We start from the raw sequence: 115,343 nt of genomic DNA, 5'->3' as shown, positions 1-115,343 counted from the left end.
GACTGGTCGCTGGCCCTGCGCCAGCTGCAACTCGACGCCCGTAGCAAGCGCGTGGATCTGGCAGGCAATCGTGCCGACGGCCTGCAGCTGAGCCTGGGCATGACCGGCAGTGCGACCACGCAGCAGGTGCAACTCAAGGTCGCTGACAACTCTCGCCTGGCTATCCAGCGACTGCGCAGCGGTGATCTGGAACTGCAGCAGGCGCAACTGACACTCGCCGGCCTCGCCCTCGCTGGAGCGCCACGCTCACCGACGCTGTCCGGGCCATTGGCGCTGCGCATACAAAGCCTGCAATACCCGCAACTGCAAGCGCAAGGCTGGCAATGGCAAGGCCGGCTAGAGGCCGACAGCACCAGCCAGACACTCGACGGTGCACTGCTGGCCGACTCGGGACTGAGCATGGCGCTGCGCCTGAACAACACCGCCGCTGCGCTGGGTCTGAACGCCACACTCGACGAGCTATTCCTGCGCGCGGGCAATCCGCTGGCGCAAACCCTGGCCAGTTGGCCGCCGCTGCTGGCGCTGGACAACGGCCGCATCCAGGGCGACGCCAGCCTCAGTTTGCCCAGCGGCAAGCCCCTGCAACTGCTGGCGAAGCTGAGCGGCAAAGGCCTGGCCGGTATTTATGATCGCAGCACGCTGAGCGGCGTGGACACTGAACTGCAGCTACGACTCACTGGCGACCGCCTGACGCTGGAGCTACCGAGCCTGAGCGCGAAACAGATCAACCCCGGCATCGCCCTCGGCCCCTTGCAGCTGCAGGCCAGCTATCAGGCCAGCCTGCAACGCCCTCTGGCCGGCAGCCTCAGCCATCAGCGTGCCGAACTGGGCGTACTCGGCGGCAGCTTGAGCCTGGAGCCGGCGACCTGGGCGCTGGATCGCTCCAACCAGTTGCTGCCACTGAAACTCAGCGGCCTGGACCTGCAGGAACTGTTTCGCGCGTATCCGGCCGAAGGACTGGAAGGCAATGGCCTGCTCGACGGTACGCTACCGCTGCGCCTGGGCGAAGCGATCAGCGTCGAGCAGGGGCTGATCGAAGCACGCGCCCCCGGCGGCCGCCTAAGCTTTCACTCGCCGCGCATCCGCGCCATGGGCCTGGCCAACCCTGGCATGAAGCTGGTCACCGACGCGCTGGAGGACTTTCACTACGACCTGCTCAGCAGTAGCCTCGACTATGATTCGTCCGGCACACTGCGCCTTGGTATGCGTCTACATGGACAGAACCCGGCCATCGAACAGGGCCGGCCAATCCACTTCAACATCAATCTGGAAGAAGACATTCCGACCCTGCTGGCCAGCCTGCAACTGACCGACAAGGTCAGCGACATCATCCAGCAACGGATTCAGCAACGGATGCGCCAGCGTGTCCCCCAAGAATCAAAGGAGTAGCGCCATGCGCACGTACCGCCTCCTCGCCGCCTTCAGCCTGGGCCTGCTGTGCCAGGCCTGTACCCCGACGGTGCAGCTGGCCATGCCCAACGAGCCGATCAATATCAACCTCAACGTCAAGGTCGAGCACGAGATCTACATCAAGGTGGACAAGGCGCTGGACAACGTATTCAACGAAGATAGCGGTCTGTTCTAAGAGCGTCGGTCTTTCCCGCGCAGGCGGGAATCCAGGACGTTCGTGACATCTAGATTCCCGCCTACGCGGGAAAGACGGAAATCTGATCCATCAGGATTTCCTCAAGGAGAAGCATGATGATTCGATACATTTCGACCCTGCTGCTGGCACTGACCCTCAGCCTGCCGGCCTACGCACTGAACCTCAACCAGGCCATGAGCGCTCTCGGCGATGCCAAGGCCAGTGGCCAGTTGGGCGAGCAGCCCAACGGCTACCTGGGCGTGGTCAAAGCCGGCGGCCAGGCCGATGAAATCGCCAGCCTGATCAACCAGGCGCGTCGCACTGAATACCAGAAGGTGGCCAAGGACAACGGCATCAGCCTGAGCGACGTGGAAGCCATCGCCGGCAAGAAAGCCATCGAGCGCACGCCCAAGGGCCAGTTCATCCAACTGAACGGCCAGTGGCTGCAGAAATAGAAAGCAGCTGGCAGAAACGAAAGAACCCGCCTAGGCGGGTTCTTTGCGTTGCACGATCAGTGATCAGGCGCCGGCTTTGCTGGTGGCGTCCTTGATCAGGGTCTGCAGCTCGCCCTTCTCGTACATCTCGGTGAGGATGTCGCTACCGCCGACCAGCTCACCGCCGACCCACAGCTGCGGGAAGGTCGGCCAGTTGGCGTACTTCGGCAGGTTGGCGCGGATTTCCGGGTTCTGCAGGATGTCGACATAGGCGAACTTCTCGCCGCAGCCCATCACCACCTGGGCAGCACGGGCGGAGAAGCCACACTGCGGGGCGTTGGGCGAGCCTTTCATGTACAGCAGAACGGTGTTGTTGGCGATCTGCTCTTTGATGGTTTCGATGATATCCATGGGGCACCTCAGCATAGACTTCGCGACCCGACGGTCGCCACGGTGGCGCGATTGTAGCGAAAAGCCGAGCAAAATGCTCGGCCTTGCCGTCCTCCCTAGACCTGTTTACGACCTCGCGAGCTAGAGACATGCAAGGCAAAAACAGGCGAGGACGCGGAGTTTACGAGTTGTAAATGAGCAGTCCGAGCCTGTTTTTAACGCAGCAGGGCCGACGCGCAGCAGGTCGTTACGCAGCCACCACCTCCACCGGCACACCATTGAGCACCGCATTACCGGACAGCGCATCGAGCCGGCGCTCATCGGTCAGGTCATTGGCGCTGGCACCCGGCTGCGCACGGGCGATGTCCATCTGCACTCCGGGCCGGGCATGGCCCCAACCATGGGGCAGACTGACCACGCCGGCCATTACCTCATCACTGGCGGCCACTTCCACCTCAATGCTGCCGACCCGCGAGCGCACCTCTACCCGTTGTCCATCGGCGAGGCCGCGGCTGGCCAGATCAGCCGGGTTCATCAACAGCTGATGACGCGGCTTGCCCTTCACCAGGCGGTGATAGTTGTGCATCCAGGAGTTGTTGCTGCGCACATGGCGGCGGCCGATCAGCAGCAGTTCATGGGCGGCGGGCTGTTCCTGTTCGGCGAAGTGCGCCAGATCAGCCAGCAGCAACGTCGGGGCAACCTGCACGGTCTTGCTCGGGGTTTTCAGGCGTGCGGCCAGGTTCGGCTGCAAAGGCCCCAGGTCGACCCCGTGTGGATGCTCGCGCAGCACAGCCAGGTTGAGCTTGCGCTCACTGTGATCGCCGTAGGGACCGAAACGCAGGCCCATGTCGATCATCTGCTCCGGCGCCATGGTCGATTTCAACTCCAGGTCATTGCGCGCCGCGAACGCCTTGGCCAGCCCGACAAAGATTTCCCAATCGTGCAGTGCGCCCTCCGGCTTGGCCAGGATCGCCTCGTTGAAACGGGTGACGTTGCGCACGGCGAACACATTGAAGGTGGTGTCGTAGTGATCGTGCTCCAGCGGTGCGGTCGGCGGCAGGATCAGGTCGGCGTAGCGGGTGGTCTCGTTGATGTAGAAATCCACCGAGAGCATGAAGTCCAGGCCGTCCAGCGCCTGCTCCAGCTGGCGGCCGTTGGGCGTCGACAGCACCGGGTTGCCGGCCACCGTGATCAGGGCGCGAACCTGCCCCTCGCCGGGGGTCAGCATCTCTTCGGCCAGCGCCGAAACCGGCAGCTCGCCGCCGTACTCCGGCAAGCCGGATACCCGACTCTGCCAGCGATTGAAATGCCCACCCGAGGTGCTTGCCACCAGATCCACCGCCGGCGTGGTGCAGAGTACACCGCCGCTGCGATCGAGGTTGCCGGTCACCAGATTGATCACCTGCACCAGCCACTGACAGAGCGTGCCGAACGCCTGGGTGGAAACGCCCATACGACCGTAGCACACCGCCTTGTCGGCGGCGGCGAAATCCCGCGCCAGCTGGCGGATGGTTTCTGCCGGCACGCCGCAGCGCGCGCTCATGGCTTGCGCATCGAAGCCGGCAATCGCCTCGCGCACCTGCTCCAGCCCGTCCACCGGCAGGTGGCTGTCGCGCTTCAGGCCCTCCTCGAACAGGGTGTTGAGCAGCGCCAGCAGCAGTGCGGCGTCGCTGCCAGGGCGCACGAACAGGTGCTGGTCAGCGATGGCAGCGGTCTCGCTACGGCGCGGATCGACCACCACCAGCTTGCCGCCACGGGCCTGGATGGCCTTCAGGCGCTTCTCCACATCCGGCACGGTCATGATGCTGCCGTTGGAGGCCAGCGGGTTGCCGCCCAGGATCAGCATGAAGTCGGTGTGATCGATGTCGGGAATCGGAATCAGCAGGCCGTGGCCATACATCAGGTGGCTGGTCAGGTGGTGCGGCAGTTGGTCGACCGAGGTGGCGGAGAAACGATTACGGGTTTTCAGCTGACCCAGGAAATAGTTGCTGTGGGTCATCAGCCCGTAGTTGTGCACGCTGGGGTTGCCCTGATAGACGGCCACGGCATTCTGCCCATGCGCCGCCTGGATCGCGCTCAGACGCTCGGCCACCAGCTCGAACGCCTCATCCCAGCCGATGGCCTGCCACTGCCCGCCAATGCGGCGCATGGGTTGGCGGATACGGTCGGGGTCGTTCTGAATGTCCTGCAACGCCACGGCCTTGGGGCAGATATGGCCACGGCTGAAGCTGTCCTGGGCGTCGCCCTTGATCGAGCGAATCTGCGTGCTGCCGTCAGGCTGCGCTTCGGTTTCGATGGCAAGGCCGCAGATGGCTTCGCACAGATGGCATGCACGGTAATGGAGGGACTTGGTCATGGCCTGGCCTCTTGTTCTGATCCGAGACGACCAGTCAGGTCGCAGGTCATGAACTATGGGCCGCGCACAAGGGCGACGCCAGCAGCGTTCGTCTCCTGAATCGACAGGCATCAAGCCTGCCGATTCAGGGTCGCGACGATCCGAATTAACGGATGGAGGTCACGGTGCCCTTTTTGCCGGTAACGTTGACGTTGACAGTCTTGTATACGAAGTAATCTTGAACGTTCACTTCGTAACGCGGGGCGACGATCACGTCAGCATCCGAGGCTTTGACAGCCTTGTAGGCCGCTGCAGACTTGGCGGAAGCAACCGGGTCGAGACCCAGCGCGAAACCACCTTCGCCACCACCGTAGGTCACGCCGTCGGCAAATTGAGTGTCGCCACCCAGCTTGAACACACCGAACAGGATGTTCACCGAAGATTGACCAGAGATGGGCTCGCCCACTTTCACGTCGGCCTTGAGGTTAGTTTGCACGGTGCCGTTCAGCGGAACGGTCGGCTGGCTAACGTTCTGACTGGCACAGCCAGTCAGCAGGGCGAGAGCGGAGAAAGCGGCGGCGTAGGCTACGTGTTTCATGCAAAACTCCTTTGCACATATATTCCATGGATGTCCCCATTGCGGGGGCAATGCATTGCCTTGGAAAGGCGGCGGCATCCTAGAGGCCCGATCTAGAGGGGCGCAAGCGAGGTTTTCAGTTTTGTGACATCTCGCACGCCGAATTGGGAAAAGGCTTACAAAACAGGATTCTGCGTGCCCGCAGGTGGCAATTTGCGCCGTCTCGTCATTTCCTTATAAGATCGCGCCTTCCCCTGTTTCGTCGCACCCTGCGGCCTCCTGCCGCAAGCTCTGCTGTTTTTGTCGGTTTTATCCCCGACCACAAGCTTGCGAACTGTAGTGATAAAGGTAGTTAACGATGAGCGTCAGACACTTTCTCTCGATGATGGATTACACACCGGACGAACTGGTGGGTTTGATCCGCCGAGGCATCGAGCTGAAGGATCTGCGTAATCGCGGCGTGCTGTTCGAGCCACTGAAGAACCGCGTGCTGGGCATGATCTTCGAGAAGGCCTCGACCCGTACCCGCCTGTCGTTCGAAGCCGGCATGATCCAGCTTGGCGGCCAGGCCATCTTCCTCTCGCCACGCGACACCCAGCTGGGTCGTGGCGAGCCGATTGGCGATGCCGCCATCGTCATGTCGAGCATGCTCGACGCGGTGATGATCCGCACCTTCGCTCACAGCAACCTCACCGAGTTCGCCGCCAACTCCAAGGTGCCAGTGATCAACGGCCTGTCCGATGACCTGCATCCCTGCCAGTTGCTGGCCGACATGCAGACCTTCCTCGAACACCGTGGCAGCATCGCCGGCAAGACGGTGGCCTGGATCGGTGACGGCAACAACATGTGCAACTCCTATATCGAGGCGGCGATCCAGTTCGACTTCCAGTTGAAGGTCGCCTGCCCGGCTGGCTACGAGCCAGACGCGCGCTTCCTGGCCCTGGCCGGCGAGCGTGTGCAGGTGCTGCGTGACCCGCGCGAAGCGGTGGCTGGCGCGCACCTGGTCAGCACCGACGTATGGGCCTCCATGGGCCAGGAAGACGAAGCCGAGCAACGTATGGCGCTGTTCCGCCCTTACCAGGTCACCCGCGAGCTGCTCGATGCGGCCGCGCAGGACGTGCTGTTCATGCACTGCCTGCCAGCCCACCGCGGCGAGGAAATCAGTTTCGACCTGCTCGACGACCCACGCTCGGTAGCCTGGAATCAGGCCGAGAACCGCCTGCACGCGCAGAAGGCGCTGCTGGAGATGCTGGTCGATCCGGCGTACCACCACGCATGAACCCGCCTCTGCTGCAGCTGCGCGGGCTGAACTGCGGCTACCACGCGCACAAGGTAGTGCAGGATCTCGACCTGCACCTCAACGCGGGCGACATCGGTTGCCTGCTCGGCCCCTCCGGCTGCGGCAAGACCACCACGCTGCGCGCCATCGCCGGTTTCGAGCCGGTGCTCGACGGTGAGATCGAACTCGATGGCGAGGTGATCTCCCGCGCCGGTTTCACCCTGGCACCGGAAAAACGCCAGATCGGCATGGTGTTTCAGGACTATGCGCTGTTCCCCCACCTGAGCGTGGCGGAGAACGTCGCCTTCGGCATTCGCAAGCACGCCAACGCCGAACGCGTGACCCAGGAGTTGCTGGAGCTGGTCAAGCTCGCTCACCTGGCCAAACGCTACCCGCACGAACTGTCCGGCGGCCAGCAACAACGTGTAGCCTTGGCACGCGCCCTGGCGCCAGAGCCGAAGCTGCTGCTGCTCGACGAGCCGTTCTCCAACCTCGATGGCGAACTGCGTCGGCGCCTGAGTCATGAAGTGCGCGAGATTCTCAAGGCGCGTGGTACCAGCGCCATCCTGGTGACCCATGATCAGGAAGAAGCCTTCGCCGTCAGCGACCACGTCGGCGTGTTCAAGGATGGCCGCCTGGAGCAGTGGGACACACCGTTCAACCTCTATCACGAGCCGCTGACACCCTTCGTCGCCAGCTTCATCGGCCAGGGTTATTTCATCCGCGGCCAGTTGCTCAGCCCGGAAACGGTGCAGACCGAACTCGGTGTGATCCGCGGTAACCGTGCCTATACCTGGGCGCAAGGCAGCGCGGTGGATGTGCTGTTGCGCCCGGACGACATCGTGCCGGACGAGAGCAGCGCACTGAAGGCCCGCATCGCCGGCAAGACCTTCCTCGGCGCCGCCACCCTCTATCGCCTGCAGCTGCCAACCGGCAGCCAGCTGGAATCGATCTTCCCCAGCCATGCCGACCACCAGCCAGGCGACGAAGTGGGCATCCGCATCGCCGCCGACCACCTGGTGGCCTTCCCTGCCCTGGGCAGCGTCGCCGCGCAATTGCAGCTCAGCGAATCCAGCGGCGTACGCCGGGTCAGCAGCAACTGACCGGCGAGCCGCCAGCAGCACCTCAAAGCATCAACTGACCGCTGGCAATGTGCCGCGCATGGCCAGCGATTTTCACCCGTTCGCCGTCCAGCCGACACAGCAGCTCACCGCCACGTGCCGAGCACTGGAAGGCGCTGAGCGTATTGCGACCCAGGCGCTCGGCCCAATAGGGCATCAGGATGCAGTGGGTCGAACCGGTGACCGGATCTTCATCGATACCGATACTCGGCGCGAAGTAGCGCGAGACGAAGTCACGCTGACTACCGGCAGCGGTGACCAGCACGCCAAGCCCCGGCAAGGTGGCCAGTGCGGGCAGATTCGGCTTCAGCTCGCGCAAATCCGCCTCGGCGCCCAGCACCACCATCAGTTCCTGCACGCTGCCATCGGCATTGCCCAGCGCCAGGACCTGTTCTACCTGGCGCCCCAGCGCGCGCTCAGCCTGCTGATGCAGATCCTGTGCGACCGGTTGCGCACGCCGCACTGGAAAATCCAGTTCCAGGCGCTCGCCCTGACGGGTGACCTGCAGGGCCCCGGACAGGCAGGTGAAATCCAGTACCTCGGCGGGCTCCTGGTAGATGTCGAACAGCACCTTGGCCGCCGCCAGGGTGGCGTGCCCACACAGCGGCACCTCACTGAGCGGCGTGAACCAGCGGATATGCCAGGCACTCCCCTCCTTCACCACGAATGCCGTCTCCGCCAGGTTGTGCTCGGCGGCGATGCGCTGCATCAGCGCCTCATCGAGCCAACACTCGAGGCGATAGACGATGGCCGGGTTACCGGCGAAGGGCTGATCGGTGAAGGCGTCGATCTGGTGAAATTCGAGGGGCATGGGGCATTCCTGGCCATAGTTGGGGAGTCAGAGCATGCCCCGCTCAGCAAAAGCGAACCACGTACAGAGGGCCTGTATTTTCCCCGAACAGTGCGCCTCAGCGGATGCCGTAGCGCCGTAACAGTTCGTTCATGCGCCCGTCTTCGCGAAAGCGCTGCAGCCCCTGCTCGAACAGTTGCGCATAACGCGGGCTGTCAACCAGACCGGGAGCAAACGCCAGGTAGATGGCAATATCCGGCTGCCGGCAACCGACTTCAACGACCTCGCCATGCAGGTAGCGCTCGCTGAGCAGCGCCTGCATCACCCAGGCATTTTCCACCAGTGCATCGATACGGCCATGGCGCAGCTTGCGCAGGTTGCTGATCAGCGCGCGATCACCGGTCATCAGCTGCACCTGGGCCAGGTCATGATGATTGCGCAGGTACAGATCGAGCTCGGCACCGTAGCTGTAGCCGTTGATCGCACCAAGGCGCACCGCCTGCAACGACTCCAGCCCCTGGTAACGCCAGGTTCCGCCACGCAGGGCATAGAAGCACATACGAGAAATACCGGGCGCCGTGGGCGTGAAGATAAAGTCCGGCGCATCCTGCACCCCGGCGCCAATCAACGCCCCCAACTTGCCGCGCCGGGTATCGTGCACCGCACGCGCCCAGTTGATCACGCGGTACTCCACCTCGATGCCGGACTCGGCAAAGATCTGTTCGGCCAGTTCGACGAAGATGCCGCGTTTCTCTGCATCCACGGCGCAGTTGATCGGGCACCACAGGTCGCCGGCGATCACCAGCTTCTCGGCCCGCGCCAGGCCGCTGCACAGCAACAGTGACAGCAGCACGCCAGCGCTGACCCGGTTCAACCAGGCAAGCGTTCTCACGCTTCGCTGCGCACCCGTTTCACCGCATCCAACCATCCGGCGTAGAGGCGATCACGATGCGCTTCGTTCATCCGTGGCTCGAAGCGCTGCTGACGATGCCAGTGACTGGCGATGGCCTTGAGGTCCTGGTACAGGCCGAGCTTCAGGCCTGCCAGGTAGGCGACGCCGAGCGCCGTGGTTTCGGTGACTTCGGGGCGCTCGACGCTGACGCCAAGAATGTCGGCGAGAAACTGCATGACCCAGTTGTTCTCCACCATCCCGCCGTCGACACGCAGCGCGCTGGGCGCCGCCGCGCCATCCTGACGCATGGCTTCGAGCAAATCGCGGGTCTGGTAGCACACCGACTGCAAGCCGGCAGTGACGATCTCCTTGATCCCGGTATCGCGGGTCAGGCCGAAGATGGCGCCCCGCGCTTTGGGGTCCCAGTAAGGCGCCCCCAGCCCGGTGAACGCCGGCACCAGATAGACGCCGCAGGCCTCGCCGGTGGCCTCGGCCAGTGCCTCGCTCTCGCGCGCATGGCTGATCAGCTTGATGCCGTCACGTAGCCACTGCACCGCAGCACCGGCCACAAAGATGCTGCCCTCCACCGCGTAAGTAACCTTGCCATCGAGGCGATAGCCAACCGTGGTCAGCAGGCGATTCTTCGAGCTCACCGGTTGATCGCCGGTGTTCTGGATCATGAAACAGCCGGTGCCGTAGGTGCTCTTGACCATGCCCGGCTCGAAGCAGGCCTGGCCGATCAAGGCCGCCTGCTGGTCGCCCGCCATGCCCAGCACCGGGATGCTGGCGCCGAGCAACTCGCTGTCGGTGTGACCGAACTCGGCGGCGCAATCGAGCACTTCGGGCAGCAGGCTGACCGGTATCTCGAACAGCTTGAGCAGCTCTTCGTCCCATTGTTGGGTATGGATGTTGAACATCAGCGTGCGCGAGGCATTGCTGGCGTCGGTGCGGTGCACCTTGCCATCGGTCAGGCGCCACAGCAGGAAGCTGTCGACGGTGCCGAAACGCAGCTCGCCGCGCTCGGCCCGCTCACGGGCGCCCGGTACGTTTTCCAGAATCCAGCGCAGCTTGGTGGCGGAGAAATACGGGTCGATCAGCAGGCCGGTCTTGGCCGAGACCGCCGCTTCGTGGCCTTGCTCCTTGAGCCCAGCGCAATAGTCGGCGGTGCGGCGATCCTGCCAGACGATGGCCGGATGGATGGGCGTACCACTGATGGCATCCCACACCAGCGTTGTTTCGCGCTGATTGGTGATGCCGATGGCGGCAATCGCCTCGGGCTGCAGACCGCTGCTGGCGATGGCATCGCGGCACACCTTGAGCGTGGACAGCCAGATCTCCTGACCGTCGTGCTCGACCCAGCCATCCTGCGGGAAATACTGCTTGAACTCCTGCTGGGCACGCGCAACCGGCAATCCCTGGGCACTGAAGATAATGGCGCGGGAGCTGGTGGTGCCCTGGTCGATGGCTAGCAGGTATTGGGTCATGCAAGGTTCCTTGTTGTTATCGGTAGCATTCACTGCAGTTGACTGCAGACTGGCTTATTTTGCTGGCAGCATACTGCTCGATTCAGGCTTTTCCGATAGCGGCGAACTGCCCTTGGGTGTGCTGCGCCAGGGTGTCGGCCGAGAGCTCCAGTTCCAGCCCACGCCGGCCACCACTGACGTGAATGGTGGGATGCTGGCGTGCCGACTCGTCGATAAACGTACGCAGGCGCTTCTTCTGCCCCAGCGGGCTGATGCCACCGACCAGATAACCGGTGGCGCGCTGTGCGGCCGTCGGGTCGGCCATGTCCGTCTTCTTCGTCCCGGCCGCTGCCGCCAGTGCCTTGAGATCGAGACTGCCGGCCACCGGCACCACCGCCACCAGCAGCTCGCCCTTTTCGGTCGCCGCGAGCAGGGTCTTGTACACGCACTCGGGCGCCAGCCCCAGCTTCTCCGCTGCCTCCAGCCCGTAGGACGGCGCCTTGGGATCATGCTGGTAGCTGTGCACACGGTGTTCGGCCTTGGCCTTTTTCAACAGATCGATTGCTGGAGTCATGTTCGAATGTGAAAACGCGATGAAAGATGCCTTACAGTAGCAGGCCCAAATCCACCACCGCCACACCCTATAATGAGTGACCATCACAGGAAGCGCTCATGAACCTCGCTCCGCGCCAGCACGACATTCTCAACCTCGCCCGCGAACGCGGCTACGTCAGTATCGACGAGCTGGCCCAGGCGTTCGCCGTGACCCCGCAGACCATTCGCCGCGACATCAACCAGTTGGCCGAGCACGGCCTGCTGCGCCGCACCCATGGCGGCGCGGCCTGCGAGGCCTCGAGCATTCAGAACACCGCCTACGGCATGCGCGCGGGACAGATGCGTGAGGAGAAACAGCGTATCGCCGAGGCGGTTGCCGCGCAGATCCCCGATCACGCCTCGCTGTTCATCAACATCGGCACCACCACTGAAGCCATCGCCCGCGAGCTGCAGAACCACAAGGGTCTGAAGATCATCACCAACAACCTGCACGTCGCCGCTCAACTCAGCGCCAAGGCCGACTTCGAGGTGCTGGTGGCCGGCGGCACGGTGCGCAGCGACGGCGGTATCGTCGGCCAGGCCGCGGTGGATTTCATCCAGCAGTTCAAGGTCGACTACGCCATCGTCGGCATCAGCGGCATCGACGACGACGGTAGCTTGCTCGACTTCGACTACCAGGAAGTGCGGGTTTCCCAGGCGATCATCGACAATGCCCGACAGGCTTTCCTCGCCGCTGACTCCAGCAAGTTTGGCCGTAACGCCGTGGTGCGCCTGGGCTCCATCGCGCTGGTCGACCGCGTCTTCACCGACAGCGCGCCGTCGGCTGCCATCATCCGCCTGCTGCATAGCCACAAGGTTCAGCTCGACCTGGTCTGACTGCGCACTCTCTCGTAGGGCGGGTGTAACCCGCCAAAGTACCCATTACGTTTTTACCTCCGCCCTCTTCCCTTCAATACCGCTCGGCGCGCAATCGCGTGCCGGGGTAGCGAAGCTGCGCATCTTCGTCTAGCATATTTTCGAAAGTGAACATAAACACATTCGAATCCAAATAGCCGAGCGTGCCACATGCCCCACGACCAGTTCGCCAGCCCCGTTGCAGAAGTCTATGACCTCGCCGTCGTTGGCGGCGGCATCAATGGCGTGGGCATCGCAGCCGATGCAGCCGGTCGCGGCCTGTCGGTGTTCCTTTGCGAAAAGGACGACCTGGCCAGCCATACCTCTTCTGCCAGCAGCAAGCTGATCCATGGCGGCCTGCGCTATCTGGAACATCATGAATTTCGCCTGGTGCGTGAAGCCCTGGCCGAGCGCGAAGTACTGCTGGCCAAGGCCCCGCACATCGTCAAACCGATGCGTTTCGTCCTGCCGCATCGCCCGCACCTGCGTCCGGCCTGGATGATCCGCGCCGGCCTATTCCTCTATGACCACCTGGGCAAGCGCGAGCGCCTGCCGGCTTCGCGCGGCCTGCGTTTCGGCGCCGGCAGCCCGTTGAAGGCGGAAATCAGCCGCGGTTTCGAATATTCCGACTGCTGGGTGGACGACGCCCGCCTGGTAGTACTCAACGCCATGGCCGCACGGGAAAAAGGCGCGCACATTCACCCGCGCACCCGCTGCGTCAGCGCCCGGCGCAGCAAGGGGCTGTGGCATATCCATCTGGAGCGCAGCGACGGCAGTCTGCTGTCGATTCGCGCACGCGCTCTGGTCAATGCCGCCGGCCCCTGGGTCGCCCGCTTCATCCGCGAGGATCTCAAGCAGCAATCGCCTTATGGCATTCGCCTGATCCAGGGCAGCCATATCGTCGTGCCACGGCTGTATGACGGCGAGCAGGCCTACATCCTACAAAACGAAGACCGCCGCATCGTCTTCGCTATCCCTTATCTGGAGCGTTTCACCCTGATCGGCACCACCGACCGTGAATACCAGGGCGACCCGGCTCAGGTCACGATCACCGCCGAGGAAACCGACTACCTGCTCAAGGTGGTCAATGATCACTTCAAGCAGCAGCTCAGCCGCGACGATGTATTGCACAGCTTCGCCGGCGTGCGCCCGCTGTGCGATGACGAATCCGATGAGCCGTCGGCGATCACCCGCGACTACACCCTGTCACTCTCCGGTGCGCCGGGTGAAGCGCCACTGCTGTCGGTATTCGGCGGCAAGCTGACCACCTATCGCAAGCTGGCCGAGTCCGCCATGCAGCAACTGGCGCCCTACTTCGCTGAGCTGGGGCCGAGCTGGACTGCCAGCGCAGCGCTGCCCGGTGGTGAGGACCTGCAAAGCCAAGGTGCCTTGGTCGAAGCACTCTGCGAACGTCATGGCTGGCTACCCAGCAGCCTGGCCAGGCGCTGGGCCACCAGCTATGGCAGCCGCACCTGGCGCCTGCTGGACGGCGTACACAACCTCACTGACCTCGGCGAACACCTGGGTGCCGGGCTCTACACCCGTGAAGTGGAATACCTGCGCCGCGAAGAATGGGCGCGCAGCAGCGCCGACATCCTTTGGCGGCGCAGCAAGCTCGGTCTGTTCATGACGCCGGCTCAGCAGAACCGCCTGCAAGAATATCTGCACAGTCGCGATCCGCATTCGGCTCACGCCGCCTGAATTCTGCGTGCCCCATGCCCCGCTCTGCGGGGCTTTTTTATGAGCGCGAGAAAATAAAATAACGACGCTGTTTTACTCATTTGCTCAGCGCAGAACTTTCAGCATTTTTTTATTGCATTAATTCAATAACTTGGCGCCATGATGCGGAATAAAAACATTCTTATTCAGTTTTATTTTTACTTATGTTTCAACAACTTAGGTTTGACATAAAGAAGAACCAGGCCGAAAATTCGAGGCCATCACGATCATTGCAACAGCAGGAGCGAACATGAAAGGCGACAAGAAGGTCATTCAACATCTGAACAAGATTCTTGGTAACGAACTGGTCGCCATCAACCAGTACTTCCTGCATGCGCGTATGTACGAAGACTGGGGTCTGAAGAAGCTCGGCGAGCACGAATATCACGAGTCCATCGACGAGATGAAGCATGCCGACAAGCTGATCAAGCGCATCCTGTTCCTCGAGGGCATTCCGAACCTGCAGGACCTGGGCAAGATCCTGATCGGTGAAAACACCAAGGAAATGCTCGAGTGCGACCTGAAGATCGAGCACAAGGCACACGGCGACCTGAAGGCCGCCATCGCCTACTGCGAGAGTATCGGTGACTACGCCAGCCGCGAGCTGCTGGAAGAAATCCTCTGCTCCGAGGAAGATCATATCGACTGGCTGGAAACCCAACTCAGCCTGATCGAAGCCGTCGGCCTGCAGAACTACCTGCAGTCGCAGATGGACGAATAAGCCTTACCCGCTACATAAAAAACGGGAGCCAATGGCTCCCGTTTTTCATGTCCTGACGCTCGAACACAGGCTACGTAGGGTGCGCCATGCGCACCAATGACAGTGGCGCCGATGTTTCGGTGCGCACGGCGCACCCTACATGGCGCTCCGCTTTATCGCAGGAGCAAATTATCCCGCCTGTCGCGCCTCGCTCTCCTTGACCCGGAACCACGCCGCATATAGCGCCGGCAGGAACAGCAGGGTCAGCGCCGTGGCGACGACCAGCCCGCCCATGATGGCCACCGCCATCGGCCCGAAGAACACACTGCGCGACAGCGGAATCATCGCCAACACCGCCGCCAGGGCGGTCAGCACGATAGGCCGGAAGCGGCGTACCGTTGCTTCGATGATGGCGTGCCAGCGATCCAGGCCGTGGCTGATGTCCTGCTCGATCTGATCGACCAGGATCACCGAGTTACGCATGATCATCCCGGCCAGGGCGATGGTGCCGAGCATGGCGACGAAGCCGAACGGCTGGCGGAAGATCAGCAGGAACAGGGTCACCCCGATCAGGCCCAACGGCGCGGTAAGAAACACCATCGCCGAACGCGAGAAGCTCTTGAGCTGCAGCATCAGCAGCGTCAGCACCACCACGATGAACAGCGGGATACCAGCGTTGACCGACTTCTGGCCGCGTTGGGAATCCTCTACCGTGCCACCGACCTCCAGCAGATAGCCCGCTGGCAGCTCGGCGCGGATCGGGTCCAGCGTCGGCAGGATCTGCTGGGTCAGGCTGGCCGGCTGCTGACTGCCATAGACATCGGCACGCACGGTGACGTTGGGCAGGCGGTTGCGGTGCCAGATGATGCCCTCCTCGAAGCCATACTCCAAGGTCGCCACCTGCGACAGCGCCACGCTGCGACCGCTGTCGGTCGGCACTGCCAAGCTCGGCAGCAGGCTCAGCGCCTTGCGCTCCTGCGGCGTACCACGCTGGAGAATCTCGATCAGCTCGTTGCCTTCGCGGTACTGGCTGACACTGGTACCCGACAGCGAACCCTGCAGAAAGCGCGACAGCTCGGCGGTGTTGACGCCCAGCGCGCGGGCACGATCCTGATCGATATTGAGGATCACCACCTTGCTCGGCTCTTCCCAGTCCAGGTGCACGTTGACCACATGCGGGTTCTCGCGCACCTTGTCCGCCACTTGGCGAGCCAGAGCACGCACCTCGTCGATGTGCTCGCCGCTGACACGGAACTGGATCGGGTAACCCACGGGTGGTCCGTTCTCCAGGCGGCTGACGCGACTGCGCAAGGTCGGGAATTCGTCATTCATCACCTGGATCAGCCAACCACGCAGGCGCTCACGCTCTTCGATGCTCGAAGCCAGTACCACGAACTGGGCAAAGCTGGCCGCAGGCAACTGCTGGTCGAGCGGCAGGTAGAAACGCGGCGACCCCGTGCCGACGTAGGCCACGTAGTTGTCGATACCAGGCTGTTCCTTGAGCAGTTTTTCCAGACGATGCACTTCGGCCTCGGTCGCACTCAGTGAAGCACCCTCCTCCAGCTTGATGTCGACCATCAGCTCCAGGCGCCCGGAGGCCGGGAAGAACTGCTGCGGCACGAAACGGAACAGCAGCACGGAGGCCACGAATAGAGCAAGAGTCAGCAGGATCACGATGCCCCGACGGCGCACGCACCATTCCACCGTGGCGCGAACGCGGCGGTAGAACGGCGTCGAATAGGGGTCATGACCTGAATCGCTGCCGCCGTGCTTGGCAGCGTGCAGCTTGGCCAGGTCCGGCAGCAGCTTATCGCCGAGGTACGGCACGAACATCACTGCGGCAATCCACGAGGCGATCAGCGAAATGGCCACCACCTGAAAGATCGAACGGGTGTATTCACCGGTGCCGGACTGCGCCGTGGCGATGGGCAGAAAACCGGCAGCGGTGATCAGGGTGCCGGTGAGCATGGGGAAGGCGGTGCTGGTCCAGGCAAAACTGGCGGCCTTGAAGCGGTCGTAGCCCTGCTCCATCTTGATCGCCATCATCTCCACCGCGATGATCGCGTCGTCCACCAGCAGGCCGAGACCGAGTACCAGTGCACCGAGGGAAATCTTGTGCAGTCCAATGCCGAGGTAATACATGGCGGCGAAGGTCATCGCCAGCACCAGCGGAATCACCAGCGCCACCACCAGACCGGTGCGCAGACCGAGGGAGAAGAAGCTGACCGCGAGCACGATCACCAGCGCCTCCACCAGCACCTTGACGAACTCGCCCACGCCGGTCTTCACCGCCGCGGGTTGATCCGACACCTTGCGCAGCTCCATGCCCAACGGCAGGGTCTGTTGCAGGCGGGCGAACTCGCCTTCCAGCGCCTTGCCCAGCACCAGGATGTCGCCGCCGTCTTTCATCGATACGGCAATGCCCAGGGCATCCTCGCCCATGAAGCGCATGCGCGGCGCGGGTGGGTCGTTGAAACCGCGTTTGACGTCGGCCACATCGGCAATGCGAAAGGTACGGTCGCCAACGCGAATGGGGAAATCACGAATCTCGTCCACCGACTCGAAACGCCCGGTCACGCGCAGTTGGATACGCTCACTGGCGGTTTCGAAGAAACCGGCGGCGGCCACCGCATTCTGTGCCTCCAGCGCCTGCTGAACCGCAGAAAGCGGCAGGCCGAGGGTCGCCAGCTTGGTGTTGGACAGCTCGATCCAGATCTTCTCGTCCTGCAGACCGACCAGCTCGACCTTGCCGACGTCCTTGACCCGCTGTAGCTGCAACTGCAGACGGTCGGCGTAATCCTTTAGCACGGCGTAGTCGAAACCACTGCCGGTCAATGCATAGATATTGCCGAAGGTGGTGCCGAATTCATCGTTGAAGAACGGGCCCTGAATACCGGGCGGCAGGGTATGACGGATGTCGCTGATCTTTTTGCGCACCTGATACCACAGCTCGGGAATCTGCGCGCTGCGCATGGAGTCGCGCGCCATGAAGGTGACCTGCGACTCGCCGGGACGAGAGAAACTGGTGATGCGGTCGTATTCACCGGTCTCCATCAACTTCTTCTCGATGCGCTCGGTGACCTGGCGCGACACCTCTTCGGCGCTGGCGCCTGGCCAGTTGGTGCGGATCACCATGGCCTTGAAGGTGAACGGCGGGTCTTCGCTCTGACCCAGCTTGGTGTAGGACAGCGCCCCCACCACGGCGAACAGCAACATGATGTAGAGAACGATCTGACGATGACGTAGCGCCCAGGCAGACAGGTTGAAGCTCATGCAGGCTTACTCCTTGGCAGCCAGTTCGACATTGCGATTGTCGCGGTCCACCGGGCGTATCTGCTGGCCCTCGCGCAATACCTGGACACCCGCGGCCACTACCCAGTCGGAAGCGGACAGCCCCTCCAGCACAGGCACACGGTCATCACCATAGGCGCCCACGCGCACCGGCCGGCGCTGTACAGTGTGCTCCTTGGGATCGACGACCCAGACGAACGCCTGGCCCTGCTCAGCGCTGAGCGCCGACAGCGGTACGGCCAGCGGTACCTCGCCATTGCTGGCGATGAACACGCGCGCACTCTGGCCCAGCTCTGCCGGCACCTTGCCCTCGACGAACGCGACACGCGCGGCGAAGGTACGCGATTGTGGGTCAGCAGCAGGCGCCATCTCGCGGATACGTCCTGGAAAACGCTGGTCAGGCTGCGACCAGAGCTCCACCTCCACCACCTGACCAATTTCGAAACGGCCGAAGCTCTGTTCCGGCAGACTGATCGACACTTCACGCTCGCCATCTGCGGCGAGGGTGAAAACGGTCTGGCCGGCAGCGACCACCTGCCCGACTTCCACCGTGCGTCGTGCGATCACGCCATCCTGGGAGGCGCGCAGCACGGCGTAGTCGGTCTGGTTGCGGGCGACGTCGTACTCGGCCTTGACCTGCTTCAGGCGCGCCTCGCCGGCGCGATACTGGTTCTCGACGTTATCGAACTGCGAGCGGCTGACCAGGTTGCGCTCGAGCAGCGTCTTGTAGCGCTCACGTTCGGCGCGCACGGTCTGCAGGTTGGCATCGGCTGCGGCCATCTGCGCACGAGTAGCCTCCAGTTGCAGGCGTACGTCCTGCGGATCCAACTCGGCCAGGGCCTGATCCTTCTTCACCCGGTCACCCACGTCGACCATGCGCTTGCTGACCTTGCCGCCGATGCGGAAGGCCAGTTCCGGCTCCAGACGTGCCCGCACTTCGCCAGGATAACTGTCGACCAGCGCAGCGGCCGGCTGAGGCTGCACCACCATGGCCGGACGGCTTGGTTGCTCCACCTGCTCGCCATTGCCGCAGGCAGACAACAGAAATACGAGACCCAGAGAAGCAACGAGCGGGAGAACGTGGCGAGACATGTCAAACACCTTTCGGAGAAGGTTTAGGGCGACCTCCAAACGCCACCTGCGTTGTCATCACTGCGCTGAAAACAGGCTCAGATACTCATTTACGGCACGTAAACTCCGCTTCTTCGCCTGTTTTCGCCTTGCGCTGACTACCTCGCCGACGCTTTTGGAGATGCCCCTTGGAATATTTGTACTGCCGGGTATAGTAAAAATAGCAAACTCGCCAGTCCAGTATTAAAATCCGCCAATGCCTGACAAGTTGTTACAACCTTCCGGCCCCGGTCGTCCGAAGGACCCCGCCAAACGCCGCGCCATTCTCGAGGCGGCCAAGAGCCTGTTCCTGCGTAATGGTTATGACGGTAGCAGCATGGACGCCATCGCTGCCGAGGCGGGCGTTTCCAAGCTCACGGTGTACAGCCATTTCACCGACAAGGAGACGCTGTTCTCCGCGGCGATCAAGGCCAAGTGCGAAGAGCAACTCCCCGAACTGCTGTTCGAACTACCGGATAACGTGCCGCTGGAAAGCCAGTTGACGGGCATTGCGCGCGGCTTCCTGGCGCTGGTCAACAGCCGCGAGTCGGTGGAAATGCATCGGATGATGGTGAATCTGGCCAGCCAGGGCTCGAAGCTATCGCAGATGTTCTACGAAGCCGGCCCTAAGCGGGTGCAGGACGAAATGGAAGTGCTGCTGCACAAGGCCGGCCAACGGGGCCTGCTGAATCTGGAAAATCCGCATCTGGCCGCCGATCACTTCTTCAGCCTGCTCAAGGGCGGTGCGCATTTCCGCCTGCTGATCGGTTGTGGCGAGCCGCTGGAAGGTGAAGCCGCGGAACGCCACGTACAAGACGCCGTGCAACTGTTTCTGCGCGCTTACCGGCCCTGAACCCTAGGCGCCGGCTTCCAGCTTCTTCTTCGGGTAGATATCGTAACGGCTGGATTTTCCTTCCAGCACGTAGCCCGGTTTGCCACCTTCGACTGCCGGTGCCTTGCGCGGGCGCTTGACCACCACGCGATGCGTGGCCAGTGCCAGCGCCGCTTCGAGCAACGCCGGCGCGTCCAGATCGTCACCGACGAAGGGCCGGAACAGGCGCATTTCCTTCTTCACCAGCGCGCTCTTGTCACGATGCGGAAACATCGGATCGAGGTAGATCACCTGCGGCGCCTCGCCCTGCCAGTTGCGCATCAGCTCGATGGCATTGCCAGTGAGCAGGCGCATGCGCGCGGCGATAGGCGCCACGTCGAAATCCAGCGCCGCACGCTGCAGGCCATCTTCCAGCAATGCAGCCACCAGCGGTTGGCGCTCGATCAGGGTCATCTCGCAGCCCAGGCTGGCCAGCACGAAGGCATCGCGCCCCAGCCCCGCCGTCGCATCGAGAATCCGCGGACGAACGCCTGACTGCACGCCGACGGCCTTGGCAATCATCTGCCCACTGCCGCCGCCGAACTGACGTCGATGCGCTGCAGCCCCCTCGACGAAATCCACCCGTACCGGGCCGGGCGCCTTGTCGCCCAGCTCCACCAGTTGCAGCCCATCGTCGCCCAGCTGCAGGGCGAACTCGGTTTCACCCTCGAGCGGTAAGCCCAGGCGTGACGCCCATCGGGCAGCCACTTCGGCGTACTGAGGATGCAAGGCTTGGATGCGGATGCTGGCGTTATGCCGCTCGTCGGTCATTGGCTCGTTCTGCTCAAAAATCACTCAAAACATCGACCGCGCGGCCGATATCGAAGAAGCGGCATTCTGCCAGACCCGGCCGCCGACAGCCGCATCGAGTGTGCACATGTTCGACGCTCTCTCCGCCCCACGCCCAAGTAGCAGCCCTGCCAGCCCGCGCCCACTGGACGAGGAACTCGACCGCGCGGCGCGCGAATCCATCGACTATCAGATTCTGCGCCGCACCCTGGGCATAGAGGACGAACAGAAACCCGGAGAAATTGCCCGCGAGCTGCAGCAGACGGCCGAGCCACCTGCCGTCTCCAGCAGTGCCGTAGCCGTCAGCCAGGCCGTGATCGATCAGCGCAGCCTGGAGCTCAACGTCAGCAGCGGACAAACCCCGCAGCAGGTCGACCCGCTGGCGCTGGACCTGGCCGGCAACGGGTTTTCCACCAGTGGCCTGAACCGCCCGGTGCGTTTCGATCTGGATGCCGACGGGCGTATGGACTCGATCAGCGTACCCACCGGCGACGATGCACTGCTGGCGCTGGATCGCAACGGTAGTGGGCGTATCGACGATGGCCGCGAACTGTTCGGCGATCAGCATGGCGCCGCCAATGGCTTCGCCGAACTGGCGCGTTTCGACGACAACGGCGACGGCCGTATCGATGCGGCCGATGCCGTGTTCGACAAGCTCCGTCTGCTACGTTTCGACAGCCAGGGTCGACAACATCTGCAAACGCTCGGCGAAGCTGGGGTCAGCGCCATCGACCTGCGCGCTCGCGACGTCAGCATCGCCTTGGGTGCTTACGATCAGATCGCGCAGCTGGGTCGCTTCGAATTCGCCGATGGGCGCAGCGGACAGGCAGCCGATCTGCTATTGGCCAAACGCTAGTCGCGCCGCGTCGGCATGCGGGTAGGGTGCGCCGTGCGCACCGGGAATAACGTGGTGCTTGCTGGGTGCGCACGGCACACCCTACGTGAAGCACGTCCGACCGATAGCCCTGGGCGAGTGCAACCTGCCGCAGCGCCAATGGCGGGTTGCAAGCACCTCAGCGGCACATCCGCCACATGCCCATGTCCACGTGAAAGTGATCACGGTGCGCAGCGTTGTATTCAGGGCCGAGGGTGACATTGAAGCTGTCGCAAGCTGCCTCCTGCACCAGCCGCAGGAAGCGCGCCTTGTCGTCCTCTCGTGGCCAGTCCCGCAGCACACTGATGTGCTGGCCGTCGCGCAGACGGAAGCCGACCATATCCAGCGCATTAGCATAGGAATGCTGGCTAGGCCGTTGGCTGCCGGCGATGCTGCGGCAGGCGAAACTGCCGACATGCTCGACGCGGGTCACCGGCTGGCCAAACACCGCCTGTGCAGCCGGCTGCAGCCCATGTCGCTCGAACAAAGCGAAGCTCACCGCCAACGGACAGGTGGCCATGAAGCTGCTGCTCAGGCCGACGCTGGCCCCCTGGATGCGCACGGCGTTCTCCACCGGGCAACCCGGGTGCGGCGTGCTGTCGGCCAGGCGGGTGAAACGCAGCCCGGACGTCGCCAGGGCCAGGTCGCACAACGCGCGATCCTCACCCAGGCGCCAGAGCTTGAAGGGGGTCAGCAGGTTCGGCGTCTCTCGCACGTCCAGCGGCGCCCAGGGGTTGAAACGCGGCGCCACATCCAGCCAGCCACGCCACACCGCCACCAATAGCGCCGCGCCCAGCAACAGGGAAAGAAACAGCAAACGGCCGACTATCCGTATCAGCATATTCATCCTCCATCAGAGCAAGCCAAGCTGCTCCAGTTCCGGCTCGATCTCCAAAACCGGCAGTTCAGGCAAGCCAGGCAGGAGCTGCATCAGTTGCTGATGAAAACGTCGCGCCAGCTCCGGTGCCAGACGGTTGTCCGAGGTATGGGCGAAGACGTAAGGACGCAGTCCCTGTTCGATCCAACCGGCGACCTTGTCTAGCCAGGGCAGCATGAAGGGGTCGTTGGCCAGCAACTCGGGATGACCGATGAAGCGCAACTGCGGGCTCTGGCTGAACGCGGTGGGCCGAGTCGGCAGACGCGGCTTCTTGGCTTGCGCATGCAGCACGGCCGGCGCCTGTGAGTCGCAGCTGAACAGCGCACGCGAGTCCAGGCAGATGCGCTCCATACCCCGCTCGTGCAGCAGGCGATTGAGCATCCGCTCGGCATCGCCCTTGGCGAAGAATTCCGGGTGTCGCACTTCTATCGCCAGCGGCCAGTCGCCCCACTGCTCGATGAACGCCGCCAGCTCGGCCAGCCGATGAGGTGCGAAGCTGGCCGGCAGTTGCAGCCAGTAAGGCGCTACCCGTTCGCCAAGCGGTGCCAGCAACTGACGAAACTGGGCGACTTCCTCCAATTGTTGGCAGAGGTCATCGCTGTGGCTGATATCGCGCGGCAACTTGGCACAGAAACGAAAGTGCGCTGGCATCGCCAGCGCCCAGCGCGCTACCGTTTGCTCGCTGGGCCTGGCGTAGAACGTGGTGTTGCCTTCCACCGCATTGAACACTTCGGTGTAGCGACTAAGAAACTCGGTTGGCCGGGTATCCTGCGGATACAGCGTGGCACGCCAGGCAGCTTCGCTCCAGGATGGGCAACCGAGAAAATAGGGAAGCGCAACGCTCATCGATCTAGGTAACGGACCTGGCTAAAGGGCATGAGCCGTGAAACGGAGTTACGCGTAGAGATCGAGCCCGAGCACTTCCTGCGCATCGTACTCGCTGGCGTAGGCGGCGGTGGTGCTGTAGCTGGACAGCGCCTGAGCAGCACGGTTGCTCAGCGCAGGCTGTTGATAACCGAGGTCCTGCGAGCGCGCCGGCAGGCTGTCGGTGTTACTGCTGCTGGCCTGTACACGGCGAATCTGCGGTGCCTGCTCCAACCCCTGGCTGCTGGCCGGAGCAGCTGGTTGCTCACGCTGAGACTCGACTTCCCGCTGCGCCTCGCGATAGGGCGTGACCGCAGTGCCCGAACGGGGGCCGCGATCTGGCGAGTAGGGAGGTAAGTAACCGTCGATCCGCATCTAGGACTGCTCGGTGGGCTCGGCTGAACAAGTGACTGTGCTGGCAATGTAGCGGCGGGCTACGCCATTGGCAAATCCCGAAGGGGTCCTGGCAGCGGCCATCCGACCAATTGTCATGCTGGCGGCGCTTTCGGCGTGGCGACCTGGTCACGCAGGTACACCGGCTGCGCCTGATCGGCCGGCAACGCCTCGCCACGCGCCCAGGCAAAACAGGCCAGGCTCAGCAGGTCTTCGGCATGCGGCAGCTGGCTGCCATCCATGCGTGTTGGCGTGAGGGCGATACGCGCGGCGAAGGTGCCCCAGCCGGTGCCGGCACCGAACCAATCTGCGCTGCTGCCACGCGGAGCTTCGGCTTGTTCCGGCGGCAACACCGCCTCCTGACCGAGCAGACGCATCTCGCCAGCCTCGGCGCGATAGCAGCCCCAGTAAACCTCGTCCATACGCGCATCGATGGCGGCTGCAACCTGAGTCACGCCCTGCTCACGCAGCGCACGCTGGGCCAGCACGGCCAGATTGGAGACCGGCAGCACCGGACGCTCCAGGGCAAAGGCAAGGCCCTGGACCACACCAATGGCGATGCGTACACCGGTAAATGCACCCGGACCACGGCCGAAGGCGATGGCGTCCAGAGCCGAAGCAGCGATACCCGCTTCGCCCAGTAGTTGCTGAATCATCGGCAACAGGCGCTGTGCGTGCAGGCGCGGGGCGACTTCGTAGTGGCTGAGCACGCGACCATCATGCAGCAGCGCGACGGAGCAGGCTTCGGTGGCGGTATCGAGGGCCAGGAGAGTGGTCATTGCATTCGGACAGCTGAAGAAAAAAGAGCCGGCATTAGACCGGCTCGACAACATTTTTTCCAGCGCCATGACGGCGCCCGGCTCATGCCGAGCGACCGACGGGCGCCCTTAGAGGCTGCTCAAAGTCTCGCGAGCTAGAGCAATGCAAGGCGCAACGACCAACGGGAGTAACAGCCGAAGGCTGGCCCGAAGGGTGAGCGCCAGCGAATCAAACAGGCGATGAACGACCGGGGTCGCGTTCGACTGTACTTTTGTACATGAGCATTACTCGCTGCGCTCGCCCTGCGGGCCGTCCTGCGGACGTTCAGTGACAAGTCACTGTCCGAGCCTGTTTTTAACGCGGCAGGGCCGACGCGCAGCAGACTTTGAACAGGCTCTTACCAGGGCTCAACCACCGGCTCGGCCTCCCAGTCTTTGAGCGGCGCCTTGGACCAGGTGCCGTAGCCAGCATTGGGGAACACGATCCACTCCACGCCCCATTTGTCCGACTCTTCGGCAACGGTCTTGCGCTGTGCGTCGAGCGGCGTCTTGCGGAAACGCCCGTCGAAGTCATGCAGCGTATCGCCCAGTAACATGATGATCTGGTGATCGGCGCTGACAATAGCGCGGCGCTCGACCTTGGGCGGGCCAAGCAGCAGCACACTTTCTTCGGATACCTGCGGCAGGCCCAGTTTGCTCAGGGTGGCCAGGGTGTATTTCTTCTGCTCGTCGGCACGGTCGGAGACGTAGCGAATGGTCACGCCGAGCTTGTCGGCATGCTCGAGAAACTTCTTCGCACCGGGTATCAGCTCGGGCGTGCCGTCGCGCTCCCAGGGCAGCCAGGTGTCCCAGGCGTCATACTGGTGACAGTTGGCCAGATCGCGCGCCAGCAGCGCGCTGTTGTCGATCACGGTTTCATCGAGGTCGGTGACGATGGCCAGCTTCGACGGATCCTTCGCCGCCGCAACCGCCTTGTCGAGCTTCTCGGTGGCGATGTTGTAGGCCTGCAGCTGCAGCGCCTGGACTTCCGCAGACTGCTGCTGAAAGCGCAAGCCCATGGTGAACTCGGCAACAGAACAGTCAGCCTTGCCCGCGGCGGGAGTGTCGGCAAATGCCAGTGGAGTGCTCAGCAGCGATACCGCAAGGCCTAGCCAGATGCGTTTGTCGGTCATTGAATGCCCTCTTCCTTATTGGTTATCGACACGCCCCGGCGCAGGCCGGGAGCTGCATCGTCGATACTACTGGGCCCGTGACGCGAGCCCATGCTTGAGAGCGACAACAACGTGTCCATGTTCCATAAACGAACAAGGCCCCTTTCGGGGCCTTGTTGCAGCGACGGTTGGCGGCAGGGACTCAGCCCAGAGCAGCCAGAGTCTTCGCGGTGATGTCTTCGACGCTGCCGACACCCGGAATATGGCTGTATTTCGGAGTACCGGTGGCAGCGGAAAGCTTCTGGTAGAAGTCCACCAGCGGCTTGGTCTGCGAGTGGTAGACGGACAAGCGGTGACGCACGGTTTCTTCCTTGTCATCTTCGCGCTGGACCAACTCTTCACCGCTGACGTCGTCCTTGCCGGCGACTTTCGGCGGGTTGTATTCGGTGTGGTAGACGCGGCCGGAAGCCGGGTGTACGCGACGACCAGACAGACGCTTGACGATCTCCTCGTCTTCCACGGCGATTTCCACCACGTGATCCAGAGCGACGCCAGCATCACGCAGGGCTTCAGCCTGCGGAATGGTGCGCGGGAAACCATCGAACAGGAAACCGTTGGCGCAATCGGCCTGAGCGATGCGCTCCTTGACCAGATTGATGATCAGGTCGTCGGAGACCAGACCGCCGGCGTCCATTACGCTCTTGGCCTTCAGGCCGAGCTCGGTGCCAGCCTTGACCGCAGCACGCAGCATGTCGCCAGTGGAGATTTGCGGAATGCCGAATTTCTCGGTGATGTAGCGAGCCTGGGTACCTTTGCCGGCACCGGGCGCCCCCAGCAGAATCACGCGCATCGATGTGCTCCTCAAGAGTTATGTAGTAATCGGTCGGACTCGCCTCGTGGGGCCAATCTCTTAAGTGGTATGCGGCAGCAGTAGCGGCCAAAAGGCTGATCAAGATACACAGCGCACCCCAGGCGCACAAGCCGCCAAAAGTCGGATAAAAACCCTCCTCCTGGCGGCCTGGGCCTGGCATCCGGCGCTGCACTGGCAGCTGTTTGCCAGTGCAGGGATACCCTTAGCCGGTGTTGCGCAAGCCCGCTGCGATACCCGCAACGCTGACCAGCAGCGCCTGCTCCAGAGGGCTCTCCGGCGCCTGTTCACGTTGCCGGCAGCGCGCCAGCAGCTCGGCCTGCAACAAGTGCAGCGGGTCGAGATAAGTGTTGCGCACACTGATCGATTCCAGGGTTTCCGGATTGTGCGCGAGCAGTCGCGACTGCCCGGTCAGTTCCAGTACGGCAGCGCACGCCTGCGACAATAGGTCGCGTAACTGCGCACCCAGCGCCTGCAGCGCCGGTTCGACCAGGCGCTCGTCATAGAGCGCAGCGATGCTGGCGTCGGCCTTGGTCAGCACCATCTCCAGCATGTCGATGCGTGTGCGGAAGAAAGGCCACTGCTCGCGCATGTGCTTCAGCAGTTCGGCATCGCCACCTTGCAGCGCCTGCCCCAACGCCTGCTCCCAGCCGAGCCAGGCCGGCAGCATCAGGCGCGTCTGGGTCCAGGCGAAGATCCATGGAATGGCCCGCAGGCTTTCCACGCCCCCCTCGCGCCGCTTGGCCGGACGGCTGCCCAGCGGCAAACGCCCCAGCTCCTGTTCCGGTGTGGCCTGGCGGAAGTACTCGACGAACTGCGGATGCTCGCGCACCACGCCGCGATAGGCCTTCACACCGACATCGGCGAGGCGGTCCATCATCGCGCGCCAGCTCGGCTCTGGCGCCGGCGGTGGCAGCAGCGTGGCTTCCAGCACTGCAGCCAGATACAGGTTGAGATTCTGCTCGGCGATATCCGGCAGGCCGAACTTGAAGCGGATCATTTCTCCCTGCTCGGTGGTGCGGAAGCGCCCCGCCACCGAGCCCGGGGGTTGCGACAGGATGGCCGCGTGCGCGGGGCCACCGCCACGGCCGACGGTGCCACCGCGACCATGGAACAGCATCAGTTCAACCTGATGCTCGCGACACAGACGCACCAGCTCCTCCTGGGCGCGGTACTGCGCCCAGGCCGCGGCGGTTGTACCGGCGTCCTTGGCCGAATCGGAATAACCGATCATCACTTCCTGCGGGCCATGCAGGCGCGCGCGATAACCGGGCAGCCCAAGCAACCGGTCGATCACCGGCCCGGCATGATCCAGATCGGCCAGGGTTTCAAAAAGTGGCACCACCCGCATCGGCCGGCGCAACCCGGCCTCTTTCAACAGCAGTTGCACCGCCAGCACATCGGAGGCGGCACCGGCCATGGAAATCACGTAGGAGCCCAGCGATGCGGCAGGAGCCGCGGCCACCTCACGGCAGGTGGCGAGCACTTCAGCAGTATCGGCCGAGGGGCGATAGTCGCTCGGCAGCAGCGGGCGGCGGTTTTCCAGCTCGCGCTGGAGGAAGCTCAGGCGCGCCTCCTCATCCCATTCGGCGTAACGACCGAGGCCCAGATAATCGGTGATTTCCGACATCGCCGCCGCGTGTCGAGAAGAATCCTGACGAACATCGAGGCGCACCAGAAACAGACCGAAGGTGGCTGCTCGGCGCAGGCAATCGAGCAAGGGACCATCGGCAATCACGCCCATGCCGCAAGCATGCAGCGACTGGTAGCACAGCTGCAGTGGCGCCAGCAGGTCATGGTTGTCGCGCAGTACCGCAGCACTTGGTGCCACATCGGCAGTGAGCGCTTGCTGCGACCAACTGCGCGTTTCACGCAGGCGCTCGCGCAGCTGCTTGAGCAGGGCGCGATAAGGTTCGGCGCTGTCGCCCACCTGCGCACGCAGCTCGTCACTGGCTTGCTGCATGGACAACTCGGCGGCCAGTTGGTCGACATCACGCAGGTACAGGTCTGCGGCCATCCAGCGCGCCAGCAGCAACACTTCTCGCGTCACGCGCGCCGTGACATTGGGGTTACCGTCCCGGTCACCGCCCATCCACGAGGCGAAGCGAATCGGCGCAGCCTCCAGCGGCAGACGCAGCCCAGTGGCGGCCTGCAGGCTCTGATCGGCGCGGCGCAGGAATTGCGGCACGGCTTGCCACAGCGAATGCTCGATGACGGCAAAGCCCCACTTGGCTTCGTCCACCGGGCTGGGCCGGCTGCGACGAATTTCCTCGGTATGCCAAGCCTCGGCGATCAGCCGCTGCAGGCGCTGGGCGATGCGTTCACGTTCGGCTGGCAACAGGTCACTGTGATCCAGTGCCGTCAGCTGCGCCGCGATGGCATCGTATTTCTGGATCAGCGTGCGCCGCGCCACTTCGGTGGGATGCGCAGTCAGCACCAGCTCGATGTCCAGGCGCCCCAGCTGGCGCGCCAGTTCATCGCTGCCCTGCCCAGCAGCGAGCAGGCGTTCGAGCAATTCGTCGAGCACGCGCAACTCGAACGGCTCGGGCTCATCCGCACGGCGACGGCGCACCCGGTGTTGCTGTTCAGCGATATTGGCCAGGTTGAGAAACTGATTGAAGGCCCGCGCCACCGGCAGCAGTTCGTCGTCAGCCAGATCCCCGAGGGTGCTGGTCAGTTGCTCGGCACCTGCGGCAGAACCACGACGACCGGCCTTGGCTGATTTGCGTATGCGTTCGATCTTGTCGAGAAACTCGTCGCCCATTTGGGTGCTGATGGTATTGCCGAGCAGCTCGCCAAGCAGGTGCACCTCTTCACGTAGGCGCGCATCGATTTCCGCCATGTCGCACTCCTTCTCCTGTCCAGTGTCAACAGAGTGCCCAGCGCGCCAACTTCTTACAAGGGTGCGACGCGTACCCAGGCAGGCCTGCGTGCTGGGACTAGGCTTGCTGATAGGCGTGCTGGATGCGCTAGCCGGCATCAGTTGCGCCACCCGTGAAGGAGCTATGACATGAGAATTCGCGAACTGGCAAAGCACTGGGAACAAAACGCCAAGGGTCACCTGACCTCGACTCGTTATCACATTCACCTGGATATCGAATCAGCCGCTCGCCTGGCGGCGCTTACCGAGATGTACCCCAAGCATCACAGCGAAGAACTGCTCGGCGAGTTGATCGGCGCTGCGCTCGAGGAGCTGGAAGCCAGCCTGCCCTACGTGCGCGGCAGCAAGGTGGTGGCACTGGACGAGCAAGGCGACCCGCTGTACGAGGACATCGGTCCGACACCGCGCTTTCTCGCGCTGTCGCGCAAATACCTGCGCGAACTGAGTGACACGAGCAAAGAGACGAGCCATTGACGCCCTGAACGGCCCTTTTCGTTCGACATATTGTTCAATTTTGAATGTTCAGGCAGACAACACGTCTGCCGAGCAGCCCTTTGTGCGTCGACGCAGCGCCTCCCGCCGCCTTTGGTGATTCGCGGGCGAACCGGCCTCTCATCACCCACCAAACCCTCTAGATACAAGGGTTTAAAGAACGTCCTCAACACGCATCGAAAACGACGCAGCGGGCTTTCCATGCGCGAATAGTTGACTAACCAGTCATCCAGAAAACCATAAGCACCCTGTGTTTTTTTCTGAACTATTCAAAAAACCTGCCGGTCCCACTTACAGGCCATCGTGGCAAGCCGACATCGCCAACACCCTTGGTAGACGGACAACACGACCGGCCAATCGCTACGGATATTGTCGTTCATAGGAGTGTTTCAAATGGAGTTAGCCGCCATGAAGACCCATACCGAGAAAACCCCGCGTAGTCGCATGCACGGGATCAAACTGGCTGCCCTGGTATTGGGTAGCAGCCTGGTACTGGCTGGCTGTGCGGGTAACCCGCCCAGCGAGCAATACGCCGTGACGCAGTCTGCCGTGAACTCGGCGATCAGTGCCGGCGGTACCGAGTTTGCCGCCGTGGAAATGAAATCGGCGCAGGACAAGCTCAAAGAGGCCGAGTTGGCCATGCACGAGGAAGACTACGAGAAAGCTCGTCGCCTGGCCGAACAGGCCGAGTGGGACGCTCGACTCGCCGAGCGCAAGGCTCAGGCCGCCAAGGCAGAGCAAGCTCTGCAGGACGCCCGCCAGGGTGTTCAGGAACTGCGTGAGGAAGGCATGCGCAACGCTCAGTGAGCAGCATGTCACCCACCCATTCGCTGACAGATCAAAGGATGAACGCCATGCGTAAACACGTGATGATCCCCGCCCTTCTGGCCCTAAGCGTCGGCCTGGCCGCCTGCTCGCACCAGCCCAACGCCAATCTGGAGTCTGCGCGCAGCAACTTCTCCTCGCTACAGAGCGATCCGCAGGCGAGCAAGATTGCCGCGCTGGAGACCAAGGAAGCCCAGGAGTGGCTGAACAAGGCCGACAAGGCCTACATGGACAAAGAAGACGAGAAGAAGGTCGACCAGCTGGCCTACCTGACCAACAAACGCGTTGACGTAGCCAAGCAGACCATCGCTCTGCGTACTGCCGAAGCAGAACTGAAGAACTCCTCGGCGCAGCGCGCCCAGGCCCTTCTCGACGCTCGCGATGCGCAGATCCGCAAGCTGCAGAACAGCCTCAACGCCAAGCAGACCGAGCGCGGCACGCTGGTGACCTTCGGCGATGTATTGTTCGACTTCAACAAGGCCGAACTCAAGAGCAGCGCCCTGCCTAACGTCACCGAACTGGCACGCTTCCTCCAGGAAAACCCGGAGCGCCAAGTGATCGTCGAGGGCTACACCGACAGCGTCGGTTCGGCCACCTACAATCAGGGCCTGTCCGAGCGCCGTGCCGAGGCCGTGCGCCGCGCGTTGGTCCGCGCAGGTGTGGCGCCGACGCGCATCGTCGCCCAAGGTTACGGCAAGGAGTATCCGGTTGCGGACAACTCCAGCGACTCCGGTCGTGCGCAGAACCGTCGTGTGGAGGTGACCATCTCCAACGACAACCAGCCGGTCGCTCCGCGTTCGGCTACCGGCGCCTGATAGCGTTGCCGTAAAAAAGAAACCCGCCTGATGGCGGGTTTCTTTTTGGCTGTACGTTTACCGGGTACATCGTGCGTACCGATAACGCCTCGGTAAACCCTACAGCGTCATTACCTTACTGCTCCAACGCCGGCGTTTCCTGCCCCATGCAGCGCACGGCCTGCTTACGATTATCCACCAGCACGCCGGTCAGGCCCTTCTGCTGCAGGTCGAACAGCACTAGCACGCCGTCGATGCACTGCGCCACCTGATCGGCCGGTTTCAGCGAGACCTTGTAGTCCTCACCGGGGACGGTCTTGAGCATGGTGAAGTCGGACAGCAGCAACGCGTCTTCCGGCTTGGCGAAATGGACGTAACCGTAGTACCAGAGCACACCGATGGTACCGACAATGCTGGCGACACCAGTGAAGATCAGAGGGATGGGATTGCGTTCGGTCATTGCGGACTCTCTGTTGCGGATTCGGTGGTCGGTGCCTGGCGCTCGACATAAGCCTGCGGCGCGCTGAAGAACGCCAGCAACGATTGGCGCCAGGCGGGTTCGGCAAAGGTTTGCACGTGCGGACCACGGGTCGCCTGAAAGGCACGTGGCGGGCGCGCAGCTTGATACAAACGCTGGCCATTGGAAAGCGGCACGATCGTATCGTCAACACTGTGATAGATCAGCAAGGGCACACCTTCGAGTTGCTCGATGCTGCGAATCGCGCTGTCGCCGTCAGGCACCAACCAGGACAGCGGCACCTGCAACGGCCAGGTAAGCCAGCTCTTGCTCAGGGCATAGCGGCCGACATCACGATAACTGGCCGGCACACCATCGAGCGCGATGGCCCGCACGGCCGACTGACGCTCGGGATGCTGCGTCAGGTAATGCACTGCCAGGGCGCCGCCGAGGCTCTGCCCGAGCACGAAAAGCGGCGCGCCCTGCACCTGCGGCGCCTGCTCGAGCCAGGCGAAGGCCGCCTCGATGTCCTGATAGACCTCCGGCAGCCGCGGCTTTCCTTCAGACAAACCGTAGCCACGATAATCCAGCATCAGCACCTGATAGCCCTGCTCCGGCAGCCAGTGCACACCGCCCAGGTGCCAGGCCAGGTTGCCGCCGTTGCCATGCAGATGCAGTACCGTGCCCTTGACCTTCACTCCGGCCTTGGCCGGCAGCCACCAGGCATGCAGGCGCGTGCCATCGGCGGCGCGCAGCTCGATATCGCGGTACTCCAGCCCGGCACGCTCGGGGGTGATCGGCAGCCCTGGCTCCGGGTAGAAAAGCAGGCCACTGCAACCGGCCAGCCACAGACTGACCAATAGCAATGTCAGCGCTCGCAGGCTATTTGCCACCGGCGCGAACCTCTTCACGTGCCTGAACGGTCGCCGCATAGACGCGTTCGGCCAGGCGCGAGAACGGCAGGCTCTGGATCCACACCGTGCCGGTTCCCTTGAGCGTGGTCAGCAAGATCCCTTCGCCGCCGAAGAGCATGCTCTTCAGGCCGCCCGCCAGGGCGATGTCGTAATCGATACCGCCGCTGAAGGCCACCAGGCAACCGGTGTCCAGACGCAGGGTTTCATTGTTCAGTTCCTTGCGGATCACCGTGCCGCCAGCATGCACGAAGGCCAGGCCATCACCTTCGAGCTTCTGCAGGATGAAGCCCTCGCCACCAAAGAAACCGGCGCCCAGGCGTTTGGCGAAGCTGATACCGATGCTGGTGCCATGTGCGGCGCAGAGGAAGGCGTCCTTCTGGCAGATCAAGCGGCCGCCGATCGTCGCCAGGTCGATGGGCACCACGGTACCCGGATAAGGCGCCGCAAAGGCGACCCGCGCCTGACTCTTGCCGGCATTGCTGAAGTGGGTCATGAACAGCGACTCGCCGGTGAGCATGCGCTTGCCGACGCTCCACAGCTTGCCCAATAGACCGCTGGAGGAGCCGTCGCCCATACGCGTTTCGAAGCGTACACCTTCGGTCATATAGTTCATCGCCCCAGCCTCGGCGATCACCGTCTCGCCGGGGTCGAGGATGATCTCCACCGATTGCGCCGAAGCACCGAGGATTTCGTATTCGAGTTGATGGCTGGGCACTTGCAGGTCTCCGGGGTGGGCCACGACGTTGTAAACCTGACGATGCGCTGCGCCGGCGGTGCGCGCGGCGCACCCTACAGGGCTGCGATCAGAGGATATTGGCGTAGTCCGCTTCGATGCGATCCAGGCTCAGGTGGTTGAGGAAGTTGGAAAAGCACATCCACGCCGATAGCGCATTCAGGTCCTGGAACTGCGGCGGCAGGTACTTGGGCGGCAGCACCAGGCCCTCGTCCACCAGCTTGCGCAGGGTGCGCATGTCTTCGAGGGTGGTCTTGCCGCAGAACAGCAGCGGAATCTGCTCCAACTTGCCCTTGCGCACCGCCAGCTGAATGTAGTTGTAGATCAGGATGAAACCCTTGAGGTAGGACAGGTCCTTGGTGAACGGCAGGCCGTTCGGCAGCGAGCCGCGGAACACCCGACTGGCGTTGCTATAGCCGCCCTCCAGGCCGTAACCCTGCTCGCGGAAGAACTCGAACACCTCAAGGAAATCTGCGCCTTCCTCGGCCATGTGGATGGCGCGGGTGCGGTTGGTCAGCTTGCGCAAGCGGGTCGGGTAGGAAGCGAAGGCGATCACTTCCATGAGAATGGCCAGACCTTCCTGGGTCACCGTCGACGAGGGTGGTCCCTTGGCCAGGAAGGTGCAGATCGGCTGGTTCAGGCCATTGAGCGTGGTGCCGACATGCACCAACCCTTCGTGCACCTCCAGCGCCTTGACGTCGCGCTCGTTGAAGCGCGCGTCGCTGCGAATCTTGATGTAGTCGGCGCCCGCCGCCGCATCGGCGAGGATGCCGTCGGACTCGAACACGCGGATGGTGTCATCACCGAAAACCCCGGCCAAGCGCTGCTGCAGGATATTCACCACATCGGCGGCGCCAAGCACCTTGGGCTCGTCTTCCAGGTCGCCACGGGCGGCAATGTTGTTGAGGTAATCGGAGAGCATCAGACCGAGATCGGCCAGGGTCGGATCACCGGCGTGGAAGGCGTCGGTGGCCGCGCCGTAGAGCTCCTGGCTGATCAGGCCGAAATCTTCGGTGCCGCGCGCTTCGAGCATGCGAATCACCATGCGGTATTCCTTGCACATGCGCCGCATGATCTGCCCGACCGGATTGAACTGGCCGAGATGACGGGTGATGTCGCGCTCGATGTTCTGGAATTCCAGCTTCTTCGCAGCAGCATCGAAAGCCAACGGCCGGCTCAGGTAGTAGTCGCGATTCACAGCCGGCGGCTGCTTGCCCTTGGCCTTGAGGAAGGCATCGCGGATACCGTCGTCCCATTTCACCGCATCGAGTACACGGATCGGCGTCTGCGCTTCGACGATGCGGTCACTGAGTGCGCGGATACAGAGCTGATAGTCGTCCAGTTTCTGCTGGCTGTTCATTGCGATTCCTACTCGGCCACCCGCTGGTAGCGCGCGACCTCGACGAACAGGTCGGCATTGGCCGGATCGTCGAGATAGTCGAATACCTTGTCCAGCGGGCTGGTGATCAGTGCACCGTCAGCCTCCGGCATGGAGACGGTCTGCCCTTCCAGCAGGCCCTTGCCCATATCCTGAAGGATGCGGTCGGTGTCGAGGTTGTACACCACCAGTTCGTTGTCCTTGGTCAACTCGAAACCGGCGATGGCGAAGTTGGCGCCCAGGCTCTTCGGCAAGCCCGCCGAGAGATACCAGCGGCGACCATGATGGGCGACGGTGAAGCCGAACTCCTCGAGGCCGCCTGCGTTGTCCGGGCTGCCTTCGTAAATGCGTGCCTCGTAGAGGTTGGAACCGGCACGGGTGATCTCCAGATACAGTTGATCGCCCCACTCGTCCTGCCGGGTCCACTCACCCAGCAATGGGATGGGTGCCGCCTCGTTGGCCGGGATCGGATCCTTGAAGGTGACCAGGCAACCACTCAACAGCAGGAAGGACAGGGCGACCAGTGCGCGCCAGGTTTTCATTACGCTCTCCTTGTGAAAACCACCAGCCGGTTGGGCATCAAAGCCCCAGAACCAGATTCATATAACGTTTAAGGATGGCCAGCATTCCCTGGCTGTCCAGATTCTCGACGCCATCGAGCAGGCCCTGATACTCCATCCGCACGATGGTGGCCGTCAACAGCACGGCATCCTGCTCGGGCTGGCGCGAGCCCAGCACTTCGAAGAAGTGGGTGACGCCCTGCTGCAGGATCTGCCGATGGGCACGCACCAGTTCACTGAGACGTGGATTGAGCAGGGCCTCCTGCTGGAACGCTTGCTCGACGATCAGGTGATCACGACGCTCGCGCAGTTGGCGCTGCACGTACTGCACCGCCAGCCCGGCGATATCGTCGGCCAACTGCCTGCGCGCCTGCTCGCTGCCATCCAGACGCCCAACCATCTCCTCCAGCGCGCCCTGGGTGCTGGCCCAGAACGCCGCCATCTGCGCCGCGCTGCGCTCGACGAACTGGGAGAAGGTATCGGTGATCAGGTCATCGATATCCTTGAAATAGTAGGTCGTGGCCGACAGCGGCACCTGCGCCTCGGCCGCCACCGCACGGTGACGCACGGCGCGCACGCCGTCGCGCACGATAATGCGCATGGCAGCATCGAGAATCGCCTGACGACGCTGCTCGCTGCCTTGTCGGCTGGCCTTGCGGCCCTGGTATTGCACGCTTTCGGCGACGGCATTGGCTGCCTGGGTGGCATTCGGGGAAGCAGGTACGGAGCTCACGGTGGGTCGACCCTCTACTTCTAGTTATGACTGGCAGAGTAATAGCTTGGACATGCAACCAAAAGGCTCCGTTTCGCTTGCGGGCAGCGAACACGGCGAAATTGCTGCGAAATGTGCAACGACAGGTAGCAAAAAGCCGCCCGAAGGCGGCTTTCTGTGTGGCATCAAGCCTGCGGACGCATATGCGGGAACAGGATGACGTCGCGGATCGACGGCGAGTTGGTCAGCAGCATCACCAGACGGTCGATGCCGATGCCCTCGCCAGCGGTGGGCGGCATGCCGTATTCCAAGGCGCGGACGAAGTCGGCGTCGTAGTGCATGGCTTCGTCGTCACCGGCATCTTTCTCGGCCACCTGAGCGAGGAAGCGTTCGGCCTGGTCTTCGGCGTCATTGAGCTCGGAATAGGCGTTGGCGATCTCGCGACCACCGATGAACAGCTCGAAGCGGTCGGTGACGTTCGGGTTCTGGTCGTTGCGACGCGCCAGCGGCGACACCTCGAACGGGTACTCGGTGATGAAGTGCGGCTGCTCCAGCTTGCTCTCCACCAGTTCCTCGAAAATCATCACCTGCAGCTTGCCCAGACCTTCGTGGCCGAGCACCTTGGCGCCGGCTTTCTTGGCGATGGCGCGAGCTTTCTCGACATCGTTCAGGTCAGCTTCGCTGATATCCGGGTTGTACTTGAGGATCGAGTCGTACACCGACAGGCGCACGAACGGCTCGCCGAAGTGGAACACCTTGTCGCCGTACGGCACATCGGTGCTGCCCAGCACGGCCAGAGCCAGCTCGCGGAACAGTTCCTCGGTCAGGTCCATGTTGTCGCGGTAGTCGGCGTAGGCCTGGTAGAACTCGAGCATGGTGAACTCGGGGTTGTGCCGGGTCGAAACGCCTTCGTTACGGAAGTTGCGGTTGATCTCGAAGACCTTCTCGAAGCCACCGACCACCAGCCGCTTGAGGTACAGCTCCGGGGCGATACGCAGGAACATGGCCATGTCCAGCGCATTGTGATGCGTCTCGAACGGTTTGGCCGCCGCGCCGCCTGGGATGGTCTGCAGCATCGGGGTTTCCACTTCGAGGAAACCGCGCTCATTGAGGAAGCGGCGGATGTGGGCGATCACCTGCGAACGAACGCGGAAGGTGTCACGCACTTCTTCGTTGACGATCAGGTCGACGTAGCGCTGGCGGTAGCGCTGCTCGGTGTCGGTCAGGCCGTGGTGTTTATCCGGCAGCGGGCGCAGCGACTTGGTCAGCAGGCGCACGTTGTTCATGTGCACGTACAGGTCGCCCTTGCCGGAACGCGCCAGGGTGCCTTCGGCGGCGATGATGTCGCCCAGATCCCAGGTCTTGATCGCTTCCAGGGTTTCGGCCGGCAGGCCCTTGCGGTCGACATAGACCTGCAGGCGACCGGAAGTGTCCTGCAGCACCATAAAGGCGCCACGGTTGAGCATGATGCGCCCGGCGATCTTCACCGGGATGGCAGCGGCTTCCAGCTCTTCCTTGCTCTTGCCCTCGTACTGTTTCTGCAGGTCGGCGCACAGGCTGTCGCGGCGGAAATCGTTGGGGAAGGCAATGCCCTGCTCACGGACGGCAGCAAGCTTTTCCTTGCGCTGGGCAATCAGCTTGTTTTCTTCCTGTTGCAGTTCGTTGTGGTCGAGTTGTTGGTCGCTCATTGCGGGTCGTCCCGGTCAAATCATCATTCTGGAAAGATCGCTGCCAGGCTGAAACGGATACCTCAGCAGAGGCTGATCCGCTTCAACTTGCAACTTGTAGCTTGCGGCTGCTCTCAAAGCCCCTGCTTGAGGCTCGCCTCGAGATAACCATCGAGGTCACCGTCGAGGACTTTCTGGCAGTCGCTACGTTCGACGCCGGTACGCAGGTCCTTGATGCGCGAGTCATCGAGTACGTAGGAGCGGATCTGATGACCCCAGCCGATGTCGGACTTGGTGTCTTCCAGCGCCTGGGAAGCGGCGTTGCGCTTCTGCATTTCCTGCTCGTACAACCGGGCCCGCAGCATTTTCATGGCGGTGTCCTTGTTGGCGTGCTGGGAACGTTCGTTCTGACAGGCCACCACGGTGTTGGTCGGCACGTGGGTAATACGCACCGCCGAGTCGGTGGTGTTGACGTGCTGACCACCGGCACCGGAGGAGCGGTAGGTGTCGATGCGCAGGTCGGCCGGGTTGATCTCGATCTCGACCTTGTCGTCGATCTCGGGCGAAACGAATACCGCCGAGAACGAGGTGTGGCGACGCGCGCCGGAGTCGAACGGACTCTTGCGTACCAGACGGTGTACGCCGATCTCGGTGCGCAGCCAACCGAAGGCGTACTCGCCCTTGATATGCACGGTGGCGCCCTTGATGCCGGCGACTTCACCTTCGGACAGTTCGACGATCTCGGCACTGAAGCCGCGCTTGTCGGCCCAGCGCAGGTACATGCGCAGCAGGATGTTGGCCCAGTCCTGGGCCTCGGTGCCGCCGGAGCCTGCCTGGATGTCCAGGTAGCAGTTGTTGGCGTCCATCTCGCCACTGAACATGCGGCGGAATTCCAGCTTTTCGAGAATTTCGCGCAAGCGCTCGACTTCGGCGACGATATCGTTCACTGCGCCTTCGTCGTTCTCTTCGGCAGCCATTTCCAGCAGATCCCTGGAATCGACCAGGCTGCCGGTGAGGTCGTCGATGGTTTCGACGATCTGCGCCAGCATGGCGCGCTCACGGCCCAGGGCCTGGGCGTACTCGGGCTTGTTCCAGACGCTGGCGTCTTCCAGCTCGCGGTTTACTTCGACCAGACGATCATGCTTGTGATCGTAGTCAAAGATACCCCCGAATTGACTGGGTTCGCTCGGACAGGTCCTTGATGGCGTTGAGGATCGGATTGATTTCCATGGTAGTCGGCGCTCGCGGCAAATCGGACGGAAAAGCCAGCGATTATACCCGAGCCGACCCAGGCTGGCAGCCCACTATCGGCAGGCGATCACGGTTCAATGGATCAACGGCGCACTATACTGGTCACACAGCCTATTGCAGTGGCCTCTTCTGGAACCCCGCCATGCCCCCCTCGCAAAGTATGCGAAGCCATATCGCCCTTTTCATCGCGTTGCTGGTCTGCGCCCTCAGCTGGCTGCTGGGCACCTTGATCGGCCAGCACACCAGCCAGCAGATTCGCCAGGACGTGGGCAGCAACATGGCCGAGGTGTCCTACGCGATGGTCGATCGACTGGATCGCGACATGGCCTCGCGCGCCGCGGTGCTGAAGGTGCTCGGTAACCTGCAGGCGTTGCGTCAGCCCGATGACATCGCCGAGATAAGGCGCCTGCTCGACAGCCTGCAGAAGGAAATCCCCAGCATTGCCTGGGTCGGCTTCACCGACCCGGCAGGCCTGGTGCTGGCGTCCAGCAACGGCATACTGGAAGACGTCAGCATCGCGCAGAGGCCAGTGTACCTGGAGGGCCGCCACGGGCTGTTCATCGGCGATGTGCATGAGGCAGTCTTGCTGGCCAAGCTGCTACCCAACCCCAGCGGTGAGGCGATGAAGTTCGTCGATATCAGCCTGCCGATCATCGCTGACGATGGCAGCCTGGTCGGCGTTCTGGCCAGCCATCTGTCCTGGGCCTGGGCCGATGAGGTGCGCGAATCGATTCTAGGCCCGAGCCAGGATCGGCATCTTGTCGAGTTCTTCGTCATAGGCCAGGATCGCGGCATCCTGCTTGGCCCGCGGGAGATGATCGGCCAGAAACTGGAGCTGCCAGCCCTGAAGGGGCTGGAGCCTGGGCAGAGTCGCTGGCAGGTGCAGCAATGGCCGGATGGCAACGACTACCTCACGGGTCTGACCCTGAGCCGGGGCTACAAGGACTACCCTGGCCTGGGCTGGACGGTGGTGGCGCGGCAATCGCTTGAGGTTGCCGATGCCCCGGCGCAAAGCCTGCTGCACAGTATTTTGCTCTGGGGCAGCGGCCTGGCACTGGCGTTCGCGGTGATCGGCTGGCTGGTCAGCACCTACTTCACCCGACCACTGCGCGACATCGCCAATGCCGCGGACCGCCTGAGCGCTGGGGAAATCACCGAAATCCCCGAGTTGCGTGGCAGCCGTGAAATTCACCAGCTGAGTCAGTCCATCCGCCATCTGGTGGAAAGCCTGACCCTGCAGCAGACGGCGCTGGGCATGATGGAAAGCCTCGCCCACCACGACGCACTGACCGGCCTGCCCAACCGCATGGCTCTGGAAAAATTTCTCCCCCAGGCTCAGCAGCGCAGCCGTCTGCAGCATGGCTGCCTGGCGTTGCTCTACCTCGACCTCGACGGTTTCAAACCGGTCAATGACACCCACGGCCATACCGCCGGCGATCATCTACTACGGGAGATTGCCCAGCGCCTGCGAGGCTGCTTGCGTGACGGCGACATGGTCGCGCGCCTGGGCGGCGATGAGTTTCTGATGGTGCTGCAAGTGCCCGGGCAGGATGCGCAGCATCATGCGCGCCAGGTAGCCGAGCGCGCCATCGCCGCCCTCGGCCAGCCGGTGCTGCTGGAGGTGGGCGAGGTACGCATCGGCTGCAGTGTCGGCGGCGCACTTTGGCCTGTGGATCACATCGAGCTCAGCGCCGTCTTGCAACTGGCCGACGAAGCGCTCTACAGGGCCAAGTACGGTGGGCGCAACCGCGCCGTGTTCCACAACAGCCAGGAAACCGATCTCAGTTGAGCGCCCCCTCGGCTACCGCAGTCGCTTGCCGCTGACGCTGTGCGTCCTCGGCGATCATCTGCGCAGCCTTTTCGGCAATCATCAGCACCGGTGAGCAGGTGTTACCCGAGGTGATGCTCGGCATGATCGACGCATCGACCACGCGCAAACCCGTGATGCCATGCACACACAGGCGCGCATCGACCACCGCCTCACGCCCTTGCCCCATCGCGCAGGTACCCACCGGATGGAAGATGGTGGTGCCGATCTCGCCCGCAGCGCGCTGCAGGTCTTCCTCACTGCGATAGTCCGGGCCGGGCTTGTACTCCTGCGGGCGGTAACCAGCCAATGCAGGCGCGGCGACGATACGCCGGGTCAGACGAATGGCATCAGCGGCCACATGCAAATCCCGTTCGTCACTGAGGTAGTTGGGGCGGATCAGCGGGGCAACGCTGGCATCGACCGAAGCGATCTCGACGCTGCCACGGCTGTACGGGCGCAGGTTGCACACCGAGGCGGTGAAGGCCGGGAAGTCGTGCAAGGGCTCACCAAAGCGCTCCAGCGACAAGGGCTGTACGTGATACTGCAGGTTGGCGCGCGCCTGGCCAGGGTCGGACTTGGCGAAGGCGCCGAGCTGACTGGGCGCCATCGACAAAGGGCCGCTGCGTTTAAGCAGGTATTCCAGGCCCATGCCCAGCTTGCCCCAGGGCGTGGCCGCGATGCGATTGAGCGTCTTCACGCCCTCGACCCGGTAGATCAGGCGCAGCTGCAGGTGATCCTGCAGATTCCCACCGACACCTGGCAGCTCGTGCCTGACGCCGATCCCCAGCTTTTCGAGCAGCGGCCGAGGGCCAATGCCGGAACGCTGCAGCAACGCCGGCGAACCGATGGCACCGGCGCACAGGATGATCTCGCGGCGCGCCGTGACACGCTGCATACGCCCCTGACAACGCAGGTGCAGCGCACTGGCGCGGCCCTCGGCCAGCTCCAGTCGTTCGGCTTCGGCGCCCGTCAGTACATGCAGATTGGGGCGCTGGCGGATCTCACGCAAAAACGCCTTGGACGCATTCCAGCGCACCCCGCGTTTCTGGTTGACCTGAAAGTAGCTGCAGCCTTCGTTGTCCCCAGCGTTGAAATCATCGACGCTGGCGATACCACTTTGCGCCGCTGCTTCGCGAAAGGCCTCGAGAATCTCCCAGGACAATCGCTGCCTCTCCACCCGCCACTCGCCGTCACCGCCGTGCACCTCGCTCGTGCCGGCGAAGTGACTCTCCGAACGTTTGAACAATGGCAACACATCACGCCAGGCCCAGCCCGGATTGCCCGCAGCATCCCAGCCGTCGTAGTCAGCGGCCTGACCGCGCATGTAGATCATGCCGTTGATCGAGGAGCTACCGCCAAGCACACGGCCACGCGGGTATTTCAGCGAACGCCCATGCAGACCGGGATCGGCCTCGGTGTTGTAACACCAGTCGGTGCGCGGATTGCCGATGCAGTAGAGGTAACCGACAGGGATATGAATCCAGGGATAGTTGTCGCGCCCACCCGCTTCGATCAGCAGCACGCTGACGCCAGGGTCGGCGGAAAGCCGATTGGCCAGCAGGCAGCCGGCGGGGCCGGCACCAACGATCAGGTAGTCATAAGCATCCAGAGGCGGTTGCGACATAAGCATCCTCGCGCGTCGTTCTTGTAGTTGGCCAACAGCCTAAAACAAGCCGGGCACGAGGATGAATGATCTTTTGGTCTGAGAGCTGAGCCCTCAGACGCGCTGCAGCTCGACACGCACCTGGGCCTCCAGCTCGCTCTTCAGCGCGGGCGCCAACTGCAGCTGGCGTGCCAGTTCTTCGAGGTAGGCGCGCTCCATGAAATGTTCTTCGTCCACCATCAGCACACTGGCCAGGTACATTTCCGCGGCCATTTCCGGTGTGCTGGCGGCACGCGCGACATCGGCCGGGTCCAGCGGTTTGTTCAGCTCGGTATGCAGCCAGCTCTGCAGCTCGGCATCCTGCGCCAGCTTGCCCAGCTCCTCTTCGATCAGTTGGCGCTCACGTTCGTCAACGTGGCCGTCAGCCTTGGCTGCCGCCACCAACGCTTTGAGAATGGCACGACTGTGCTGCTCGGCTTGCGGAGCCGGCAACCGATCCAGAGTTTGCGGCTCGACCGGCTGCGCGCCTCCCTGCTGAGCTTGCTGCGCCTGCCAGTTGCCGTAGGCCTTGTAGGCCATCACCCCGAGCGCAGCCAAACCACCATAAATGGCCACCTTGCCACCTACCTTGCGCACACGTTTGTTGCCCAGCAGCATGGCCAGCGCAGCACCGCCACCGGCTCCCTTGAGCATCGAGCCCAGATCGCTACCACCAGCCTTGCCTGCGCCACCGCCAAGCAGACCGCCCAGCGCTCCACCAAGCCCGGAAGAGGCGCCGCCAGCGCCTTTCTGTTGCAGCATCTCCTGGCCAGATTTGAGCAGTTGATCGAGCAAGCCACGTGTGTTCATGAAGAAATTCCTCTTGCGCAAATGCTCTCGATTCTATGCCTGCCCTTATAGAGCGTCGGCAAGCAGATCAATTCCAGATGTTGCCTGTATCCCCCCTCTGCACGGTCAGGCTTTCGATGAAAAAGAACGAGGAAGAACACATTCGATAAACCATAATGGGCAAAACTGTCAGAACCTCTCAATGCCATGATGACCCTGCGCCAGATTCGCCATTTCATCGCCGTTGCCGAGACAGGCTCGATATCTGCGGCGGCTCAAGCTGTATTCATTTCCCAGTCGACACTGACCCAGGCGATTCAGCAACTGGAGGAAGAAATCAGCGTTACCCTGTTCAACCGCCACGCCAAGGGGATGAGCCTCACTCACCAGGGCCACCAGTTCCTGCGGCAGGCACACCTCATTCTCGCCACGGTGGAAAACGCCAAGCGCAGCCTGCAGCAAAGCACATCCCAGGTTAAAGGCCAGCTCACCATCGGCGTGACGAGTCTGGTGGCCGGCTACTACCTGGCCGACCTGATCACGCGATTTCAGCACGCCTATCCCAATGTGCATACCCGCGTTATCGAAGACGAGCGCCCCTATATCGAACATCTGCTGGTCGCCGGGGAGATTGATGTCGGTGTACTGATCCTCTCCAACCTCGAAGATCGCCATGCCTTGCAGACCGAAGTGCTGACGCACTCTCCGCACCGCCTTTGGCTACCACCGCGTCACCCACTACTGGATCGAGACAGCATCACCCTGGCCGATGTAGCCAGCGAACCACTGATCCAGCTCAACGCCGATGAAATGGGCCTGCACACCCAGCGCATCTGGCATCGTGCCTGTCTAACTCCTCGCGTCAGCCTGCGCACGGCCTCGGTGGAAGCCGTACGTAGCCTGGTTGCGGCGGGTCTCGGCCTGTCCATTCAACCTGACATGACCTATCGCCCCTGGTCATTGGAGGGCGACATCATCGAGGCCCGCCCGCTGGCGGATCTGAACGAGCCACTTGAGGTCGGGCTGGCCTGGCGCAGGGGCACGGCACGACCGGTACTGGTCGATCCATTCCTGACGCTGGCACGGGCACAGCCGACAAATCGCAAGGTTTCGATTTAATCGAACGCTACTTTCAATATTTAGAATTTGTGAAGCCAACTGTCGGACTCTAGTCTCGCTTTCGTGAATACAGGCGCTCCGACATACGAGGAGACGTCATGCAGAACGACACGAGAAAAAGAAGAAGTCCGAGAATGTCCGCGAGCCTCCCGCCCCTGCAAAGTGCTCAGCTGATCGATGGCCAACTGGTCAGCGGTGAGGGTTTCGTCGAGCCGATCATCAATCCGGCCACTGGCGACGTTCTGATCAGCATTGCCGAAGCCTCGCTGGAACAACTGGAACAGGCCGTACTGGCCGCCAATAATGCTTTTCCTGCCTGGTCACGCACCACGCCCGCCCAACGTTCAGGCCTTCTCCTGGCGATTGCCGAGGCAATCGAAAGCAACGCCGAACTGCTTGCCCGCCTGGAATCACTCAACTGCGGCAAGCCGCTGCATCTGGCACGCCGGGACGATATTCCGGCCACAGCTGATGTATTTCGCTTTTTCGCAGGCGCCGTGCGCTGCCAACAGGGCCAGCTCGCCGGCGAATACATTCCCGGCCACACCAGCATGGTCAGGCGTGACCCGGTCGGCGTGATCGCCTCCATAGCACCGTGGAACTACCCGCTAATGATGGCCGCCTGGAAAATCGCCCCCGCTCTCGCGGCCGGCAATACCCTGGTGTTCAAACCATCCGAACACACTCCGCTGTCCATTCTCGCGCTGGCGCCGGTACTGGCGCAGATTCTTCCACCGGGCGTGCTGAACATCGTCTGTGGCAGCGGCGAAGGTGTCGGCAGCCAGTTGGTCGGCCACCCGAAGGTACGTATGGTGTCACTGACCGGCGACATCATCACCGGGCAGAAAATCCTCCAGAGCGCATCGCGCACGCTCAAGCGCACCCACTTGGAGCTGGGCGGCAAGGCGCCCGTCATCGTCTGCGATGACGCCGATCTCGATGCCGTGGTTGAGGGCATCCGTACCCATGGTTTCTACAACGCCGGGCAGGACTGCACCTCGGCTTGCCGCATCTATGCCGAGAAAGGCATCCATGACCGCCTGACCACTGCACTGGGCGATGCGATAGGCAACATCCGTTTCGCGCGCAAGAAGGACAGCGACAACGAAATGGGGCCACTGATCAGCACCCGCCAACGCGACCGGGTGGCCAGTTTCGTCGAACGCGCGCTTGGCCTACCCCATATAGAGCGGGTTACCGGCGCTGCCATGCACTCCGGCCCCGGCTTCTACTATCAGCCTACGCTGCTCGCGGGTTGCCGCCAGCAGGACGAGATCGTCCAACGCGAAGTGTTCGGCCCGGTCGTGACCATCACCCGCGTGGAAGACCCACGCCAGGCCCTGGAATGGGCCAACGACTCCGAATATGCGCTGGCCAGCTCGGTCTGGACGCGGGATCTGGACAAGGCCTTCCAGTTGGCCAATCGCCTGCAGTACGGCTGCACCTGGATCAACACCCATTTCATGCTGGCCAGCGAAATGCCTCATGGCGGACTCAAGCGCTCCGGCTATGGCAAGGATCTGTCCAGCGACTCACTGCAGGATTACAGCGTGGTGCGCCACATCATGGCCCGCCACAAACCACTCTGAGGCTCAAGGATCGGCCCACAAAATAACCATAACGAGGTCAGCCGACTTAGCCGGCCACTGACATACCTGCCACCAACAAAAATCGTCAGCGCATCTGCGAGCAAGAGGTATCCATCATGCAGTTCCAGTTTCTGTTACCCACCCGAATAGTCATGGAGCCCGGCCTGCGTGCACGCACCGGCGAGCATTTGGCCGAGCTTGGCCTGCGCCATGTTCTGCTGATCACCGATCCAGGAGTCAAACGGGCCGGCCTGCTGGAAAACATTTACCAGAGCCTGGATGCAGCCGGCATCCGCTATGCCGAAGTGGCCGACGTCAAACCCAATCCGCGCGCCGAGGATGTCAATCGGGTCGCCGAGCAGTTCCGCGGTCAAGGCATCGATGGCCTGCTGGCAGTCGGCGGCGGCAGCGCCATGGATGCCGCCAAGGCTATCGCGGTGCTGCTCACCCATCCTGGCAAGGTCGAAGACTATGAGGGCGCGTTCCAGCTGCAAGGCCCTGCCCTGCCTGTAGTGGCCATTCCGACCACTGCCGGAACAGGCAGCGAAGTCACCTTCTTCTCGGTCATCACCGATACCAAACGCCAGTTCAAGATGAGCCTGCTGGACTACCGCATCGGCCCGGTGCTGGCGCTGCTCGACTCGGACATCACCACGACGCTGCCGCCGGCCATCGCCGCAGCGACCGGCATGGATGCCCTGACTCACGCCATCGAAGCCTATACCGGTAAGCCGGCGAACCCCATCAGTGACGGGCTGGCCCTGCATGCCATCCGCCTGATTGCGCGCTATCTCAAACCCGCCGTGCAGGAACCGGACAATCTCGAAGCCCGCGAGCAGATGCTGATCGCCAGCCTGATCGCTGGCATGGCTTTCGGTAACGCTGACATCGCCAGCGTGCACTGCATTTCCGAGGCGATCGGCGGCATGTACGACACACCGCATGGCGTCGGCAACGCCATCTTCCTGCCGTTCGTCTTTGCCCATAACCGCGATGCCGACCTACGCCGCCATGCCGATGTCGCCTATGCCCTTGGCATCGACCCGACGCTGGCTCCAGCAGCCGCTGCCGAAGCGGCGGTGGAACACCTGTTCGCCATGAGTCGTGAGCTGAAGATCCCTCGCTTCAAGGAAGTTGCCGGTGTACGTGAAGAGGACTTTCTGGCTATCGCCGAAAAATCCAAGAGCAACATTTCCGACAGCAGCAACGCCAAGCCCATGAACGTCGATAGCTACCTGGCGATCATCCGCCAGGCTTACCAATACTGATCGAGGCACGGACATGACATCCACTTCATTGAACAGAACCCTCGGTTTCTGGCGGGCCTTCGCCACCTGCACCGGGCTTGTCGTTGCGGGCACCACCATGGTGTCCCTCGGCTACAGCATGGGCCTGGTCGGCCCAGCCTTCATGGTTAGCGCGCTGATCGCGATGTTCGTCAGCATCCTGGTCTCCTTCTCCTATGCCGAGCTGTCATCATTCATGCCCGGCGCCGGCATGATCGGTGACTACACATTGATTGCCATGGGCCCCTTCATGGCCATCGTCAGTGTGCTGGGTGGCTACATCGTGCTGGTCTCCGCGGCCGGCGCAATGGAGTCGATCACGGCCGGGCTGGCAGTGCAGAGCCTGTTCCCATCGATCAGTGCAACCCTCGTTGCCATCACCATGCTGGTGCTGTTCCTGCTGGTCAACCTGGTTGGCGTTGGCGTATTCGGCTCGGTTCAGGTTTTCATCACTGGATCGATGATCATCGGCACCTCGATCATGGGGCTGCTCGGTCTGATGAGCATCGGCACCGTGAGTGAAATCCAGAGCGTGCCCTTCAACCCGAAAGGCTGGGAGGTGGTATTCCAATCTCTGGCCCTGGGCATCTGGTTATTCGTCGGCATCGAGTATGTCGCCCCCATGGCCGAGGAGGTGATCGAGCCCGAGAAGACCATCCCCAAAGCCATGATCTTCGGCCTGCTGACCATCTTCGTGGCGGACATGCTGTTTGGTCAGGCGATTGCCCATTACGTGCCGCTGAATATTCTCGAAAGCTCCACCGCACCACAGGTTGAAGGCGCCCGGGCGATGTTTGGCCATATCGGCGCGGTCTTCATCGTAATGATCACAGTGCTGGCCAGCGCCAGCTCGGTCAGCTCCCACCTCGCCGCCGTTCCGCGCATGCTTTACGGCCTGGCTCGCGAAGGTCTGCTGCCCAAGGCCTTCACCTATGTACACCCACAGTTCCGGACGCCCTGGGTCGGCATCATCGCGGTGTTCGCACTGCTGTGCATTCCCTTCCTGCTGAGCATCGACATGGATCTGATCGCCACCCTGATCCTGGCATCCTGCGTAACCTGGCTGCTGTCCTACGTGATCGCCCAGATCAACGTGATCATCCTGCGTCGCCGCTACCCCGACATCAAACGGCCGTTCCGTACCCCGCTGTTCCCGCTGCCGCAGATCATCGGTATCGCCGCCTGCCTGTACATGATTCTGACCATCCACCCCGAGACGGAAATGAAGCTGCGCATCTATGCGATCTCCGGCGGTTTCATGCTGTTGATCGTGACCTATGCCATCTGCTGGCTGCGTTACAAGCGCATTCCACTGTTCCGCCCGGTACCTCTGGAGCAGTTGTATGAGCTGACTTCAGCTGAAGCCGATCAGGCACGCAGCACTCCTTCGCCTGCAAAAGCGCTGGAACAATGCTGAGATGAACATCTTCGGCAACGTAGAGCGCCGTGCACAGCAGGCCTTTCGGCATCTGTGCACGCAGTTCGGGCACGCCCCCTCTGCAGAAGACCCTTTGCAGGCACTGGACGAACAAGTCGGTATCGAACGGCGCCTGGACTACTACGTCCGCCGCCAGTTCTTCAGCCGTATCTACAAGCTGGATGTGCGTTACGCACTGAACATGAGCACGGTGCCAGAAGGCCGAGCCAAGTGGGTAAAGGGCCGCCACTGGAAGAGCGACCAGACAGCTCTGGCGGCCTGGTTGAACCAGTCTCCCGAGCTGACCGAAAGCTTGCGCAACCTGGATACCGAGCAGGTCGAGCTGAGCAGTGAACAGGGGCAGGTGAACCTGCGTGTACGCCCACTGCCTGGCTGCTTCGTATGGACGCTGCTACCGCCGATGCACTACTTCGTGCGCATGAAGGAAAACGAAGTGGCTCTGATCTCCGGGCTACCTGCGCTGCTGCAAGCCAGGTGCTGACCGCCCCCAGAGCGACTTAACGAAGAACATCCGGCCGGCATCTGTACTGACAGCGCCGGCCCTGTAACGAGGCCAATAACATGCAAATCAAACTCTTGATAAATGGCCAACTGGTCGCTGGAGAAGGTGACGTTCAAACCATCTTCAACCCCTCGCTGGGTAGCGCCCTGATGGAAATTCCAGAGGCCAGCATCGCCCAGGTTGATGCTGCCGTACTCGCAGCGGACGCGGCGTTCGAAGGCTGGTCGCAAACCACTCCAGGGCAGCGCTCGGCGCTGCTGCTGGCACTGGCCGATGCTATCGATGCCAATGCCGAGCAACTGGCCCGCCTGGAATCACAGAACTGCGGTAAACCTTATAACGCTGCGCTCAATGATGAACTGCCGGCCGTCGCCGACGTATTCCGTTTCTTTGCCGGCGCGGCGCGTTGCCTGCAGGGTTCAGCGGCCGGTGAGTACCTGCCAGGGCACACTTCGATGATCCGTCGCGATCCGGTTGGCGTGGTCGCCTCCATCGCGCCCTGGAACTACCCGCTGATGATGCTCGCCTGGAAGCTCGCCCCGGCACTGGCCGCTGGTAACACAGTCGTGCTCAAACCCTCGGAGCAGACGCCATTGACCGCTCTGCACCTGGGCCAGCTGCTGGCCGAGATTTTCCCAGCTGGCGTCGTCAACATCGTATTCGGCCGTGGCCCCAGTGTCGGTGAACCGCTGACCAGCCACCCCAAAGTGCGCATGGTTTCTCTGACCGGCTCGGTGAACACCGGCAGCCGCATCATCGCCGGCACCGCTGACAGCGTGAAGCGGATGCACATGGAGTTGGGTGGCAAGGCACCGGTCATCATCTTCGACGATGCCGATGTAGACGCCGCAGTAGAAGGCATCCGCAGCTTTGGTTTCTACAATGCCGGCCAGGACTGCACCGCCGCCTGCCGTATCTACGCCCATCGTGATATCTACGAGCGCTTCGTCAGCAAACTCGGCGAGGCAGTAAGCACGCTCAAGCTGGGTCTGCAGGACGAAGAAGGCGTCGAACTCGGCCCACTGATCACCGAGCAGCATCTGCAGCGCGTCGAAGGTTTCGTCGAGCGGGCCAAGGCCCAACCCCACATCCAAGTCGTCACCGGGGGTAAACGAGCCGATAGAGCGGGTTACTTCTTCAAGCCCACCGTATTAGCCGGAGCCCGCCAGGATGACGAGATCGTCCAGCGAGAGGTGTTCGGCCCGGTCGTGTCGGTCACCCGCTTCGACGACGAAGCTCAGGTGCTGTCCTGGGCCAACGACTCCAGCTACGGCCTCGCCTCATCGGTATGGACGCGTGATGTGGGTCGTGCCCATCGCCTGGCCGCCCGGTTGCAGTACGGCTGCACCTGGGTCAACACCCACTTCATGCTGGTCAGCGAGATGCCCCATGGCGGCGTAAAGCTCTCGGGTTATGGCAAGGACATGTCCATGTATGGCCTGGAAGACTACACCGTCATTCGCCACGTCATGTTCAAGCACTGATCAGCAATTGTCCGGCACGGGGCAACCACCCCGTGCTTGACAGCCTCGGACTCGACCCCGCACCATCGCCGAACGATTCAGGCAACGGGCCTTCCATGTACGCCACCTTCGACACTCTGCCACTGCTTCCAGGCTTCACTGCCTGCCAGTGCGCGTGCGTCGTCGTTGCCAAGAAATCCAAGAAACAGTCGCTCATTTGACCGGGGCGCTGTCCCGTCAGATGGGCTGACAGGACAAGCGCCAGGTTGTATCTCCCCTTCCGCTCGATTCCCGCATCCTCCCTGACGGCGACCAGACGGTCAGTCTCAAGGAGTTCTGCATGTCCAATTTTCAGGGTATCTGGGTGGCGCTGGTCACCCCTTTTCGTAACGGTGAGATCGATTTCGCCAGTCTCGATCGTCTGCTGAGCAAGCTGCTGGAAGATGGGGTCGCCGGCTTTGTGGTCTGCGGCACCACCGGTGAGGCTGCAGCGCTCAGCCATAGTGAGCAACTCGCCGTGCTGGATGCCGTGCTTCAGTTGGTACCCCCAGACCGAGTGATCATGGGCCTGGCCGGTAACCAACTGAGCGCCCTGCTCGACCTGCAACGGGAAATCCAGCGCCGCCCGCTGGCCGGCCTACTGGTGCCGGCACCTTACTACATCCGTCCCACCCAGGCCGGGCTGGAGCACTTCTTCACCACGCTGGCAGATGCAGCCGAGGTGCCGCTGGTGCTCTACGACATTCCCTATCGCACCGGAATATGTATCGAGCGCGACACGCTGCGCCGCATCGTCAGCCATTCCAATATCCAGGCCATCAAGGACTGCGCGGGGGATGCCGAAACTACCATGACGCTGATCGCCGAAGGCCAGGTGCAGGTGCTGGCCGGCGAGGACACGCAGATATTCAACACCCTGTGCCTGGGTGGCGCCGGTGCTATCTCGGCATCGGCACATATCCGCGCCGATCTGTACGTGCGCATGCAGCAGTGTGTGGCCGGCGGTGATCTGCAGGGTGCCCGTCAGTTGCACTACCAGTTGCTGCCCTGGATGCAGGCCGCCTTTGCCGAAGCCAACCCATCAGCGATCAAGGCAGCGCTGGCACTTCAGGGCCTGATCGGCGAAGAAACGAGGGCACCACTGCTGCCCTGCACGGCGGCAACACGCGAGCGACTGCGGGAGGTGCTGGCCAGGCTTACGTGCTAGCGCGGAGCGATGTGCGCCACCATCAGCTGCACGGTCTCGTTACCGCGGAACTCGTTGAGGTCGAGCTTGTACGCCAGCTCGGCCCAGCGCAGCGTGGGGTTGGGCCAGACGTCGCGGTCGATGTTGAAGGCGATGCCGTCGAGCTGCACGCTGCCGCACTCGGTCTTGAGCACCAGCTTCAGGTGGCGCTCACCGACGATGCGCTGATTGACGATCTGAAACACGCCATGGAACAGCGGCTCAGGGAAATGCTGGCCCCAGGGGCCGGCGTTGCGCAGGGCACGGGCCAGTTCCAGGTGGAATTCGGTGGCGTCGAGCTGGCCATCGGACAGCAGTCGACCGGTCAGGTCGTCCTCGCACAACTGGCGGCGTACCTCGGCGTCGAAGGCGACGGAGAACGCACCGAAATTCTCCTGCGGTAGCGACAGGCCAGCGGCCATGGCATGCCCGCCGAACTTGCTGATCAGCCCCGGATGCTTGGCGGCCACGGCGTCCAGCGCATCACGGATATGCAGCCCCGGCACCGAACGCGCCGAGCCCTTGAGCAGCCCATCACCGGCATCGGCGAAGGCGATGGCCGGGCGGTGGTAACGCTCCTTCAGGCGCGAGGCGAGGATGCCGATCACGCCCTGGTGCCAGTCCGGTTCGAACAGGCACAGGCCGAACGGCATGTCGTCCAGGGACAGGTCCTTGAGCTGGGCCAGCGCCTCGCGCTGCATGCCTTGCTCGATGGCCTTGCGATCCTGATTGAGCTGGTCGAGCTGCACCGCCATATCGCGGGCGAGCGCCTCGTCGTCGCAGAGCAGGCATTCGATGCCCAAACTCATGTCGTCAAGACGACCGGCGGCATTCAAGCGTGGACCGAGGATGAAGCCCAGATCGGTGGAAGTGATACGCCGATGATCACGCCCAGCCACTTCGAGAATCGCCCGCAGCCCCGGCCGCGCACGACCGGCACGAATCCGCGCCAGGCCCTGATGCACCAGAATGCGGTTGTTGGCATCCAGCGGCACCACGTCGGCGACGCTGCCCAGCGCCACCAGATCGAGCAGCTCACCCAAGTTCGGCTCCGTGCGGCTGGCGAACCAGCCGGTCTCGCGTAGGCGAGCGCGCAGCGCCAGCAACACGTAAAACATCACGCCAACGCCGGCCATGGCCTTGCTCGGAAAGTCGCAACCTGGCTGATTGGGATTGACGATGGCATCGGCCGCCGGCAATTCCGGCCCAGGCAGGTGGTGATCGGTGACCAACACCGTCAAACCTGCTGCCTTGGCTGCAGCCACGCCATCGACGCTGGAAATGCCGTTGTCCACGGTGAGCAGCAGATCGGGCTGGCGTTCGAGAGCCACGGCTACGATCTCCGGGGTCAGACCGTAGCCATACTCGAAGCGGTTCGGCACCAGGTAATCGACGTGCGCCGCACCGAGCAGGCGCAGACCGAGCACGCCGACCGTACTGGCGGTGGCGCCGTCGGCGTCGAAGTCGCCAACGATGAGGATGCGCTGACGCTGCGCCAGCGCCTCGACCAGCAACTCGACCGCAGCATCGATACCCTTGAGCTGCTGGTACGGGATCAACCGCGCCAGGCCCTTGTCCAGCTCCTCGACGGACTGCACGCCACGGGCGGCGTAAAGACGGGTCAACAACGGCGGCAGGTTGCCCAGGTCAGGCAGTTGTGCGGGTAAGGGTCGGGCTTCGATACGCATCTTGAGTCTTTTCGTGTAGGGCGGGTGCAACCCGCCACGGGTGATCTGGCGGGTTGCACCCGCCCTACGGCTTCAGCGCTCGCCAGCCAGCCACTCAATGGGGATCTCGTGCTGGCCGCGCTCGTCGGTGACGAACAGCTCGCCATCGCTGATCATCACGCTCCAGTTCAGCGAACGTGGCATGTCCAGCGCCAGATCGGCCAGTGCCTCCTGGCCAAGAGCGACCACATTGATGTTCTTCAGCGTACGCACTGGATCAAGGCATTTGCCCTGCCATACGCGCAGGTTGCCGTAGGCCACCAGGCTGAACTTCTCGGTGCGCCGCGAACACCAGGTGATGCGCTCGCTGTCAGGCTGGCCCACTTCGATCCAGTGCAGCACCCGATCATCCAGGCTCTTCTCCCACAGCGCCGGCTCATCGACATCCGACAGACCGCGACCGAACGCCAGTTGCTCGTGGTAGAACAGCGCATAGGCGATCAGCCGCGCAGCCAGGCGCTCTTCGGTCTCAGAGGGATGCCGGGCGACGGTGAAACGCAGGTTTTCATAAACGCTGCGATCCATGTCGGTGAGGTTCAGTTCGATCTTGTAGGTGGTCGATGGCAGGGCCATGGCGGGCTTCTTGACTGGTCGAAAGAGCGCAAGTCTACCGCGAAAGCATGGCCCCCGCCGACCTTCAGCAGGTCATGCGGCTGACCTTCAGTTGCTCATCGGTGTAATCGATGATCGCTTGCAAGCTGCTCAAATCGAGATGCAGACGGCAGTAGTGTTCACCATGGCGCCAGGCCAGCAGCAGTTGATCGTCAGCTGAATAATTCAGCTCGAAGCGACCATCAAAGGCCGGGTGCTGGCAACGAAACCGCATCAGCGCCAGCAAGCGCTGCACCAGCGGTTGCTGCAAGGCCTGCTCGGCCTCCTCCAGGCTGTAGTAATGGCGGTTGACGTCGCGCGCCTCGCCGGTCTGCTCGAGCAGATCGAAATCGTTGCAACCGCCCAACAGGCCAACATAGTAGACCTGCGGGATACCGGGCACGAAGAACTGCAGCGCACGTGCGGCGATGTAAGCCTCGTCGTTACGCATCAATGCCTCGTAGAAGGTGCAGGTCAGCTGATAGATGGCACCGACGCTGTGCACGTTCACCGCCGAGCGGCGCATGATGGGGTCGGCGCTGCGTGTCGAGACCTCGTCTATCAGATACTGGATCTGCGCCTCAGGCAGCATGCCTTCGACATCCGGGATACAGATGCCGTCATGGGTATCGAGCACGGTGATCTGGTTGCGCGGGCACATGCGCAACCAGTTCTTCAGGTAGCGGCTGCTGCCACTGAGCAATGCGTGCAATACCAGAGGCGGCAGGGCGAAGCCGTAGGGGCGCATGTGCCGCCGTGAGATGGCGTACTGGTAGCTGATGTGGTCATGCACCTCCGGCAGCATCTCAGCCTCGTACTTGGCCCCGGTTTCGCGGAACCACTCGAGGATGCGGTACACGTTCGGCTCCACCAGAAAGCAGCTGGTGCCGATACGCTTGGTGGTGTAGCCAAAGGCATCCAGACGGAACAGCTTGACCCCGCGTGCAGCGAGAAAGGCCATGTACTGTTCCATCAGTTGGTAGGTTTTCGGCGAATCGTAATTGAGGTCGATCTGTCGCTCGGTGAAGGTGCACCAGACCCTACAGCTCTCGCCATTGGCCAGGCGTACCTCGCGAAACGGCTCCTTTTCCTTGCGGATATGGATCTTGGCCAGATCGTCATGGGTGATTTCGCCGAAGCTGTCTACCTGAACGAACAGATCGGCGTAGGGCGAATCCTGACCGTGGGCCACAAAATCCAGAAACTCCGGTGACTCGTCCGCGATGTGACTGATCACCAGATCGACGCACAGATCGAAGCGTGCGGAGATGCGCTCGACATCCGCCCAGTCGCCGTAGCGCGGATCCACCTCCATGTGGGTAAGCGGCGAGAAGCCGCCATCGGCATTGGACGGATACAGCGGCAGGATATGCACCCCGCCCAGGGCATCCCCCAGGTGCCGATCCAGGAATTGGTGGAGTTCCCCCAGGTTGCGCCCCAGGCGGTCGGGATAGGTAATCAGTTGAACAGCGTTGCGCAGTGTCATGAGCCCCCCGGCACATTGATGGTCTATCAGAAGACCTAGGCCACCCTCGTTTCGTTCGTCAAGCCATCCCGCGAGATTAGCTTGCCACGCTCCCCGCTGCCGGGAACATGCGCCTCACCCTCAAACCGGTTGGCAAATGCTGTGCAATGCGGTTGTAAGCCGGCCTGACAATCCGTATAAAACGCCTCGGCCTAGCATGAGCAACAGGCCGGCCGGGGATCGTTAGCTGATAAGGAAGTCGTCGTGGAGCTGTTCGTTGGAGTCATCGCTGTCGTCGTTATTCTGTTCGTTCTTCACGTGTCCCATGCGCCTGAAGAACCCAAACTCGAGCTGCAGGGCGGCACAGCTCGCCTCACCCCCACCGAGGCCACTCAACTCAACCGCATATTCGTGCTGCAAGGCAGCGCCCCCGACCTCGCCCTGCAGCTGGCCGCACAGCTTTGGGGCGACGCCTGGCAACTCGCCCACGTCTCACTCTGCTCAAGATTGATGCTGCTGGATCGCGAAGAAGAGGCGCTTGAGCTGCTCTGGAAACTTGACTCCGCTTACCGTGAGCAGGCCCTGCAGACGATGCTGCAGGAGTTGGTGAACAGAGGCGATACCGACAAGGCTCTCCAGCTGCAGAAACGTTTCGACGTTACCGCTTCCAAGTCACCGCTGACGCACAGCACGCTGCTATTGGCCGAGGGTAAAACGCAAGAGGCTCGCAAAGCACTGGATGCCCTGGACCTGAATCTGCAGATCAGTGAAGGGCAACTGCTGGATCTCGCTCGCCTGCGACAGGCGTGTGACCAGCCAGAGCAGGCCGATGAAGTACTGGCCAGGGTCGAGACACAGCTCGACAGCAATAACGAACCCGATTTCAGCTGGCGCCCACTGCTGCAAACACTGGCCGACCTGCAACGCTATCCACACCTGCTGCAACTTGCCCAGCGCAGCGATCTGCCCGGATACAGCATCGTGGAGCTGCTGGCGGCCCACGGACGCTATGACGAGGCATTGGAACTGCTTGCTGCGACAGACATCTCGAAAACCTACCTGATCGATGCGCCGCAGCTCTTCGAGCATTTCATCAAGGCCCAGCGTCCCGAGCTCTTGCAGCGCCTGCTTGCAACGCAGAAGGACGGTCTGACGTCGCAACTGCTGCAGTGCCATGTCAGCTGGCATGCACGACGTGGCGACATCACCCAGGCCCAGCAACTACTGGATCGAGAAATGCAGCGCCTGGATGCCTCGGTCCAGCACTGGCTGGTATTGAGCCTGGCCGAGGAGCACGCGCAGAGCAACGCGTCATGGGCGACCAGCCTGCGGCGCCAGGCCGAGCGCCTACACGCCGGCGAACAAGGCAAGGCCTCATGGCCAGGCATGCGCCTTGATCATCTGCAGCACCTGCTACGTGAGCAAGCCAGTCGCGCGCCTGCTCAGCGCGACACCTGGTCGTTGCGCAATTTCCTCGAAGAGGCCGAACGGCTGCACGCCGAACTCGACCCCGAGGACAGCCTGAGCGAACGCATCCTCTACAGCCAGCTACTGGATAAGCTGGGTCAACCCACGGCGGCCAGGGATCTACTGCTGCAGCTGCGCCAGCAACTGGAGACAGACGAGGATATCGCGCCAGAAGACGCGCGGTATCACTACAACGAAATCATGCAGGCTCTGATCGACATGGGCGAGCTCGAGCAAGCCAGGGACATGTTGACCCGCGAGCTTGTCGATGACGACATGAAGCAGCCGCTGATGACGGCTTATCTCGATGCCGGTCTGCTGGAAGAGGCGCTCGCCTGCATCGACCTGCACACGCTGATCGGCAGCTGTGGCACCTCCAACCTGCAGCACCTGCACCACTCCATCGCGGCGCTGAAGGAGACGGATGCGCAACGCTATCAGCGCCTGCAAACGCAACTGCAGGAGTGTCTGAACGACGACCAGTCCTGGCGCAGCTGGGGGCAAATTCACATCCAGGGAGTGGGATGAATAACTCTCAGAGCCGGTCCAGCACCGCCTGTAGCGCCTGCTCCGGCGCCTCGTGCCAGAGGCCAAAACTCAGCGGCAAGGTTTCCAGCCCTGCCCGCGCCAGCACCAGATAGCGTTCCAGTTCGAGGAAGCCCTCGCCCTCCCCCGGAAAGCCGATCAGGTCGATAGCCAGGCATTTGTCACCACGGCGGCAGAACAGATCCAGTATCTGTCCGGCCACTGGATAGTGGCTCCACACGCTGACACCCTGCCCTTCGAGCGCCTGACACAGGTTCTGGCGGGCGACTTCCACGGCCCCCGCCTGCCCACTCACAGCAGGCTTGTGCAGGAATTCCAGGTAGCGGCGCAACAGATGCGTGGCGGGCAGTTGGCGCTCGTCGCCGCTGAACAGCAACAACTGGCGCTCGCGGGCACGGGTGACGGCGACATTGAACAGATCGGCACGATTGAGGTAGCTGGCTGCCTGACTGGAATCGCGGTCGATGGCGAAGCTGAGGATCATCAGGTCGCGTTCTTCGCCCTGAAAGCCATACGGCGTATCCACCAGCAGACGGAATTCTCGCAGTTGCTCCAGCGGCAGCGTTTCGCCCATGCGCGTACGGATGCGCTCGACCTGATCGCGAAACGGTGACAGCACACCGATGCTCGGCTTGAGCGGACTGCCGCGATATTCGGCCAAATGCGCCGCAACCAACTCCAGCACCCGCTCCACTTCCGCCTCATTGACACCGTTGCGTCCGCGCTGCCCTTCGATGCGCAGCAACTGCAGGCTGTCGCAGACCTCACCGCCCGGGCGCTCCTTCATCACTCGCAGGCGCTGATCGTAGAACAGCTCATTGCTGAAGCGGATCAGCGCTGGACGGCTGCGAAAGTGCTCGTCGAGAAACACCACCGCCTCTTGGCTGGCCAGTTGCAGACCGACCAGATCGAGCACGCTGTTGTCACGGTAGCTCCAGGCCTCGCGCTCCTCGGTCTGCAGGCCGGCGCGTTGCAACAACTGCGTTTCGCGCACGCGGGAGAGAAAGGAGATGTGCCGCAACTGACGCGCATCACCGGTCACCACCGCGCGCTTGCAGCGCTGAAAGGCCGGTAGCGCCGAGGCGATGTCGCACTGGGTAGCCTCGTCCATGACCATCACGTCGAACAGCTCAGGGCGCAATGGCAGCAGGCGATGCAATTCGTCCAGGGTCACCACCCAGATCGGGAAGGCGGCCAACAGGCGCGCCGGGTCGATGTCCTCGAACAGGGCCAACTGGCGCTGTGAATTGCGCGCACGGATGGCCTGGTTATAACGCACGAACAGCGCACGGTCGCTGACCAATAGGCGCTTGAGTGCCAGGCTGCGATGGCTGTTCAGATGCTCGCGACTGAGAAGCTGGCGGCGCTGCTGGCAATCACGCAACTCGTCGAGCAACGCCCAGGGGCGCACGCTGCTGCCGATACGGTTGCGCACCCAGGGCACCTGCAGCCAGCGTTGCCAGAAGGCCAGGCTGCCGCGCTCGGCGCGTAGCAGCAGGCGGCTCCAGCGTATGGCCTGCTCGCAGCGCTTGCGAAAGTCCGTCGACAGGCGCAGCTCAGCCTGCGTCAGCACTTCGAGTTCGCTGCGCTGGCGTACCTCGAACTGCTCGGAGACGTCGGAAATCTCGCCTTGCAACAGCCGCTCCAGACGTTCGCGCAGGGACTGGCGCAGGCTCTGACCATCACCTTCGAGCACGCCGTCACGCAGACCGAAATCCTCGCGCAGCTTGTGCGCGATCACTCGCACCGCCTGGGCGCTGCGACTGACCAGCAGCACGCTCTCACCCTGCAGGTAGCGATCCAGCGCCAGGGCCGCCAGGCTGTAGCTTTTGCCGGTACCTGGTGGACCGGAAATCTGGCTCAGTGGATAACGTGCGGCATTTTCCAAGGCTCGGCACTGGGCCGTACTGAGCTGAGCAGGCAGGCGCTGCGGCGTGCTGGTCGAGCCGGCCTGCCGCACAGGCGGTGTCTCTCCCAGTAGCTGCAACAAAGCGGGCGACAGGCGCTTGGCCTCCTGCAACAGCTGCAACTCATGGGCGATACCACGGCTACCGCTGCCGCGCGGCACCAGCGCAACGAAGGCCCCTGCCTGCAGCGACAAACTGCGACGGCGCTGGGCCTTGGCCAACGCCTCATCACCCATCAATTGCGGGAACCCTGCTGCCTCGCTGACCTCACGCACCTGTGTATTGCGTGCCACCCAGGCGAGCAACTGTCCCAGCGAGGCAGCATCCAGTATTGCCGACGGCAGTGGCAGGCCATCGAGGCTATCGTTGCCGCTTTCATCGAATAGGCGGCGCAACAGACGCCAGTTGCCATGCACCTGCTGCGGGTCGATGGCGAGCAAGTGACTCTGCCCATCCGCCGTTGGTTGCAGGCTCGCTTCGTAGTAGAACAACGGACCGCAAATCGCCTGTGAGGCGCCGGTTTCCAGCTGCAGACGACCGCAGATTGGCAACACGCCATAGACCAGTTGCAGTTCACGCTGATACAGCGCCTGGGCCTCGGCCAGCGCACTCCCCAGCTCGGCCGACAACGGCAATAGCGGCACGCCGCCACTGGCCAGCTCCTCGCGACCATCGAGCCATGCCCAGCGATTGGCGGGTAGCTTGCCGAGGTTATCCAGGTCCAGGTCGCGACTGTTGGCCAGATAGCAACTGCGATAGAAGCCGAGGAGCTGGTGGGAGTGAGGATGGGTCATCAGTTGCCTGCGTAACGTGCCCAGAGCGCTTCGAATTCACGACTGTAAGTCGCCAGCAATTGCGGATGGTCAATCACCAGCAGGTTTTCCTCGTTGCTGGTGCTGGCACTGCGCGTCCAGTTGAAACTGCCGTTGAGCAGCAGGCGGCCATCGAACAGGGCGAATTTGTGGTGCATGTGATAGGGCCCCGCATCGATGCGCAGCGGCACGCCTTTGTCACGCAGCCACTGGATATCACTACCGACATCGAACTGCTTTTCGTTGTCGCTGATCACCCGTACGGCGATGCCGCGCTCATGGCAGGCGAGTATCTCCTCGCTGAGCTGATCGTCGGAGATGGTGTAGACGCAGATATCCACGCTCTTGCGTGCCTGGCGGCACAGCTCGCGGATCTTGCGCCGGCAGCTCTCGCCCGGACTGAAGTGCGCGCTGGCGTGCTCCACACGCGGCGCGCTGCCGACGCTGTCGAGGGTCTTGATCACCTGTTCCAGCCACTTCAGCGCCGGCTCGACGTTCTCCGGCTCACGCATCAATTCACGGGCCAGAGCGAAGGCGCGGTTGCGCATGAAACGCACCTGATCGCTGCTCAATTCACTGCCCAGCTGGCGCAGCTCGTCACGCTCCTCATTGCTCAGGCGCAAGTCGACCAGGCTGTCACGCAGTTGCTGATCGAGGCGGTTGAAATCCATATAAAGTCCCTTTTATCGATGTGTGCGGCGGCTCAACGCGGCATATAAAACGCCACAAAAAGCCCCCGCCAGGTGGTATTCGAAGGAAACCCCAGCGCGCGGCAGCAGGCCAAAGAACCAACCACCGTAGAGGAAGAACACCAGCACGGCGAGCAACAGGTCAAGCAGGCTGCGCTCGAACCAGGCCCTTGCCAACAACAGTCCCCAGAAGCCGAACAACCAGCCACTGGCGCCGACATGCAGGCCGGTGCGGCCAAACAGCCAGACCAGCACGCCACTGCCGATGATGATGAAGGCACTGGCGAAGAAGAAATCGCGGCGCGAACGCAGCAGCACCAGGCTGCCGAGTACCAACAGGCCACTGAGGTTGCTCAGTAGATGCGCCCAGCTGCCATGCAGCCAGGGCGCAAAAAGAATGCCGGGCAGCGCCTCGATATGCCGAGGCACCAGTCCCCAGACATTCAAGGCGCCTCCGAGGGCGCCATTGACCAGTTGCACCAGCAGCATCACGCCGCTGATCACCAGCAGCGGACGCAGCTCGGCGAACCAACCTCGTCTCACGGCGCCTCGTTATCCGAGACGTCACTGCGCTGCTCCTGCCCAAGCAACGTGCCAAGGTCGCGCAGTTGGGTGGAGATTTCCAGCATGCGATTGTGGGTACGCAAGTCGATATCGATCTTCTTGTCCATCGCCTTGATCAGCGGCAGGAAGCTGTTCTCCAGGCTATCGGCCAGGTTCTCGAGCAATTTTTGCGTGCCCGACTGCGGCGGCGCAACCACCTCCACCTGCGGACGCAGCTTGCCGAGGTTGTCCAGCCCGGCCAGCAGTTGCTCCCAAGGAATACTCGGCGACTCAACGGCCGGCTTGCCCGCGCCCAGACCACGCACGCTCTCCACCAGATCATTGAGCTGCGCAACCATGCGGCCACCGACATCGCTGTCGCTGCCACCCATGGCCTTGTTGCGCATAAAGTCACGCTTGATCTGTGCCCAGCGCTCGACCTGTTCGGGCGTCTGGTTGCCACGCAGCTCGGCGAGCTTGAGCAGGTTTTCCTCAGCACCGGTAGTGAGCAGTTGCGACTCGCCCTGGTAGTGATCGGCGATCAGTTGCAGTAGCTCGGCGTCGTTCATCACCGCGCTGATCTTCTCGGCCATCTTGTTCATGTTGCGGTAGCTGCCCTGCAGCTTGAACGGCGGCTCGGTGCGGTAGCTGTCGGCCTGCGCAGCGCTGACGATGTACTGCTGGTTGACCCGACCGACCACGTCACGCACCTGCATCAAACGCTGCAGGGTAGAACTGATCTCGTTGATCTCGGCAGTGCTGTAGGTGTGGCTCAGCTCGTTGGCCGAGAACGGCTTGCCCTCGGCCTTGGCGACGAAACGGTAGACGTCGGCCATGTCGCGAGTGGCCAGCGGCGCCAGCACCGGGTTGGAAGTCAGGCTGTTCTCGATGTAGGACAGCGCGAAGGCTTCCTGCATGCCACCCAGGGTATCACCGAGGTTGTAGATGTCGGCCCGGTTGGCGAGCATATCGGGGATCTTGAACACATCGCCGGACTCGGTGTACGGGTTGCCGCTCATCACCACGCAGAACTTCTTGCCACGCATGTCGTAGGTCTTGGTCTTGCCCTTCCACACGCCTTCGATGCGCCGTGTGCCGTCGCACAGCGAGATGAATTTCTGCAGAAATTCCGGGTGGGTGTGCTGGATGTCATCGACATAGAGCATCACGTTGTTGCCCATTTCCAGCGCCAGGTTAAGTTTCTCCAGTTCCTGGCGCGAGGTAGCGTCCGGCGCCTGCGCCGGGTCGATGGAACGCACCTCGTGGCCGAGCGCCGGGCCGTTGATCTTCATGAAGATCAGCCCCAGGCGATGCGCCACGTATTCCATCAGCGTGGTCTTGCCGTAGCCGGGCGGCGAAATCAGCATCAACAGGCCCATCAGGTCGGTGCGCTTGTTCTCGCCGGCGGTGCCCATCTGCTTGGCCAGGTTATCGCCGATGAAACCCAGGTACACGTCGTTGATCAGCTTGTTACGCACGAAGGACGACAGCGGCCGTGGCTTGAACTCGCTCAGGCGCAGGGCCTGGCGCTCGCGGTTGATGACCTCCTGGCGCAGCGTCTGGTAGCGCTGCAACTGCGGTACGAAGTCGTCCAGATGCTGCTGCAGGCGAGCAAAGTAATCGTCGATGGCCAGCACCAGGGCGCCGTCCTGCACACGCGGATGGTCGCCGAGCAGGCCGCTGACGGTGAAACGTAGGTCGACCTCGGTGAAGCGGCGCGGGAAGTCGTCGTCCAGCAGACTGATGGCGATCGCCTCGGGCACATAGTCGGCCAGCTCGGCCATGGCGGCGTCCTGCGCGCACAGGCCTTCGAGCCAGGTCTGCGCCAGCGACCAGCGCTGCACCGGCCGGCCGCGCAGGTTGTCCAAGGCAGCGCGGTAGTCGTCCCAGACATGACTGGCCTGCATACGCTGCTGCAGGGTGTCGAGCAGTTGCCGGGCGTACTTGCTGAAGGTGAACTCGATGGGCTTGGCCGCCAGCTCCTCGACCAGGTAGGCCGCGGCTGCCTGGCGCTGCGCCGCAGTCACCGCCAACGGGTGCTGAGCGAGGAAGCGCTGCATGGCTACTGCGATCTCTTCCTGCAGGCGCTGCACGCCGCCTTCACTGCCGAACATCTGCCGCAGGTGCAGGCTGCTGCGCGCACGCTCCGGCCACAGCTCGGCCTCGATATCCTGCCCCCAGCGGTTCCAGAACAACGCGGCAAAGCCCCGCGCGGCTGGCGCGTAACGCAGCAGCCCAGCACTTTCGCGCAGCGGCAGCAGTTGGATCAGGATCAGCGCGGCATCGTGGTCATGAATACCCTTCTCGTAGGCATCCTTGTAGCGCGGCGCGGCAAAGTCGCGGATCAAGCGGGTCAGGTCATCCGGCTGCGCCAGATGGGTCTTGAGCAGATCCAGGGTCAACCCTTCACGCCCACCCAGTGCGGCGTCCAGCACCAGCCCGGCGAGGTATTCTGCGCGATACAGCGCAGGCGATTCGGACTCCAGCGACACCTGCCAGTAGTCGCGCAAGCCCTCCAGGATCTCATCGCGCAGCGGTTCGAGAAAGTCGGTACCGGTCAGGTGCAGATACAGGCCGTCGCCGCGCGGCATCAGGGTCAGATCGAGTTCCTGGGTGTTAACGCTGAAACGGTGGCGCGGGCCGAGCTTGATGACGTTGCCGCCCTCTTCGAACAGCTCGCTCTTGTCACGCAGGGCGCGCACCGCCTGGTCACGGGCAGCCTTCAAACGCGCCTCGACATCGTCGGCCTTGACGCTGTCCTTGAGCTCGCGCAGGCGTTCGGCCATTTCGCGCAGCTTGAGAATCAGCGGGTCGGCGGCGAAGAAGGCGTTGAGTTCCTCCATCTGGGTCAGGCGCGCGGTGCGCCGGCTCAGGCTGTCGAGGATGCGCTGGGCAGCATCGAGCACACCCTGAGCGCGCCGCTGACGCTCGTCGAGCAGGCTCTGCTTGTGTGCCTCGAAGGTTTCCAGCAGTTCTTCGCGCTTGCCGAGGATGTCGCTGAGGAACTGCTCCTGGTCGCCGAACTGGCTTTCCAGCTCTTCGAGCTGCACCAGCAGGCGCGACGACTGCTCGTCGCACTTCTCCGGGTCCTGGGCCAGCGCCAGGGCGTTGGTGATGCCCTGGCTGAACAGTTTGAACTGGGCGCCGAACTGCGCCACGGTCTCGGCCGAACCCAGGCCCTTGCGCCGCTGCTCGGCACGCGCTTTGGCCTGGTTGAGCCGAGCGTAGACTTCGGAAATCGACTCGACGATGCGCGTGCGCTGGGTGGCATCGTCGATCTTCAGCGAGGCCATCAGGCTCGACAGCATATCGAGGTTGCCGGCCATCTCCTGCATCTCGACCAGCGGCTCATTCAGTTGGGTGACGGTCTCGGCCTTCTGCGCCAGGCCGTCCAGTTCGCTCAGGCGCTGCACGTAGGGCTGCAGCGCGGCGTCGCTGGCGAGGAAGGCGGAGGTGGCCGTGGCCACGCGCTCCTGGGCTTCGAGCAGCTCGGTTTCCATGGCGTCGATACGCGCCACGTCGATGTAGCGGTAGTCGCGGATGGTCAGCAACTGGCCGCGCTGCGCGGTGATGGCGTTGAGCGCCTCGACGAAGTGCTGCACCTCATCCCAGCTGTCCACCAGCAGGCCCGAGAGCAGGCTCTTCTGCCGCGACTCGGCCTCGGCCATGGCCCGGCTGGACTGCTGGCGAATGCTCTCGACCTTCTCGAACTCATCCAATACCAACTCGGAAGTGGCCGCCACTTCACGCAGCAGCGGCGCCAGCTCGGCGCATTGGGCGTCGCCCAGCCAGTGGTAGACGTCGAACAGGCGGCGGGTGTTCTGACACAGCTGGGTGTAGCGTTCCACCGACACTTCACGACTGTCGATCTCACGGCTGAGGTTGAGCAGATCGGATACGCCGCGCACCAGTTCGGCGTTGCCAATACGCCCGAAGAAACCGCTGCGCGCCGGTTGGCGGGCGGCGTAATCCTCGCTCTCGAACGGCGTCTGCCAGATCTGCATCGGGTGGATGCGGGTCGGCTCGCTGCCCTCGGCGGAGAAGATCACCATGCGCCCGTCTTCCAGGCGTGCGTAGCCGTGGCCGAAGATCGGGTTGTGCAACTGGCGGTTGATCATGTTGTAAGTGAACAGCGCCGCGCGGCCTTCTTCCGGGTGATAGAAGATGTACTGCACGTCCTCGCCGTTGGGCGAGCGCACCGAGCGCTTGAAGCGCATACCGACCATCGATTGTTCGAAGGTCTTGTGCTCGCCGTTCTGCAGGTAATAACCACCGGGAAAGATGATGCCGTGGTCTTCCGGCAGCTGTACGCAGGCCAGGCCGATGGCATCGATACGCTCGACCTGGCGGGTCAGGCTGTTGAATACCAGGTAACGCCACTGCTCTTCGCGGTACGGCAGCACCTTGAGCAGGATCAGGCTGCCCAGGCGGGCGTATTCGATCTGTGCGTCGTCCAGCGACTGGGTCTTGTCGACCACCGCTTCGCGGTAGATACCCTGGCCGTCCTGGGTGTTGTTCTCGACCTTGATGGTCAGGTCGCCACCGACGGTTTCGATGAACACGGTGTCGAGGATGTTGACGTGCGGATGGCGGCCCATGACCACCATCTCGCGGGTAGTCTTCTGCCATTCGAAGTCGAACGGCGCCGGCAGCGCGATATCGCGCTCACCGCGGTTATCGATGTAGCGGACATCCTTGCCGTCGGTGGAGATCGACCAACGGAACACGCGGATGTCGGTGATTCGCTCACCGATCTGGAAGCTCGCCAGCAGCTTGCCGTCACGAATGGCCAGTTGCAGCAGGCGGGTGTTCTTGTAGTAGGTATACAGCTCGTTGAAGTCTGCGACGAAGCTGGCCTGGGCCAGGAAGCTGCCGTTCAGCGGTACCGGCTCGGCGTCGTAGCCTTCGGCGTTTTCCACCAGTCGGTAGAGGGAGAACACGTCGGCGACGTGGGTTTCCTTCTTCAGGCCGATGAACACGTTGTAGCCGAACAGCAGGCACTCGCCGACCTGGACGATATCGCGGGCGATGCAGTTGTTCTCGGTGCGGATGCGCACCCGCCCGATGGCCTCCATCGCGCTACTGCCAAACTCGGCCAGACGCTGACCATTGAGCGCTTCGGTCAAACTGCGCAGGCGCTGGCCCTGCTCCTGCAGGCGCCTGTGCAGCACCTCGTAGGCGCCACCTTCGGCGACGGCCTTGTCCAATACGTCCTGTGTGTGTGCGTCCGACATCGTAGTCATCCTGAATCTGCTGCGTCTAAAGCGCCCCTCTGGAGAAGGGCTGGCAGGTTGGGCTGGGCGGCATCCGCGCAGGGGCCGGGTGGCTCTCCGCTTTGGCTCACCATTCAAGGCCAACTTGGTGGGCTGAAGCCCACCCTACAAGCAGGGAGCGTTCGCAGGGTGAGCAAGCGCAGCCAGCTGCTATGCGCCGATCTTCTTCTCGACGATGGCGATCTTGTCGCGCAGCGCCGAGTCAATCTCTTCGGGGCGCACCTGGGCGATGATCTTGCGCAGCACCCGCACCTCGTTATCGTCGATCACACCATCGCGCTCGGCGATTTCCAGCAAGCTCTTGAGCTCCTGCGCGTCCAGGCGCCCGTCTTTGCTGAAGCACTGGATCGAACGGAAGGTCATCTCCAGATAATCTCTTGGCTCTGACATCACGTATTCCCTGTTTGGTCGAAAGTAGGTGGTCATGTAGCGGCGTGGCTGAAGTCACTACCACTCTGCAATGGTGGGCTGAAGCCCACCCTACAGACAGGGCGCTCAGGCCTGCTCCGGGCCTGTGCTCGGTGCGACGACCGGTGCGGCCGGTGCGGCCTTGCCAGCCAGCAGGCGCGACAGTACGTCCTGCACCACCGGGCTCTTGCCGACCACACCTTCGATGGCCTTGCCCACCGATAGCGACTTGGCGAAAGAGTTGAAGAAGTCGCCTTCGCCGCCGACGATCTCGATCTTCGCCTTGGCCAGCGCGGTGGCCAGCACCTCGGCCTGATCCTTGGCGATTTCCTTGTTGGCGGCGATGGCAGCCATGGCTTCCTCGAAGCTCTTCTCCAGCTGCATGCGGAACTCTTCGTGCTGGCGAGCATTGTCGCTGAGCGCGTCGAGAGCACCGAACTTCTTGCCCAGACCTTCGGCTTCGGCGTTCAGACGCTCCAGCAGCACCTGCGCCTCGGCCATGCCCAGGTCCTGGGTGGCCTTGGCCTTGGCAGTGCCGAGTTGCTCTTCGCCGCGCGCCTGGGCGCCGAGTTTCTCTTCCAGCACCTTGGCGTCGGCCAGGCCGTCTTTTTCCTTGGCAGCCGCTTGCGCTTCGGTGACACGTGCCAGCGCCAGACCTTTTTCCTGCTCGCCCTTGGCTTCGGCGATCAGGCGCTCGGCCTGCACGCGGGCCTCGGCCAGCCCTTCCTTCTCCTTGGCGGCAGCGGTGACTTCACGCACACGTGCATCGGCCAGGCCTGGTGCGGCGCGCTCGGCTTCGATCCCTTCGGCCATTTTCTTCTTGGCCTCGGCGCTCTTGGCCGCCGCTTCCAGCTCGGCCTGGGCCAGGTTGTTGATTTCCACAGCCTTGTGCTTGGAGCGGGTTTCGTCGGCTTCGGCCTGCTTGACCTGGCGCACCAGTTCCTGCTCGGCTTCGGCTTGCGCATTGAGCACGGTGACCTGCTTCATGCGCTCGGCCTCGGACACTTCACGCACTTCCTTGATGCGTTCTTCTTCCTGAGCCACGGTCTTCTCGACCGCGACGCGCTCGCGAATCACGCCAGCGATATTCTTGCGCTCTTCCTCCAGCGCCTTTTCCTTCTCGATGCGCTGCAACTCGACTTCGCGCTCGCGGGAGACCACTTCCAGGTCCTTGGCACGGGTGACTTTTTCCACCTCGATGACCACGGCACGCTGGCGGTTCTGCTGAGCCACTTCCACTTCGCGCTGGTGATTCTCGGCGCGGATGTCCAGCTCCTGCTGAGTCTGGATACGCGCCTGCTCGGCCTTCAGACGCTCTTCCTCGCGCACCTTCAGGGTTTCCGCTTCCTCACGGGCCTGAATAGTCTCGATCTCGCGTTTCTGGCGAGCCTCGGCATCGGCCTGCTGACGCTCCAGCGACAGGGTCGCCTCGCGGGTCTCGACGTTCTTCTTCTTGATCGCCAGCTCTTCGTTACGCTCCAGTTCGTTGGTGATGACGTTCTGTGCGGCAGTCAGCTCGGTGATTTTGCGGATACCTTCAGCATCGAGGATGTTGCTCGGATCCAGGGACGCCTTTGAGGTCTGCTCCAGATAGTCGATGGCCACATCTTCGAGCACATAACCATTGAGATCGTTGCCAATCACCTCGACGATACGATCACGGAAGTCTTGGCGATTCTCGAACAGCTGAACGAAATCGAATTGCTTGCCGACGGTCTTCAGTGCTTCGGAGAACTTGGCGTTGAACAGCTCGTTCACCGCGGCGCGATCGGAGGCACGCTCCACACCGATGGCCTTGGCGACCTTGAGCACGTCTTCCTGGGTCTCGTTGACGCGCAGGTAGAAGGCCACGGTGATGTCGGCACGCATGTTGTCGCGGCAGATCAGCCCGTCCTTGGCACGGCGGTCGACCTCCAGGGTGATCAGGGAGATCTTCATGAACTCCTTGAGGTGAATCACCGGGTACACCAGAGATCCGGTGAAGTGCACCTTGGGCGTCGAGCTCATGTCGTTGACGATCAGCGCAGTGCCTTGCGGAACCTTGATATAGAAGGCCTTGAACAGGGCGATCAGGGCGATCACGAAGAGGACGACCAGCCCCGCTCCGATGATGAAGGGAATAACGTTTTCCATTACAGCTCTACTCCTTTACTAATTGTGCAGGCAGGTTCGGCATACCCTGCCAGCCCTCTGTTACGTACGATTGGTTGGCTAAACGCCGCGGAACTCTTCTTCGGTAATCACTCGATAGGCATGCTCGGCTGCCAGATACTCCAGAAGCACCACGCGGTCACCACGCTTGAATCCAGCTGCTTCGGCGGCACGTACCCGCAGGATCAAACCCGCGCCGCCATCCTCCAATACAGCCTCGCCATGACTGTCGGTAACGCGACCACTGCGCACCACCGCCACTTGCCCCAGCACCGATTTGCTGCTGATCGCCTCGACCTTGTGAAACAGCGGGCGCAGCGGTCGGCAAATCGCCGCACACAGCGGTGCAGCCAGCACGAAGGCGCCAGCGATGACCACCAGCCCCAGCGGGTAGCGCAGAATGCCCAGCGGCAGGTGACGCAGCAGCCACAGCTCGATGAAATAGCAGGCGAACCAAGCAAAGAAGAACAGCAGCGTCAGCACCAGGGTAACCGGCACACCATCGAGCTTGAGCTTGTAGAGCAGGCCGGCGAGGCCTTCGGTCTGGCCACTGCCTTCCATCATGGAGTCGGCTTCGACGTCGAGCAGGTCGACCTCGAGCAGGCCAGCTGCGACGACCAGCCAATAGATGACCGCCACACACAGCAGAAAGCTGTAGATGGCAGTGGGGAATGACAGCGAAGTCTGCAGGAAGAGTTCCATTTTTTCCTTTCCCGAATCAGGGAAACGGGGCGCGAACGCCCCGTGTCTTTCACACCAGGATCAAGCCTTGGATTTGTCCTTCAAGCGCGCCAGCACGCTGTCGGCACTGGCGTTATCAGCCTTGATACCGGCTGCGCGCAGCTTGGCTTCCAACGAATCGTCTGGTGCGCTGGTGGCAGCCAGTTCAGCCGAGGCCTCCATCTTCGCCGCGCGCTCGGCCTGCTTCTGCTTGATCCGCTCGAGCGACTCGACCGCCGTCTGTAGCTTGGCCTGGGAGCCACCGTAGCGCTGGGCCACGGCCATCTGCGCCTTCTGCACGCTTTCGGTGGCCTTGACCGTATCCACCTGCTGCTTGAGGCGCTTGATATTGCCCTCGGCCTGGGTCACGGCCTTGCGCAGTTGCGCCACGCTGGCGGCGAAGCCTTCGGCCTGCTCGCGCTCACTGGCCTGCTCGATTTCCAGATTGGCGATCTTCTCGGCCACTTCCTTGGCCAGGGTTTCGTTGCCGGCTTCCAGCGCCTTCAGCGCGTACTGTTCGTACTCGCCGATGCTCGCTGCACTTTTGTTGACCTTGTCGCTGGCCAGTTTCTGCTTGGCCATGATCTCGGCCAGCGCTTCCTTGGACTTGCGCAGCTCGACATCGGCGTCGCGGATTTCCTGATCGAGGATGCGCAGGGCCTGGCTATCGACTACCGCTTCACCCACTTCGTTGGCGCCGCCACGCAGCGCCGTCAGCATTTTGCTCCAGACATTCATCGTCTTATCTCCTCTCAGGCGCTGGTCTTGAGAAAGCCTTCATAGGCTTCGGTGGCCTTGATCACGTTGTCCGCCAGCAGCTCGATCTCGAACACTACGTCAGACAAGGTCGAGGACGAACTCAGCGCACCGAACATGGTGTAGCAGTCACGCCCGTCGACCATTTTTTCCAGGCCGATGGACGACAGCGGGAACAGCTTGTGGGTGCGCAACACTTCTTCGTTGAAAGCCGCAATATCCTTGACGTCCGCCGCCGGCCAGAGCAGCGCTTCGACGATGATCTGCTCGCCGAATACGGCGATGAACAGCGGCAGGTCACCGTATTCACGCATGGTGATGTGCAGGCTGGCGTCGGCGCCTTGAATCAGCTCGATGCCGGCCTGCCCGCTTTGGAACAGTTCCGTTGCCGCCAGCGCTTCATGCAACGCTTGGGCGGTCCAAACTTGAGGCATGCTCATACCCTCCTCCTTCTCCATCGAAGCCAGCAGTGACTGTGGCTGGCGCAGTTTGCGCTCGAACGCGACCAAAAGCGGTGCATGCTCGGGCAATATCCAGACTTCCTTCTTGACCAACCCCTGCTCACGCAGACGCTGACGATAAAGACGCTGGTAATGGGCTGATGATTTGTTGTCCATGAATCGCAGCCTAGACCCTTACATGTGAGCATGTAAAGTAATCACATGTGATAAATGTGATGCCGTTCGTCAGATGAACACGCAGGCGCAATCCTCAGCGCAAAACAGCCGAAGAACAGCCGAAGAACAGATAGGGATGGAAAGAAAAGAGGCAGGCACCCAGGCTCGTCCTTGATTCGGCCAAACGCATCCATTCGCGAAGTGTCGAATTAAACCTCAGGCGCCTTCGCTGCGCACGGAAAAAAACGCTAACCGGGTCGCACTTATGACCCCGCTCAGCCAGCCCAGGAGACAGGTAGCGCCATGAACGAACTTCCACCTGCCGTGCGCCAGCTTGTGCATGCCAATCAACGCCAGGCAGCCATCGACCTGCTGAGCGAATACCTCGGAGATGACCAGAAGGAAGCCGAACACCGCATCGACCAGTACCTGGAGGACAACCCGCCCGTGCACCTGCGCGGCGCCGCCATCCTTCGCGCCAGCCGCCTCAATGCCCTGATCTGGCTGGTACTGATCATACTGATGGCGCTACTGGCGCTGATCTTCACCCTCTAAACCAGGCACAAACGAAACCGGCGCCACTGGGGCGCCGGTTTCGTCGAAGCGGATACCTCAGAGCGGCTTGCCGCGATTGCCATGAGCCGCGACGAACTGCTGTACGGCCTTCAGGTCGTTGGCCAGTACCGTGCAGCGCTCTTCGCGCTGGAACAGATCAGTCAGATGCGCCGGCAACGCCGGAACGGCGTCGATACCGGCCTTTTCCACCGCCTCGGGGAACTTCACCGGATGCGCGGTACCCAGCACCACCATCGGCGTCGACAGGCTGCGACGGCACTCACGCGCGGCACGCACGCCGATTGCGGTATGCGGGTCGAGCAGCTCGCCGCACTCCTCGTACACCTCGGTAATGGTTTCACAGGTCTGTTCGTCATTCACCGCCAGCGAGTCGAACAGCTTGCGCGCCTCGACCCAGCGATCTTCGTCGACACTGAAACCGCCACCCTGCTTGAAGCTGTCCATCAGACTGGCGATGGCGGCGCCATTGCGGCCATGCAGGTCGAACAGCAGGCGCTCGAAGTTGGACGAAACCATGATGTCCATCGACGGCGACAGCGTCGCGTGCAAGGTCTCTTTGACGTACTGATTGCCGCTCATGAAGCGGTGCAGGATGTCATTGCGGTTGGTGGCGACGATCAGCTGGCTGACCGGCAGGCCCATGTTGCGCGCCAGGTAGCCGGCGAAAATGTCGCCAAAGTTACCGGTCGGCACCGAGAAAGCGATGGAACGCGCCGGCGCGCCGAGCTGCAGCGCAGCGTGGAAGTAGTAGACGATCTGGGCCATGATCCGCGCCCAGTTGATCGAGTTGACTGCCACCAGACGCGTGCCCTTGAGGAAGCCTTGGTCGGCGAAGCTGGCCTTGACCATCTCCTGGCAGTCATCGAAGTTACCTTCGATGGCGATGTTGTGGATGTTCTCACCGAGGATGGTGGTCATCTGCCGGCGCTGCACCTCGGACACGCGGTTGTGCGGGTGCATGATGAAGATGTCGACGTTGTCGCAGGCCTTGCAGCCTTCGATGGCCGCCGAGCCGGTATCACCAGAGGTGGCGCCCATGATCACCACGCGCTCGCCGCGCTTGGCCAGCACGTGATCGAGCAGGCGACCGAGCAGTTGCAGGGCGAAATCCTTGAACGCCAGGGTCGGGCCGTGGAACAGCTCCAGCACCCACTCGTTGCCGTTGAGCTGGCGCAGCGGCGCGACAGCGTTGTGCTCGAATACACTGTAGGTTTCTTCGAGGATCTTCTTGAAATCGGCGTCAGCGATGGAGCCGGCAACGAACGGGCGCATCACCCGGAAAGCCAGCTCGTGGTACGGCAGGCCCGCCCAGGAAGCGATTTCCTCGACGGTGAAGCGCGGCAGATTTTCCGGCACGTAGAGGCCGCCATCGCTGGCCAGGCCAGCCAGCAGCACATCTTCGAAATTCAGGGCCGGCGCCTGGCCGCGGGTACTGATATAGCGCATGGGATAAACCTTCGTTCGACTGCACCCGCAAGCCTGCGCCTACGGGTGGACACGGGATTAGTTGAGCTGTTCGACGCGCAGACGCATGACCGGCGAGGTCACGCCATCCAGCGCTTCCATGGCGGCGATGGCCTCGATGATACGCGCCTCGACCACGCGATGGGTCACGAGGATCATCGGCACCAAGCCGTCCTGCTCCTCGACTTCCTTCTGCATGATCGACTCGATGTTGATGCCGCGCTCGGAGAGGATGCTCGCCACTTGCGCCAGTACGCCCGGATGATCCTTGGCCTGGATGCGCAGGTAGTAGGCGCTCTCGCACTCTTCGATGGGCAGGATCGGATGATCGGACAGCGAATCCGGCTGGAAGGCCAGGTGCGGTACGCGGTTGGTCGGATCGGTGGTCAGCGCACGCACCACGTCCACCAGGTCGGCCACCACCGCCGAAGCAGTTGGCTCCATGCCGGCGCCAGCGCCGTAGTACAGGGTGCTGCCAACCGCATCGCCATTGACCATCACCGCGTTCATTACGCCGTTGACGTTGGCGATCAGGCGATCGGCCGGAATCAGCGTCGGGTGCACGCGCAGCTCGATACCCGCCTCGGTGCGGCGAGCCACACCCAGATGCTTGATGCGATAGCCCAGCGCCTCGGCGTAGTTCACGTCAGCGGTGGTCAGCTTGGTGATGCCTTCGGTGTAGGCCTTGTCGAACTGCAGCGGGATGCCGAAAGCGATGGACGCCAGGATGGTCAGCTTGTGCGCCGCGTCGATACCCTCAACGTCGAAGGTCGGATCGGCCTCAGCATAACCCAGTGCCTGCGCTTCCTTGAGCACGTCCTCGAAAGCACGACCCTTCTCGCGCATTTCGGTGAGGATGAAGTTGCCGGTGCCATTGATGATGCCCGCCAGCCAGTTGATACGGTTGGCCGACAGGCCTTCACGGATCGCCTTGATCACCGGAATACCGCCAGCCACGGCGGCTTCGAACGCGACGATCACGCCCTTCTCGCGCGCCTTGGCGAAAATCTCGTTACCGTGCACGGCGATCAGCGCTTTGTTGGCAGTGACGACATGCTTGCCATTTTCGATGGCCTTGAGTACCAGCTCCTTGGCCAGGGTATAGCCGCCGATCAGCTCGATGACGATGTCGATCTCAGGGTTGTTGACCAGTTCGAACACATCGCTGGTCATGGCAATGCCGGTGGTGTCGTACTGCGGCTTGGGCGAACGAATGGCGATCTGGGCAATCTCGATGCCGCGACCGGCGCGCCGAGTAATCTCCTCGGCATTACGCTTGAGTACATTCAAAGTACCGCCACCGACGGTGCCCAACCCACAGATGCCCACTTTGACCGGCTTCACACTCAATTCCCCATCCGCACTGCACGAAACGGCCGGAGCATGCCCCGGCCGCAGATAAAGAGCCGCACCTTACGAAGCGGCTGTTTGTTAGTCAATCCACGGTGCACAGAACCTATTCACGACCTCGCGAGCTAGAGCTATGCAAGGCAAAAACAGGCGAGGAAGCGCAGTTTACGAATTGTAAATGAGCATTCCGAGCCTGTTTTTAACGCAGCAGAGCCGACGCGCAGCAGGTCGTGGATAGGTTCTTAGTTCGACTCCAGCGCAATCTTGGCCAGCTGCGGCGCCGGCTGGTAACCCGGAATCATCTTGCCGTTGGCCAGGACAATGGCCGGCGTGCCGTTGACCCCGATCATCTGGCCGAGCTGGTACTGCTTGGCCACCGGGTTATCACAGGTCGCCTCAGCTACGCTCTGGCGGGTCTTGGCGCGATTCATCGCTTCCTGCTGATCCTTGGCGCACCAGACGCTGACCAGCTCCTTGGCCGCCGGGCTGTTCATGCCCTGACGCGGGAAGGCGACATAACGCACTTCGACGCCCAGCCGGTTGAGCTCCGGCACTTCGCTGTGCAGCTTCTGGCAGTAGCCACAGTCGGTGTCGGTGAACACGGTGATATGGGTCTTCGGCGCCTTCGGCGCGAACACCACCATTTCCTTGGCCGGAATAGCGTTGATCTGTTGAGCCACCGCGCGGCTTTCTTCGATCTCGGTCAGGTTCACGGCCTTGCCGTCCTTGACTTGGAATAGATAGCCCTGGATCAGGAACTGACCATCGGCGCTGGTGTAGAGCTGACGCCCCCCCTCCAGCTGCACCTGGTAAATACCGGTCATCGGACTCTCGGCAATGGCCTCGATCGGCAGGTTGGCGTCGAGCGATTTGAGCGACTGACGAATGACCTGATCGGGGTCGGCAGCCAGAGCGACGCTACTGCCCAGCGCGACCGCCAGAGCAAGGGAAATACGGGTCAGGGACATGAACACTCCTGTCGAACGACGGACCAGTGAAAATCGCCACAGCCTACCATAAATAGCGGCCGCTCCGCGGCCTTCCGATGACCCTCTCCCATTCATGGGAGAGGGTGCCCGAAGGGCGGGAGAGGGGGTACGACCGGCAGCTCAACCGCGCGGGTGGTGCTGCGCATGCAGCTCCTGCAGGCGCGCGCGCGCGATGTGGGTATAGATTTGCGTGGTAGACAGGTCACTGTGTCCAAGCAGCATCTGCACCACGCGCAGGTCAGCGCCATGATTGAGCAGATGTGTGGCAAAAGCATGGCGCAGCGTGTGCGGCGACAACGCCTTGCTGATACCCGCAACCTGCGCCTGGTGCTTGATGCGGTGCCAGAAGGTCTGTCGGGTCATCTGCTCGCCGCGCAGACTGGGAAACAGCACATCGCTGGGTTTGCCGCCCAGCAGCAATGGGCGCGCCTCGCGCATGTAGCGCTCGATCCAGGCGATGGCCTCTTCACCCAACGGCACCAGACGCTCCTTGCTGCCCTTGCCGAACACGCGCAGCACGCCCTGACGCAGATTGACCTGCTCCAGCGTCAGACCGACCAGCTCACTGACCCGCAAACCACAGGCGTAAAGCACCTCGAGCATGGCGCGATCACGCAGGCCGATAGGGTCATCCAGGTCCGGCGCCTGCAGCAGCGCTTCGACATCCGCTTCGGACAACGACTTGGGCAATGGCCGACCGATTTGCGGCAGTTCGATCTGCAGTGTCGGGTCTTCGTTGATCAGCGTTTCACGCAGCAGAAAACGGTAGAAGCCACGCAACCCCGAGAGAAAACGCGCAGTGGAGCGCGCCTGATAGCCCTGCTCGAGCCGCCAGGCCAGGTGATCGAGAATGGCATCACGAGCGATATGCTGCAGTGCCAAGTTGCGCGCGTCGAGCCAAGCGTTGAAGTGCTCCAGATCACTGCGATAGGCGGCCTGAGTGTGGGCCGAGAGCCCCTTTTCCAACCACAGGGCTTCGAGGAAGCGCTCGATCAGAGGATGAGTTAACGTTGCCATCGAAGGTCCATGACGAAATATGCACGCCAGTGTTCCACAGCCCCACCGCGATAGGGAGATCCAATGAGCGAAACACATATCCTGCTAAGCCTGGGCGGCATCGGTCTGCTGGCCCTGGCCAGTCAATGGCTGGCCTGGCGCCTGCGCCTGCCAGCCATCCTGTTTCTGCTGTTCGGCGGCATTCTTGCCGGCCCGCTGCTGGGCATGCTCGATCCGCAGGAACTGTTCGGCCCACTGCTGTTTCCGTTCATTTCCCTTGCCGTGGCACTGATCCTGTTCGAAGGCAGCCTGACCCTGCACCTGTCGGAATGGCGCGAAATCGGCAAGGTGGTGCAGCGCCTGGTGACCATCGGCGCACTGCTCACCTGGGCAGTCATCACCATCGCCAGTCATTACCTGTTGGGTTTCTCCTGGGACCTGGCACTGCTGTTCGGCACACTCACCCTAGTCACCGGCCCCACCGTGATCGCCCCCATGCTGCGCGTGGTCCGACCCACCTCGTCAGTGGCGAACATCCTGCGCTGGGAAGGCATCGTCATCGATCCCATCGGCGCCCTGCTCGCCGTGGTGACCTTCGCCTTCATCGTCAGCTACGCAGAAGGCAACGCCTTGAGCGAGAGCCTGAGCACCTTCGCCGCGGTAATCGCCTGTGGCAGCCTGCTGGGCGCAGGCGCAGGCTGGGCCTTCGGTATCGTCCTGCGGCGGCGCTGGTTGCCGGAGTACCTGCACAACTTCGCCTCCCTCGCGGCGGTACTGGGCGTGTTCATCGCAGCCAACCTGATGGTGCATGAGTCCGGCCTGCTCGCCGTGACGGTGATGGGCATGTGGCTGGCCAACATGCGCGGCGTGGATATCAGGCCGATTCTGCACTTCAAGGAGAACCTCAGCGTACTGCTGATCTCCGGTCTGTTCATCATTCTCGCCGCCCGCCTCGACCTGCAGGCGTTGCTGGCACTGGGCCCGGCAACGCTAGCCTTGCTCGCGGTCATCCAGCTGATCGCACGCCCACTGAATATCGCCGTCTGCACCTTGGGTTCCAGCCTCAACTGGCGTGAGCGCGCCCTTCTGGCCTGGATCGCACCCCGCGGTATCGTCGCTGCCGCGGTCTCGGCGATCTTCGCCTTGCGCCTGGAGCAACAGGGCAATGAACAGGCTCAGCTGCTGGTGCCGCTCACCTTTCTGGTCATCATTGGCACCGTGGTTTTGCAGAGCGCGACCGCGCGCCCATTGGCGCGCCTGCTCAAGGTTGCCGAACCCTCCCCCAGCGGCTTTCTGATCGTCGGTGCGAACCCGGTTGCGCGAGCGGTAGGCAAAGCCATCCAGGGTCTGGGCAGCCAGGTCCTGCTGACCGACTCCAGCTGGGAGAATATTCGTGCGGCGCGCATGTCCGGCCTGCCCACCTACTTCGGCAACCCGACCTCGCAACATGCCGAGGCGCACCTGGATCTGGTTGGCCTGGGCCACCTGCTGGCACTGGCGCCCTCGGCAGAACTCAACGCGCTGGCCTGCATGCATTTTCGTCACGACTTCCCCGGCAACCGGCGCTTTACCTTACCCACCAGCGCCGACGGGCGACGCAGCGACAAACACCGCAGTAGTGACGAGGTGCGCGGGCTGCCGCTGGGCGGCCAGCCCTTGAGCTATCCACAGTTCGCCAGCCGCCTGGCACGTGGTGACGAAGTGCGCAGCACCACCCTGACCCAGGCCTTCGACTGGAACGCCTACAACGCCCGCTACGGCAAACGCGCCACACTGCTGCTGGCACGTGCGCCGAATGGCTGGCTGCATGTCGCCACGCAACCCCTGACCCTCACCCCCGGAAACGGCTGGACCTTGATGGCACTAATCGAAACAGAAGAAACAACGGCCGAGGCCACTGTGCAGGAAGAACCCGCAGCCACATGAAGGCCCGAGCGGCCAGCCTATCTTTGGCTGGGTGACAGGCGGACCGGGCGGGACGATGATTCCACCATGCCATCACCCTCCTGGTAGCCTTTCATGTCCCAACACGTCAACTCGCGACTCGGCCAGATTCTGATCAACAAGGGACTGATCACTTCCACGCAGCTGGATGCTGCCATCCAGGTACAGCTCACCAGCCACAAGCGCCTCGGCGAAGTGTTGGTGGAACAAGGGCTGCTGACCCAGAAACAACTGAGCAAGGCGCTGAAGAAGCAGAGCAACCTACGCCTGGCTGCCACACTGGTGGCGGCGCTGATGACGCCATTTCAAATGGCCAGCGCCGACATCCAGCGACTGCAACCGCCCAGCACCATCAGCCAGGATGAAACACCGCGCGGCATGCAGTCGCTGAGCGACAACGAAATGAGCTCAGTCAGCGCGCAGGGTCTCGACGATGCCCTGCAAGGCTTGCTGCTGCGCGCGGAAAGCGGCGACGGCCTCGGCACGGTCAAGCAACTGGCCAAGCTGGTGATGCCGGTACTCGACAACCTGGATGCCGAAACCAGCCTGCGCGATGTGCGCTACGACACCGGCAAGCTGCGCTCGACGCTGAACAGCGACGGCTCGTTCAACGTCAACCTGCCCAGCTCCATCGGCGAACTGCGCTTCGACAATATCCGCGTCAAGGATGCCCCCACCAGCCAGAGCGTCGGCAGCCTGAGCCTGCACAACATCGACCTGTCACAGGCCAGCCTGAAAATCAGCCTGCTTCCTTGAACGCTTACTGAGCGAAGCCCGGCAATACCGGCACGGGCTTTTGCTGTTCGTCGACGGCGACGAAGCTGAAACTGCCACTGATCGCCCGCTCGCGCCCCTCCTGATACAGCCCCTCGACGAATACCTCGACCTCCACCTTGAGGCTGGTGTTGCCGACCTTGATCACCCGGCCGACCAACTCGACGATGGAGCCCGCCGGTATCGCATGCTTGAAATCGATGCGATCACTGGACACCGTCACCAAGGGCAAACGACAGAAGCGCGTGGCGGCGATGAACGACACTTCGTCCATCCAGGCCAGCGCCGTGCCACCGAACAGCGTGTTGTGATGATTGGTAGTCGGCGGAAACACCGCCTTGGTCACCCGGGTTTCCGACAACGCGGTGCGTCGCTGAATCTCTTGCTCTCTTGGGGTCATGCCACTGCCATTGATGATTACTGGAGGCCAGAAACGACAAAAGCAGCCCGTAGGCTGCTTTTGTCAGAGAAGCGTCCGAACTTAGGACAGCTTTTCCTTGATGCGTGCGGCTTTGCCGGACAGATCGCGGAGGTAGTACAGCTTGGCTTTGCGTACGTCACCGCGACGCTTGACGCTCAGGCTGTCGACCAGCGGCGAGTAGGTCTGGAAAGTACGCTCAACGCCAACACCGCTGGAGATCTTGCGCACGGTGAAAGCGCTGTTCAGGCCGCGGTTACGCTTGGCGATAACAACGCCTTCGAAAGCCTGCAGACGCTGACGGTCGCCTTCCTTTACTTTCACTTGAACGACTACGGTGTCACCCGGGGCGAAAGTCGGGATTTCTTTGTTCATCTGCTCAGCTTCGAGCATCTGGATAATCTTGTTGGTCATGCTGCGCTCCTAAGACAAGCCTCCCGGCCCATCATCGATACGTTAACTATCGTCCCGCTGGCGGATGTATTCCTCCAGCAGCTTTTTCTCTTCTCCAGAAAGCGAGCGGCTATCCAGAAGATCAGCGCGACGTTGCCAGGTCCGACCAAGGGACTGCTGCAAACGCCAGCGCCGGATGTGTTCGTGGTTGCCGCTAAGCAACACCTCAGGAACACGTTTATCCGCATACACCTCCGGGCGGGTGTAGTGCGGGCAGTCGAGCAAGCCATCCGTAAAGGAGTCCTCCTCGGCCGAATCGGCATGACCCAATGCACCAGGCAAAAGGCGCGTCACCGCGTCGATCAGCACCATGGCCGGCAGCTCACCGCCGGACAGGACGTAGTCGCCAATCGACCATTCCTCATCGACATGCGCTTCGATGAAACGCTCGTCGATGCCTTCATAACGACCAGCGATCAGGATCAGTGCATCCTCCTGCGCCAGCTCGCGGACCGCCGCCTGATTCAGACGTCGACCCTGCGGCGACAGGTAAATCACCTTCGCCGTCTCTCCCGCGACCTGCTTGGCACTGGCCAAGGCGTCCTCAAGAGGCTTGATCTTCATCACCATCCCCGGACCACCGCCGAAAGGGCGATCATCCACCGTATGGTGTCGATCCGTCGTGTAGTCCCGCGGATTCCAGCACGTGAGCTTGAGCAGCTCCTGCTTGACCGCACGACTGGTGATGCCGTACTCGCCGATGGCGGCAAACATTTCCGGGAACAGGGTGATGACTTCTACGCGCATGAGCCTTAGAAATCCGCATCCCAGTCGACCCGCATCTCGCCGGCTGCCAGGTCGATCGAAAGCACGCATTGCTCCGTGTAGGGCAACAGACGCTCGCGATCATCCAGACTGCCCGCGCAGGGCTTGACCACCATCACATCGTTGGCACCGGTTTCGAACAAGTGGTCGATCACACCGAGCAACTGCTCTGCCTGATCAATGACCTTCAAGCCCTGCAACTGGTACCAGTAGAATTCACCATCTTGCAGCTCTGGCAGCTCGCTACGCGGCACACAGATCTCGAAACCGGCGTAGGTACGCGCAATTTCGCGATCATCCAGACCTTTCAACTTGGCTACCAGCACCTTGCCTTGCAGGCGGCCGCTGGCCAATTCCACTTTCTTTACCTCACCGTCACGCTTGAGCGTCCAGTTTTGGTAATCGAGCACGTTATCGATGGGATCGGTAAAGGAGTACACCTTCACTTCACCCTTGACGCCGTGCACCGAAACAATCTTGCCAAGGACAATCAAATCCTCGGCGACGGCCGGCGTCGTACTCATAAAGATGCTTAGGCAGCAGCCTTGGCAGCTTCCTTGAGCAGCTGAGCAACGCGCTCAGACGGCTGCGCGCCCTGGCTCAGCCAGTAAGCAGCACGCTCTTGGTTGACGGACAGCTTGACTTCAGCACCCGCGGCGATCGGGTTGAAGAAACCGATACGCTCTACGAAGCGACCGTCGCGCGCATTGCGGCTGTTGGTCACGGTCAGGTGGTAGAAGGGGCGCTTTTTGGAGCCGCCACGAGCGAGACGAATAGTTACCATGAGAACATCGTTCCTGTAGTCGGTGCTAACTTGAGGCACACATCAAAAATGGGCCTAGGCCCGAAAGGCCGCATATTTTAAGGATTATGCGGCGGTTTGCAAATCTCTTTTTCCACCAGGCCATCGACCGGGGCGCAGACCTCAGAATTTCGGCATTCCGCCGCCGCCCGGAAGCATGCCACCCATACCGCGCATCATCTTGGCCATGCCGCCCTTGGCGGTGAATTTCTTCATCATTTTCTGCATCTGCTTGTGCTGTTTGATCAGCCGGCCGATGTCCTGCACCTGGGTGCCGGAGCCCAATGCGATGCGGCGCTTGCGCGAGCCGCTGATGATGTCCGGGTCACGGCGCTCGGCAGGCGTCATCGAGTTGATGATCGCCTCCATCTGCTTGAACTGCTTCTCGGCTGCGCCCTGAGCGTTGCCCATCTGCGACAGGTTGACACCACCGATGGACGGCAGTTTGTCCATCAACCCGCCAAGACCACCCATGTTCTTCATCTGCAGCAACTGGTCACGGAAGTCTTCGAGGTCGAAGCCCTTGCCCTTCTTCAGCTTCTTGGTGAGCTTCTCGGCCTTCTCGCGATCGAGGGTCTGCTCGGCCTGCTCGATCAGGCTGAGCACGTCGCCCATGCCAAGGATGCGCGACGCGATACGGTCCGGGTGGAAGGGCTCGAGTGCATCGCTCTTCTCGCCCATACCGATGAACTTGATCGGCTTGCCGGTGATATGGCGCACCGACAACGCGGCACCGCCACGCGCATCACCGTCGACCTTGGTCAGCACCACACCGGTCAGCGGCAGCGCCTCACCAAAGGCCTTGGCGGTGTTGGCGGCGTCCTGGCCGGTCATGGCGTCGACCACGAACAGCGTCTCGACCGGCTTGACCGCTGCGTGCAGCGCCTGGATCTCGGCCATCATCTCGGTATCCACGGCCAGACGGCCGGCGGTATCGAGAATGACCACGTCGATGAACTTCAGCTTGGCTTCGCGGATCGCCGCATTGGCGATATCCACCGGCTTCTGGCTGGCATCGGAGGGGAAGAAGGTAACACCCAGATCGCCAGCCAGGGTTTCCAGCTGCTTGATTGCGGCCGGACGGTAGACGTCGGCCGACACCAGCAACACCGACTTCTTCTTGCGCTCCTTGAGGAACTTGGCCAGCTTGCCGGCGGTGGTGGTCTTACCCGCCCCCTGCAGACCCGCCATGAGCACCACGGCAGGCGGCACGGCATTGAGCGCCAGATCTTCGTTGGCCGCGCCCATCAGCTCTTCCAGCTCGGCACGGACGATCTTCACGAAAGCCTGGCCCGGCGTCAGGCTCTTGGAGACCTCGGTACCAACGGCACGATCCTTGACCTTGCCGACGAAGTCCTTGACCACCGGCAGGGCCACGTCGGCCTCGAGCAGGGCCATGCGCACTTCGCGCAGCGTATCCTTGATGTTGTCTTCGGTCAGCTTGGCCTTGCCCGTGACGTTACGCAGCGTCTGGGACAGGCGATCGGTAAGATTTTCGAACATGCGCGTTCCTTTGAATAGGTGCGACCCGGCGCGCCGGGTGTGCGACAGGCGGCGGATTATAGCGAAGTCGCCCGGCTGCCGACACCGCCGGCAGTCTTTCGTGCTGACGCCCTTCTGTGCCACACTCAGCGCCTTTCGGGCTCGCCTTACACGGATTTATGCACCCTCTGCTGCCCAGCCTCGCCGCCGCCCTCCTCTATGCCGGCGCCGCCGCTTACCAAGGTCTGCGCCTGACACAGCGCAGCATCGCTGACAAACGCCTGCTGGCGTTACTCGGTGTGCTCGCCTTGAGCCTGCACGGCATCAGCCTGTTCTATCAGCTGTATGACGTGCACGGCCTCAATCTGGACTTCTTCAATGCGGCCAGCCTGATCGCCTGGGCGGTCATTGGCCTGATCCTGCTGGCCTGCCTGCGCATCCCGGTGGAGAACCTGCTGCTACTGCTCTTCCCGCTCGGCACGCTGACCGTGCTGGCAGCGGAGTTCATGCCCAGCGGCACCATCAACCCGATCGATGAGCACCCCGGCATCCTCGCTCACATTCTGTTCTCGATCATGGCTTACGGCATGCTCACCATCGCCGTGTTCCAATCGATCCTGCTGCTGTTGCAGGACCATCAGCTCAAGCACAAGCACCCATCCGGGCTGATCCGCAACTTCCCGCCGCTGCAGACCATGGAAAGCCTGCTGTTCGGCTTCCTGTTCGCGGGCTGGTTGCTGCTGTCGTTGTCGCTGCTGTCAGGCGCGCTGTACATCGACGACCTGTTCGCCCAGCACCTGGCGCACAAGACCATCCTCTCCTGCTTCGCCTGGGTGGTTTTCGCCGTTCTGCTGTGGGGCCGTCACCAGCTTGGCTGGCGCGGTCACAAGGCCATTCGCTGGACCCTCGCCGGGTTCTGCCTGCTGATGCTGGCCTATTTCGGCAGCAAGCTGGTTCGCGAATTCATCCTGCACATCTGAGGCAGACGCCGTGAACGACATTCATTCGGGCTATCTGCTCGGCTTGCTGGTCTTCCTCATTCTTTGCTCGGCGTTCTTCTCCAGCTCCGAGACCGGCATGCTCAGCCTCAATCGCTACCGGCTCAAGCATCTGGCCAAGGAAGGGCATAGCGGCGCCAAACGCGTCACCCGCCTGCTCGACCGCCCGGACCGCCTGCTCGGCACCATCTTGGTCGGCAACAACGTGGTCAACATTCTCGCCGCCTCCATCGCCACGGTGCTGGCGGTGAATCTCTGGGGCGAAGCCGGCATCGCCATCGCCACTGCAGGCCTGACCATCGTCGTGCTGATCTTCGGCGAAATAACGCCAAAGACCCTGGCTGCCCTGCGCCCCGAGCTGGTCGCATTTCCCGCCAGCCGAGTGCTCATCCTGCTGCTGCGGATACTCTATCCGGTGGTCTGGCTGACCAGCGCGATCAGCAATGGCTTACTGCGCCTGCTGGGCGTCGACACGGCACAGCGCGCCAGCGACAGCCTGTCCACCGAGGAACTACGCAGCGTAGTGCGCGAGTCAGGTTCGGAGCTGCCGATGAATCGCCAAAGCATGCTGCTGGGCATCCTCGATCTGGAGCGAGTCACGGTCGACGACATCATGATCCCGCGCAACGAAGTGACCGGTATCGATCTCGACGACGACCTGGAAATCATCATCGGCCAGCTACGCAGCACCTCACACACGCGCCTGCCGGTGTTCCGTGGCGACATCAACCAGATCGAAGGCGTGGTGCACATGCGCCAGATCGCCCGCCTGCTGAGCCACAACCAGCTCACCAAGGACAGCTTGCTGGCAGCCTGCAACGAGCCTTATTTCATTCCGGAAAACACGCCCCTGGCGACTCAGCTGATCAACTTCCAGAAGCAGAAGCGGCGCATCGGTATCGTCGTCGACGAGTACGGCGACGTGATCGGCATCGTCACCCTGGAAGACATCCTCGAAGAGATCGTCGGCGACTTCAGCAATCAGGACAGCCTGCGCAGCCCCGACATCCACCCACAGGAAGATGGCACGCAGGTCATCGACGGCGCCGCCTACATTCGCGAGGTGAACAAGACGCTCGGCTGGCACCTGCCTAGCGACGGCCCCAAGACCCTTAGCGGCCTGATCACCGAAGCACTGGAAACTATTCCGGACAGCAGCGTATGCCTGAAGATCGGCCCCTATCGCCTGGAGATTCTCCAGGCAGCGGAAAACCGGGTGAAGAGCGTTCGCGTGTGGCAGGTGGAAAAGCTCAAAGTGGATACTGCCGCAACGGAGTGACACGCTCGGCCAGACCTTCGGCCCAGCGCCGATAGCCTGATGCCGACGGGTGATAGCCATCCTCGGCCAGATAATGCGCCTCGAACGGCAGATCCAGCGCACAGTGCAGTGCACCTAGGCGCTGCGCCAGCCCCCGCAACTCGCGATCCAGCAAACTGGCCCGCCAGCCCATCAACTGCCGCAACAACCAGGGCAAAGCGCTGAAATGCTGCAACGGCGGCACGGCACTGAACGCCACGCGACAGCCCCGCTCGCCCAGCGCATCGGCCATCCCGGCCAGAGACTGCAGCCAACGCCTGCTCGCGGTGAGATGGGTGGTGTCATTGACGCCAAACACCAGCAGGGCCAGGTCTGCCGACTCCGCCAATACCCGCGGCAGCAGACGCTCCTGGGCCTGAGGCGCGGTGATGCCATTCTCGCCGCAGGCGCGCCAGCGTACCGGCCGCCCCAGGCGCTCGGCCATAGCTACAGCCAGGCAACTCGCCAACGACTGATCGAAGTGGGCGACCCCGACGCCTGCCACGGTCGACTCACCGATCAGCAGCAGGCGCAGTGGCTCACCCGGCAAATGCGCAGCGGCGATGCCGCTCGGCTCACCCTGCGCAACCGGCAGACGCAATGCCGTGCGCCGGGTATGCAGGGCCAGAGGCAGCGCCAATGGCAGCAGCGGCACAGCCACCAACCACCACAGCGCATGCCGACTCACAGCTGGACGCGAACCGCCTGCGCGCTGCGTAGCGCCTTGGCACGCGCCGCCTCGATGGATTCGTCACGCGCCAGCGCCACGCCCATGCGGCGCTGGCCTTTGACTTCAGGCTTGCCGAACAGCCGCAGCGCGGTGTCTTCCTCGCTCAGCGCGGCGCCGAGGTTGGCGAAACTGGCCTGCTGCGAATTGCCCTCCACCAGAATCACCGCCGAAGCCGACGGCCCCATCTGACGGATCACTGGAATCGGCAGGCCAAGGATGGCGCGCGCATGCAGGGCGAACTCGGAAAGCTCCTGGGAGATCAGCGTCACCAGGCCCGTATCGTGCGGGCGCGGCGAGACTTCGCTGAACCACACCTGATCGCCCTTGACGAACAACTCCACACCGAACAGACCACGACCACCAAGTGCCTCGGTCACCGCCAGCGCCACGCGCTCGGACTCGGCCAGCGCCTTCGGGCTCATGGCTTGCGGCTGCCAGGACTCCTGGTAGTCGCCATTCTCCTGGCGATGGCCAATCGGCGCGCAGAAGCTGGTGCCAGCGACATGACGCACGGTGAGCAAGGTAATTTCGTAGTCGAAGTCGATGAACCCCTCGACGATCACCCGGCCCTTGCCGGCACGACCACCTTCCTGGGCATAGTCCCAGGCACGCTGCAGGTCGGCATCGCTTTTGAGCACGCTCTGGCCCTTGCCGGAGGAGCTCATGATCGGCTTGACCACGCAGGGGTAGCCAACCGATTTCACCGCTGCGCTGTAGTCCTCGAAGGTGTCGGAGAAATGGTACGGCGAGGTCGGCAGGCCCAGCTCTTCGGCCGCCAGACGACGAATGCCTTCGCGGTTCATGGTCAGCTGTGCAGCACGCGCGGTCGGCACCACGTTGAAGCCTTCGGCTTCCAGCTCGACCAGGGTGGCGGTGGCGATAGCCTCGATCTCGGGCACGATGTAGTGCGGTTGTTCCTTCTCGATCACTGCGCGCAGGGCTGCGCCATCGAGCATGTCGATGACATGACTGCGGTGTGCCACCTGCATGGCCGGCGCATTGGCATAGCGATCGACACCGATGACTTCACAGCCCAGGCGTTGCAGCTCGATCACCACTTCCTTGCCAAGTTCGCCGCAGCCACACAGCAGTACACGGGTCGCGGAAGACGACAGAGGGGTTCCAATACGGGGCATGAGTGTTCCTCGAACAGTGAATCAGGAAGTCATTAGAAGGCCCGCAGCGCGAGCGCGCTCCAGGCAGTGTTGCAGTACCTCGCGGCGCTCGGCATTGTCCATGCGGCCCCAGCGGGTGATTTCGGCGGCGGTACGCTGACAGCCGATACAGACATCCTGTTCGTCCAGTGCGCAGACATGCACGCAAGGTGAACGCACCGGCTTTTCTACATCATTCATCGTCATCAGGTACCAGCTCACGGGCATAGCGCTGCGCATTATGAACGTAATGGGCGGCGCTGGCCTCCAGCATCTTCTTCTGCGGCTCGGTGAGCTCGCGCACCACCTTGCCCGGACTGCCCATCACCAGGCTGCCATCGGGGATGACCTTGCCTTCCGGGATCAGGCTGTTGGCGCCGATGATGCAGTACTTGCCGATCTTGGCGCCGTTGAGGATCACCGCGTTAATGCCGATCAGGCTGTAATCGTCCACGCTGCAGCCGTGCATCATCACGTTGTGGCCGACGGTGACGCCCTTGCCCAGGGTCAACGGAAAGCCCATGTCGGTATGCATGACGCTGCCGTCCTGCACATTGCTGTTCTCGCCGATATGGATCAGTTCGTTGTCGCCGCGCAGCACGGCGCCGAACCAGACGCTGGCCCCAGCCTCCAGACGGACCTTGCCGATCAGGTCGGCGCTTGGCGCGACCCAGCTCTCGGGATGGGCGTCGACACGGGAGCTTCCCAGGCGGTATTTCATGCTCGTCAGTCCTCGGCGCTATCAGCGCAGGTGTATGAAGTGTTCAGGCGGCTGGTGCAAGGCAATCTGCGCATCGTCGAAGAGTAGGTTGACCAGCTCCACCACCATGATCGCGGTGAGCCCCCAGATGCGGTATTCGCCATAGGTGTAGGACGGCACGTACCAGCTCTGCCCGAGATAATCGATGCGATGGGTCATCTCGCGAGGGTCGGAGCGGAAGAACTCCAGCGGCACCGAGAACACCGAGGCGATCTCGGCGTCGTTGGCCTTGTACTCGACATAATCCGGCACCAGGCCGACGTAAGGCGTGACCTGAATGCCGTGGCGTGACACCAGGCTGCTGAGCGGCCCGACCACCTCGACCAGCCCAGGCGGCAGACCAATCTCCTCCTCCGCCTCACGCAACGCGGTATCCACCAGGTCGCGATCTTCCGGGTCGCGCCGGCCACCGGGAAAGGCGACCTCGCCACCGTGGGTCGACAAACCACTGGCGCGCAGGGTCAGCACCAGTTCAGGTTCATCACTGCGGGTAATCGGGACCAGCACCGCCGCCTCGGGGAAGCTGCGCTCGGTCTCCAGAGGGCGCGGGCTGTAGCCGCGCACGCGATGGAGCAACTCGTCCAGCATGGGCATACTCGGAGTCTTGTTTTGCCAGGCATCATGGCATGAAAGAGGCCGGCCGCCCAACCCCGGCGACAGGGCAAGCCGGCCTCAATCGGGCACTTGCCGGCCAAGATGCCGACCGCCAAGATAGCGCCAGAAAAAGAGGAGCAGGCATGAAATTCTGCAGCCAGTGCGGCAACCCGGTCACCCGCATGATCCCGGCAGGCGACAACCGCATGCGCCATGTCTGCGGCCACTGCGCCACCGTGCACTACGAAAACCCGCGTATCGTCGCCGGCTGCCTGCCCGTGTGGCGCGATCAGGTCCTGCTGTGCCGCCGCGCCATCGAGCCGCGCCGTGGCTACTGGACGCTGCCGGCCGGCTTCATGGAAAACGGCGAGACCACCGAACAGGCCGCCGCCCGTGAAACCCTCGAAGAAGCCTGCGCCCGCGTGCGCGACCTCAATCTCTATACCCTGTTCGACCTGCCGCACATCAGCCAGGTGTACATGCTGTTCCGTGCCGAGCTGGTCGATCTGGATTTCGCCGTGGGCGAGGAGAGCCTGGAGGTACGGCTGTTCGAGGAATCGCAGATCCCCTGGTCAGAGCTGGCTTTCCCGACCATAGGCCGTACCTTAGAATGCTTCTTCGCCGACCGTCGGCAGAATCTCTTTCCGGTACGCAACGAGCCACTCGAAGCGCTGCGTGCCCACTACACACCCCGTTGACCCTGCGGACGTTCCCGATGCGTTGGTTGTTGCCCCTGCTTTGCCTGACTCTCAGCTTCAACGCCCTGGCCAGCACCACGCCAGCGACCAGCAGCCGCACCGTGGACAAGGTGCTGGTGCTCAAGTCGGAACGCAAGCTGCACCTGCAACAACGCGGCGAGACCATCAAGTCCTATCGTATTTCCCTGGGCAAACAGCCCGATGGCGCCAAGCAGCGTGAAGGCGACCTGCGTACACCGGAAGGTTTCTACTGGATCGACTGGCGCAAGCCGAGCGACAAGTACCAACTGTCGCTGCACATCTCCTACCCCAACGCCCGCGACCTGGCCAAGGCCAAGGAAGCCGGGGTGCCGCCGGGCAGCATGATCATGATCCACGGCACGCCGCTGGACGAGGAATACCCGGAGTGGTTCTTCCACACGCTGGACTGGACCGAGGGCTGCATCGCCATGAAGAACGACGACATGCGTGAGGTGTGGAGCCTGGTCAAGGACGGCACGCTGATCGAAATCAGACCCTGAACCCTGCATTGAAAAAGGCGCCATCGGCGCCTTTTTCATATCGACTCAAAACTGCAGGTCGGACAAACGCCAGACATCGAAGGCAGGTGTTTCGTAGGGATGGCTCTTCTTCAGCGCCTTGACGGCGTCATGGATCAGCTCGTCGGCAACGACCATTTCCACTTTCCACTCGGCAACCTGCTCGACGCTACCGACTTGGCCGATAAATGGCTGGCTACCGTCCAGAGCGCGGAACTGGCCATGACCCAGCACCTGCCAGCAGCAGTTGTCGTAAAGGCCGATACGCCCGCCACCAGCTGCGAACACCGCCTTTTTTACCGGTTCCAGATGGGCTTCCGGCACGTAGAAACACAGTTTGTACATCAAGTTCTCCGCAAATGGGCAACCGAACAACAGACAATCCATGACGCCAATATGATGTCACTTTGCCATGGAGTTGTCTTGAGATCGCCCGCACAAATCCACACGTCGCGTTAAAACGGTTCGTTGCTTTCGACTCAGGCGACGGGCGTGACGTTCTCAACAACCACTGAAAAAGCGCCGCCATTTGTCGGCAAGACCAACGGCTGGTGGGCTGTGGCTGCCATCGCAGTAGGGCAGGCTTGCGGATCGGCCACAGCGGCACAGCAACAGACGCTGCTCGCGCTCGGGACGCAGGATCAGGGATTGGGGGCAGTCGGGTGGGCAGTCAGGCATTTCGGGGGAATGCCCGCAGCGGCACAGATGATGCGTTTCACCGAGTTGGACCAGACGAACTTCGGGGAGGATTGGGAGAGGATCATCGGCCATGGTTGGGCCTGTGCGGTCCGGATGGATCCGGGTGAAGGTATGGCAGCAGTTTCCCGGATTGTATCCGGGCTACGCGCCCTGCTCCCCTCTCCCGCTTGCGGGGCGTAAGCGGAAATAGCGAAGCACTGCCACTGCTTCGCCCGCTGAAGCGCCCTGAGCTCTGCGAAGGGCTGGGGCGCAGGGCGGGGGTCGGGGGAGAGGGTTCTGCGTTGGCTATACACACTCTCCCACCCTGCTGATATCTACGGTGTGACATCTGCAAGCTCAAGCTGGATCGGTGCACGGCCGCTTTTGCCCTCTCCCGCCCTTCGGGCACCCTCTCCCGCAAGCAGGAGAGGGTCAGCAGAAGGCCGCTACGCGGCCGCTTTTAGTCCACCCAGACGCGGGCGTTACGGAACATGCGCATCCAGCCGCCGTCTTCCTGCCACTCGTCCGGGCGCCAGGAGTTCTGCACGGCGCGGAACACCCGCTCCGGGTGCGGCATCATGATGGTCACACGGCCGTCGCGACTGGTCAGGCCGGTGATGCCACGCGGCGAACCGTTGGGGTTGGCCGGGTAGGCTTCGGTGACCTTGCCATGGTTGTCGACGTAGCGCAGAGCCACGGTGCCGGACAGATCCGCCTCCAGCAGCGCCTCTTCACTTTCGAACTCGGCATGGCCTTCACCGTGGGCGATGGCGATCGGCATGCGCGAACCGGCCATGCCTTGCAGGAAGATCGAGGCCGACTCCTGGATCTGCACCATGGCCACGCGCGCTTCGAACTGCTCGGAACGGTTGCGCACGAAGTGCGGCCAGAACTCGGTGCCTGGGATCAGCTCGTGCAGGTTGCTCATCATCTGGCAGCCGTTGCACACGCCGAGGGCGAAGCTGTCGCGACGCTCGAAGAAACCCTGGAAGGCATCGCGAGCACGGGCGTTGAACAGCACCGACTTGGCCCAGCCTTCACCAGCGCCGAGTACGTCGCCATAGGAGAAGCCACCGCAAGCCACGAGGCCTTTGAACTCTTCCAGGCTGACGCGACCGGCAAGGATGTCGCTCATGTGCACGTCGATGGCGGAGAAGCCGGCGCGGTCGAACGCGGCGGCCATTTCCACCTGGCCGTTGACGCCCTGCTCGCGCAGGATCGCCACTTGCGGACGCACGCCCTTCTTGATGTAGGGCGCAGCGATGTCCTGGTTGACGTCAAAACCGAGCTTGACCGACAGGCCGGGATTATCTTCCTCCAGCAGCAGGTCGAATTCCTGGTCGGCGCCCTGAGCATTGTCGCGCAGACGCTGAATACGGTAGCTGGTCTCGGCCCACTGACGCTGCAGCAGTCGACGATCACCGGCGAACACCGGCTCGCCGTTGAAGCTGATGCTGACGTCGCTGTTGTTCACTGCCTGACCGATCACGGCCACGCAATCATCCAGACCAGCAGCGCTGAACTGCGCCAACACTTCCGGCGTGGCGTCCTGGCGCACCTGGATCACCGCACCCAGCTCTTCGTTGAACAGCACGGCCGGCAGCTCGGAGCTGTCATCAGCCAATGCATCGAGGTTCAGCGACAGGCCGCAATGACCAGCGAAGGCCATTTCCAGTACAGTGGTCAGCAGACCACCGTCGGAACGGTCGTGGTAAGCCAGCAGGTGGCCGTCAGCGTTGAGACCCTGGATCACGGCGAAGAAGGCCTTGAGGTCTTCGGCGTCGTCGAGGTCCGGCACTTGCTGGCCAATCTGCGAATAGACCTGTGCCAGGATCGAGGCACCCATGCGGTTCTGGCCACGACCGAGGTCGATCAGGATCAGATCGGTCTCGCCCTTGTCCATGCGCAGTTGCGGGGTCAGGGTCTGGCGGATGTCCTGCACCGGAGCGAAACCAGTGATCACCAGCGACAACGGCGAGGTCACGCTCTTGTCGACGCCCTCGTCCTGCCAGCGGGTTTTCATCGACATGGAGTCCTTGCCCACCGGGATGGTGATGCCCAGTGCCGGGCACAGCTCCATGCCGACAGCCTTGACGGTGTCGTACAGACGGGCGTCTTCACCCGGGTGACCGGCAGCCGCCATCCAGTTGGCCGACAGTTTGATGTCGGACATTTTCTCGATGCGTGCTGCGGCCAGGTTGGTAACGGTCTCACCCACCGCCATGCGCCCGGAAGCCGGAGCGTCGAGCAGCGCCAGCGGCGTGCGCTCACCCATGGCCATGGCTTCACCGGTGTAGACGTCGAAGCTGGTGGCGGTCACGGCGCAATCGGCCACCGGCACCTGCCAAGGGCCGACCATCTGATCACGCGCCACCAGACCGGTAATGGTGCGGTCGCCGATGGTGATCAGGAAGCTCTTGCTGGCCACAGCCGGATGATGCAGCACACGACCCAGCGCTTCTTCGATGTCGACGCTGGCGGCATTGAAGTCATCGCCCTGCTCGGCTTCGCGAGCCACGCTGCGGTGCATGCGCGGCGGTTTGCCCAGCAGCACTTCCAGCGGCATGTCCACCGGGGTGTTGCTGAAATGGCTGTCGGTCACGGTCAGGTGCGGCTCGGCAGTGGCCTCGCCAACCACGGCGAAGGGGCAGCGCTCGCGCTCGCAGATGGCCTTGAACCGCTCGAAGTCGGCAGCATCCACGCTCATCACGTAGCGTTCCTGCGACTCGTTGCACCAGATTTCGTGCGGGGCCATGCCCGGCTCGTCATTAGGCACGTTGCGCAGTTCGAAACGACCACCGCGACCGCCGTCGTTGATAAGTTCCGGCAGGGCGTTGGAGATACCGCCGGCGCCGACGTCGTGAATGAACTTGATCGGGTTGGCTTCACCCAGCTGCCAGCAGCGGTCGATGACCTCCTGGCAACGGCGTTCCATTTCCGGGTTCTCGCGCTGCACCGAGGCGAAGTCCAGGTCAGCCGAGCTGGTGCCGGTAGCCATGGAGGAAGCGGCGCCGCCGCCCAGGCCGATGAGCATGGCCGGGCCGCCGAGCACGATCAGCTTGGCGCCGACCGAAATTTCGCCCTTCTGTACATGGTTCTCGCGGATGTTGCCGAGACCGCCAGCGAGCATGATCGGCTTGTGGTAACCGCGCACTTCCTCGCCACGCGGGCTGCTGACCGCCTGCTCGAAGGTGCGGAAGTAGCCATTGAGTGCCGGGCGCCCGAATTCGTTGTTGAACGCGGCGCCGCCCAGCGGGCCTTCGATCATGATGTCCAGCGCGCTGACGATGCGCTCGGGTTTGCCGTAGGGCTTTTCCCAGGGCTGGAGGAAATCGGGAATGTTCAGGTTGGAGACCGAGAAACCGGTCAGGCCGGCCTTGGGCTTGGCACCACGGCCGGTTGCGCCCTCGTCGCGGATCTCACCACCGGAGCCGGTGGAGGCACCCGGGAACGGTGCGATGGCGGTCGGGTGGTTGTGCGTCTCCACCTTCATCAGGATATGCACCGGCTCCTGCACTGCGCCGTACTGACGGGTTTCCGAATTGGGGAAGAAACGTCCGGCGGTGTGGCCGACAATCACCGAGGCGTTGTCCTTGTAAGCGGACAGCACGCCTTCGTTGTGCATCTGGTAGGTGTTCTTGATCATGCCGAACAGCGACTTGTCCTGGCTCTCGCCGTCAATGTCCCAGCTGGCATTGAAGATCTTGTGGCGGCAGTGCTCGGAGTTGGCCTGGGCGAACATCATCAGTTCGATGTCGTGCGGATTGCGCCCCAAGTCATTGAAGCTCTTCACCAGGTAGTCGATTTCGTCCTCGGCCAGGGCCAGACCCAGATCCTGGTTGGCCTGCTCCAGCGCGGCGCGGCCACCGCCGAGTACGTCCACGGCGGTCAGCGGCTTGGGCTGGGCATGGCTGAACAGCGCGGCGGCATCTTCGAGGGCGCTCAGTACCAGTTGAGTCATGCGGTCATGCAGCAACGCAGCAACGGCGGCACTGTCGGCCTCACTCAGCGCACCGCTGACGTAATAGGCGATACCGCGCTCCAGACGCTGGACCTTGGCCAAGCCGCAGTTACGGGCAATGTCGCTGGCCTTGCTCGACCAGGGCGAGATGGTGCCGAACCGCGGAATGGTCAGGAACAATTTGCCGCTGGGCTCCTGCACCGACACGCTCGGGCCGTACTTGAGCAGCCGGGCCAGCACTTGTTCCTCATCGGCGTTGAGCACGCCGGTGACGTCGGCGAAATGCGCGAACTCGGCGTACAGCCCGGTCACGGCCGGCACCTTGCTGGTCAGTTGCTCGAGCAATTTGCCATGGCGGAAAGCGGAAAGGGCGGGAGCGCCGCGCAGAATCAACATCGTCGGAACAGCCTCTGGGAAGGGGTGTGCTGGAGGCCGGGCATTCTACCCTAAAGCGACAGCAGGCGGCACCTGTAGCCAGGCGCTTTAAGGACGAACGCGCACTAGCAGAGAAGCGCAGCGCTGTCGAGATATGGCGCCGCCTGCGCTTTGCGTATACTGCGCCGATGTTTGCACGACCTGCGATACGCATGCGTTGCGCCAAAGGGCTGTTGGCGATTGGTACCCTCCTGATGCTTGCTGGCTGCGGCGAAGAACCCAAGCCCAGCGTACTCGAGCAGGTAAAGGCGGAGGGTGAGCTGCGCGTGGTCACTCGTAACAGCCCTGCCACCTACTTCCAGGACCGCAACGGCGCCACCGGTTTCGAATATGAACTGGCCAAGCGCTTCGCCACCGATCTCGGCCTGGAACTGAAGATCGAAACCGCCGACAACCTCGACAACCTGTTTTCCAGCTTGGGCCGCGCCGACGGCCCGGTCATGGCTGCCGCTGGTCTGGTGGACACGCCGCAACGCCAGCGCCAGGCGCGCTTCTCCATCCCTTATCTGGAAGTCACGCCGCAGGTCATCTATCGCCAGGGCGAGAGCCGCCCGACCAAACCCGAAGACCTGGTCGGCAAACGCATTCTGGTGCTGGCCGGCAGCAGCCACGCCGAACAGTTGGCCGCCCTCAAGCTGGAGCTGCCCGAGCTGGAGTTCGAGGTCTCCGACGCAGTCGAGGTGGTCGACCTGCTGCGCATGGTCGACGAGGGCCAGATCGACCTGACGCTGGTGGACTCCAACGAGCTGGCGATGAACCAGGTGTATTTCCCCAACGTACGCGTGGCCTTCGACCTCGGCGACACCAACAGCATGCGCTGGGCAGTGGCCGCTGGTGAGGATGACAGCCTGCTGCTGGAAATCGACGCCTTCCTCAAGCGCTCCGAAGCCAACGGCACCGTGCAGCGCCTGAAAGAACGCTACTACGGCCACGTTGACGTGCTCGGTTATGTCGGCGCCTACACCTTCGCCCAGCATCTGCAAAAGCGCCTGCCGCGCTACGAGAAGATGTTCCGTCAGGCCGCCCACCCCCACCAGATCGACTGGCGTCTGCTGGCGGCCATGGGCTACCAGGAATCGCTGTGGCAACCCAACGCCACCTCCAAGACCGGTGTTCGCGGCCTGATGATGCTGACTCAGCGCACAGCCCAGTCGGTCGGCGTATCCAACCGCCTGGACCCGAAGCAGAGCATCGACGGCGGCGCCCGCTACTTCATCCAGGTGCATCAGCAATTACCGGAAAGCATCGCCGAGCCGGATCGGACCTGGTTCGCCCTGGCGGCCTACAACGTCGGCGGCGGTCATCTGGAAGACGCGCGCAAGCTGACCGAAGCCGAAGGCCTGGACCCGAACAAATGGGCCGATGTGCAGAAAATTCTGCCGCGCCTGGCGCAAAAACAGTGGTACAGCAAGACTCGCTATGGTTATGCCCGTGGCGGCGAACCCGTGCACTTCGTGCGCAACATCCGTCGCTACTACGACATTCTCACCTGGGTGACCCAGCCGCAGCTGGAAGGCTCGCAAGTCGCCGAGAGCGGCATCCACCTGCCGGGCATCGACAAACGCAAGCCCGAAGAAGAAACCCCGCCGCTGTAAGCCCCTACAACACGCTCTGATTGCCCACCGCACAGCGACTGATCGCCAGCCGCGCCGGCGTCAGGCCCTTGAGCCGAGTGGCACACTGCGCCTGGCTCGATATCCGCTCCACCTGCAGATTGGCCTGCTCGTCGATGCTGATCAGGTAGGGATGGTTGTAGCGGGCGCGGTCGTGCCAGGCGCTGAAACGCTGGGTGCTGAGCACGCAGCGGTAATCCAGATGGCCGGTAAAGCCCTGAAAGCGATCGCGCATGAAGATGTGGTGATAACGCTGCCAGTCGCGATCACGCTGACCGACCCGCACAGCCTCCTGGCATTCTTCCAACGTAGTGATCTGCGGCTCGTGCAGGAAGATGCTCTGCGCCAGATTGGAGCCGCCCAGCTGCACGCTGGCGACCAGATACACCTCGGCTTGCTCCGCGAGCGCCGGCGCAGTCAGGACCGCCAGCACACTCAACATCCATTTGTTCATGCTCATTCCCTGTTATCCCGCTCAGCTTCGCCGAGCCCTGAAGAAATCTTTCAGCAGCGCCCCGCTCTCCTCGGCCAGCAAGCCCCCCTCCACCAGCACGCGGTGATTGAGAAAGCCCTGATCGAAGAACTGCCCCTGACTGATCGCCACCCCGGCACGCGGCTCGCTGGCGGCGAACACCACCCGAGCGATGCGCGCATGCACGATCAGACCAGCGCACATGCTGCAGGGCTCCAACGTGACATACAGGGTGCTGCCTGGCAGTCGGTAGTTCTGCACACTTTCCGCCGCCGCGCGGATCGCCACCATCTCGGCATGGGCACTGGGATCGTGACGCAGGATCGGGCAATTGAAGCCCTGCCCCACCACGTCGCCGTCCTGCACCAGCACAGCGCCAACCGGCACCTCGCCCTGCTCCGCGCCCAGGCACGCCTGCGCCAGCGCCAGGCGCATGAAGTGCTCGTCACGCGAGCGGTCGATGATCTGCGGTCTTTTCATTGCATCAGTCCGTAGGGCAACCCGCCATCAAGGCAGGCCTGAAAACGGCGCTCACCCTACACCACTTCGATGGCCGCCATCAGCCCCGTTTCCATATGGTCGATGACGTGGCAGTGGAACATCCACACACCAGGATTATCAGCGACGAGGGCAATGCGCGCGGTCTCGTTCTTGCCCAGCAAGTAGGTATCGGTGAAATACGGAATGATCTTGCGCCGATCCGAGCCCAGCACCTTGAAGGTCATGCCGTGCAGATGGATCGGGTGCTGATACTGCGCCATGTTGCGCAGCACGAATATGTAGTGGCCATCCTTCTTCAACGTGGCGATCGGGCGGTCTGCACAGGTCTTGTCGTTGATGTCCCAGGCCTGGCCATTGATCTGCCAATATTTGTAACGCCCGGCGGCTTCATCGGCTGGCGAAGCCAGCGCCGCTGCCCATTCGAAGTTGAAGCGCAGCGTCTCGGCACGCGTCAGATCCGGCTCGGCAACCGGGTTGCCCGGTAACGCCGGCGGCCAGTCGCCAAGCGCCTCGCTGCTCGCGCCGCCCTTGAGGGTAGCCAGCCGCAGCGGGCCATTGCGCAGGGACAATTCCTCTCCAGCAGCCGGAACCTTGAGCGCCAGATCGATGCGCATGCCCGGCCCCAACCAGTATTCCTTACCCAACGGCCGTGGCTGCACCGGGTTACCGTCCAAGGCATAGATACGCGCCTCACCATCCGGTAGGTTAAGGCGATAGGTGACGGTGTTGTCGAGATTGATCAGGCGCAGACGCACCACCTGCCCGGCCGGCAACTCCAGCGTCGGATTCGGCTCGCCATTGATCGTGGTCAGGCGCCCGCGGGTTCCCTCGCGCGCTGCCTGACGCGGCACCGTGAAAGGCGTGAAGGCGCCCTGCTCGTCGACATGCCAGGTCTTCAGGCTCAGCGTGCGCTCATGGCGAAAGCCTGTCGGCTCACGCTCCTCGACGATCAACGGCCCGACCAGACCACGCCCCAATTGCTCGGCGCTGGTGGTGTGCGGGTGGTACCAGAAGCTGCCAGCATCGTGGCAGATGAAGTCATAGTCGAAGTACTCGCCCGGCAGTACCGGCGCCTGGGAGACGTAAGGCACACCGTCCATTTCCAGTGGCAGACGAATGCCGTGCCAATGGATGGTGCTTTGCACGTCCAGCTTGTTGATGAAGCGCACCCGCAAACGCTCGCCCTGGCGGCAGCGCAACTCGACACCCGGCGCCTGCCCGCCATAACCCCAGGCAGGCGTGATATGCCCCTGCACCAGTTCCAGGTCCAGCGGCGCGGCGATCAGCTCGTAATCATGGGTCGCCACATTCTCCGGGCGCCCCAACCAATAGCGCACACCACCAGCGCCCAGCCCGGCAATACCCAGGCCAGCCAGACCGGCGAGCACTTGTCTACGGGTAAACGACATCTTCATCCTCGGCAATCTGCAGGCATACTCAATTGCGGTATCTTCTCATTTTCATCACTCACCAGACGAGCACCCTGGCAAGACAAATTGCCGCGGCGACTGATGCGAGCTAGCCCCCAGATAAGGCGACACCTAACGAGATAGAATCGCCGGGCACTCCACAGGAACGCTCACCAGAACATGGACAGTTTCTTCTTCGACACCCCCTTGGCCATCATGATGGTGGCGATAACCCCCATGCTCCTGCTCATGTGGATCGGGCTCATGGCTGCGTTTGGGGAGATGATCTGGACTGATTGCTACCGGCTGAGCCGCCCACACGACATCGTAAAAGCGGCGATCATTGATCAGAAGTGGATCAACGCACGCATCAGCGTGGGCAAAACCACAATGGTCAGTCTCAAGCCCGTCTATCGCCTGCGATACGAGTACGAACAGCGCACCTACGAAGTGGAACATCTCGTGCTCAACCAGGAGCATGTCGAACTCGACCAGCAGGCCGGCACCTTTCGGCTCTACGTGCCCAAAGCGAACCCGGCCGATGCCAGCCCCGAAGCCCCAAGCGCCGCCTCGCCCTTCGCCGCGGTCATGCTGATGATCATGGGCTACCTCATCTGGGAAGCCTCGCCGACACTACTTAAAGGGTTCTGAGCATGGTCGTGCTCTTCATCGTGCTCGGCGGCCTACTGTGGCTGATCAGCCTGCTACTTTTCGCCTTCTCTGCCTGGGGCTTCTACAAACTCGCGCGACTGCTCTGGGAAAAAATCCGCAGATCGTTTCTACGCCCAGGCACAGCGCAAGTCACGTCCTACGAAGTCTTCACACCCGACCCCGAAGACATTCACGTCACGGATAGCCGGCCGCAAGTCCACCTTGAGCTGGATTGCGAGCGTCATGGGCAACGCTTTCAGATATCCCTGGGGCCGTTGACCTGCGAGGAATTGTTCCCCGCACTGGACCTACCGGCACACCACGTCGCCTGCTGGCTGAGCGAAGAGGATTGGCAGCAGCTGCTGGATAAACGATGGATCACGATCGCCTGCGACTGGCGCCAGCGCAAAGCGATACTCACCAGCCAGATCCGTAATGACAGACGCCTGCTGCTGATTAGTTTTCTGAGCCTGAGCCTGTTCACTCTTTTGGTTACGCTACCGTTGCTGCATCGCTGAAAAGCACACGGGCATAAAAAAACCGGCCTAAGCCGGTTTCTTCATTCAGCGCTGCGGGATCACTCCCACTCAATAGTCGCCGGCGGCTTGCTCGACACGTCGTAGGTGACGCGCGAGATACCGTCGATTTCGTTGATGATGCGGCCGCTGACGGTCTCCAGCAGCTCGTAAGGCAGGTGCGCCCAGCGAGCAGTCATGAAGTCCACGGTTTCCACGGCGCGCAGGGCGACGACCCAGGCGTAGCGGCGGCCATCACCAACCACACCGACCGATTTCACCGGCTGGAACACCACGAAGGCCTGGCTGGTCTTGTGGTACCAGTCAGCCTTGCGCAGCTCTTCGATGAAGATATGGTCGGCGCGGCGCAGGATGTCGGCGTATTCCTTCTTCACTTCGCCGAGGATGCGCACGCCCAGGCCTGGGCCCGGGAACGGGTGGCGGTAGACCATGTCGTAGGGCAGGCCCAGCTCCAGGCCGATCTTGCGCACTTCGTCCTTGAACAGTTCACGCAGCGGCTCGACCAGCTTGAGGTTCATTTCCTCGGGCAGGCCACCGACGTTGTGGTGGCTCTTGATCACGTGGGCCTTGCCGCTCTTGGCGCCAGCGGACTCGATCACGTCCGGGTAGATGGTGCCCTGGGCGAGGAACTGGATGTTATCCAGCTGGCTGGCCTGCGCATCGAACACGTCGATGAAGGTGCGGCCGATGATCTTGCGCTTCTTCTCCGGATCGGCTTCGCCGGCCAGGTTGCCGAGGAACTGCTCTTCGGCGTTGGCACGGATCACCTTGACGCCCATGTTCTCGGCGAACATGGCCATGACCTGATCACCTTCGTGCAGGCGCAGCAGGCCGTTGTCGACGAACACGCAGGTCAGCTGGTCGCCGATGGCCTTGTGCAGCAGGGCCGCAACCACCGAGGAGTCCACGCCGCCGGACAGGCCGAGCAGCACGTTGGCATCGCCAACCTGGGCGCGCACGGCGGCAATGGCGTCTTCAACGATGTTGGCTGGGGTCCACAGGGCTTCGCAGCCGCTGACTTCCAGCACGAAGCGCGACAGGATGCGACCGCCCTGCTTGGTGTGGGTCACTTCCGGGTGGAACTGCACGCCGTAGTAGTGGCGAGTGTCGTCGCACATGGCGGCGATCGGGCAGCTCGGGGTACTGGCGAGAATGTGGAAGCCTTCCGGCAGGCGGGTGACCTTGTCGCCGTGGCTCATCCACACGTCGAGGCCAAGCACGCCATCGGCGTCGACATGGTCTTCGATGCCGGCCAGCAGCTGGCTCTTGCCGACCACGTCGACGCGGGCGTAGCCGAATTCACGCAGGTCGGAACCTTCCACCTTGCCGCCGAGTTGCTCGGCCATGGTCTGCATGCCGTAGCAGATGCCCAGCACCGGCACATTCATGTCGAACACCGCTTGCGGCGCGCGCGGGCTATTGGCTTCGTGCACCGACTCCGGGCCACCGGCGAGGATGATGCCGCGCGGGGCGAAGGCACGGATGTCCTCGTCGCTCATGTCCCAGGGGTGCAGTTCGCAATAGACGCCGATCTCACGCACGCGACGGGCGATCAGCTGGGTGTACTGGGAACCGAAGTCCAGAATGAGGATGCGGTGGGCGTGAATGTCGTGGGCCATGGCCGTCTCTCGTAGGTGTTCACAAATGACACGGGGCTGATCGAACAGCCCCGTTATTCATAACATTGCAAAAATCGATTTGCCGCGTAGCGAGCGCCGGACAGGCAAGGCGGAGAGAAACGAGAAAGCGGAGTTTGCTGAAGCAAATGAGCATTTCGAGTTTTTCTCCAACGCAGCATGCCCAAGCGCAGCAGCGTCAAATCGATTTTTCAGCCGACGCGGTAGTTCGGCGCCTCCTTGGTGATCTGCACGTCATGCACATGAGACTCGGCCATGCCGGCGCCAGTGATGCGCACGAACTCCGGCTTGGTGCGCATTTCCTCGACGGTGGCGCAGCCGGTGTAACCCATGGAGGCACGCAGGCCGCCCATCAGTTGGTGAACGATGGCACTCATCGCGCCCTTGTAGGGTACGCGGCCTTCGATACCTTCCGGCACCAGCTTCTCGGCACCGGCCGAGGAGTCCTGGAAGTAACGATCGCTCGAACCTTGCGCTTGCGCCATGGCGCCCAGCGAGCCCATGCCACGGTAAGCCTTGTAGGAACGGCCCTGGAACAGCTCGACTTCACCCGGCGCTTCTTCGGTGCCAGCCAGCATGGAGCCGATCATCACGGCGGAGGCGCCGGCGACGATGGCCTTGGACAGGTCACCAGAGAATCGGATGCCACCGTCAGCGATCAGCGGCACACCGGTGCCAGCCAAGGCTGCAGCGACGTTGGCCACGGCGCTGATTTGCGGTACGCCAACACCGGCGACGATACGCGTGGTGCAGATCGAACCCGGGCCGATGCCGACCTTGACGCCATCGGCGCCAGCCTCAACCAGCGCCAGAGCTGCAGCGCCAGTCGCGATGTTGCCACCGATCACCTGGACTTCCGGGAAGTTTTCCTTGACCCAGCGTACGCGGTCGATCACGCCCTTGGAGTGGCCGTGAGCGGTGTCGACGATGATCACGTCGACACCGGCATTGGCCAGAGCCGCCACGCGGTCACCAGTATCGGCACCGGTACCCACGGCAGCGCCAACACGCAGACGACCTTGATCATCCTTGCTCGCCAGCGGATAGGCCTTGGCTTTCTCGATGTCCTTGACGGTCATCATGCCCTTGAGGGCGAAGGCGTCATCGACGATCAGTACTTTCTCGATACGGTGCTTGTGCAGCAGCTCGCGCACGGTTTCCTTGGCGGCACCTTCCTTGACTGTGACCAGGCGCTCTTTCGGCGTCATCACGTCACGCACCAGGGCGTCCAGGCGGTTCTCGAAACGTACGTCACGGGAAGTGACGATGCCCACCAGGTCACCGTTGGAGAGCACCGGCACACCAGAGATGTTATGCAGACGGGTCAGTTCGAACAGGTCACGCACGGTGGCGTCGGCTTCGATGGTGATCGGGTCCTTGACCACGCCAGCCTCGAACTTCTTGACCTTGCGCACTTCGGCAGCCTGCTGCTCGATGGTCATGTTCTTGTGGATGATGCCGATGCCACCTTCCTGGGCCATGGCAATGGCCAGGCGCGCTTCGGTGACGGTGTCCATGGCGGCGGACAGCAGCGGGATGTTCAGTTCGATGCCGCGGGTCAGGCGGGTCTTCAGGCTGACGTCCTTGGGCAGAACCTCGGAATAACCCGGGATAAGCAGGACGTCGTCGAAAGTGAGTGCTTCTTGGCTGATGCGCAGCATGGAGGGCTCCCGAGCGGGAAAATAAGAAGCGCGGCATTATACCCAGCGAGCTCATTTCACTCAATGCAAAGTGTGTCCCTAGGCAATCTCGCTTTCAAACACATAAAATAATGATTCTCAAAAACCCTTGCACTTGAGTGTCAAATGAAACCAACCCGCCTCTTCTTGAGTGGCCAAGGCGCCGCCCTGCTCACCTTTTGCCTGCTTCCAGCCGGTCACCTGCTGGCCCAGGAGCTGGAGTTACCCAGCCAGGAAGTGCTCGCCAAGCCTGCCGTCGAAGAAGACGGCTACCAGGCCAAACGCGCCAGCACGGCGAGCAAATCTTCAGTGGCACTCAAGGATGAAGCCCAGTCGGTACAGGTGGTTACGCCACAGACCATCGAGGACTTTCAGGTCAGATCGCTGGACGATGCGATGAAATTCGTCAGTGGCATGACCCAGAGCAACACACTGGCAGGCACGCAGGATGGCTTCGTCAAACGCGGTTTTGGTTCCAACGCCGACGGTTCGATCCTGCGTGACGGCATCCGCTCCAGCCTCTCACGCAATTTCAGCGCTACCACCGAACGCGTGGAGGTGCTCAAGGGACCGGCCTCGCTGCTGTATGGCGCGCTGGAGCCGGGGGGCCTGATCAACGTCATCAGCAAGAAGCCGCAGTACCAATGGGGCACGCGCATTGACGCAGGCAGCTATAGCTTTGGCGGAGGCAACCTGGCGGTCGACGTCACCGGCCCAATTGCCGATAGCGGGCTGGCCTTTCGCCTGATCGCCGAGCGTCAGCACGAAGACTACTGGCGCAACTTCGGCGAAGAAGAGCACAGTTTGATCGCCCCCTCGCTGAGTTGGGAAGGCGAACGCCTGCGCCTCAACATCGCCTACGAATACAAGGAATACAGCACCCCGGTGGATCGCGGCACGGTGATCGTCAACGGCAAACCAGCCAAGGTGTCCTACAACGACCGCTTCGGCGAAAGCTGGTCCAAGGCCGAAGGCATCGACGAATTGCTCACCGCCACCGCCGAGTATCAGCTCAGCGACGACTGGTCGACACGCCTCACCTACGGCTGGAACAACGAGCGCTACGACTATGCCGAAGCGCGGCCGAACGCGCTCAACGCCAGCACGGGCGCAATGAGCCGCCGTTCCGATGGCAGTGAACATGACAACCAGACCCAATACCTGGCCTGGGACTGGATCGGCAACGCGAATCTGTTTAGCCAGCGACATGACCTGCTGATAGGCGCCGATACAGAACGCGTCGACAACTTCCGCGGTGATACCTGGCGCGGCCCAGCGGTGGGGGGCTTCAATATCTACAATCCGGTATACGGCAATCTTGCCGCACCTTCGCTACTCAACCCGGCACAAAGTGATCGCAGTGACGAGCTGCATTCACGTTCAATCTACGCAAAGGACAACTGGCATTTGAACGACCAGTGGATCGTGGTGCTTGGTGGTCGCTACCAGCGTTTCGAGCAACTCGTGGAACAAGGCCGCGGCGCTACCTATACCCGCACCACCGACCGTACTGATACCACCTTCCTGCCCTTCGGCGGCCTGGTATTCCAGCTGAACGACCAGGTGGCGTTCTACGGCAACTACAGCCGCTCGTTCGTGCCCAATGCCTCGGATACCAACACTGGCCAGGCATTCGATCCTGAAGAAGGTCGCAGCTACGAACTAGGTGTGAAGCTCGACCTGCCTCAAGGTATCGGCGCCAGCCTGGCGCTCTTCGATATCGAGAAGGAAAACGTCGTGGTCACCAACAACTCCGTATCGGAAGCGGCAGGCAAGGTCGGTTCGCGCGGCGTGGAACTGGATATCAGCGGCCGCCTGAGCGAGCGCTGGGAGCTGCTCGGCAGCTACGCCTACACCGATACGGAAATCCTCGATGACCCGGCCAACGAAGGCAACGAGCTGGTCAACGCCGCGCGCAATGTCGGCAGTCTCTACCTCGTCCATCACCTGCATCTACCCCAGGAGCTGGGTCAGTGGAAACTGGGTGGTGGCGCCCGCTACGTCGGTGAACGTGCTGGCGACAACGCCAACACATTCTGGCTGGATAGCTACACGGTGGCAGATGCCTTCGTCACTTGGGACAGCCAATTGCTCGGCGAGAAGACGCGCCTGCAACTGAACGTACGCAACCTGTTCAACGAGCGCTATTACCCCTCCAGCGGCGGCAATCTACGCGTTGCCGTGGGCGAGCCACGCGAGCTGCGCCTGTCGGCCAGCGTCGAGTTCTAAAAAGCCTTTGTAGGAGCGGCTTCAGCCGCGAAGGGGACTCGAGAACATCGCGGCTAAAGCCCCTCCCACAATCGACTGGAAAACCACTCAAGCCGGATCGTCGACCCGCACCTGCCTCACCGCAAAGCCCAGGCGTTCGCCGAACTCTTCGACGAACGCCGGGCGCAGGCCGGCATCCAGCCAGCCGTTGAAGATGAAGCCCAGGTTGGAAAAACCACAGGGCTGCAGGAACAGAAAACCGTTGATGTCATCTTCATGCCCGCATTCCGGGCAGGTGAAATTGTCGGTCTCCCCGGGCCACCACATCTCCAGGCTGTCGAACAGCGGCACGCCCACTTCCTTGCGGCATTCGGCGCATCCCGCCTCCTCCAGAAACCCGCGCGTCGGCACATAGATGCAGCGGTGGGTGATGATCTCCAGGCCATTGTGCGGCTGACCATAGGGCAGCAAATCGGGTCGCTGGGCAATGCGCCGCGCGCCCGGCCCGATGGCGTAGGCCATGCCGTTACCGCCCTGCCCGCATGTGGTCGGCAGCGACTCGACGATCTCCCGCTTGACCAACCAGCGCAGCATGGCCTGGGCCTTTTGCTCGTGAGCGGGAAGCGAGGAGATCTGCGGGACGAGGATCAGTTGTGCGGTCATGGTGTTCGAACGGCTGGCAAGGAAAGGGCGGCAGCTTAGGCGCTGCCGCCGGCAAATCAAGCCCCCCGGCACACCGCATCGACCGCCTGCGCCTCACGACGGGCCACCCAGCGAGCACGCAACACGTCGTAGATCCAGTTGAACGCCATGGTGTACGGCAGGAAGAACAGGATCAGGACGATATCCAGTAGCAGCGCCTCAAGCAGACTGATCGACAACCACCAGGCGGCCAGGGGCACCAGCACCACGATCAGCCCCACCTCGAACAGCAGCGCGTGGCTGACCCGCGCCCACAGACCGCGCTCGAAGCCCAGGCGGCTCTGGGCGCGGTCGAACAGGTAGTTGAACAGCATGTTCCACAGCATCGCCACGGTGGAGAACATCAGGGTCAGCACACCCAGATGCAGCAGCGGCTTATCCATGAACCACGCCATGGCCGGCGCACATATGAGTACGGCGATGGTCTCGAAGGCCAGGGCGTGACCGATGCGCTCACGCAGGGAGCGCGGCAATGGCTGAGTCATGAAGCGAACCTCGTGATAAGTGACGACGAGCGCTATGATCATCGGAATCCCAGCCAACCAAAAGGCAGCTGCCATCGGCAAAACCGATATGAATATTTCCCCCGAATCCCTCCAGGCCTTCGCCCAAGCGGCCAACTGCGGATCGCTCAGCGCCGCTGCCAGGCGCCTGGGCAAGAGTCAGTCGACCATTAGCGAAGCGGTTGCACGCCTGGAAATCGACCTGGGCGTGGCGCTGTTCGAACGCGGCCCGCGCAAACTGCAGTTGACCGAAGCCGGTGCCAGCCTGCTGGCCCACGCAGAAGAAGTCCTGTGCGCCAGCGACCGCCTGGCGCGACACGCTGCCGGCTTGGCCAGAGGCCAGGAGCCGCGCCTGACCCTAGCTTTATCCGACGCCTACCAGCCGAAACAATACGAAGTGCGCCTGCAGGAGCTGGATCAGCGCTTCCCCGACCTGCAGTTCGAGAGCCTGATCGCCGAGCAGGCCGATGTGCTCGACCTGGTCACCCAGGGCCGCGCCCAGCTTGGCCTGATCGCCGCATTAGCAACCTACCCGCCGTATATCGCCCACTCCCGCCTGGAAATGAGCAGCGAATTCGGCCTGTTCGTCGCCAAGGATCATCCCCTGAGCAGGCTGCCCCAGGTACGCCAGGAAGACTTGTCGCGCTGGCGTCTGCTGCGCCTGAGCAGCGTCGCCCATGACGATGCGAACACCGACGACCTGCCCGGCAGCGGCGGACGTTGCTGGGCCGCGCCGGACTACCTGATGCTGCTGGAAATGGCCCGACTGGGCTTCGGCTGGGCCGAGCTGCCGCGGCAACTGGTCGATGCCTACGGCTTCGACGGCCTGCATGAGCTGTCCTGCAGTGGCTGGCCACGGCGGGTGACGGTGGACGCCATCTGGTCACGCCAACTTGAGCTCGGCCCGGTCGCGGCCTGGCTGCTCGACCGCTTGCTGCAAGACGCCCGATGAAGGTCGCACCTGCAGGCCTCTCGGCTTATCATGCCGCCCCATGATCAAGGATCCCTTTGCTCGCCTGAACCTCGACCGCGAGGTGCTCAGCGTCAGCCAGCTCAACAATCGCGCCCGCCTGCTGTTGGAGGACGTGTTCGCCGGCATCTGGGTCGAGGGGGAAATCTCCAACCTCGCCCGCCCGGCCTCCGGCCACATCTACTTCACCCTGAAAGACAGCCAGGCCCAGGTGCGCTGCGCGCTGTTCCGGCAGAACGCCGCGCGTGTGCGCCAGGCGCTGCGCGACGGATTGGCAGTGAAGGTGCGTGGCAAGGTCTCGCTGTTCGAGGGGCGCGGCGACTATCAGCTGATTCTCGATGCCGTCGAGCCAGCCGGTGACGGCGCCCTGCGCCTGGCCTTCGAGGCGCTGAAGGAGAAACTTGGTGCCGAGGGTCTGTTCGCCACCGAACGCAAGATCGCCCTGCCCGCTCACCCCAAGCGCATCGGCATCGTCACCTCGCCGACTGGCGCGGTGATCCGCGACATCATCAGCGTGTTTCGCCGCCGCGCACCGCAGGTGGAGCTGAACCTGATTCCTACTGCCGTGCAGGGCCGCGAGGCCACCGCGCAGATCGTGCGTGCCTTGCAGCGTGCCGACGCGCAGGGTTTCGATGCGCTGATCCTGGCTCGTGGCGGTGGTTCGCTGGAAGACCTCTGGTGCTTCAACGAGGAAGCCGTGGCCCGCGCCGTGGCAGCCTGCGTCACGCCCATCGTCAGCGCCGTGGGCCACGAGACGGACGTTTCCATCGCCGACTTCGTTGCTGACGTGCGCGCGCCGACCCCGTCGGCCGCCGCTGAGTTGCTGGCCCCGGACAGCAGCGAGCTGGTGCAGCGCCTGCACAATCTGCAACGCCGCCTGGTCCTGCACATGCAGGGCCGCCTGGCGCGTGAGCGCCTACGCTTGGAGGGCGTGAGCCGACGACTGCGGCACCCCGGCGAGCGCCTGCGCCAGCAGGCCCAGCGCCTGGACGATCTGGACATGCGCTTACGCCGTGCCTTCAACCAACAACTTGCCAATCAACGCGAACGCCTGGCCCGCCTCGACGCGCGCCTCGCCGCGCAGCATCCGGGGCGCAACCTGGCCCTGTTGCGCCAGCGTCTGGATGGCCTGGCCACGCGCCTGCCACGGGCCATGCAAGGCCAGCTACGCAGTCAGCGCCAGCAACTGGGCGCACTCGCCGCGCAACTGCAGATCGTCAGTCCCCTGGCCACCCTTGGCCGTGGCTACAGCATCCTCCTCGACGAACGCGGCCACGCCGTACGCAGCGCCGCGCAGACCCAGCCAGGCCAGCGCCTCAAGGCGCGCCTGAGCGAAGGCGAACTGGACGTGCGCGTCGAAGACAACCACATACAACCGGCGACCCTGTCGCTATTGGATTGAGCCAATGCCACCATCCCTGTGTAGGAGCGAGCTCTGCTCGCGAAGCTTTTTCAGCCCCTCTTTTCGCGAGCAGAACTCGCTCCTACACAAATTGTGTCTGTTTGTCCTGACCCTGTGCCTGGCCCTGCCCGTCCATGCAGAGGGCTTCATTACCCGCCTGCTGAACAAGCCGGTGCCCGGTGGCGTGGCGGTGCTCGATCTGGGCAACCCGGCGCAGGCGCCGAAGGTGCGCTACCAGGGCAAACCGGTGCTGACCGTGCATGAGGACGGCCAGCGCTGGATTGCCATCGTCGGCATTCCACTCAGCGTCAAGCCGGGCACTCAGCAGGTAGAGATCGAGGGCGGCCAGAGGCTGAATTTCCAGGTGGGTGCCAAGCACTACACCGAGCAACGCATCACCATCAAGAATCAGCAGCAGGTCACGCCCAACGCCGCCAACCTGAAACGCATCGAACGTGAACTGGCCGAGCAAACCCGTGCCTACCAGCAGTTCAGCGCACGCCAGCCAAGCAACCTACTGTTCGACAAACCGGTCAACGGCCCGCTGTCCAGCCCGTTCGGCCTGCGCCGCTTCTTCAACGGCGAGGAGCGCAACCCGCACTCGGGTCTGGATTTCGCCGCCAACCGCGGCACGCCGATCAAGGCGCCTGCCGCCGGCAAGGTGATCCTCATAGGCGATTACTTCTTCAATGGCAAAACGGTGTTCCTCGACCACGGCCAGGGCCTGATCAGCATGTTCTGCCACCTGTCCGAGATCGACGTGAAGCTCGGTGACGAAATCGCCCGAGGCGGGCGTATCGGCAAGGTCGGCGCCACCGGTCGCGCTACCGGCCCGCACCTGCACTGGAACGTCAGCCTCAACGATGCGCGGGTTGATCCAGCGATCTTCATCGGTGCGTTCAAGCCCTGAGCCGACGCAGCCTGCAACACCTGCCGTTTGGGTTAGCAGGGCATTTTTTGCTAGGGTACGGCGGCTCAGATGGCCGGTTCTGCAGCGCCGGCCTTTCCCCTGCCTGCTTCGGAGTCGGAAATGCCGAATGAGCTCAATACCTGGATGGACTGGCTGAAGACTCAGCCAGAACTGCTCACCCTCACCGCTACCTTCGCCCTGATCGTCGCCGCCTGGCTGTCGAACTGGGTGGTCAAACGCATTCTGGTGCGCGCCATCTACCGCCTGGTCGGCGCCACCGCACTGGGCCGCCACGGCCAGATCAAGGAAAGCGGCATCATCAAGCGCCTGTCCAACATCGTGCCAGCGCTGGTGCTGTCCAGCGGCGTGGTCTTGGTGCCAGGCATGCCCGCTGCCGTGGTGGAAGTGACGCGCAACGTCTGTGGCGCCTTCGTGGTGCTGACCATCGCCATGGCTATCGGTGCCCTGCTGGATATCCTCAACACCCTCTACCAGCGCCGCCCGAATGCGCACCTGAAGCCGATCAAGGGCTACCTTCAGGTAATCAAGATCGCCATCTTCGCCATCGCCGCGATCCTCATGGTGGCTGCGCTGATCGACCGCTCGCCACTGATCCTGCTGTCCGGTCTCGGTGCCATGGCCGCCGTGCTGATGTTGATCTTCCAGGACACCCTGCTGTCGCTGGTGGCCAGCGTGCAGATTTCCTCCAGCGATATCGTGCGCGTCGGCGACTGGGTGGAAATGCCGCAGCTCAATGCCGATGGCGACGTGATCGACATCGCCCTGCACACGGTCAAGGTGCAGAACTGGGACAAGACCATCACCACCATCCCGACCAAACGCTTCATCACCGACCCATTCAAGAACTGGCGCGGCATGCAGGAGTCCGGCGGGCGCCGAATCAAGCGCGCACTGTATCTGGATCAGACCAGCGTACATTTTCTCAGCGACGAAGAAATCGCCCACCTGCGCCGCTTCATGCTTCTGGATGAGTACCTCGACCGCAAGGATCAGGAACTGCAGGACTGGAACACCAAGCTGGCCGAGCATGGCAAGGAAGCGGTGAACACCCGCCGCATCACCAACATCGGCAGCTTCCGCGCCTACGTCGAGCACTACCTGCGGCACAACCCGAACATCCACCAGAACATGACCCTGCTGGTGCGTCAGCTCAGCCCCACTGCCGATGGCCTGCCGCTGGAGATCTACTGTTTCACCAACACCATCGCCTGGAATGCCTATGAAGGCATTCAATCGGATATCTTCGACCACATGCTGGCCATCCTCCCCGAGTTCGGCCTGCGTGTGTTCCAACATCCGAGCGGAGCAGACATGCGCGAGCTACGGCCAGCCATCGCCGAACAGCCGCAGGCGGCGCAATGAAACGCTAGCGGTGCGCCCCTGAGCGACGCGTCACAGAACCTTTGCCTCAAAATCGGCCGGAGCCTGCCATGATCACCGTTCATCACCTGAACAACTCGCGCTCGCAGCGCGTTCTCTGGATGCTCGAAGAGATCGGTCTCGACTACCAGATCAAGCACTACCAGCGCGACCCGCAGACCATGCTCGCCCCCGCCGAATTGCGTCAGGTGCACCCCCTTGGCAAGTCGCCGCTGATCACCGACGGCGAGCTGACCCTGGCCGAATCGGGCGCCATCATCGAATACCTCGCCGAGCGCTACGGTGACTGGTTGCTACCTGCCGCCGGCAGCCCGGAGCGCCTGCGCTGCCGCTACTGGCTGCATTACGCCGAGGGCTCGGCGATGCCGCCATTGTTGCTCAAGCTGGTGTTCGACAAGCTGCGCAGCGCGACGATGCCCTTTTTTATCAAGCCCATCGCCCGTGGCATCGCGAACAAGGTCAGCCAAGCATTTATCTCGCCGCAGTTGACGCTGCACTTCGACTACCTGGAAAGCCAACTGAGCGAGCACGACTGGTTCGCTGGCGATACCTTCAGCGCAGCCGATATCCAGCTCAGTTTCCCGCTGGAGGCAGCCGCTGCCCGTGGCGTACTGCACAACCACCCGCGCTTGAACGATTTCCTGCAGCGCATCCACGCGCGCCCGGCTTATCGCCGCGCCCTCGAAAAGGGCGGCACCTACGACTACGCCGCTTGAACCCGCATGAAGCCTGGCCAGCGGGGAACGCATCACCGCTGGCCACCCAAAACAAACACGATTCGCCGAAAACACCTCTTTCAAAGCAATAAAATCCGCCAATAAAAGCTATTCAGCAATAAATCGGCGTTTTTTAGGCAAGCATTGCCATATCCACCTGCTATGGATAGGGTGCCCACATGAAAAACATCTTTCTCGTCCGCCAGCTCGCTTGCCTGCGACTGGTCAGCCCACGACTGCGAAGCCCCGCCTGAAACCCCGTTTCATGGCCGCCCGGCCTCGTGTTCGACTCCCATTCCGCAGGACCCTCTCATGACCATGCTCAAAGATCCGTCGAAGAAGTACCGTCCGTTCACCCAGATCCAGATTCCGGACCGCACCTGGCCGGACCAGATCATCGACAAGGCGCCGATCTGGCTGTCGACCGACCTGCGCGACGGTAACCAGTCGCTGATCGAGCCGATGGATGCCGAGAAGAAGATGCGCTTCTTCAAGTGCCTGTTGGCCGTGGGCCTGAAGGAAATCGAGGTGGGCTTCCCCTCCGCCTCGCAGACCGATTTCGACTTCGTACGGGAGCTGATCGAGGGCAGCCACATCCCTGACGACGTGACCATCCAGGTGCTGACCCAGGCCCGTGACGACCTCATCGAGCGCACCTTCGAGTCCCTCAAGGGCGCCAAGAAAGCCATCGTCCACTACTACAACGCCTGCGCGCCGAGCTTCCGCAAGATCGTCTTCAACCAGGACAAGGCTGGCGTCAAAGCCATCGCCGTCGCCGCTGGCACCACCATCAAGCGCCTGGCCGATGCCGCGCCGGAAACCCAGTGGGGCTTCGAGTATTCGCCGGAAGTGTTCAGCAGCACCGAGATCGACTTCGCCGTCGAGGTGTGCAACGCGGTGATCGGCGTGTTCCAGCCAACCCCGGCGAACAAGCTGATCCTCAACCTGCCAGCCACCATCGAGTGCGCCACACCGAACAACTACGCCGACCAGATCGAATGGTTCGGCCGCCACGTAGACCGTCGCGACAGCGTGTTGATCAGCGTGCACACCCACAATGACCGTGGTACTGGCGTCGCCGCTTCCGAGCTGGCCGTGATGGCCGGTGCCGACCGCGTCGAAGGCTGCCTGTTCGGCAACGGCGAGCGCACCGGCAACGTCTGCCTGGTGACCCTGGCGCTGAACCTCTACACCCAGGGCGTCGACCCGCAGCTGAACTTCTCCGACATCGACGCGGTACGCAAGGTGGTCGAGGACTGCAACCAGATTCCGGTTCACCCTCGCCATCCGTACGCAGGCGACCTGGTACACACCGCTTTCTCCGGCTCGCACCAAGACGCCATCCGCAAGGGCTTTGCCCAGCAGAAACAAGACACCCTGTGGGAAGTGCCGTACCTGCCGATCGACCCGGCCGATATCGGCCGCGACTACGAGGCGGTGATCCGCGTCAACAGCCAGTCCGGCAAGGGCGGCATCGCCTTCCTGCTCGAACAGGAATATGGCATCAGCCTGCCGCGCCGCATGCAAATCGAATTCAGCCAGGTGGTACAGCGCGAAACCGACCGCCTTGGCCTGGAGATGACCGCTGCACAGATCCACCAGTTGCTCGAAACCGAGTACCTGCAGGCGCGCAGTCCCTACGCCCTGAAAGGCCATCGCCTGCAGGAAGAAAATGGCACCAGCGCGGTGGATATCGAGGTCATCGAAGGCGCTGAAAAGCACCATTGGCGTGGTATCGGCAAAGGTCCGCTGGAAGCACTGGCCGCAGCCCTGCCGGTCGCAGTTGAAGTCATGGACTACAGCGAGCACGCTATCGGTTCCGGCACCAATGCCAAGGCCGCGGCCTACATCGAACTGCGCGTCAACGGCGGTCGTGCACTGCACGGTATCGGCATTGACGAGAACCTGACCACGGCAAGCTTCCGCGCCCTGTTCAGCGCACTGAACCGTGCCCTGAGCCAGGCCGAGTCGCAAGCGGCCTGATTCTCAAGCGCCGCACACAAGAACGCCGGGCATTGCCCGGCGTTTTTGTGTGCACTCCTAAACCCCCGGATCCCATCATCAGCCTCGGTGCGCACAGCGCACCCTACGAAGCATTACCGCCAGACGGCGCCTTTCATCGCCCGGATGAAGACACTCAGATATCGAAAATCATCAGCACGGCAAACATCAGGGCGGCCAGGCCGACGGTGAACATCAGGCCAATCCCCGCCGCCCGCCAGTTGGAGAGCACTGCACCACCCACCTCGGCATGCTGTTTGAGATCGGCCTCGACCAAGTTCTTGGCCAGCATGATCATCGCCATCAGTTGCGCGATGGCGAAAGGCAGCGCCGGCACCTCCTCCGGCAACACGAAAGCCAAGACCAAGGTGACGATCAGAAGGACGACGGAAATGC

104 protein-coding genes (2 of these 104 only partly in view) are annotated in these 115,343 nt (G+C 62.5%); 39 read left to right on the top strand and 65 right to left on the bottom strand.

Annotated elements, in window-relative coordinates:
• The 3 genes from BM059_RS09515 to BM059_RS09505 form a co-directional block, all read left to right on the top strand.
• A protein-coding gene (locus tag BM059_RS09515; RefSeq protein ID WP_074938213.1) for an intermembrane phospholipid transport YdbH family protein crosses the window boundary here: on the top strand, positions 1-1,389 show its 3' portion. The gene continues 1,167 nt to the left of window position 1, outside the view; only the last 1,389 of its 2,556 coding nucleotides appear in the window; its start codon lies beyond the left edge, outside the window; its stop codon occupies positions 1,387-1,389.
• A 4-nt stretch (positions 1,390-1,393) separates the two neighbouring features.
• Positions 1,394-1,585 (top strand): YnbE family lipoprotein, encoded by a 192-nt coding sequence (locus BM059_RS09510; protein WP_037003148.1) that lies wholly within the window; start codon positions 1,394-1,396, stop codon positions 1,583-1,585.
• 116 nt (positions 1,586-1,701) lie between these two features.
• The gene (locus tag BM059_RS09505; RefSeq protein WP_074938211.1) at positions 1,702-2,040 is read left to right on the top strand and encodes a YdbL family probable chaperone protein; all 339 of its coding nucleotides are present in this window, start codon (positions 1,702-1,704) and stop codon (positions 2,038-2,040) included.
• Positions 2,041-2,103: 63 nt separating this feature from the next.
• Here the strand turns inward: BM059_RS09505 and grxD are convergent, their stop codons facing one another.
• The 3 genes from grxD to BM059_RS09490 form a co-directional block, all read right to left on the bottom strand.
• Positions 2,104-2,430 carry a Grx4 family monothiol glutaredoxin gene (gene grxD / locus BM059_RS09500; RefSeq protein WP_037003146.1) on the bottom strand — a complete coding sequence of 109 codons (327 nt, stop codon included), beginning with the start codon at positions 2,428-2,430 and terminating at the stop codon, positions 2,104-2,106.
• A gap of 226 nt (positions 2,431-2,656) precedes the next feature.
• Entirely contained in the window at positions 2,657-4,765 is a 2,109-nt protein-coding gene (locus BM059_RS09495; RefSeq protein WP_074938209.1) for a molybdopterin oxidoreductase family protein, read from the bottom strand.
• A gap of 145 nt (positions 4,766-4,910) precedes the next feature.
• On the bottom strand, positions 4,911-5,342 hold the full coding sequence (locus BM059_RS09490; protein WP_037003144.1) for a hypothetical protein: 432 nt from the start codon (positions 5,340-5,342) through the stop codon (positions 4,911-4,913).
• 337 nt (positions 5,343-5,679) lie between these two features.
• Here BM059_RS09490 and argF point away from each other — a divergent pair, with 337 nt between their 5' ends.
• Both argF and BM059_RS09480 read left to right on the top strand, forming a co-directional pair.
• Positions 5,680-6,600: an ornithine carbamoyltransferase gene (gene argF / locus BM059_RS09485; RefSeq protein WP_037003142.1), complete on the top strand. Its 921-nt coding sequence runs from the start codon at positions 5,680-5,682 to the stop codon at positions 6,598-6,600.
• Entirely contained in the window at positions 6,597-7,703 is a 1,107-nt protein-coding gene (locus tag BM059_RS09480; RefSeq protein WP_037003141.1) for an ABC transporter ATP-binding protein, read from the top strand. Before argF ends, BM059_RS09480 begins: the two co-directional genes overlap by 4 nt.
• 22 nt (positions 7,704-7,725) lie before the next feature.
• Here BM059_RS09480 and BM059_RS09475 read toward each other — a convergent pair whose 3' ends face one another.
• From BM059_RS09475 to ybaK, 4 genes are all read right to left on the bottom strand, one after another.
• Positions 7,726-8,532 (bottom strand): PhzF family phenazine biosynthesis protein, encoded by an 807-nt coding sequence (locus tag BM059_RS09475; RefSeq protein WP_074938207.1) that lies wholly within the window; start codon positions 8,530-8,532, stop codon positions 7,726-7,728.
• 97 nt (positions 8,533-8,629) lie between these two features.
• A complete protein-coding gene (locus BM059_RS09470) occupies positions 8,630-9,403 on the bottom strand; it encodes a substrate-binding periplasmic protein (RefSeq protein WP_074938206.1) in 774 nt (257 codons plus the stop codon).
• Positions 9,400-10,887 carry a glycerol kinase GlpK gene (gene glpK, locus BM059_RS09465; RefSeq protein WP_074938204.1) on the bottom strand — a complete coding sequence of 496 codons (1,488 nt, stop codon included), beginning with the start codon at positions 10,885-10,887 and terminating at the stop codon, positions 9,400-9,402. The genes BM059_RS09470 and glpK overlap by 4 nt, the downstream gene beginning before the upstream one ends.
• Positions 10,888-10,969: 82 nt before the next feature.
• Positions 10,970-11,440: a Cys-tRNA(Pro) deacylase gene (gene ybaK / locus BM059_RS09460; protein ID WP_074938202.1), complete on the bottom strand. Its 471-nt coding sequence runs from the start codon at positions 11,438-11,440 to the stop codon at positions 10,970-10,972.
• 98 nt (positions 11,441-11,538) lie between these two features.
• Between ybaK and BM059_RS09455 the strand changes: the two genes are divergently transcribed.
• The 3 genes from BM059_RS09455 to bfr all read left to right on the top strand — a co-directional run bounded on the left by BM059_RS09455 (position 11,539) and on the right by bfr (position 14,755).
• Positions 11,539-12,297 (top strand): DeoR/GlpR family DNA-binding transcription regulator, encoded by a 759-nt coding sequence (locus tag BM059_RS09455; RefSeq protein WP_037003131.1) that lies wholly within the window; start codon positions 11,539-11,541, stop codon positions 12,295-12,297.
• A gap of 189 nt (positions 12,298-12,486) precedes the next feature.
• Positions 12,487-14,016 (top strand): glycerol-3-phosphate dehydrogenase, encoded by a 1,530-nt coding sequence (glpD, locus tag BM059_RS09450; RefSeq protein ID WP_074938201.1) that lies wholly within the window; start codon positions 12,487-12,489, stop codon positions 14,014-14,016.
• Positions 14,017-14,284: 268 nt separating this feature from the next.
• The gene (gene bfr / locus BM059_RS09445) at positions 14,285-14,755 is read left to right on the top strand and encodes a bacterioferritin (protein ID WP_003462607.1); all 471 of its coding nucleotides are present in this window, start codon (positions 14,285-14,287) and stop codon (positions 14,753-14,755) included.
• Positions 14,756-14,923: 168 nt separating this feature from the next.
• Here bfr and BM059_RS09440 read toward each other — a convergent pair whose 3' ends face one another.
• Complete coding sequence (locus tag BM059_RS09440) at positions 14,924-18,007, bottom strand: efflux RND transporter permease subunit (protein ID WP_074938199.1); 3,084 nt, start codon at positions 18,005-18,007, stop codon at positions 14,924-14,926.
• Positions 18,008-18,013: 6 nt separating this feature from the next.
• Complete coding sequence (locus BM059_RS09435) at positions 18,014-19,117, bottom strand: efflux RND transporter periplasmic adaptor subunit (protein WP_074938197.1); 1,104 nt, start codon at positions 19,115-19,117, stop codon at positions 18,014-18,016.
• A gap of 235 nt (positions 19,118-19,352) precedes the next feature.
• Here BM059_RS09435 and BM059_RS09430 point away from each other — a divergent pair, with 235 nt between their 5' ends.
• Positions 19,353-19,988: a TetR/AcrR family transcriptional regulator gene (locus BM059_RS09430; protein ID WP_037003126.1), complete on the top strand. Its 636-nt coding sequence runs from the start codon at positions 19,353-19,355 to the stop codon at positions 19,986-19,988.
• Between the two features lie 3 nt (positions 19,989-19,991).
• Here BM059_RS09430 and BM059_RS09425 read toward each other — a convergent pair whose 3' ends face one another.
• On the bottom strand, positions 19,992-20,777 hold the full coding sequence (locus BM059_RS09425) for a class I SAM-dependent methyltransferase (RefSeq protein WP_074938195.1): 786 nt from the start codon (positions 20,775-20,777) through the stop codon (positions 19,992-19,994).
• Positions 20,778-20,883: 106 nt separating this feature from the next.
• On the opposite strand from BM059_RS09425, the gene BM059_RS09420 reads away from it, so the two are divergent.
• Positions 20,884-21,651 (top strand): hypothetical protein, encoded by a 768-nt coding sequence (locus BM059_RS09420; protein ID WP_244154402.1) that lies wholly within the window; start codon positions 20,884-20,886, stop codon positions 21,649-21,651.
• A 157-nt stretch (positions 21,652-21,808) separates the two neighbouring features.
• On the opposite strand, the gene BM059_RS09415 is transcribed toward BM059_RS09420, so the two are convergent.
• The 7 genes from BM059_RS09415 to ppc all read right to left on the bottom strand — a co-directional run bounded on the left by BM059_RS09415 (position 21,809) and on the right by ppc (position 29,422).
• Entirely contained in the window at positions 21,809-22,510 is a 702-nt protein-coding gene (locus BM059_RS09415; protein ID WP_074938193.1) for an extensin-like domain-containing protein, read from the bottom strand.
• A 12-nt stretch (positions 22,511-22,522) separates the two neighbouring features.
• On the bottom strand, positions 22,523-23,392 hold the full coding sequence (locus BM059_RS09410; RefSeq protein WP_037003120.1) for a DUF72 domain-containing protein: 870 nt from the start codon (positions 23,390-23,392) through the stop codon (positions 22,523-22,525).
• Between the two features lie 48 nt (positions 23,393-23,440).
• Positions 23,441-23,785, bottom strand: coding sequence for a hypothetical protein (locus BM059_RS09405; RefSeq protein ID WP_037003119.1), 345 nt, complete (start codon positions 23,783-23,785; stop codon positions 23,441-23,443).
• 113 nt (positions 23,786-23,898) lie between these two features.
• A complete protein-coding gene (gene tsaB / locus BM059_RS09400) occupies positions 23,899-24,582 on the bottom strand; it encodes a tRNA (adenosine(37)-N6)-threonylcarbamoyltransferase complex dimerization subunit type 1 TsaB (RefSeq protein ID WP_074938191.1) in 684 nt (227 codons plus the stop codon).
• Positions 24,583-24,959: 377 nt separating this feature from the next.
• Entirely contained in the window at positions 24,960-25,733 is a 774-nt protein-coding gene (locus tag BM059_RS09390; RefSeq protein ID WP_074938188.1) for a 5'-nucleotidase, lipoprotein e(P4) family, read from the bottom strand.
• A gap of 181 nt (positions 25,734-25,914) precedes the next feature.
• Positions 25,915-26,562: an adenylate kinase gene (adk, locus tag BM059_RS09385; RefSeq protein WP_037003116.1), complete on the bottom strand. Its 648-nt coding sequence runs from the start codon at positions 26,560-26,562 to the stop codon at positions 25,915-25,917.
• Positions 26,563-26,785: 223 nt separating this feature from the next.
• Complete coding sequence (gene ppc, locus BM059_RS09380; protein ID WP_074938186.1) at positions 26,786-29,422, bottom strand: phosphoenolpyruvate carboxylase; 2,637 nt, start codon at positions 29,420-29,422, stop codon at positions 26,786-26,788.
• Between the two features lie 168 nt (positions 29,423-29,590).
• Between ppc and BM059_RS09375 the strand changes: the two genes are divergently transcribed.
• The 3 genes from BM059_RS09375 (at position 29,591) to BM059_RS09365 (ending at position 31,593) form a co-directional block, all read left to right on the top strand.
• Positions 29,591-29,935, top strand: coding sequence for a hypothetical protein (locus tag BM059_RS09375; RefSeq protein WP_037003113.1), 345 nt, complete (start codon positions 29,591-29,593; stop codon positions 29,933-29,935).
• A gap of 411 nt (positions 29,936-30,346) precedes the next feature.
• Positions 30,347-30,760 carry a DUF4398 domain-containing protein gene (locus tag BM059_RS09370; protein WP_074938184.1) on the top strand — a complete coding sequence of 138 codons (414 nt, stop codon included), beginning with the start codon at positions 30,347-30,349 and terminating at the stop codon, positions 30,758-30,760.
• 47 nt (positions 30,761-30,807) lie between these two features.
• Complete coding sequence (locus BM059_RS09365) at positions 30,808-31,593, top strand: lipotoxin F family OmpA-related lipoprotein LptF (protein WP_074938182.1); 786 nt, start codon at positions 30,808-30,810, stop codon at positions 31,591-31,593.
• 115 nt (positions 31,594-31,708) lie between these two features.
• On the opposite strand, the gene BM059_RS09360 is transcribed toward BM059_RS09365, so the two are convergent.
• From BM059_RS09360 to prfB, 8 genes are all read right to left on the bottom strand, one after another.
• A complete protein-coding gene (locus BM059_RS09360) occupies positions 31,709-32,032 on the bottom strand; it encodes a PA3694 family proteiin (RefSeq protein ID WP_074938180.1) in 324 nt (107 codons plus the stop codon).
• Positions 32,029-32,922 carry an alpha/beta hydrolase gene (locus tag BM059_RS09355; protein WP_074938178.1) on the bottom strand — a complete coding sequence of 298 codons (894 nt, stop codon included), beginning with the start codon at positions 32,920-32,922 and terminating at the stop codon, positions 32,029-32,031. Before BM059_RS09355 ends, BM059_RS09360 begins: the two co-directional genes overlap by 4 nt.
• Positions 32,912-33,658: a TIGR00266 family protein gene (locus tag BM059_RS09350; protein ID WP_037003108.1), complete on the bottom strand. Its 747-nt coding sequence runs from the start codon at positions 33,656-33,658 to the stop codon at positions 32,912-32,914. Before BM059_RS09350 ends, BM059_RS09355 begins: the two co-directional genes overlap by 11 nt.
• An 88-nt stretch (positions 33,659-33,746) precedes the next feature.
• On the bottom strand, positions 33,747-35,036 hold the full coding sequence (locus tag BM059_RS09345) for a flavohemoglobin expression-modulating QEGLA motif protein (RefSeq protein ID WP_074938176.1): 1,290 nt from the start codon (positions 35,034-35,036) through the stop codon (positions 33,747-33,749).
• Between the two features lie 8 nt (positions 35,037-35,044).
• Positions 35,045-35,596: a hypothetical protein gene (locus tag BM059_RS09340; protein ID WP_037003105.1), complete on the bottom strand. Its 552-nt coding sequence runs from the start codon at positions 35,594-35,596 to the stop codon at positions 35,045-35,047.
• 37 nt (positions 35,597-35,633) lie between these two features.
• Positions 35,634-36,347: a TetR/AcrR family transcriptional regulator gene (locus tag BM059_RS09335; protein ID WP_074938175.1), complete on the bottom strand. Its 714-nt coding sequence runs from the start codon at positions 36,345-36,347 to the stop codon at positions 35,634-35,636.
• 164 nt (positions 36,348-36,511) lie between these two features.
• A complete protein-coding gene (gene lysS, locus BM059_RS09330) occupies positions 36,512-38,014 on the bottom strand; it encodes a lysine--tRNA ligase (RefSeq protein WP_074938173.1) in 1,503 nt (500 codons plus the stop codon).
• A 113-nt stretch (positions 38,015-38,127) separates the two neighbouring features.
• A protein-coding gene (gene prfB, locus BM059_RS09325; protein ID WP_122950757.1) for a peptide chain release factor 2 occupies positions 38,128-39,223 on the bottom strand; the annotation gives its coding sequence in 2 pieces (ribosomal slippage) (positions 38,128-39,150 and positions 39,152-39,223; 1,095 coding nt in all).
• Positions 39,224-39,386: 163 nt separating this feature from the next.
• Between prfB and BM059_RS09320 the strand changes: the two genes are divergently transcribed.
• Positions 39,387-41,033: a GGDEF domain-containing protein gene (locus tag BM059_RS09320; protein ID WP_074938172.1), complete on the top strand. Its 1,647-nt coding sequence runs from the start codon at positions 39,387-39,389 to the stop codon at positions 41,031-41,033.
• On the opposite strand, the gene BM059_RS09315 is transcribed toward BM059_RS09320, so the two are convergent.
• The gene (locus BM059_RS09315) at positions 41,026-42,678 is read right to left on the bottom strand and encodes a GMC family oxidoreductase (protein ID WP_074938170.1); all 1,653 of its coding nucleotides are present in this window, start codon (positions 42,676-42,678) and stop codon (positions 41,026-41,028) included. The two genes, BM059_RS09320 and BM059_RS09315, sit on opposite strands and share 8 nt — an antisense overlap.
• Positions 42,679-42,771: 93 nt before the next feature.
• Positions 42,772-43,506, bottom strand: a complete 735-nt coding sequence (locus tag BM059_RS09310) for a tellurite resistance TerB family protein (RefSeq protein WP_074938168.1) — start codon at positions 43,504-43,506, stop codon at positions 42,772-42,774.
• 186 nt (positions 43,507-43,692) lie between these two features.
• Between BM059_RS09310 and BM059_RS09305 the strand changes: the two genes are divergently transcribed.
• From BM059_RS09305 to dapA, 7 genes are all read left to right on the top strand, one after another.
• Complete coding sequence (locus tag BM059_RS09305) at positions 43,693-44,604, top strand: LysR family transcriptional regulator (protein WP_074938167.1); 912 nt, start codon at positions 43,693-43,695, stop codon at positions 44,602-44,604.
• Positions 44,605-44,738: 134 nt separating this feature from the next.
• Complete coding sequence (locus BM059_RS09300) at positions 44,739-46,193, top strand: gamma-aminobutyraldehyde dehydrogenase (protein WP_074938165.1); 1,455 nt, start codon at positions 44,739-44,741, stop codon at positions 46,191-46,193.
• 116 nt (positions 46,194-46,309) lie between these two features.
• Positions 46,310-47,461 carry an iron-containing alcohol dehydrogenase gene (locus BM059_RS09295; RefSeq protein ID WP_037003091.1) on the top strand — a complete coding sequence of 384 codons (1,152 nt, stop codon included), beginning with the start codon at positions 46,310-46,312 and terminating at the stop codon, positions 47,459-47,461.
• Positions 47,462-47,474: 13 nt separating this feature from the next.
• Positions 47,475-48,896, top strand: a complete 1,422-nt coding sequence (locus BM059_RS09290; RefSeq protein WP_051563959.1) for an APC family permease — start codon at positions 47,475-47,477, stop codon at positions 48,894-48,896.
• 1 nt (position 48,897) lies between these two features.
• Entirely contained in the window at positions 48,898-49,398 is a 501-nt protein-coding gene (locus BM059_RS09285; RefSeq protein WP_037003090.1) for a DUF3156 family protein, read from the top strand.
• A gap of 80 nt (positions 49,399-49,478) precedes the next feature.
• Complete coding sequence (locus BM059_RS09280; protein ID WP_037003089.1) at positions 49,479-50,903, top strand: gamma-aminobutyraldehyde dehydrogenase; 1,425 nt, start codon at positions 49,479-49,481, stop codon at positions 50,901-50,903.
• A 319-nt stretch (positions 50,904-51,222) separates the two neighbouring features.
• Complete coding sequence (gene dapA, locus BM059_RS09275) at positions 51,223-52,089, top strand: 4-hydroxy-tetrahydrodipicolinate synthase (protein ID WP_074938164.1); 867 nt, start codon at positions 51,223-51,225, stop codon at positions 52,087-52,089.
• Here the strand turns inward: dapA and recJ are convergent.
• The 3 genes from recJ to gtfA all read right to left on the bottom strand — a co-directional run bounded on the left by recJ (position 52,086) and on the right by gtfA (position 55,911).
• Complete coding sequence (recJ, locus tag BM059_RS09270) at positions 52,086-53,795, bottom strand: single-stranded-DNA-specific exonuclease RecJ (protein WP_074938162.1); 1,710 nt, start codon at positions 53,793-53,795, stop codon at positions 52,086-52,088. The two genes, dapA and recJ, sit on opposite strands and share 4 nt — an antisense overlap.
• A gap of 72 nt (positions 53,796-53,867) precedes the next feature.
• The gene (locus tag BM059_RS09265; protein WP_037003086.1) at positions 53,868-54,407 is read right to left on the bottom strand and encodes a YaeQ family protein; all 540 of its coding nucleotides are present in this window, start codon (positions 54,405-54,407) and stop codon (positions 53,868-53,870) included.
• A 64-nt stretch (positions 54,408-54,471) separates the two neighbouring features.
• Entirely contained in the window at positions 54,472-55,911 is a 1,440-nt protein-coding gene (gtfA, locus tag BM059_RS09260) for a sucrose phosphorylase (protein ID WP_074938161.1), read from the bottom strand.
• A gap of 243 nt (positions 55,912-56,154) precedes the next feature.
• Between gtfA and BM059_RS09250 the strand changes: the two genes are divergently transcribed.
• Entirely contained in the window at positions 56,155-57,885 is a 1,731-nt protein-coding gene (locus tag BM059_RS09250; protein WP_139220717.1) for a tetratricopeptide repeat protein, read from the top strand.
• 7 nt (positions 57,886-57,892) lie between these two features.
• On the opposite strand, the gene BM059_RS09245 is transcribed toward BM059_RS09250, so the two are convergent.
• The 9 genes from BM059_RS09245 to bacA form a co-directional block, all read right to left on the bottom strand.
• On the bottom strand, positions 57,893-60,604 hold the full coding sequence (locus BM059_RS09245) for a DEAD/DEAH box helicase (protein ID WP_074938156.1): 2,712 nt from the start codon (positions 60,602-60,604) through the stop codon (positions 57,893-57,895).
• Entirely contained in the window at positions 60,604-61,293 is a 690-nt protein-coding gene (locus BM059_RS09240; protein WP_074938154.1) for a phospholipase D-like domain-containing protein, read from the bottom strand. The genes BM059_RS09245 and BM059_RS09240 overlap by 1 nt, the downstream gene beginning before the upstream one ends.
• Positions 61,294-61,305: 12 nt before the next feature.
• A complete protein-coding gene (locus BM059_RS09235) occupies positions 61,306-61,854 on the bottom strand; it encodes a rhomboid family intramembrane serine protease (RefSeq protein ID WP_037003077.1) in 549 nt (182 codons plus the stop codon).
• The gene (locus BM059_RS09230; protein WP_074938153.1) at positions 61,851-67,088 is read right to left on the bottom strand and encodes a DNA repair ATPase; all 5,238 of its coding nucleotides are present in this window, start codon (positions 67,086-67,088) and stop codon (positions 61,851-61,853) included. Before BM059_RS09230 ends, BM059_RS09235 begins: the two co-directional genes overlap by 4 nt.
• Before the next feature lie 189 nt (positions 67,089-67,277).
• On the bottom strand, positions 67,278-67,517 hold the full coding sequence (locus BM059_RS09225; RefSeq protein WP_074938151.1) for a hypothetical protein: 240 nt from the start codon (positions 67,515-67,517) through the stop codon (positions 67,278-67,280).
• Between the two features lie 105 nt (positions 67,518-67,622).
• Positions 67,623-69,668, bottom strand: coding sequence for a flotillin family protein (locus tag BM059_RS09220; RefSeq protein ID WP_037003073.1), 2,046 nt, complete (start codon positions 69,666-69,668; stop codon positions 67,623-67,625).
• Positions 69,669-69,746: 78 nt separating this feature from the next.
• Positions 69,747-70,388, bottom strand: coding sequence for an OB-fold-containig protein (locus tag BM059_RS09215; RefSeq protein ID WP_037003071.1), 642 nt, complete (start codon positions 70,386-70,388; stop codon positions 69,747-69,749).
• 60 nt (positions 70,389-70,448) lie between these two features.
• Positions 70,449-71,144 carry a PspA/IM30 family protein gene (locus BM059_RS09210; RefSeq protein WP_037003069.1) on the bottom strand — a complete coding sequence of 232 codons (696 nt, stop codon included), beginning with the start codon at positions 71,142-71,144 and terminating at the stop codon, positions 70,449-70,451.
• Between the two features lie 14 nt (positions 71,145-71,158).
• The gene (gene bacA, locus BM059_RS09205) at positions 71,159-71,779 is read right to left on the bottom strand and encodes a biofilm formation regulator BacA (protein WP_037003067.1); all 621 of its coding nucleotides are present in this window, start codon (positions 71,777-71,779) and stop codon (positions 71,159-71,161) included.
• 303 nt (positions 71,780-72,082) lie between these two features.
• Here bacA and BM059_RS09200 point away from each other — a divergent pair, with 303 nt between their 5' ends.
• Positions 72,083-72,334, top strand: coding sequence for a hypothetical protein (locus BM059_RS09200; RefSeq protein ID WP_074938150.1), 252 nt, complete (start codon positions 72,083-72,085; stop codon positions 72,332-72,334).
• A gap of 57 nt (positions 72,335-72,391) precedes the next feature.
• Here the strand turns inward: BM059_RS09200 and thrC are convergent, their stop codons facing one another.
• The 4 genes from thrC to xerD form a co-directional block, all read right to left on the bottom strand.
• On the bottom strand, positions 72,392-73,801 hold the full coding sequence (gene thrC / locus BM059_RS09195) for a threonine synthase (RefSeq protein WP_074938148.1): 1,410 nt from the start codon (positions 73,799-73,801) through the stop codon (positions 72,392-72,394).
• A 57-nt stretch (positions 73,802-73,858) separates the two neighbouring features.
• Positions 73,859-75,163 (bottom strand): homoserine dehydrogenase, encoded by a 1,305-nt coding sequence (locus BM059_RS09190; protein WP_037003062.1) that lies wholly within the window; start codon positions 75,161-75,163, stop codon positions 73,859-73,861.
• A gap of 248 nt (positions 75,164-75,411) precedes the next feature.
• Positions 75,412-76,137: a thioredoxin fold domain-containing protein gene (locus BM059_RS09185; RefSeq protein WP_074938146.1), complete on the bottom strand. Its 726-nt coding sequence runs from the start codon at positions 76,135-76,137 to the stop codon at positions 75,412-75,414.
• A gap of 141 nt (positions 76,138-76,278) precedes the next feature.
• Entirely contained in the window at positions 76,279-77,175 is an 897-nt protein-coding gene (gene xerD / locus BM059_RS09180) for a site-specific tyrosine recombinase XerD (protein ID WP_074938145.1), read from the bottom strand.
• Between the two features lie 63 nt (positions 77,176-77,238).
• On the opposite strand from xerD, the gene BM059_RS09175 reads away from it, so the two are divergent.
• Both BM059_RS09175 and BM059_RS09170 read left to right on the top strand, forming a co-directional pair.
• Complete coding sequence (locus BM059_RS09175) at positions 77,239-79,080, top strand: cation:proton antiporter (RefSeq protein ID WP_074938143.1); 1,842 nt, start codon at positions 77,239-77,241, stop codon at positions 79,078-79,080.
• A gap of 93 nt (positions 79,081-79,173) precedes the next feature.
• Positions 79,174-79,854, top strand: coding sequence for a cyclic di-GMP-binding domain-containing protein, MshE-related (locus tag BM059_RS09170; protein WP_074938142.1), 681 nt, complete (start codon positions 79,174-79,176; stop codon positions 79,852-79,854).
• 4 nt (positions 79,855-79,858) lie between these two features.
• Here the strand turns inward: BM059_RS09170 and BM059_RS09165 are convergent, their stop codons facing one another.
• The 6 genes from BM059_RS09165 to ffh form a co-directional block, all read right to left on the bottom strand.
• Entirely contained in the window at positions 79,859-80,272 is a 414-nt protein-coding gene (locus BM059_RS09165) for an acyl-CoA thioesterase (RefSeq protein ID WP_037003057.1), read from the bottom strand.
• A gap of 81 nt (positions 80,273-80,353) precedes the next feature.
• A complete protein-coding gene (rplS, locus tag BM059_RS09160) occupies positions 80,354-80,704 on the bottom strand; it encodes a 50S ribosomal protein L19 (protein WP_003246155.1) in 351 nt (116 codons plus the stop codon).
• Between the two features lie 42 nt (positions 80,705-80,746).
• Positions 80,747-81,490, bottom strand: a complete 744-nt coding sequence (trmD, locus tag BM059_RS09155) for a tRNA (guanosine(37)-N1)-methyltransferase TrmD (protein ID WP_037003055.1) — start codon at positions 81,488-81,490, stop codon at positions 80,747-80,749.
• 5 nt (positions 81,491-81,495) lie between these two features.
• Positions 81,496-82,032 carry a ribosome maturation factor RimM gene (gene rimM, locus BM059_RS09150; RefSeq protein WP_037003053.1) on the bottom strand — a complete coding sequence of 179 codons (537 nt, stop codon included), beginning with the start codon at positions 82,030-82,032 and terminating at the stop codon, positions 81,496-81,498.
• An 8-nt stretch (positions 82,033-82,040) separates the two neighbouring features.
• Positions 82,041-82,292 (bottom strand): 30S ribosomal protein S16, encoded by a 252-nt coding sequence (gene rpsP / locus BM059_RS09145; protein WP_037003051.1) that lies wholly within the window; start codon positions 82,290-82,292, stop codon positions 82,041-82,043.
• 141 nt (positions 82,293-82,433) lie between these two features.
• Complete coding sequence (gene ffh / locus BM059_RS09140) at positions 82,434-83,813, bottom strand: signal recognition particle protein (RefSeq protein WP_074938140.1); 1,380 nt, start codon at positions 83,811-83,813, stop codon at positions 82,434-82,436.
• A gap of 158 nt (positions 83,814-83,971) precedes the next feature.
• Between ffh and BM059_RS09135 the strand changes: the two genes are divergently transcribed.
• Together BM059_RS09135 and BM059_RS09130 are read left to right on the top strand one after the other, a co-directional pair.
• On the top strand, positions 83,972-84,772 hold the full coding sequence (locus BM059_RS09135) for a cytochrome C assembly family protein (protein ID WP_037003049.1): 801 nt from the start codon (positions 83,972-83,974) through the stop codon (positions 84,770-84,772).
• A 10-nt stretch (positions 84,773-84,782) separates the two neighbouring features.
• Positions 84,783-86,069, top strand: coding sequence for an HlyC/CorC family transporter (locus tag BM059_RS09130; protein WP_037003048.1), 1,287 nt, complete (start codon positions 84,783-84,785; stop codon positions 86,067-86,069).
• Here the strand turns inward: BM059_RS09130 and BM059_RS09125 are convergent.
• Genes BM059_RS09125 through BM059_RS09105 form a run of 5 tightly spaced genes read right to left on the bottom strand, consistent with a single transcriptional unit; the run spans position 86,041 to position 89,319 of the window.
• Positions 86,041-86,775: an SGNH/GDSL hydrolase family protein gene (locus BM059_RS09125; RefSeq protein ID WP_074938138.1), complete on the bottom strand. Its 735-nt coding sequence runs from the start codon at positions 86,773-86,775 to the stop codon at positions 86,041-86,043. The two genes, BM059_RS09130 and BM059_RS09125, sit on opposite strands and share 29 nt — an antisense overlap.
• A complete protein-coding gene (gene purT, locus BM059_RS09120; protein WP_074938136.1) occupies positions 86,772-87,953 on the bottom strand; it encodes a formate-dependent phosphoribosylglycinamide formyltransferase in 1,182 nt (393 codons plus the stop codon). The genes BM059_RS09125 and purT overlap by 4 nt, the downstream gene beginning before the upstream one ends.
• 21 nt (positions 87,954-87,974) lie before the next feature.
• The gene (locus BM059_RS09115; protein WP_037003045.1) at positions 87,975-88,172 is read right to left on the bottom strand and encodes a DUF1289 domain-containing protein; all 198 of its coding nucleotides are present in this window, start codon (positions 88,170-88,172) and stop codon (positions 87,975-87,977) included.
• Complete coding sequence (locus BM059_RS09110; protein WP_074938134.1) at positions 88,165-88,692, bottom strand: gamma carbonic anhydrase family protein; 528 nt, start codon at positions 88,690-88,692, stop codon at positions 88,165-88,167. Before BM059_RS09110 ends, BM059_RS09115 begins: the two co-directional genes overlap by 8 nt.
• A gap of 21 nt (positions 88,693-88,713) precedes the next feature.
• Positions 88,714-89,319 (bottom strand): CoA pyrophosphatase, encoded by a 606-nt coding sequence (locus tag BM059_RS09105; protein ID WP_037003042.1) that lies wholly within the window; start codon positions 89,317-89,319, stop codon positions 88,714-88,716.
• Positions 89,320-89,468: 149 nt separating this feature from the next.
• On the opposite strand from BM059_RS09105, the gene BM059_RS09100 reads away from it, so the two are divergent.
• Complete coding sequence (locus BM059_RS09100; protein WP_074938132.1) at positions 89,469-90,023, top strand: NUDIX hydrolase; 555 nt, start codon at positions 89,469-89,471, stop codon at positions 90,021-90,023.
• A 17-nt stretch (positions 90,024-90,040) separates the two neighbouring features.
• Positions 90,041-90,544: a L,D-transpeptidase family protein gene (locus BM059_RS09095; RefSeq protein ID WP_037003040.1), complete on the top strand. Its 504-nt coding sequence runs from the start codon at positions 90,041-90,043 to the stop codon at positions 90,542-90,544.
• Positions 90,545-90,589: 45 nt separating this feature from the next.
• Here the strand turns inward: BM059_RS09095 and BM059_RS09090 are convergent, their stop codons facing one another.
• The 3 genes from BM059_RS09090 to purL all read right to left on the bottom strand — a co-directional run bounded on the left by BM059_RS09090 (position 90,590) and on the right by purL (position 95,597).
• Entirely contained in the window at positions 90,590-90,907 is a 318-nt protein-coding gene (locus BM059_RS09090) for a YqfO family protein (protein WP_037003038.1), read from the bottom strand.
• A gap of 156 nt (positions 90,908-91,063) precedes the next feature.
• The gene (locus BM059_RS09085; protein WP_244154401.1) at positions 91,064-91,240 is read right to left on the bottom strand and encodes a CDGSH iron-sulfur domain-containing protein; all 177 of its coding nucleotides are present in this window, start codon (positions 91,238-91,240) and stop codon (positions 91,064-91,066) included.
• A gap of 460 nt (positions 91,241-91,700) precedes the next feature.
• Complete coding sequence (gene purL, locus BM059_RS09080; protein ID WP_074938128.1) at positions 91,701-95,597, bottom strand: phosphoribosylformylglycinamidine synthase; 3,897 nt, start codon at positions 95,595-95,597, stop codon at positions 91,701-91,703.
• Positions 95,598-95,764: 167 nt separating this feature from the next.
• Between purL and mltF the strand changes: the two genes are divergently transcribed.
• Positions 95,765-97,231, top strand: coding sequence for a membrane-bound lytic murein transglycosylase MltF (gene mltF / locus BM059_RS09075; RefSeq protein ID WP_037003035.1), 1,467 nt, complete (start codon positions 95,765-95,767; stop codon positions 97,229-97,231).
• A gap of 4 nt (positions 97,232-97,235) precedes the next feature.
• Here mltF and BM059_RS09070 read toward each other — a convergent pair whose 3' ends face one another.
• The 3 genes from BM059_RS09070 to BM059_RS09060 are packed head-to-tail and all read right to left on the bottom strand — an operon-like array spanning position 97,236 to position 99,631.
• On the bottom strand, positions 97,236-97,691 hold the full coding sequence (locus BM059_RS09070; RefSeq protein ID WP_074938474.1) for a hypothetical protein: 456 nt from the start codon (positions 97,689-97,691) through the stop codon (positions 97,236-97,238).
• A gap of 33 nt (positions 97,692-97,724) precedes the next feature.
• Positions 97,725-98,201 (bottom strand): tRNA adenosine(34) deaminase TadA, encoded by a 477-nt coding sequence (gene tadA, locus BM059_RS09065; protein ID WP_074938126.1) that lies wholly within the window; start codon positions 98,199-98,201, stop codon positions 97,725-97,727.
• 56 nt (positions 98,202-98,257) lie between these two features.
• On the bottom strand, positions 98,258-99,631 hold the full coding sequence (locus tag BM059_RS09060) for a multicopper oxidase family protein (RefSeq protein ID WP_074938472.1): 1,374 nt from the start codon (positions 99,629-99,631) through the stop codon (positions 98,258-98,260).
• A 180-nt stretch (positions 99,632-99,811) separates the two neighbouring features.
• On the opposite strand from BM059_RS09060, the gene BM059_RS09055 reads away from it, so the two are divergent.
• Together BM059_RS09055 and BM059_RS09050 are read left to right on the top strand one after the other, a co-directional pair.
• Positions 99,812-100,282, top strand: a complete 471-nt coding sequence (locus BM059_RS09055) for a hypothetical protein (RefSeq protein ID WP_074938124.1) — start codon at positions 99,812-99,814, stop codon at positions 100,280-100,282.
• A gap of 2 nt (positions 100,283-100,284) precedes the next feature.
• Entirely contained in the window at positions 100,285-100,800 is a 516-nt protein-coding gene (locus BM059_RS09050) for a hypothetical protein (protein WP_074938123.1), read from the top strand.
• Between the two features lie 59 nt (positions 100,801-100,859).
• Here the strand turns inward: BM059_RS09050 and guaA are convergent, their stop codons facing one another.
• Together guaA and guaB are read right to left on the bottom strand one after the other, a co-directional pair.
• Entirely contained in the window at positions 100,860-102,437 is a 1,578-nt protein-coding gene (guaA, locus tag BM059_RS09045; protein WP_074938121.1) for a glutamine-hydrolyzing GMP synthase, read from the bottom strand.
• A 209-nt stretch (positions 102,438-102,646) separates the two neighbouring features.
• Positions 102,647-104,116 carry an IMP dehydrogenase gene (gene guaB / locus BM059_RS09040; RefSeq protein WP_037001981.1) on the bottom strand — a complete coding sequence of 490 codons (1,470 nt, stop codon included), beginning with the start codon at positions 104,114-104,116 and terminating at the stop codon, positions 102,647-102,649.
• Between the two features lie 144 nt (positions 104,117-104,260).
• Here guaB and BM059_RS09035 point away from each other — a divergent pair, with 144 nt between their 5' ends.
• Positions 104,261-106,363 carry a TonB-dependent siderophore receptor gene (locus BM059_RS09035; protein WP_074938119.1) on the top strand — a complete coding sequence of 701 codons (2,103 nt, stop codon included), beginning with the start codon at positions 104,261-104,263 and terminating at the stop codon, positions 106,361-106,363.
• A gap of 87 nt (positions 106,364-106,450) precedes the next feature.
• Here BM059_RS09035 and BM059_RS09030 read toward each other — a convergent pair whose 3' ends face one another.
• Together BM059_RS09030 and BM059_RS09025 are read right to left on the bottom strand one after the other, a co-directional pair.
• Positions 106,451-107,005 (bottom strand): sugar ABC transporter ATPase, encoded by a 555-nt coding sequence (locus BM059_RS09030; protein WP_074938117.1) that lies wholly within the window; start codon positions 107,003-107,005, stop codon positions 106,451-106,453.
• A 56-nt stretch (positions 107,006-107,061) separates the two neighbouring features.
• Complete coding sequence (locus BM059_RS09025; protein ID WP_074938115.1) at positions 107,062-107,529, bottom strand: multidrug/biocide efflux PACE transporter; 468 nt, start codon at positions 107,527-107,529, stop codon at positions 107,062-107,064.
• 34 nt (positions 107,530-107,563) lie between these two features.
• Between BM059_RS09025 and BM059_RS09020 the strand changes: the two genes are divergently transcribed.
• From BM059_RS09020 to leuA, 6 genes are all read left to right on the top strand, one after another.
• The gene (locus tag BM059_RS09020; protein ID WP_074938113.1) at positions 107,564-108,499 is read left to right on the top strand and encodes a LysR family transcriptional regulator; all 936 of its coding nucleotides are present in this window, start codon (positions 107,564-107,566) and stop codon (positions 108,497-108,499) included.
• Positions 108,500-108,539: 40 nt separating this feature from the next.
• The gene (gene xseA / locus BM059_RS09015; RefSeq protein ID WP_074938111.1) at positions 108,540-109,919 is read left to right on the top strand and encodes an exodeoxyribonuclease VII large subunit; all 1,380 of its coding nucleotides are present in this window, start codon (positions 108,540-108,542) and stop codon (positions 109,917-109,919) included.
• Between the two features lie 4 nt (positions 109,920-109,923).
• A complete protein-coding gene (locus BM059_RS09010; RefSeq protein ID WP_244154400.1) occupies positions 109,924-110,829 on the top strand; it encodes a peptidoglycan DD-metalloendopeptidase family protein in 906 nt (301 codons plus the stop codon).
• A 120-nt stretch (positions 110,830-110,949) separates the two neighbouring features.
• Positions 110,950-112,212: a mechanosensitive ion channel family protein gene (locus BM059_RS09005; protein WP_074938107.1), complete on the top strand. Its 1,263-nt coding sequence runs from the start codon at positions 110,950-110,952 to the stop codon at positions 112,210-112,212.
• Between the two features lie 68 nt (positions 112,213-112,280).
• Positions 112,281-112,946, top strand: coding sequence for a glutathione S-transferase family protein (locus BM059_RS09000; RefSeq protein ID WP_074938105.1), 666 nt, complete (start codon positions 112,281-112,283; stop codon positions 112,944-112,946).
• Positions 112,947-113,258: 312 nt separating this feature from the next.
• The gene (gene leuA / locus BM059_RS08995; RefSeq protein WP_074938103.1) at positions 113,259-114,929 is read left to right on the top strand and encodes a 2-isopropylmalate synthase; all 1,671 of its coding nucleotides are present in this window, start codon (positions 113,259-113,261) and stop codon (positions 114,927-114,929) included.
• Between the two features lie 154 nt (positions 114,930-115,083).
• Here the strand turns inward: leuA and BM059_RS08990 are convergent, their stop codons facing one another.
• Positions 115,084-115,343 carry the 3' portion of a hypothetical protein gene (locus BM059_RS08990; RefSeq protein WP_074938101.1) on the bottom strand. Its footprint extends 196 nt past the window's final position, so 260 of the gene's 456 nt are visible here — the last part of the coding sequence; its start codon lies beyond the right edge, outside the window; its stop codon occupies positions 115,084-115,086.

The sequence above is a fragment of the Ectopseudomonas composti genome, assembly GCF_900115475.1.
GTDB classification, from domain to species: domain Bacteria; phylum Pseudomonadota; class Gammaproteobacteria; order Pseudomonadales; family Pseudomonadaceae; genus Aquipseudomonas; species Aquipseudomonas composti.
This window is presented reverse-complemented; position numbering and strand designations above follow the sequence as displayed.

Bases quoted from the DNA above. Each gene is read 5' to 3' on its own strand.
- BM059_RS09510 (WP_037003148.1), top strand. From the start codon at position 1,394: ATGCGCACGTACCGCCTCCTCGCCGCCTTCAGCCTGGGCCTGCTGTGC.
- BM059_RS09505 (WP_074938211.1), top strand. From the start codon at position 1,702: ATGATTCGATACATTTCGACCCTGCTGCTGGCACTGACCCTCAGCCTG.
- grxD (WP_037003146.1), bottom strand. From the start codon at position 2,430: ATGGATATCATCGAAACCATCAAAGAGCAGATCGCCAACAACACCGTT.
- BM059_RS09495 (WP_074938209.1), bottom strand. From the start codon at position 4,765: ATGACCAAGTCCCTCCATTACCGTGCATGCCATCTGTGCGAAGCCATC.
- BM059_RS09490 (WP_037003144.1), bottom strand. From the start codon at position 5,342: ATGAAACACGTAGCCTACGCCGCCGCTTTCTCCGCTCTCGCCCTGCTG.
- argF (WP_037003142.1), top strand. From the start codon at position 5,680: ATGAGCGTCAGACACTTTCTCTCGATGATGGATTACACACCGGACGAA.
- BM059_RS09480 (WP_037003141.1), top strand. From the start codon at position 6,597: ATGAACCCGCCTCTGCTGCAGCTGCGCGGGCTGAACTGCGGCTACCAC.
- BM059_RS09475 (WP_074938207.1), bottom strand. From the start codon at position 8,532: ATGCCCCTCGAATTTCACCAGATCGACGCCTTCACCGATCAGCCCTTC.
- glpK (WP_074938204.1), bottom strand. From the start codon at position 10,887: ATGACCCAATACCTGCTAGCCATCGACCAGGGCACCACCAGCTCCCGC.
- ybaK (WP_074938202.1), bottom strand. From the start codon at position 11,440: ATGACTCCAGCAATCGATCTGTTGAAAAAGGCCAAGGCCGAACACCGT.
- BM059_RS09455 (WP_037003131.1), top strand. From the start codon at position 11,539: ATGAACCTCGCTCCGCGCCAGCACGACATTCTCAACCTCGCCCGCGAA.
- glpD (WP_074938201.1), top strand. From the start codon at position 12,487: ATGCCCCACGACCAGTTCGCCAGCCCCGTTGCAGAAGTCTATGACCTC.
- bfr (WP_003462607.1), top strand. From the start codon at position 14,285: ATGAAAGGCGACAAGAAGGTCATTCAACATCTGAACAAGATTCTTGGT.
- BM059_RS09440 (WP_074938199.1), bottom strand. From the start codon at position 18,007: ATGAGCTTCAACCTGTCTGCCTGGGCGCTACGTCATCGTCAGATCGTT.
- BM059_RS09435 (WP_074938197.1), bottom strand. From the start codon at position 19,117: ATGTCTCGCCACGTTCTCCCGCTCGTTGCTTCTCTGGGTCTCGTATTT.
- BM059_RS09430 (WP_037003126.1), top strand. From the start codon at position 19,353: ATGCCTGACAAGTTGTTACAACCTTCCGGCCCCGGTCGTCCGAAGGAC.
- BM059_RS09425 (WP_074938195.1), bottom strand. From the start codon at position 20,777: ATGACCGACGAGCGGCATAACGCCAGCATCCGCATCCAAGCCTTGCAT.
- BM059_RS09420 (WP_244154402.1), top strand. From the start codon at position 20,884: ATGTTCGACGCTCTCTCCGCCCCACGCCCAAGTAGCAGCCCTGCCAGC.
- BM059_RS09415 (WP_074938193.1), bottom strand. From the start codon at position 22,510: ATGCTGATACGGATAGTCGGCCGTTTGCTGTTTCTTTCCCTGTTGCTG.
- BM059_RS09410 (WP_037003120.1), bottom strand. From the start codon at position 23,392: ATGAGCGTTGCGCTTCCCTATTTTCTCGGTTGCCCATCCTGGAGCGAA.
- BM059_RS09405 (WP_037003119.1), bottom strand. From the start codon at position 23,785: ATGCGGATCGACGGTTACTTACCTCCCTACTCGCCAGATCGCGGCCCC.
- tsaB (WP_074938191.1), bottom strand. From the start codon at position 24,582: ATGACCACTCTCCTGGCCCTCGATACCGCCACCGAAGCCTGCTCCGTC.
- BM059_RS09390 (WP_074938188.1), bottom strand. From the start codon at position 25,733: ATGACCGACAAACGCATCTGGCTAGGCCTTGCGGTATCGCTGCTGAGC.
- adk (WP_037003116.1), bottom strand. From the start codon at position 26,562: ATGCGCGTGATTCTGCTGGGGGCGCCCGGTGCCGGCAAAGGTACCCAG.
- ppc (WP_074938186.1), bottom strand. From the start codon at position 29,422: ATGGCGGAAATCGATGCGCGCCTACGTGAAGAGGTGCACCTGCTTGGC.
- BM059_RS09375 (WP_037003113.1), top strand. From the start codon at position 29,591: ATGAGAATTCGCGAACTGGCAAAGCACTGGGAACAAAACGCCAAGGGT.
- BM059_RS09370 (WP_074938184.1), top strand. From the start codon at position 30,347: ATGGAGTTAGCCGCCATGAAGACCCATACCGAGAAAACCCCGCGTAGT.
- BM059_RS09365 (WP_074938182.1), top strand. From the start codon at position 30,808: ATGCGTAAACACGTGATGATCCCCGCCCTTCTGGCCCTAAGCGTCGGC.
- BM059_RS09360 (WP_074938180.1), bottom strand. From the start codon at position 32,032: ATGACCGAACGCAATCCCATCCCTCTGATCTTCACTGGTGTCGCCAGC.
- BM059_RS09345 (WP_074938176.1), bottom strand. From the start codon at position 35,036: ATGAACAGCCAGCAGAAACTGGACGACTATCAGCTCTGTATCCGCGCA.
- BM059_RS09340 (WP_037003105.1), bottom strand. From the start codon at position 35,596: ATGAAAACCTGGCGCGCACTGGTCGCCCTGTCCTTCCTGCTGTTGAGT.
- lysS (WP_074938173.1), bottom strand. From the start codon at position 38,014: ATGAGCGACCAACAACTCGACCACAACGAACTGCAACAGGAAGAAAAC.
- BM059_RS09320 (WP_074938172.1), top strand. From the start codon at position 39,387: ATGCCCCCCTCGCAAAGTATGCGAAGCCATATCGCCCTTTTCATCGCG.
- BM059_RS09315 (WP_074938170.1), bottom strand. From the start codon at position 42,678: ATGTCGCAACCGCCTCTGGATGCTTATGACTACCTGATCGTTGGTGCC.
- BM059_RS09310 (WP_074938168.1), bottom strand. From the start codon at position 43,506: ATGAACACACGTGGCTTGCTCGATCAACTGCTCAAATCTGGCCAGGAG.
- BM059_RS09305 (WP_074938167.1), top strand. From the start codon at position 43,693: ATGATGACCCTGCGCCAGATTCGCCATTTCATCGCCGTTGCCGAGACA.
- BM059_RS09300 (WP_074938165.1), top strand. From the start codon at position 44,739: ATGTCCGCGAGCCTCCCGCCCCTGCAAAGTGCTCAGCTGATCGATGGC.
- BM059_RS09295 (WP_037003091.1), top strand. From the start codon at position 46,310: ATGCAGTTCCAGTTTCTGTTACCCACCCGAATAGTCATGGAGCCCGGC.
- BM059_RS09290 (WP_051563959.1), top strand. From the start codon at position 47,475: ATGACATCCACTTCATTGAACAGAACCCTCGGTTTCTGGCGGGCCTTC.
- BM059_RS09285 (WP_037003090.1), top strand. From the start codon at position 48,898: ATGAACATCTTCGGCAACGTAGAGCGCCGTGCACAGCAGGCCTTTCGG.
- BM059_RS09280 (WP_037003089.1), top strand. From the start codon at position 49,479: ATGCAAATCAAACTCTTGATAAATGGCCAACTGGTCGCTGGAGAAGGT.
- dapA (WP_074938164.1), top strand. From the start codon at position 51,223: ATGTCCAATTTTCAGGGTATCTGGGTGGCGCTGGTCACCCCTTTTCGT.
- recJ (WP_074938162.1), bottom strand. From the start codon at position 53,795: ATGCGTATCGAAGCCCGACCCTTACCCGCACAACTGCCTGACCTGGGC.
- BM059_RS09265 (WP_037003086.1), bottom strand. From the start codon at position 54,407: ATGGCCCTGCCATCGACCACCTACAAGATCGAACTGAACCTCACCGAC.
- gtfA (WP_074938161.1), bottom strand. From the start codon at position 55,911: ATGACACTGCGCAACGCTGTTCAACTGATTACCTATCCCGACCGCCTG.
- BM059_RS09245 (WP_074938156.1), bottom strand. From the start codon at position 60,604: ATGACCCATCCTCACTCCCACCAGCTCCTCGGCTTCTATCGCAGTTGC.
- BM059_RS09240 (WP_074938154.1), bottom strand. From the start codon at position 61,293: ATGGATTTCAACCGCCTCGATCAGCAACTGCGTGACAGCCTGGTCGAC.
- BM059_RS09230 (WP_074938153.1), bottom strand. From the start codon at position 67,088: ATGTCGGACGCACACACACAGGACGTATTGGACAAGGCCGTCGCCGAA.
- BM059_RS09225 (WP_074938151.1), bottom strand. From the start codon at position 67,517: ATGTCAGAGCCAAGAGATTATCTGGAGATGACCTTCCGTTCGATCCAG.
- BM059_RS09220 (WP_037003073.1), bottom strand. From the start codon at position 69,668: ATGGAAAACGTTATTCCCTTCATCATCGGAGCGGGGCTGGTCGTCCTC.
- BM059_RS09215 (WP_037003071.1), bottom strand. From the start codon at position 70,388: ATGGAACTCTTCCTGCAGACTTCGCTGTCATTCCCCACTGCCATCTAC.
- BM059_RS09210 (WP_037003069.1), bottom strand. From the start codon at position 71,144: ATGAATGTCTGGAGCAAAATGCTGACGGCGCTGCGTGGCGGCGCCAAC.
- bacA (WP_037003067.1), bottom strand. From the start codon at position 71,779: ATGGACAACAAATCATCAGCCCATTACCAGCGTCTTTATCGTCAGCGT.
- BM059_RS09200 (WP_074938150.1), top strand. From the start codon at position 72,083: ATGAACGAACTTCCACCTGCCGTGCGCCAGCTTGTGCATGCCAATCAA.
- thrC (WP_074938148.1), bottom strand. From the start codon at position 73,801: ATGCGCTATATCAGTACCCGCGGCCAGGCGCCGGCCCTGAATTTCGAA.
- BM059_RS09185 (WP_074938146.1), bottom strand. From the start codon at position 76,137: ATGTCCCTGACCCGTATTTCCCTTGCTCTGGCGGTCGCGCTGGGCAGT.
- xerD (WP_074938145.1), bottom strand. From the start codon at position 77,175: ATGGCAACGTTAACTCATCCTCTGATCGAGCGCTTCCTCGAAGCCCTG.
- BM059_RS09175 (WP_074938143.1), top strand. From the start codon at position 77,239: ATGAGCGAAACACATATCCTGCTAAGCCTGGGCGGCATCGGTCTGCTG.
- BM059_RS09170 (WP_074938142.1), top strand. From the start codon at position 79,174: ATGTCCCAACACGTCAACTCGCGACTCGGCCAGATTCTGATCAACAAG.
- BM059_RS09165 (WP_037003057.1), bottom strand. From the start codon at position 80,272: ATGACCCCAAGAGAGCAAGAGATTCAGCGACGCACCGCGTTGTCGGAA.
- rplS (WP_003246155.1), bottom strand. From the start codon at position 80,704: ATGACCAACAAGATTATCCAGATGCTCGAAGCTGAGCAGATGAACAAA.
- trmD (WP_037003055.1), bottom strand. From the start codon at position 81,490: ATGCGCGTAGAAGTCATCACCCTGTTCCCGGAAATGTTTGCCGCCATC.
- rimM (WP_037003053.1), bottom strand. From the start codon at position 82,032: ATGAGTACGACGCCGGCCGTCGCCGAGGATTTGATTGTCCTTGGCAAG.
- rpsP (WP_037003051.1), bottom strand. From the start codon at position 82,292: ATGGTAACTATTCGTCTCGCTCGTGGCGGCTCCAAAAAGCGCCCCTTC.
- ffh (WP_074938140.1), bottom strand. From the start codon at position 83,813: ATGTTCGAAAATCTTACCGATCGCCTGTCCCAGACGCTGCGTAACGTC.
- BM059_RS09135 (WP_037003049.1), top strand. From the start codon at position 83,972: ATGCACCCTCTGCTGCCCAGCCTCGCCGCCGCCCTCCTCTATGCCGGC.
- purT (WP_074938136.1), bottom strand. From the start codon at position 87,953: ATGCCCCGTATTGGAACCCCTCTGTCGTCTTCCGCGACCCGTGTACTG.
- BM059_RS09115 (WP_037003045.1), bottom strand. From the start codon at position 88,172: ATGAATGATGTAGAAAAGCCGGTGCGTTCACCTTGCGTGCATGTCTGC.
- BM059_RS09110 (WP_074938134.1), bottom strand. From the start codon at position 88,692: ATGAAATACCGCCTGGGAAGCTCCCGTGTCGACGCCCATCCCGAGAGC.
- BM059_RS09105 (WP_037003042.1), bottom strand. From the start codon at position 89,319: ATGCTGGACGAGTTGCTCCATCGCGTGCGCGGCTACAGCCCGCGCCCT.
- BM059_RS09100 (WP_074938132.1), top strand. From the start codon at position 89,469: ATGAAATTCTGCAGCCAGTGCGGCAACCCGGTCACCCGCATGATCCCG.
- BM059_RS09095 (WP_037003040.1), top strand. From the start codon at position 90,041: ATGCGTTGGTTGTTGCCCCTGCTTTGCCTGACTCTCAGCTTCAACGCC.
- BM059_RS09090 (WP_037003038.1), bottom strand. From the start codon at position 90,907: ATGTACAAACTGTGTTTCTACGTGCCGGAAGCCCATCTGGAACCGGTA.
- BM059_RS09085 (WP_244154401.1), bottom strand. From the start codon at position 91,240: ATGCCTGACTGCCCACCCGACTGCCCCCAATCCCTGATCCTGCGTCCC.
- purL (WP_074938128.1), bottom strand. From the start codon at position 95,597: ATGTTGATTCTGCGCGGCGCTCCCGCCCTTTCCGCTTTCCGCCATGGC.
- mltF (WP_037003035.1), top strand. From the start codon at position 95,765: ATGTTTGCACGACCTGCGATACGCATGCGTTGCGCCAAAGGGCTGTTG.
- BM059_RS09070 (WP_074938474.1), bottom strand. From the start codon at position 97,691: ATGTTGAGTGTGCTGGCGGTCCTGACTGCGCCGGCGCTCGCGGAGCAA.
- tadA (WP_074938126.1), bottom strand. From the start codon at position 98,201: ATGAAAAGACCGCAGATCATCGACCGCTCGCGTGACGAGCACTTCATG.
- BM059_RS09060 (WP_074938472.1), bottom strand. From the start codon at position 99,631: ATGTCGTTTACCCGTAGACAAGTGCTCGCCGGTCTGGCTGGCCTGGGT.
- BM059_RS09055 (WP_074938124.1), top strand. From the start codon at position 99,812: ATGGACAGTTTCTTCTTCGACACCCCCTTGGCCATCATGATGGTGGCG.
- BM059_RS09050 (WP_074938123.1), top strand. From the start codon at position 100,285: ATGGTCGTGCTCTTCATCGTGCTCGGCGGCCTACTGTGGCTGATCAGC.
- guaA (WP_074938121.1), bottom strand. From the start codon at position 102,437: ATGGCCCACGACATTCACGCCCACCGCATCCTCATTCTGGACTTCGGT.
- guaB (WP_037001981.1), bottom strand. From the start codon at position 104,116: ATGCTGCGCATCAGCCAAGAAGCACTCACTTTCGACGACGTCCTGCTT.
- BM059_RS09035 (WP_074938119.1), top strand. From the start codon at position 104,261: ATGAAACCAACCCGCCTCTTCTTGAGTGGCCAAGGCGCCGCCCTGCTC.
- BM059_RS09030 (WP_074938117.1), bottom strand. From the start codon at position 107,005: ATGACCGCACAACTGATCCTCGTCCCGCAGATCTCCTCGCTTCCCGCT.
- BM059_RS09025 (WP_074938115.1), bottom strand. From the start codon at position 107,529: ATGACTCAGCCATTGCCGCGCTCCCTGCGTGAGCGCATCGGTCACGCC.
- BM059_RS09020 (WP_074938113.1), top strand. From the start codon at position 107,564: ATGATCATCGGAATCCCAGCCAACCAAAAGGCAGCTGCCATCGGCAAA.
- xseA (WP_074938111.1), top strand. From the start codon at position 108,540: ATGATCAAGGATCCCTTTGCTCGCCTGAACCTCGACCGCGAGGTGCTC.
- BM059_RS09010 (WP_244154400.1), top strand. From the start codon at position 109,924: ATGCCACCATCCCTGTGTAGGAGCGAGCTCTGCTCGCGAAGCTTTTTC.
- BM059_RS09005 (WP_074938107.1), top strand. From the start codon at position 110,950: ATGCCGAATGAGCTCAATACCTGGATGGACTGGCTGAAGACTCAGCCA.
- BM059_RS09000 (WP_074938105.1), top strand. From the start codon at position 112,281: ATGATCACCGTTCATCACCTGAACAACTCGCGCTCGCAGCGCGTTCTC.
- leuA (WP_074938103.1), top strand. From the start codon at position 113,259: ATGACCATGCTCAAAGATCCGTCGAAGAAGTACCGTCCGTTCACCCAG.